Here is a 115,343-nt window from a genome sequence, read left to right as displayed (position 1 = left end):
CCATATAAGCTTCTTTAGGAACTTCTATTAGATTTTCTATTATATCCTCTTCTAGCTTCAAGTTCTTACTTAGTTCCTTAACTAATTTTTTTTTATAATCAATCATACTATTCTCCTGTATATTTATTAAAGGATATTATATGTGCTAAGCGAAAATATTTTAATTATTTTTAGATATATCAAATATTTATTAAATATTTTTTATTAATAATCCTTTATTTTTTCTACTATTTTATATATTATTATAATTAATAATTAAAATAATAGGAATGGTGAACTATGATTAGAGTAGGAATAATTCATATAGGATCAAGTAAAATTAGATTATTACTTGCCGAGATTGATAATTCGGGTTATTTTAAAATTATTGATGAATTAAAAACGCCTTTTAAAATATGCTATGAATTATCAAAGGAGTGTGTTTTATGTAATGAAAAATTTAACTATATTTTATCTACATTAAAAACGTACAAATCCCTTTGCGAAATATCTGGGGCAAAAGAAATTTTTACTATAACAACAAGCTTTTTTAATACCTTAAAAGATAGTGATAATTTAATTGCCATGATAAAAAATGATCTTAATTTAGATTTAAAAATTCTCTCTCCAGAAGAAGAAATTAAATATACAGCTTTAGGTGTTAATAAAAGCTTAAATGTTTCTAATTCACTTGTAGTTGAAATAACTGGTACATCTACTAATTTAATTGATATGAAAAATGGAGAAATAAAAAATTGGATTTGTCTACCATTTGGTGGTATAAATTTAGCATATACCTTTAACATAACAGATAGAATATTAAATTCAAACTTAGATACTAGCTCTAATTTTGTAATAGAAAAACTTAAAGATATAGAATGGCTTAATACAAATTTTGATTCAATAATTTTTGTAGGTGAACTTTCTAAAACATTAGTTAAAATTGACAAGTTTAGAACACACTATCCTTTAGAAATTTTTAATAATTATGAATTATCCCGCGTTGGAATACATGAACTTTATAATATATTCAAATGTAAAGATTTAAAATTACGTCGTAAAGTTGAAGGTATCGACTTAGATATGGTTGATAGTATTTTTAGTTCTTTACTAATCCTCAATGAAATATTAAAAATAACCTCTATTGATATTATAAAAGTTTCAAATAATACCCTTAGAGAAGGTATGATTTATGAATATCTTTATAATAATTACGATGTTAATGATGATATATTAGACTATAGTATTTATGGTATATTAAACTCGTTAAATTCTAATATTCAACATGCCGAACAAGTTTATTTTATATCTTCTTTACTATACAATGAATTAAAACCACTTCATAAGCTAGGTGACAATTATTTAAATATTTTAAAAACTGGTGCTATGCTTCATGATTGTGGAATTAGTATAAATTATCAACAACATCATAAGCATTCATTTTATATAATTTTGAATTCTTTTATTAATGGTCTTACTCATAAAGAGCAACTTATGAGCGCAGCTATTGCCGCTTCTCATAGATTTAATAATTATCATTTACCTTTGGTGCAATTCTCTTATTTAGTTAATAAACTAGATATAGATATAGTAACTAAAATAGGTGCATTAGTAAAAATAGCTGAAGGACTAGATAGAAGTCTTGTAAGTGTTGTAAAAAAATTAAAAGTATCTTTTGATGATGAAAAAGTAGTAATTACAGTTTCTTCACCAAGTAACTTAGATGTTGAAATACATCAAGCTTTAAGAGGAAAATATTTCTTCAAGGAAATTTATAAAAGAGATTTATATATAGAAAAGGAAAAGTGGCAAGACTAACTTGCCACTTTTTTATATCCCAAATATTAATTTTCCTATTGTTAAAAATAAATTATAAATAAAACTTACTGGTATTGAAAGAATTCTTCCACCAACTAAAATAATTGCTATAAGAATTAAAAATTGATATTGATATATCTTATCTGATACCTTATAAAATGTTTTTGGCCATAAATCTCTAAAAATATCAAATCCAGCTAATCCCGGAAGAGGTAATAATGTAAATACAAATAAACTTATATTTATTGAAGCTGTATATCCTATCATCCTACTTAAAATATAAAATGCAGTATCTGGTAGTATGTTAAGCAAAAATTTATAACAAAATACATATAATATCATTGCTATAAATCCAACTAATAAGTTTGCAATTGGTGCAGCTATAGATACTTTTATAGCATCTTTATACCCTCTTTTATATGCACTTGGATTAGTATTTATAGGTTTAGTCCATCCAAATCCAACAAGTAAAATCATTAAAAATCCTATAGGATCAATATGTGCTGCTGGATTTAAAGTTAACCTTCCTTGAAATCTTGGTGTCTTATCTCCTAGTTTATCTGCAACTAACGCTCTAGCATATCCTTGAGCTGTAAAAGCTATTAATGCTCCAGGAATAGTTAATATTATCGTTAATAAATCAAAATTAAATAATCGCATCTTTTCACCTTCTCATATTATTTCTTAAAACATTATATCACATAATATGTAAAATTTATTTTTATTTAATAATAATTTCATAAAATTTATTTATATAAAAAATTAAGGAACTATTATTAAAATAGTTCCTTAATTAAAATATAATTTATATTCACTTTTTTATCTTATTCTATACTTTCTCCACTTACTGGAGGTGCTACTTCTTCTGTAGGTGGTGTTACTCCTCCATCTGGTGTTTCCTCTATTCCACTTCCATCTGGATTTGTACCAGTTGATCCATCTGGATTTGTTTGATCTCCTCCAGTTGTTGGTGGCGTAGTAGTTCCACCTTGATTTTGATCTGATCCCCCTCCACCAGTTGTTGGTGGTGTTGTAGTTTCACCTTGATTAGAACCATCAGTATTTGGTGTTGATGGTGTTGATGGTGTCGATGGAGTTTCTGGAGTTTCAACAGTTCCACCATTTGGATTAGAAGGTGTTACACTACCATCTGTAGATGAATTATCATTTGAATTATCCTCTGAGTTATCTATAGATGTTTCTGGTTGTTTTTCTGGCAACTTATCTTCAGCATCAATATAATCTTCTGGGTTTATATTATTTATATTATTATAGTATCCTTCTTGTGCCGCATAATCAGCTAATACTTGATTTAAATGTTCATAATCATACTCATCTGGATTTGGTATTTTATCTTCATAAATAAAGTCTTTTAATACTTTAGCATTTTGCTCTTTATCAATTAAAAATACCCATCCTAAATCTTTATATAATCTACCTTCTGCTAATTCAGTTACTGGAATATATAGTTGCTCTGTTTCTAAAGTTGGAAATTTATAAATAGTATAAGCCATATTTAATGCTTGAAGTGGCTCAATATTAGTTTTTATATAATCTATCATTTTGTTCATAATACCTAAATATTTGCTTGGTTTAGTTTCCTTTAACTTTTCTGCAAGCTTAAATAAGACTTCTCTTTGTCTTTCAGTTCTACCATATTCATCTCCAACATTATATCTTATTCTTGCATAAGATAATGCTTGCTTACCATTTAATACTTGTAATCCTGGCTCTGTAACTGGGCAATCATTACCTCCTGTTGATTCTCCTATATATTTATTTAATTCTTCTATTACATAATCTTCAACATTTAATTCTAAGCCACCAATTTGATCTATTACTGCTTCAAATCCCCAGAAATTTATTACTACATATTTGTCTAAATTTATATCATATGTATCTCTAATAGTTTCCATTAACAATTCAGGACCACCTAATGCATAAGCTGCATTAAGCTTTGCTTCTCCGTATCCTGGAATATCCACTAATGTATCTCTAAATAATGATGTTAACTTAATTTTCTTATTGTTATTATCTAATGTTGCAACAATTATTGAATCTGCCCTACAATTTTCATCTAAATCCCTAGCATCTATTCCTACTAATAAAACATTTGTTATTCCTTCAACCTCTGTGTATTCTCCATTTGATATAGATGTTGATGGATTATAAATTTTACTTCTAATGTACAGATATCCCGAAACTAGTATACCTATAATAAAAATAAAAACACATAATGTAGAAACAATTGCCTTCTTTTTATTAGACCACTTTTTTTTATTTCTATTACTTCTCTTTCTTCTTTGCTCACTCATTTTTTAGCCATCCCTTCAACAGAATTAAATTTTAAACATAGTGTAATTTTGTTTTATTATCATAAAATAATGTAAATTATTTTACATTATTTCATTTATATTATAATATCATACTTTATTATATATTTTATGTTTTTTTATCAAATTTTAAAAGATATTTAATATGTTTTTTATTAAATATCTCAATATATTGCTTTTATCTACAGATTTATTAAAATAATTGAATATCATCCTTTCAATACGTAAATAAAATACTTCTTTTAGTGATTCTAAAAAAACATTAAGGGTATACTAATAATATATCTATAATTGTAACTCTGATTTTTAATATTTTTATTATTTTTTTATTTACTTATATAATTTAAAGTATTATTATAAAGATTGTGTAAAAATCAGTTTATTGATGGAGGTCTTTTTATGAATATAAGTATTATTGGAATGCCTCTTTTTTATGGTTGCGATAGGCCAGGAGTAGAAAAGGGACCGGATGAATTAAGAAATAACAATTTAATTGATATTTTCGAAGAAAATCATACTGTTTATGATCTTGGAAATATTGATGTTGAGTACATACACCCAGAAAATAAATATTTAACTAATTCTAAATTAAAATATTTAGATCAAGTTGTTAAAGCAAATAATGGACTAGCTTCCCAAGTTTTAAATGCCTTAGAAAATAATACTTTACCTTTTATTGTTGGTGGAGATCATTCTCTTGCCTTAGGTTCTTTAGCTGGAAGCAGTAAATTTTTTGGTGATGATTTAGGTGTAATTTGGATTGATGCCCACGGAGATATAAATACTCACGAGACCTCTCCATCCGGAAATATTCATGGCATGCCTTTAGCTGCCTCAATGGGTATTGGTTACGAAAAACTTACTTCAATATTTTTTAACAAATTTAAAATAAAGCCTGAAAATGTGTTTATTTTAGCTTGTAGAGATTTAGATAAAGGTGAATTAGAATTAATTGATGAATTAAACATTAAAATTTGGAGCAATAAAACTATTAAAGAAAAAGGAATATCTACAGTTACAAGTGAATTACTTGATTGCATAAAAGAAAAGAACTTAAAAAATATCCATCTTTCTTATGACATAGATTGCTTAGATCCTGAATATGTTCCTGGAACAGGTACACCAGTAGAAAATGGTTTAAACTTCGAAGAAAGTAAGACATTACTTGAAGGTATATTTAGTACAAGCTTAGTAAGATCTATGGACTTTGTAGAGTTTAATCCTGATTTAGATATAAACGGAAAAACTACAGAAACTTGCGTAGAATTATTAAAACTTATATCTAAAAATTTATAATAATTTTAAAATTGAATAAATTAAAAGTTGTATTAAAAATATATTAGTTAAAATTTCATTGTTAATAACTAATATTTAATACAACTTTTTTTAATTATAAATTTAACCACGAGAAATTCAATTAGCTAAATAAATATTTTGAATTTCACTTTTGAGTTTTCATTAACTTATGATATCATTAAGTAATGAAATACTATTATTGGGAGGCAAAAATGAAACTATTATTTTTCGATACAGAAACTACAAGCGTAAGACCTGGTCATATATGTCAGTTAAGTTATATAGTCGTGGACACTTCTACCAAGCCACAAACAACTATAGGTAAAAACTTCTTCTTTACTGTTGATGAAATGGATGAAGGTGCTGAACAAGTTCATGGTTTTTCTCTAGAAAAATTATACGAATTATCTAATGGTTTAGAATTCTTAGAACAAATACAAGATTTTATGGGTGACTTCTTCGATGCAGACTTTGTAATTGGTCATAATGTTCAATTTGATGTTAAATTTTTAAAGCACGAAGTCAATTCATTATATGAAGCTGGTATGATTGATAGCACTTGGGAGCCAAAGAAAACTTTCTGTACAATGGCATATTATAAAAACATTTGTAATATCCCTTCTGTGAATGGTAATGGTATAAAAAATCCAAAATTATCTGAAGTTATTAATTATCTTGGAATTTCTGATGATCAAATTGCTAAAAAGGCAGATGAACTTTTCCAGGGTAGTGGAAATTACCACGATGCAAGATTTGATACAGCAGCTGTATATCTTTTAGTAATTGAGGGAATGAAGAAAAAATTAATTAAACCTGGATTCTTCTCAAGTCAAATTTAAAAAATACTACATTTAAAATCAAAAATAGAGATATCCTCTCTCAAGAATATCTCTATTTTGCCTATTTATTAAAATCTAATAATTTATATAATTCTTTACATCTATCCTTATCCATTGCTGGAGTTCCATCTAATCTATACTTTAATCCCATAGTTTCATACTTATTAACGCCTAATAAATGATATGGAAGTAATTCTACCTTCTCAACATTATCTAAAGTCTTAATGAACTTACCTAATTCTGTAATATATTCTTCACTGTCTGTCATACCCGGAACAACCACTTGTCTTATCCATAGTTTAGTTCCACACTTCTTACATGCTTCTAAGAATTTTAAGCTTTCATCTATTTTCACAGCTGTCATATCTTTATATCCTTCTTCAGTTAAATGCTTAACATCAAAAAGAACTAAGTCAGTATACTTTAATATTTCTTCATAATCTCCAAAACCAACTCCAGAAGTATCTAGTGTTGTATGTATACCTTGCTTCTTACATAGCTTTAAAGCTTCCTTTAAAAATTCTGGCTGTCTTAATGGATCCCCACCTGAGAAAGTTACCCCACCACCTGATCTTTCAAAATAACTTCTAAATCTTGCAATTTTATTAACTAACTCTTCTGGAGTTAATTCTAATGATTCTTCACACTTATTAGCCCATGTATCTGGGTTATGGCAATATTGACATCTTAAAGCACACCCTTGCATAAACACTACTACTCTTATACCTGGACCATCTACTAAGCCCATAGTTTCAATTGAATGTATCGTTCCTTTTATCATAATCCATCCTCCGTTTTAACATAATAACATTATTATACACCCATATAAAAATTTTGTTAATACCTACCTTTTATTATTTTTTAATAATAATTATTATTTACATAAATATATAAAATTCTTTTATCTAATTTAATTATAAAAATAGTATAAATCATTAATCATTTACCAAATATAACTTTATAACTAATCTTATATTATCATTATTATGTACCAAATAATTTTTTACACAATTTGTAATTTCAAATATTTTTATACTCATTTTAACTTTCTTAGTACAAGTAAACTTTTAATGTATTATTGTTAAACTCACTTTAAGTTAAACTCCCTTTAAAGCTTTATTTTATAAGCATATTTATAAACTTTAAAATTTTACAAATTTTATTGATTTTTTACTCATAAATATATATAATATCATTTGTTGTTTAGTAATTTTAAACCTTTTGTTTAGTAATAGTTACTACTAAACTACTTGAAAGGCGAGGTGAAATTGTGGAAATTGGTGATAAAATAAAACGAATGAGAATTGAAAAGGGACTAACACAAGAAGATCTTGCTAATAGATGTGAATTATCAAAGGGATTTATTTCTCAACTTGAAAATGATCTAACTTCTCCATCTATTGCCACTCTAATAGATATTCTTGAAATATTAGGGACAAACCTTAAAGAATTCTTTAATGATGATAAAGATGAAAAAATTACTTATACATATGAAGATATGTTTGAAACAGAAAATACTGATTTAAAATATACTCTTATGTGGCTTGTTCCAAATGCACAAAAAAATGAAATGGAACCTATTATGATAACTCTTGAACCTGGTGGAAAATATATAGAAGAAGAACCCCATGAAGGTGAAGAGTTTGGCTATGTTTTATCTGGTAGTATAGTACTACATCTTGGTGATAAATCTTACAAAGTAAAGAAAAATGAAAGTTTTTATTTTAAGCCAAAATCTAATCATTACATTAGTAATAATGGTAAAACAACTGCTAAAGTGATTTGGATTTCTACTCCACCATCATTTTAATATAAAAGAAAGAGGTGTTTTTTTTGAATCAAAATATTATTGAAATTCAAGGTGTTTCTAAAACATATGGAGATAACACCGTTTTAAATAATTTAAATTTAAATATAAAAGAAAATGAATTTTTAACTTTACTTGGTCCAAGTGGATGCGGTAAAACAACAACTCTTAAAATTATAGCTGGTTTTGAGACTGCCGATAATGGAAAAGTTCTTTTTGATGGAAAAGATATATCTATCTTACCACCATACAAAAGACAGTTAAATACAGTTTTCCAAAAGTATGCATTATTCCCTCATATGAATATATATGAAAATATCGCTTTTGGCTTAAAGATAAAAAAACTACCTAAAAATGAAATTGATAAAAAAGTTCACGAAATGTTAAAAATGGTCGCATTAGAAGGTTTTGAAAATCGTTCTGTTGACTCTTTAAGTGGTGGACAACAACAAAGAGTAGCAATAGCAAGAGCTCTTGTAAATGAACCTAAAGTCTTATTACTTGATGAACCACTGGGTGCTCTAGACTTAAAACTTAGAAAAGAAATGCAATTAGAACTTAAAAAAATTCAAAAAAGACTTGGTATTACATTTATTTTTGTTACTCATGACCAAGAAGAAGCTTTAAGCATGTCAGATACTATCGTTGTAATGAATAAAGGAGTTATTCAACAAATGGGTAGTCCTGAGGATATATATAACGAACCTGCTAATGCTTTTGTCGCTGACTTCATAGGTGAAAGTAATATATTAGATGGTACTATGTTAGAAGACTATAAAGTAGAATTTTCTAATAGAGTTTTTGAATGTGTAGATAACGGATTTGATAAAAATGAAAAAATAGATGTTGTTATAAGACCTGAAGACATAGAAATTACAACAGTAGAAAAAGGAATATTAGTAGGAAAAGTTAATTCTGTTACATTTAAGGGTGTTCATTATGAAATAGAAGTTGAAACTGAAAATACTAAGTGGATAATACATAATACAAAAAATGCTACAGTTGGTAGTACAGTAGGTTTAATTATTGATCCTGAAGCAATTCATATAATGAGAAAGGTAAATGATTAAAAATGAAAAAGAAAAATAGTCAAGGTATTCTTCCAGCATCACCTTATATCGTCTGGAGTTCACTTTTTATTGTTATTCCACTTTTAATAGTAGTTTTCTTCAGTTTTACTGTAAAGTCAGGTGATAATTATAAATTTTCACTTGAGAACTTTCAAAGATTAATGGATCCAATATATTTAAAAGTTTTTTGGAGAAGCTTAGTTTTAGCATTTAAAGCAACAATAGGTTGTTTAATATTAGGTTATCCAGTTGCTTATTTAGTTTCTAAAATGCGTGAAGGTAAAAGAAATATATTAATAATGTTATTTATTGTTCCAATGTGGATGAATTTCTTACTTAGAACTTACGCTTGGTTACCTATATTAGGTAAAAATGGCCTTATTAATACGTTCTTTTCTAACTTTGGAATTGGACCATTTAATATTCTTTATAATGATTTTGCAGTACTTTTAGGTATGATTTATAACTTCTTACCATTTATGATATTACCTATTTATACAGTACTTATAAAAATGGATAATGATTTGATAAATGCTGCTTCAGACTTAGGCGCTGATAGAAAACATATATTTATGAAAATCATTCTTCCTTTAAGTATGCCTGGTGTAATTTCTGGTATTACAATGGTATTTATGCCTGCTGTATCTACATTCGTAATTTCTAGAATACTAGGTGGTGGACAATACATGCTACTTGGTAACTTAATTGAAACACAATATACAACAATGAATGATTGGAACTTTGGTTCTGCCATTGCAATATTTATGATGTTAATAATTTTATTATCAATGGCCTTTATGAATAAGTTTGAAGGTGCTGATGATAAAGAAGGAGGAAGCTCCCTATGATGAAAAAACTTGAATCCTTTATAAAGAGATTTTATTTATTTATAATCTTTATATTTCTTTATACACCAATAGTTACTTTAATGGTATTTTCTTTTAATGATTCAAAATCAATGGGAAAATGGAGTGGATTTACTTTAAAATGGTATAGCCAGCTTTTTGAAAACCAAAGAATAATGGAAGCATTAAAGTACACACTAATAATAGCTGTAATTGCCTCTGTAGTTGCTACTATAATTGGTACATTTGCAGCAATTGGCATTCATAAAATGAAAGGGCTACCTAAAAAAGCCTTATTAAATATAAATAATTTACCAGTATTAAATCCTGATATTGTTACAGGTGTATCTTTAATGAGTTTATTCATATTTGTTATGCCATTTTTAAATATACAATTTGGATTTATGACTATGCTTATAGCTCACATTACTTTTAATATCCCATATGTTATATTATCAGTATTACCAAAGCTAAAGCAATTGCCTACAAACATAACAGAAGCAGCCTTAGACCTAGGAGCAACTCCTGGTTATGCAATGAGAAAAATAATATTACCTCAAATAAAACCTGGTATTATTTCTGGTCTATTAATGGCATTTACGATGTCTATTGATGACTTTGTAATAAGTTTCTTTACTACAGGACCTGGAGTAACTAATCTTTCAATAGAAATCTACTCTATGGCTAGAAAGGGAATAAACCCTTCAATAAATGCATTATCTACTTTAATGTTTTTAACAGTACTTATTTTATTATTAATTGTAAATAGAAAAGAATTTACTTCAAGGGGTGAATAAAATGAAAAGATTTAAAAAATTAACTGCATTAATTGCAACAGCTTTATTAACAACTTCCATTTTTGCTGGATGCTCTAATAATAGTGCTGGCGAAAATGGTACTATCAATGTTTTTAACTGGGGAGAATATATTGATGAATCTTTAATTAAAGACTTTGAAAATGAAACAGGAATTAAAGTAAATTACTCAACTTATGATACAAATGAAATTATGTATCAAAAAATTAAAACTAATCCTGGAACTTACGATATAGTAATTCCATCAGATTACATGATTGAAAAAATGATTAAAGAAGATTTACTTGAAAAAATAGATTTTAATAATATTCCTAACTATAAATATATAGGCGAAAAATTTAAGAATCTTCCGTATGATCCAACAAATGAATATTCAGTTCCATATACTTGGGGTACAGTAGGTATTATTTATGATAGCACAGTTGTTACTGAACCTGTAACTAGTTGGGATATATTATGGAATGAAAAATACAAAGATAATGTTTATATGTATAATTCATTAAGAGATTCTTTAGCAATTACATTAGTGAAGAATGGATATTCACTTAACTCAACTAACGCTGATGAAATAAATGTAGCTAAAGAAGATTTATTAAAACAATTAACTTTAACTAATCCTATATACGTTATTGATGAAGTAAGAGATAATATGATATCTGGAGAAAAAGCATTAGCTGTAGTTTACTCTGGAGATGCTTCTTACATAATGAGTCAAAATCCTGATATGAAATATGTTGTTCCAAATGAAGGTTCAAATAAGTGGTTTGATGCAATTGCAATACCAAAAGACGCTCCAAACAAAGCAGGCGCTGAAGCTTTCATAAACTTCTTATGCGATCCTGAAAATGCAAAGACAAATATTGAGTATATTGAATATTCAACTCCAAATACAGGTGCATTTGAATTATTAGATGATGAAGTTAAAAATAATCCTGCTGCATATCCTTCTGATGCCGTATTAGAAAGATGTGAAGTTTTTACGGATTTAGATCCTCAGACATTAAAATTATATGAATCTGCTTTTACAGAAATCCTTTCTCAATAGAAAAAATAATGCAGAAACCTTTAAAAGTTTCTGCATTATTTTTTTATTTTATTCTTTCTATATATCATTCTCCTTTAAAATTAGGAAACCATATCTTTATTTCTCTTTTTGAACTCTCTAAAGAATCAGAAGCATGTACACAATTTTCAGTTATTCCCTTTGCGTATTTCTTTCTTATAGTACCTGGCTTTTGTTCTTCAGGTTTTGTTGCTCCATTTATTTCTCTCACCTTAGCAATACAATTTTCCCCCTCAAGTATCAATGCACATATAGGGCTTCTTGTAATGAAGTCTATTAATTCTTGATAAAATACTTTACCTTTATGCTCTTTATAATGAGTTTCTGCAGTTTCTCTACTTACTTTTTCCATCTTTAATGCAATAACCTTTAAATTTGCTTCTTCATATAAGCTTATTATATTTCCAATTATATTTTGCTCTACAGCATCAGGTTTAATTAAAACCAAAGTTTTTTCCATGTAACCCCTCTTTAAGCTAAATTATCTATATAAGTATATGATACTTTTTTTAATCTTAGAAATACTATTTATATGCTATAATTTTTATATAGTTATATTTTAAGGAGGAGCTTATGAATAGATATTACATAGTTGTAGAAGGCAGAGTTCAAGGCGTAGGCTTTAGATTTTTTTGTTCTATGACTGCTAAACCATTAGATTTAACTGGTTGGGTTAGAAATATGGATAATGGTATGGTAGAACTTGAAGTTCAAGGATCTGATGAATCAATTGAAAAATTTATAAGAACTATAAAAAAAGGCAATCGTTTCATTAGAGTTGATGAACTTTATCAAAAGAAAATCCCTATTATCCAAAATGAACGTACTTTTACAGAACGCTACTAAAATTATTTTAAACAATTGTGGTGCCAAAAAATTTATGATATCATTCTGAAAATAATTAAACAATTTGTTTGTCATAATCCATCAGGTGATATTTCTCAATAATTGCTATTAATTTATCGGCATATATTGGCACTCCACTTTCATCTTTTGCTGTACTATATCCTGCATCTTCTAAAGCTTGTGCTTGCTCTATATAAGTCTTCCCTTCAAATAATCCATTATCTCTATATCTATCACTATCAAATAAAAACCTTCCATGATCCTCTATTGATTCCTCAATAGAATCATATTTTCTAAAGTTTGATATATAACTATCATTATAGTTTTCTTTAGAATTTATAGCAGCTACTGCACCATCCCATCTTGAATCTGCTTTTATTCCAAATAAATTATTGTGACTTACTGCCAATTCTGATTTTCCCCATCCAGACTCTAATATAGCTTGCCCTATTGTTATTGATGGTAAAATTTTATACTCTTTATAATTTTCTATTGCTCCATCTAATATTAAATTTATAAAGCTATTTTCTTCCTCATTTAAATAAGAATTTACATATACTTGTTTTTCAGTATTATCCTCTATATTGCTTTCATTACTTTTATTACTTTCATTATTTTCACTTAATCGTAAGTCCTCATTATTGTATCCAGCATCTATATTATTTGTAAATACTAATCTTTTCAAAAGATTACCACTACTTATTATCAATACAATAACTAAACTTAATATAATTACTGTATTTATTATATTTCCCCTCTTATCTATTGCTTTATAATTATCTACTCCATTGTAAATTAAATTTCCTTTCAATAGTCCCCTCCCAATAAAAATTTATTTAAATAACTTTTCATAATTAAATATATATTTTTCAAGAATATAATATTCTCATCATTATAAAAAAATGGAGCCGACTCTAAATAGCTAGTACTTTGTGAAAAATAAATTATATTAACAAATATTATAAAAGCACACCATAAGAACATTTAATCTTACTGTGTGCTTTTTATTTGGAAAGCTTCAAGACTAATTGGTAAATTATAATTTTGAGGCATACTTATTTTTAATTTATTTGTAATTTACTACTTTTTTCATCTTTGCTTTCATTTTTAATTTTCTTAAAATACTCATTAGTTTCATTTATAACAACATGTCTCAATGCTATTAATCCAACTAAATTGGGTAATGCCATTAACCCATTAACAATATCAGCTATTATAAAAACTAAATCAAGTGATAAAAATGGCCCTATACCAACAAAAGCTATAAATACAATTTTATATAATTTTATTCCTTTTACTCCAGTTAAATATTCAATACATCTCTCTCCATAATAATTCCACCCTATTATAGTTGTGAATGCAAAAAATATTAATCCTATATTAACCACATACTTTCCTAATACAGCAAATGGCAATCCACTTTGGAATGCTAAGGTAGTTATTTCTGCACCTTCTAACCCACTATTAAAACTTCCTGTTAATATAATTGCAAGTCCTGTCATTGTACATATTATTATTGTATCTATAAATGTACCTGTCATAGAAATCAACCCTTGCTTAACTGGAGATTTTGTCTTAGCTGCTGCTGATGCAATAGGTGCACTTCCAAGCCCTGCTTCATTTGAAAAAACACCTCTGCCAACACCTCTTTGAATTGCTATTGCAACTGTTATTCCTGCTGTTCCTCCAAGAGCTGACTTAGGATTAAATGCACTAGTTATAATTAAATTAATAGCATTTGGAATAGCTTTATAGTTAAATATTAAAACCATTAGTGCTCCTAATATATATAATATTGCCATGCTAGGAACTATTTTTTCTGCAACTGATGAAATTCTTTTTATTCCTCCTAAAGTAACTAACGTAACTAACGCTGTAACAATTATTGCAGTAACTACTACTGGAATATTAAAACTTATCTTAGCTGCTGATGAAATAGATTTTACTTGTCCAAATGTTCCTATCCCAAGTAACGCAACAGCAACCCCAAATATAGCAAACATCTTTGCTAAAAATTTATTTCCTACACCCTTTTCTATATAATACATCGGTCCACCTGACATTTGACCATTTTCATCTACTTCTCTATATTTTATAGCTAGTACACCCTCAGCATACTTAGTTGCCATTCCAAAAAAAGCAGCTATCCACATCCAAAATAAGGCCCCTGGCCCACCTGTAGATATAGCAGTTGCAACCCCTACTATATTTCCTGTTCCTATAGTTGCTGATAATGCGGTGCAAAGTGCAGCAAAACTTGATACATCACCTTCTGCTGCTTCATCATCTGCTTCATCATCTTTAGAAAATAAATATTTTAATGCAAGTGGCAATTTAGTAATTTGAAGTAACCCAAGTTTAAAAGTAAAATAAATACCTGTTCCTACTAGTAATATTAGTAAAGGTGCTCCCCATACTATTCCATTAATACTGTTTAATACATTTTCAATTTCTTTAAAAAATTCCATAAAAAAATCCCCCTTAAAAATAAATTTCTAGGAGGAGATTAAAGTTAGTTATAAAAGTAAGGATTATAACTAGTATTTTTAATATAAAAGTTCTTATAGATCTTGTATATTGCTTTATTTAAATAAATAATTAATAACAACTACAAATGCTAATATTTATTATAAATACTTATCATCGTTATAGTTAATAATTATTTATTTAAATTACTAATTTATAATATTCACTTATTACTATACTTTATCCCCTGTCCTTTTACCTGAGAGTTTCAATTTAATTATAAAAATTAAACCTTGCTCCTTCGGTGCTCTCATCTGAGTCTCTCCAGAGGCTCGTCCAGTAACGGTCCTAATACCTGAAAGATTTACTTCTTCGGTGGATTCTAAATCGCTCTCCCATTACCTTCATCCGAACATATTAAATTATATTGGTATTATAATATAGCTTTTCAAAAAAAATCAAGCATTTTTATCTTTTTAATTTCTTAATTTATTTAATGCATTCATATATGCCATTAAACTTGCCTCTATTACATCTGTACTTATTCCCATACCTAATACTTTTTTACCATCTAAGGATAACTTAACTTTAACTTCACCAAGCGCATCTGAACCTGATGTTATAGCTTGTATAGAATAATCCTCTAATACTGGACTAATATCAATTGACCTTTCTATGGCCTTATAAAGGGCACTTACTGGTCCATCACCACAAGCTGCTTCTACTTTTTCAATGTCGTTGTAAAGTATTTTTACTGTAGCTGTTGCTGATATGTTTTTAGCTGTAGAAACATTAAATACTTCAACCTTATAATAATCTTCAATTGAAACTACTCCTTGGTTTATTATTGCTTCTATATCCTTATCAGAAATTTCCTTCTTTCTATCAGCTAAATCCTTAAACTTTTTAAAACCTTCATTTAATTGTTCCTTAGTTAAATTATATCCTAGCTCTATTATCCTATCTTCAAACGCATGTCTACCTGAGTGTTTTCCTAAGACCATATTATTAGTTTTAAATCCTACCGATTCCGGCGTCATTATCTCATAAGTTTCTCTATTTTTTAGCACTCCATCTTGGTGTATTCCTGATTCATGTGCAAAAGCATTTGCTCCTACTATTGCCTTATTAGGTTGTACTGATATCCCTGATAAATGTGCAACAATACTTGAAACTCTATAAATTCTTTCTGTAGATATCCCTGTATCACACTTATATATATCCTTTCTTGTTCTAAGAGCCATTACAATCTCCTCAAGAGCTGCATTGCCTGCTCTTTCTCCTAATCCATTAACTGCACACTCTACTTGTTCTGCCCCATTTTCAATAGCAGCTAATGAATTTGCAACTGCTAATCCTAAATCATTATGACAATGTACACTTATTTTTGCCTTACTTATATTAGGTACATTTTCTTTTATGTCTTTTATTAATTTTCCAAACTCATTTGGAGTTGAATACCCTACTGTATCAGGAATATTAACTACAGTTGCACCAGCATCAATAACATTTTCTAAAACTTTATATAGAAATTCTCTTCTTGTTCTTGACCCATCTTCTGGTGAAAACTCTACATCATCAACTAGTGTTTTAGCATATGATACCATTTCTGTTGCCCTTTTTAGCACTTCTTCTTCACTCATTTTTAATTTATATTTCATATGAACATCAGATGTAGCTAAAAATGTGTGTATTCTTTTTTTAGGAGCATATTTAATTGCTTCATATGCCCTATCTATATCTGATTTGTTAGCTCTAGCTAAAGCATTTACCGTTGAATTTTTAATATTTTTTGCAATTAACTTAACACCTTCAAAATCACCATTGGATGATATTGGGAAGCCAGCTTCTATTACATCTACCCCCATTGCTTCTAATTGTTTTGCTATTTCTAATTTTTCTTGTGGATTTAATGCTACTCCCGGAGTTTGTTCCCCATCTCTTAATGTTGTGTCGAAAATATAAATCTTTTTCATAATTAAAAGCCCCCTGTTATTAATTAGTAGTTTTTAGTTAGTAATTAAATTTAAACTCTACTGATAAATTTTTTATTAATAAAAAAATCGCGCAAACTCTCCAGTATTGGAGCGTGTTTGCGCGGTACCATCCAAAATTATACTTAATTAAAATAACGGTTTTTACCCGATAAAAGTTACTATAATTTTCACCTTTATTGCTCATGAGCGAGTTCAAAAATACTAATTTATAGACTTTCAGCAACCGTCTACTCTCTGAAAAATTAATTACTTTCTACTACTCTCAATCCTTGCCTTTTTATTCTTTTTAATAATATTACTATATAAGAATATTTTTGTCAACAGACGTGAGTTTTATTATTTTTCTATTTATCTACTCTATTTCTTACTTCTCCTCTATAAAATGCTTTTATATTTTCCACTACTTCCTTAAATAATCTATCCCTAGACTCAACACTAGCCCATGCTATATGAGGAGATAATATTAATCTATCCTTATTTTTGATATTTAACAGTTCATTATCCTCCTTAATTGGCTCTATTTCGAAAACATCTAAAGCTGCCCCTCTTATTTCTTCTTCATCAATAGCTTTAGCTAAATCTTTTTCTACCACTATAGGTCCTCTACCCATATTTATCAGTATTGCTGATTTTTTCATTTTGCATAATGCTTCATAATTGATTAATCCTAATGTATTATTATTCAATGGCGCATGTATTGAAATTACATCACTTTGTTTTAACAGCTCATCTAATGAAACTCGTTCAAATTCTTCACTGGAATTTTTTCCAGATGTAGAATAATATATAACCTTAGCTCCAAAGGCTTCTGCAATTTTGGCAACTCTTCTTCCTATATTTCCAAGTCCAATTATCCCCCATATCTTTCCTTCGATTTCATAGTATGGTTTATCAAGACAAGTAAATAATCCTGATGCTGAATACTGTCCTGATTTAACAAAATTATCATAAAATAATACTTCGTCAAATAAAGCTAATGCAGTAGCAAGAGTATGTTGTACCACTGCAGTAGTTGAATATCCTGCAACATTTGCAACAGCTATTCCTCTTTCTTTAGCATAGTCTATATCTATATTATTAAATCCTGTAGCTACTTCTGCAATAAACTCTAAATTTTTAGCCTCTATAAGATTTTCTCTATTTAAAACCACTTTATTAGTTAAAACTATATTTGCATCTTTTATTCTATCACTTACTTCATTTTCTAATGTTGTATCATAATAAAAAACTTCACCTATTTCTTTTAATTTTTCTAATTCAACATCGCCTAATGCTTTTCCATCAAGTATTACTATTTTTTTCATTATTCTATCCTCCCTTATTATATACCTATTATATTATAAATTAATAAAAAAAGAGAATTATCTCAAAAATATCATTGAAACAATTCTCATTTACTTAATTCTTGGTGCAGATAGTGGGACTTGAACCCACACGAAGATATTCCTCAATAGACCCTCAATCTATCCCGTCTGCCTATTCCAGCATATCTGCAAAAATTTTAATCTATATATTAATTGTAATTTATTAACATTTCAAATTCAAGTCTTACTTCTATTTCTTCAGTGACTTTAATATCTTTGCTATATTATCTATATCCTCACTACTCAAATCTTCAAAATTATCTAGCATTTCCTTTACTTCGTTTATAATCTTTTCTTTATATGTAGTTGTTTTTTTCTTTTTTTCACCAAGTAGATATAAAGTTAAAGTTGTTGTTATAACACCTATAACCCCTATTCCTATAACCATTAATAAAATACCAATACTTCTTCCTAAATTAGTTTTTAATAGAACATCTCCATACCCTACAGTTGTAAATGTAACAAAACTCCACCATAGTGCATCTCCAATCGAAATTCCTTCAACAAGTGATATAGCTACTGCTCCAATAACTATAAAAATTGTTGATACTACTAATAAAAAATTTAATCTACTTTTGTGTATTTCATCTTTAACTTTTATTTTAAATTTAATAATACAAATTATTAACATAATACATTTTAATATTTTTACTATTATTGGTCCTCTGATAATACTAGGTAACATAGTAATATTAACTACTCTTATATATAACCTTAATGAAAATATCGATAATAAATCTATAATGTTTTTCTTTAAGAATTTTAGTTTCTCTTTGCTAATGGCAAGTCTTACAAAATAATCTCCAATAAAAATAAGCCTTACTATATTATCAATATAATAAAAGGCCCATCTAACTTCCCCTGGAATATCAATAAATATTTCTATTATTAACATTAATGAAAGCATTAGTGCTAATAATCCAATAAAAAAATCATATACACTCTTTCTATTCATATATTTTTAACCCTCTTACACTTCTAATTACTATATTTATATTTATGTAACCAAAAAATAAATTATGTAAGTTAAAATTTATTTTAATAAAATTAAAGAATAGTAATCTTTAGTAATTACTATTCTTTAAAATTTCAAAGTGTTTATAGTTAATTTTTTATTGTGGTAAAAAACTTATTAACATCTTCCATACATTTTTGTATATTTGTATATTTTATTAGCTAATTCATCTGTATAGCTACCACCTCTAACTCTCCATGTCCAATTATGACCAAGTGTTGATGGCGTATTAATTCTACTTTCTCCCCCAAGATTTAAAAAATCTTGCATTAAAGCCATAGATAAATTAGCTACACTACTCCATGCACCTCTAATAAATCCCCAATTATACCCTTCTTCTTCAGAAAGTGCTAGATATTCTTTAGAGTATTCAACATCTTCTTTATTTCCTGTTAATTCAAACCATCCTCTAAAAGTATCATTATCATGAGTACCTGTATACACTATACAATTTCTTATATACGTATGAGGTAAATAATTGCTTTCTTCTCTTGCATCAAAAGCAAATTGTAATACTTTCATACCTGGAAATTTGGTTTGTCTTAAGAATTCTATAACTTCATTTGTCAAAAATCCTAAATCTTCAGCAATTATATTAACTTCTCCTAATTCCTTCTTTATAGCATCAAATAGTTTAATACCTGGACCTTTGATCCATTGTCCATTTACTGCAGTTTTGTCACCATAAGGTATTTCCCAGAAACTTTCAAGACCTCTAAAATGATCAATTCTAACTACATCATAAAGTTTTAAACTTTCTTCAACTCTTTTTACCCACCATTTGTATCTATTTTTCTCCATATAGTTCCAATCATAAATTGGATTTCCCCACAATTGCCCAGTATCAGAAAATGCATCTGGTGGACATCCAGCTACAACTATAGGTTTTAATGTTTCAGTATAAATTAAATATGCCTCAGGATTGCTCCAAACATCTGCACTATCCTCTGCTACATAAATTGGAATATCACCAATTATCTTTATTCCCTTTGAATTAGCATATTTTTTAAGTTCATTCCATTGCTTAAAAAATAAAAATTGTACAAATGACCAAAATTCAATCTCATCTACTAATTTATTTTTATATTTATTCATAGCAGAACTTTCTCTTTTCTTTATATCGTCATCCCATTCCTGCCAACTCTTAAGATTAAACTCTTCCTTAATAGCCATATAAAGAGCATAGTCATCTAACCAAAATTTATTATCCTCTTTAAAATTATTCATGCTTTCTTTTAAAGCAATATCATTCATATTTTTAAAATTATTATATGCCCTTCGTAAAACCTTATATTTCACTTTAAATAATAATCCATAATCAATATACTCTTCATTTTCCCCATACTCTTCATTTAAATATTCTTCTTCCTTTAACAAACCTTCTTTTTTAAGTATATCAAAATCAATAAAATATGGATTTCCAGCAAAAGCTGAAAATGATTGATAAGGTGAATCTCCATATCCAGTTTGTCCTAAAGGTAGAATCTGCCAGTATTTTAAACCCGCTTTAAACAAAAATTTTACATAATCATATGCTTCCCTTCCAAAAGTCCCAATACCAAATTTTCCTGGCAAAGATGCAATATGCATGATAACTCCTGCACTTCTATCCATATTTCCCCACTCCCTTTTATTTCAACCATAATTTACTTATATAAATCTGCACATGATTCTCGTTCTATTAATTCTGTATCTAATAAAATGTGCTTGTTTTCCCCTGTTCCTTTAAGTAAATCAAATAAAATTTCTACGCTCTTTATTGCCATTTCTTCCTTAGGCTGTTTTATAGTAGTTATACCAGGATTATAAAAACAACTTACATCCATACCATCAAAACCTATTATAGATATATCTCTTCCAACTACTAAACCACTATCTATTACTGCCTTTGCTACTCCAATTGCCATAAAGTCTGAAATTGCAAATATAGCCGTAATATCCTTACGTTCTTTCAAGAAATTTATTGTTACTTCATACGCTTTATTTGTATCATAATCTCCTACAAGTAAATTATTATCATTTAATTCAATTCCATTATCTTTTAATGCCTTTATATATCCCTTGTATCTCCACCAACTTACGCAAAAATCATTTTCTTCCCCTATCATGAATGCAATATTCTTATGACCCTTTTTTATTAAATATTCAGTAGCATCATATGACGATTGCAAATTATTTATCCCTACAGTTGAATACCTATTTCTACCTAGTGGTGAAATAGTATTAACAGATGTTAATACTACTGGCACATCAAGATTTTTGAAGCTTTCTTCATCTAAATCAGTGAAATTTCCACCTAAACATATAATTCCTTGTAATCTTTTTTCTTTAACAAAAGATATAATATTTTCAACTTCATGTTCTAATACATAATCATTTTGTTGTAATATCATTGTATACTTGGATTCATTAATTTTGCTTCCAATAACATTTATAAGCTCCGAGAAAAATGGATTAAAAACCCCTTTCACAAGTACTCCTATATTTTTAGTATTATTTTGTTTAAGAATTCTTGCACTATTATTAGGTACATAATTACTTTCTCTTATTATACTTAAAACTCTTTCTCTAGTACTTTCCTTAACATCTGGATGGTTATTTAGCACTCTAGATACAGTACTAACCCCTACTCCTGACATTTTTGCAATATCTCTTATATTCATAAAACATTTCCTCTCTTACTGCAGTTTTTAGGTATTGTCTCCTTTAATAAATGTAAATAAAATATTTTTAAGCATATTAAGATTGTTATACGGTATCGATTCCAATTATATTTTACTCTTATTTGGAATTTTTTTCAACATTATTTAATATCAATATATTTTTATACATTAAAGTATATTTAATTTAATTCTATATAAAAATTTACTACCAAAGCCTAAGTACTAAAAAGGCTTTGGTAGCTTCATGTTAGTTTTACATTAACTTTGTTATAAAACTTAAGTGTGTTGGTATCGTTTCCATTATTATTATACCTTATTCTGAAAACATTTTCAAGTAAAAATTATTCTTTTCTGTCCATATAAAGAAAAGAATTTTTACTAATATAGCATTATTAAAATCTCTTATATCATATGATATATATCGTTGTATTTTATCTAATCTATATATTAATGTATTTCTGTGAATATATAGTTCTTTTGCTGCATCACTTAAATTTAATCCACATTTAAAAAATACATCTATAGTTTTTATCATTTCATTATCTAATTTTGATATTCCCTCATTGAATGCGTTATATATATGATTCTTTTTATCCTCTGACACCGAATCAATAATACTTTCCAAAATTAATTTTTTTTCATCAAATATATTTTCATTAACTTTATACTTAATAGCTAACTTTAATTTATTTTCAGATGTTTCATATGCCCTTTTTAAAGATAAATAATTTTCTACATTACAGTAACTTATATAGCATTTTCCCGAAACACTATTAACAATAGTTTCTCTTATACTTATTGCATGATCCAATACATCTTCAAAATCACCAATAAGCAGTATATTTTTATTATATAATACAACTTCTATATTACTTTCAGCATAACTTTCTTCTATACAAAAAAGAATTTCTTCATTGTATTTTTCTATATATATATTAATTAAATTGAATTCTTTATTTATTTCTGGAAAAATTGCTGTAACTAATTCTTTTTCTACTTCTTGTCCTTTTAATATTAGTGAAATAATGCTGCTTTTTTTAATAAATACTTCATTTAATTTTTCTTTTATACAAAATTCTAATAAGTTTAATGTAATGCTAAAAGCTGCATTTACTCTTATGCAGCATTTAGTATCTTTATAGTTAAAATTTTTTTCCGAGAATTCTTGTATATTATTAAATTCCTTTGAAGTATATTCCCCTACTCCATCTATTATTAATTGGAAAGGTATATTAGAACTCATATATATTTCGTCTACTAATTGCTCAATGTATTTCACAATATCCCCTCCTAATAAAATTTTATTTAATTATACAATTCTCATTTCTGTTTCTTTATCAAATACATGTAATCTTTCAGCTCTTAAATAAAGATCAGCAACTTCTCCTATTTGTAAGCTAGTTGTACCTTCAACTCTTATATTCATTGAGCTTTGTCCACATTTAGTGTAAATATAGCTTTCTGCTCCCATAAGCTCAATAACTTCAACATTACCTTTTACTATACTATTTGGATTAGCTGCTATAAGTTCTTTATCATCACTTAAATGTTCTGGTCTAATACCTAATGTAACAGTTTTTCCAACGTATCCTGCACTTACTAGTTTTTCTGCATTTTCCTTTGGTAATACAATTCTATTATTTTCAAATATTGCTACAATATCATTTCCTTCTTTTTCGATTTTACCATTTAAGAAGTTCATTTGTGGACTTCCAATAAATCCTGCTACGAAAAGATTTGCTGGGTAATTATAGATATTTTGTGGTGTATCAACTTGTTGAATAATTCCATTTTTCATAACAACTATTCTTGTACCCATTGTCATAGCTTCTACTTGGTCATGTGTTACATATATAAATGTTGTTTGTAACTTTCTATATAATTTTATTATCTCAGTTCTCATTTGAACCCTTAACTTAGCATCTAAGTTTGATAAAGGCTCGTCCATTAAGAATACTTTTGGATGTCTAACAATAGCTCTTCCTAACGCAACTCTTTGTCTTTGACCTCCTGATAAAGCTTTTGGTTTTCTCTTTAATAAATGTTCTATATCTAGAATCTTAGCTGCTTCTGTAACCTTTTGTTCAATTTCAGCTTTTGGAACCTTTCTTAATTTTAAAGCAAACGCCATATTATCAAAAACAGTCATATGTGGATATAATGCATAGTTTTGGAATACCATCGCTATATCTCTTTCCTTTGGTTCTACATTGTTAACCAGCTTGTCCCCTATATATAATTCTCCTTTAGATATATCTTCAAGGCCTGCAATCATTCTTAATGTAGTTGATTTACCACATCCTGATGGTCCAACGAATACAATAAATTCCTTATCTTCAATTTCTAAATTAAAATCTTTAACTGCCGTTACATCTCCTGGATATATTTTATAAATATGTTGTAATGATAACTTTGCCATTTTTCTTCCCCCCATAAATTAACTTTTCTTCATATAATTATTGTACATGCTGAAACTGTTTTCAGCTATATGTAATAATCACAAATATGTAACTTAGTTTTTGTAATATTATCTAAATTATACATCATTATTTATTTATAATCTACTTTTTATTTATTTCATATAACTACTTATAATTACATCACCAATAAATGCCATTGTAAAATTGAATATTAAATATTTATCTATTTATATGAATTCAAATACCGTTTAAAATTATAAAAAGTATGATATAACCTTAAGAAATAATAGAATCATACTTAATTTCTCTAGTGTTATATCATACCTTTTTAAAATTAATTTTAGCTCATAATTTAGCTATTTAATGATCTTCATTTTCCATTTGTTTTTTTAATTCTTTAGCAAATTCTTTTTGCTCTTTTCTATCTTCTTTTTCTAAATCTCTTATTCCTTTATCTAAATTTTTTGCAAATTCTTTTGCTTCTTTTTCCTCTTCTTTATAATCCTTTTTTTCTTGTTTTAAGTGATGTTTTTCTTCTTTTCTCTCTGTCTTTACTTCTTCTTTCATTTGATGTTTTATTTCATGAGCAAATTTTTTTTCTTCGTGTCTTTCATGTCTTTCTTCTTTTTTTTCTTCATGATGGATTTTCATTTCATTGATTGTTTCTTTAATACTCATAATAAAATGTCTCCTTCTATAAAAAGTTTTATTTTACTGCATTTAAGGCACTTTCATAATCTGGTTCATTAATTACATCCTTACAATATTCAACATAAGTAATTTTATTATTTTCATCAACTACAAAAATTGCTCTTGCTAAAAAACCGAACTCCTCTATTAATGTTCCATATTTTTTACCAAAGCTTTTTTGCTTATAATCTGAAACAGTTATAACTTTATCTATTCCAGCATTACCACACCATCTAACTTGTGCAAATGGTAAATCCATTGATACTACATATACAGTTACATCACTTAGTTTAGAAGCTTCTTCATTAAATTTTCTTACTTCCATATCACAAACTGAAGTATCTATAGACGGTACTACAACAAAAATTCTTTTTCCTGAAGTATCTTTTAAAGTTACATTTTTTAAAGTGTTATCAACTACTAAAAAATCTGGTGCATCATCTCCAACCCTTAGTACAGGACCTACTAAAGTAATAGGATCACCATTAAAAGTTATTTTCATTTTAAAGCACCTCCTCTTATAATTACTTATTTCATTTATTATCTTCCCCTAAAGCTATAATTTTATATGCTGTAAATTTATCAATTAAAGTTGCTTATTATAAATTAAAGTCAATGATTTGTATATTTTACAATTATCATTGACCTAAATTATGATTATTCATTTAACTATGTTAAAATATTAATTTTAAATCTTATTAATCTCTACAAAGGTTTCATTATAAGTTACTTGTCCACCAATATCTGATATTCCGCTATAAGTAATATAGTTAGGATTACCATGCTCTTTCCACCATCCAACATACATCATAACTATATTATCCCCTATAGAATCATCAATAGTAATTTTAACTTTTATGCATCCATTATTTGATTTTATCTTCACAGTTTCATCGTTAACTACTTCTAATTTATCTGCTGTTTTACTATTAATAAATGCTTTTGATATTCCCTCTTCATCCATAAAATGCTGACTAGATAAACTATCTCTTCCATGATTAGTTAAAAGCCTAATTCTTCTACTATTTTCTTCATTACTACTAAGTTTTTCTTCCAAATTTAATAACTCAAACCTACCACTCTTTGTCAAAAATTTTTTCTCTTCCCAAGCTATATTTTTATGAAGCGTAATATAATTCTCCTTAATAAACTGTAAACTTATATTAGGATAATATTCTTTTAATGGCTCAATTACTTGAATTAAATATTCTTTTTTCGAAACCTGAGGGTAATTTTTAATTTCTAATTTTTTAGCTAATTCTCCAAAGAAATAATATTCATCCATAAGTTCTTCTTTAGGTTCTACTAATTTTTCATTATAAACTAAATAAGGATTCATCATAGAACTAAATAATAAATCTTCACTTTCTAATGTGCTAGTTGTAGGAATAAATAAATCACATTCTTTAGCTGTATCTGTCATAAACATATCAAAACATACTTTGAATTCAACTTTAGCTAACGCTGCCTTTAAAGAATTCAAATCTGCCAATTGATTTAAAAGGTTACTCTTAGTTATTACAGCCATTTTTATTGGTATATTTAACTCTTGTATATCTTCTTGATATTTATTTATAACTAATTTATCATTTATAAATATTTTATTTTTATATAATGTTTTTCCTTCAATTGCTTCATTTATAAATGAACTCATTTCATTTGTATAAAAATATCTATTATTTGCGTATTTAAAACTATTATATGGATCTGTATTTAAAACTTTAGGATATACCTTATTCGCATAATTTACTCCACCACCGCTAAAGCCTATTTGCCCTGTTATTGCACCTAATGCATCTATTGCTCTAACTGTACTTCCGCCGTTACTATATTTTTGCATTCCAAACCCTAATAAAATAGTTGAGTATTTATTGCTATATAGTTGTGCTAGCTCTTTAATTTCTTCAATACTTATTCCACATATATAACTTAACTCTTGTATATCTAAAGAAAGTATATTTTTTTTATAATTTTCAAAGCCATTAACATATAAATTTATATAATTTTCATCAATTAAATTTTCTTCTATTAATACTTTTCCCATTGCTAAAGCTAATGCTAAATCTCCATTAGCTTTTATTCTTACATATTTATCTGATAGTTTAGCTGTAGCAGTTTCTATTGGATCTATAACTATTATTTTACTTCCATTATTTTTTGCTTTTTTTATCATTTGCATTGTATGTATTGTTGTATTTGCTGGATTTTTACCCCACACAAAAATATTTTTGCTATTCATCATATCTTCTAAAGAATGACTTTTAGAATCTCCAAAATCTAATTTTTGTGCTTCAATCCCTGCACTCCAACAAGGACCACCTTTAGATAAGCTAACTCCACCAAAGAAATTGAAAAATATTTCCCCTATGCTTTTAAGCAAAGATCCATTTCCATATTGTTCATAATACATTATAGAATTAGATGTAAAATTCTCCTTATAAAATTTCATTTTTTCAGACATTATTTCTATAGCCTCTTCAAATGAAATTTCTTTCCACCCTTCATTTGACTTTAGTAAAGGTGTTAAAATTCTTTTTTTATGTTTTAGCCTATCTAAATGAGCTAAACCTTTTTTACATATAAACCCCTTCGTATATGGATGATCTTTATCACCCTCAATTTTTATTATATTATTATTCTCTACATATACATTAAATTTACAACAATCTGCACAATCTAAAGTACATCCATGACTTAATTTTTTCAAAATTAGTTCCCCCCTTATTACATTAACTGCTAATAAACTTTGTCTCTATAATATAAAATTATACTTATAAATATTTCTCTTTCTCTATTATTAATCCTAGTTGAATAAAGCATTCTTTAAAATAAATTTATATAGATATTTTCCTATATTTTCTTCTATTTATCTACTTTATTATATTTTATTTAAAATGTATACTATAAAAGTATACTACTTTTGGAGGTGATAAAAATGAAAAATTTCGACGTTATTACTCATGCTGAAGAACGTCATGTAAAATTAGTGCTAAAAGGTCTTTTAGTTGGAATAGTAACTGCATTTATAGTTGTTTTATACCGATTTGCTTTATCTTATGCTGAAGATCTTGCATTCTTTATATATGATTTCATTAAGGTAAAAAAATATCTTATACCAATATGGTTTTTAGTACTAATTTGTTTAGCTTTCATTGTTGGAAAACTTATTGATAAAGAACCTTTTATTGGCGGTAGTGGTATACCTCAAGTTAAAGGTGTCATGGGAGGCTACTTAAAAAATAGACCTATTTCTATAATTATTAATAAATTTATTGGCGGAACCATATCTATTATAAGTGGTTTATCACTAGGTAGAGAAGGTCCTTCAGTTCAACTTGGAGCTTGCACTGGTGATATAATAAGCAAAAAATTTAAAAGTACTAGATTGGAACGTCGTCTTCTTATGAGTAGTGGTGCCACTGCTGGTCTTGCTGCTGCTTTTAATGCTCCCCTATCTGGAGTATTATTTTCACTTGAAGAAGTTTATAAATATTTTTCTCCGCTAGTATTACTTGCAACAATTACTTCTGCTGTTGCTGCTGATTTTATATCAAAACAATTTTTTGGATTAGACCCAGTATTTAATTTTGCTAATACTAACCCTATGCCTTTAGGTAATTATTGGCTACTACTAATACTTGGTTTATTCTTAGGTGTTTTTGGTTCTTTTTATAATTGGTTTACTTTAAAAGTACAAAACTTTTATGCTAAGCTAAAATGTTCAACTTCTATTAAACTAATGATACCTTTTTTACTTGCAGGAATTTTAGGACTTCTTTTTCCTGTAGTTCTATGTGGTGGGCATGCAATTATTGAAGAACTTAATCTTAACTCTGCATTAAGTTTACTTTTATTAATGCTAGTAGCTAAATTTTTATTTTCTATGATAAGCTTTGGTTCTGGTGCCCCTGGTGGAATATTCTTTCCTCTTCTTATAATTGGCGGTACATTTGGAGCTGTATTTGGATACATAGCTATTAATTATATTGGAATAAGTCCTGAATTCTTTAATAATTTTATAATACTTTCTATGGCTGGATATTTTACTGCAATAGTTAGAGCTCCCATTACTGGAATAATTCTAATTACTGAAATGACAGGATCATTTTCTCATTTATTATCTTTAACTATTGTATCAATAATTGCTTATATAGTAGCTGATTTATTAAAAAGCACACCTATATATGATTCTTTACTTGATAATCTTTTAGCTAAAAATGATATCAATGAATATCACAGTACTAGCAAGAAAAAAATTATTATTACAAATGTAGTACACTTTGGATCTCAAATTGAAAAAATGACATTAAGTTCTATCGAGTTTCCTGAAAATACACTTGTTGTATCAATAAATCGTGGTGAACATTCAATTGTTCCAAAAGGTAATACTGTTATCAAGGCCGGTGATACAATTCTTACAATGACAGATTTAAAAGATGAATGGCGTGTTAGAGAACTTATGGATTCCTTAACAACCCTAGAATAGCAAAGTTATTACTTTAAAACTATTTTTGAAAAAAAGTATGATATAACCTAACGAAATTATAAAAATTTCTAAAGGGGTATATCATACTTTTTATTTAACTTTAAGTTATATTTATTTACTACAGTCATTAGATAGAGTGGATTTTAAATCCCTCCAAAGCTTTATTGAAAGAATTCCACTTATTAATAATGTAGCTATTATAAAGATAGTATTAAAAATAGATCCCTCAAAGCTTTCACCTAGATAACTATATAAAAATAGTGCTGGAATATTTGCTCCTATAAATATCATTACAAATCTTATAAAGCTCATTCCCATATAAGAAGATAAAAATACTATTACATCTGTTGGTGCTATAGGACATAATACCCCTATAGCTAATATCTTATAATTATATCTATCTATGAGTTTTACTAAATCTGGATATTTATTTGAAACTTTCTCTTTAAGTCTTTTAAATAAATTTCCCTTTGCAAGTAAAAATATTAATGTATCACTTAATACTATTCCTATTAATGATAATAAAAATGCTTTACTTGGATCAAATATTAGTCCTCCTAATAGCATTAATGTTACACCTGGAATAAAAGCTATTAATCTTATCCCCCAAAGCAGTATAAAGAATAGTTTTGAATACTCACTTCTATCAATCCACTTTCTTAAAGTGTCTATACTAAAATCTATCTTTATATTATCTCCTATTATATTTACTGCTAAAAATAATACTATTATTGTAATAACAGATAAAGTTATATATACAAGTTTGTTGTTTTTCATTATTTTTTGTTCACCTCATAATTTTTGTCTACTTTTTATTATAAATGAAAAATTATAATATTTTTTACTTATAATATTAACATTCTATTAATTATAAGTATTAATTAACCAGCTGCTTCTATCCATTTAATTACATTATTTTCTTTTTATTGTATAATTATTAGTAATAATATCTTTTCCGCTTTTAGAATACTACTTAAATTCTATTTTTAAATATATTACATTAATAAAGGAGTGAAAATTTTGAGTTATATTGTTTCTAATAATAATGCAAAAATATATTATAATACTTTTGGAAGTGGTCCTGCCCTTTTACTAGCTCATGGTATGGGAAATACTAAGGAAATCTGGAATGAAACTGGATGGATTGATATTTTAAAAAATCATTTTACAGTAATACCATTTGACATTAGAGGTAATGGTGAAAGTAGTAAATCTTACGAACCTAGCTTTTACTCATCAGATAATATTCTTAATGATATAAATAATTTAGTTACTCATTTAGGTTTTACTAAATTTAATTATTTTGGACATTCTTATGGTGCAACTATAGGCCTTCAACTTTGCAAATATAATAATAATTTAGAAAAATGCATCTGTGCTGGTACAAGCTTTGGAGATTTATTTTTTAAAACGTCTCTTCCTAACTGGATAAAACAATATGAAAAATATCAAGATATTAAAGATAATCATGTATTTGCTGGTGAAAATTTATCTTCGGAAGATATTAATTGGTTAATGCAAACTGACTTATTACTTAATATAGCACAAATGAAAGCATGGACTCATTGGACAGGCATTGAACCTAGTGATGTAAAATGTAAGCTTTCTATATATTCAGGTACTAAAGATAATCCCCTTACATTAAATTCTCTTTTAAAAAACAAAGCAAATTTTATTGACTATAATATTGAAATGAAAATATTTGATGAATTAAATCATAAAGATTTAATTAGCAATTCTAAAATAGTCTCTCCGTGGATTTTAAACTTTTTGAATAGTTGATACTTTATTAGTATAAAAGAAAAACACTAGGCTTAAACCTAGTGTTTTTCATGTTGTGAGATAGTCCGTAAGCGGAGTTCTGTATTAAGCAATCATCTATCTAGACTTACTGTTACCAGTAAGTTCAAGCGACACACCACACGGCGGGACGGGCAATCCCATAATGCCGTTACTCGGTCTTGCTCCAGGTGGGGTTTACATAGCCATGATGTCACCACCATGCTGGTGAGCTCTTACCTCGCCTTTCCACCCTTACCAGTCATAAAAATTAACTCAGTTAAATAACTTCTGGCGGTATATCTCTGTTGCACTATCCTTCAAGTCGCCTTGACTGGCCGTTAACCAGCACCCTGCCCTATGGAGCTCCGACTTTCCTCTCCTAACATCTAGTGTTAGCAGCGATTGCATGTACTACTCACAGCATTTATAATAACATAATTTAATTAACAATACAAATAGTTTTTTTAAACAAAAAATAAAATTATAAACAACATTATTAATACTATCCAACTGTAAATACCTATGCCTGAAAATAAAAGTGTTATTCCCATAAGTACTAATATACATATTCTAGCCCTTGGATTTGGACAAGTTGGTTGCTTAGGTTTTGCTGATGGACTTTTTATAGCACATATAATATCATTTACAGTTTCTCTAAAAACCTTTCCCCAATCAGTTTTTTTTGACATTATTTCAACTCCATACATTCTTTACATTAATAATATATGCGCTCAATATTTTTTCATTATTAATTTATTTTTAAAATTAATTATTTTAAAAATAAATTAATAAACGAATACTTTTTTGTATAATCTTATATTACTTACATATCATTGCTAAATATGCTTAAATTGAAATTTATTAAATAATAGATAAGGAAGTTTCTTTTAAAACTTCCTTATCTACCCTATTTATATATAAATTACTTATTAAACTATCAATTAAGCAAAACTATATGGATCTTCTTCTACATTAGAGGTAATAAATTCAACATCTTTGATCTTATCTTTAATATTTTTCATAACGCTAAAAAAAGTTATTTGTTCTGATGCAAAATGTCCAACATCAATTATATTAATACCCATTTCCTTATAGTCTGAAGCAAAATGGTAAGTTGTATCTCCGGTTATTATTAAATCAGCCCCTTGACTTACTGCTTTTCCTATAAAGTCTTGACCACTACCATTTATTATAGCTACTTTAGATACTTTTTCTTTACCTCTAACGACTCTTAAATTATTAATTCCTAATGCATTTTTTACCTTATTTATTATTTCATCTAAAAAAACTTCATTATCTAATTTTACTATTCTACCAAGCCCTGCCGAAGCATCTCTTTTATTAACTTCCAGAATTTCGCTATTTCCAAAACCTAAAATAGATACAATAGTAGAATTTAAACCATTCTCTGCTGAATCTAAATTAGTATGACTAGAATAAAGTGAAATATCATTTTTTATTAACTCAATAATTTTTTTACCTTGAAGAGTATCTGTTGTTATACTACTAGGTTTTCTAAAAATTAAAGGGTGATGAGTTATTATTAAATCTACATTTTCTCTTTTAGCCTCTTCTACAACCTTTAAAGTACAATCTAATGCAAGTAAAACCTTTTTTACTTCCTTATCTCTATCTCCAACCATTAAACCTACATTATCAAAATCTTCTTTTAAAAATATAGGTGCTAAAGCTTCTATTTCTCTAATAATATCTCTTACCTTTTTCATAAATATCCCCTTATAAATAATTTAACATAGATGTAATTATCTCTATTTTTTCTTTTATATCTTGTCTTCTCTTATTAGCACTTACAGTAGCTTCTGTAATAAAACCTAAAATTCTATTATATTCATCTAACTTAAATTGTATATAATCTTTCATTAATGGATGCTTAGTTCTTAATAACACTGGGCTTATTTCATAATATATACTATCTAATTCTGTTGCATGTCCTTCCGAACTTCTTACCTTAAATAATTCATAATATATTCCTTCATCATAGCAAAGATCTTCTTTTATAATCTCATAGTTGTTTTTGTACAAATACTCTCTTAAAACTTCTGGATTTTGTGCAGGAACTAAAATTAAGTAATCTACTTCTTTAACTTTTTCAGTATCAGCTTCTAATATATCTCTTATAAGATTTCCTCCCATGCCTGCAATTACAACTTCATTAGCTTCACCTAAATTTAAAGGAGCAAATCCCCCTCCTAATCTAAATTCTAATTCATCGCCTCTACCTTCTAACACAGCATTTAATCTTGCTTTATCTAAAGGATCTTTATTAATATCACATGCAATTGCTTTATTGCAAATATCTCTATCTAAAGCTATTAATGGTACATACCCATGATCAGTCCCTATATCTGCAAGTGTATTTACCTTTTCTAAATTTTCAATTATAAATTCTATTCTTTTACTAACTTCCATTTTAACTCCCTCTGATATTATCCTATTTAATCTTTTGCTTTAATTTTTAATTTTTATTACAAATATATTATTAAGTTATGTTATTTTATTTAAATTTATTTACTTAAATTTATCTATTTAATGCAAAAATTAGCACCAATGATTGGTGCTAATTTACTAATCTAAGTAATCTTTTAACTTCTTACTTCTAGATGGATGTCTAAGCTTTCTTAATGCCTTTGCTTCAATTTGTCTAATTCTTTCTCTTGTAACATTGAACTCTTTACCAACTTCTTCAAGTGTTCTAGCTCTTCCATCATCTAATCCAAATCTTAATCTTAATACCTTTTCTTCTCTTGGAGTTAGAGTATCTAAAACATTGATTAATTGTTCTTTAAGCATTGTAAAAGCAGCAGCCTCTGCTGGTGCTGGTGCATCATCATCTGGAATGAAGTCACCTAAGTGAGAATCTTCTTCTTCTCCTATTGGTGTTTCAAGTGAAACTGGTTCTTGAGCAATTTTTTGAATTTCTCTAACCTTTTCTACTGGAAGGTCCATAACTTTTGAAATTTCTTCTGGGAATGGATCTCTACCAAGCTCTTGTAATAATTGTCTTTGAACTCTTATTAGCTTATTAATTGTTTCTACCATATGAACTGGTATTCTAATTGTTCTTGCTTGGTCAGCTATAGCTCTTGTAATTGCCTGTCTTATCCACCATGTAGCATATGTTGAGAACTTATATCCTTTTCTATAATCAAACTTTTCTACAGCTTTAATTAATCCAAGGTTACCTTCTTGTATTAAATCTAAGAATAACATTCCTCTTCCAACATATCTTTTAGCTATACTAACAACTAGTCTAAGGTTAGCTTCTGCTAATTTCTTTTTAGCATATTGGCTACCTTCTTCAATTTTTTGAGCAAGGTTTATTTCCTCTTCTGATGATAAAAGTGGAACTTTACCAATTTCTTTTAAGTACATTCTAACTGGATCATCAATTGCTATACCTTCTGGAACTGATAAATCTAATTCCTCTTCAACGATATCCATATCATTAGCTTCACCTTGAACTTCGATTCCCATTGATTCTAATACTTCATAAATCTTCTCGATTTGTTCAGGGCTTAAATCTATGTTCTCTACCTCATCTAGTATTTCCTTATATGTTAGTACTCCATTTTTTTTACCTTTATCAAGTAAGTTTTTAACAATATTCATTCTATTGTTTCTATCTTGATTACCTGATGGCTTGCTTTTATTTACTTTTGTTTTTTCTTCCACTAGCTGATTACCTCCTTCCGTTATATGACCAACTACTCTCTCCTACCTTCTTTAAGTTGCTTGTTAATACTTGCAAGTTCTATGGCCAACTTAATAGATTCTTCTATTTTGCCTTGGTTTTCGAGATTTTTTTGTTCTTTTTTTAGTTGATCTATTCTTTGCTTTAATTTGTAATTATGAATTTCTTTAATAAAATCCTTAATTTGACTTTCAACATCTTCAGCAAAGAATACTTTTTGTTCCTTAACCTTTACCAACTCTCCTATAGCTTTTACATCACTTAGTTTTGATTCAATAAATGACTCTATACTATTTATATTTTCCCCTTTAGATGCTATAATAACAGTGAAAATTTGTTTATGTTCTGGTAAAATAAAGTCCTTTTCACATATTCTATCCTCAATATAACTTAAATAATCCTTATTTTCTAACATAAGCTTTAAAAGAATTCTTTCTGCTTTTAAAAAGGCAGGCTCTACATGTAACTTTTGACTTTGTTCTTTACCATTTCTAAATTCATTTGTACTATTATCACTTATCTTACTGCGTAGGATATCATATAAAGCTTGTTCTTTTATCCCTGTGTTTTCAGATGCCTTTTTTATATATACATCTTTTTCAACAGGATTTAAGTCTGCTATTATCTCCATTATTCTCTTAGAATATAATATTATAGATTCACTACTCTTAAAATTAATTCCCTCTTCAGCTTTTTTTATTCTATAATCTATTAATGGTTCTGCTGAATTAATTAACTTTAAAAAAGCTTCTTTTCCATTACTTCTAACGAATTCATCTGGATCTTTGCCTTGCGGAATACTAAGTACCCTAACATCAAAACCTGCAGTTCTTAAAATTTCAAGTCCCCTCATAGTTGCCATTTGTCCTGCCATATCTGCATCATAAGATATAACTACTTTATCAGCATATCTTTTAAGCAACCTAGCTTGATTAATAGTAAGCGCAGTTCCAAGTGAAGCAACTACATTAGTTATACCATATTGATGAAGTGATATTAAATCCATATATCCTTCAACAATAATAAAATACCTTTCTTTCATATTATGTTTTAAAGCAAAATTTAATCCATATAGATTAGTACCTTTTTGAAAAACTAAAGTTTCAGGTGAATTTAGATATTTGGGTTTAGAATCATCAAGTACTCTTCCTCCAAATCCAATTACTCTTCCTTGATAATCAAAAACAGGAAACATTACTCTATTTCTAAACCTATCATATTTAGTTCCCTTTTCTTTATTTACAGATATTAGTCCAGCCTCTTCTAAAATATTATCGTTTATGCCTTTTCTTCTTAAATAATACATTAAATTATTCCAACTATCATTAGCGAAACCTAATCCAAACCTTTTGATAGTTTCTTCTTTAATACCCCTATTTAAAAAGTATTCTTTTGCATCTTTATTATTCATGAGATTTGAAAAAAAGAATTTTGCTGCTTCAACATTTACTTTATATAGCAACTCTTTTTTTCTAGATACTGGATTTTTTTCGTTTTTTCCAAATTCTAAAGGTATGTTAGCTCTACCTGCTAAATATTTTACTGCCTCTATGAAAGGTAAATTTTTATCTTTCATAACAAAAGAAATTGCATTTCCAGCTTCTCCACAACCAAAACATTTATAAATTTGTTTTTCTTGTGATACTGAAAACGATGGGGTTTTTTCGTTATGAAAAGGGCATAAACCAGTGAAGTTTCTACCAGCCTTCTTAAGTCTAACCCTTTCTGATATTACATCGACAATATCATTTTGCGATTTAATTTTTTCTAGAATTTCTTCAGAAATCTGCAAGGAGATCCCTCCTTACTATAAAAAATTTTTATCCATTCTTTATAATTCGACACAATATTATAAATTCCTTCTTATTTTAAAAATTAATTTATTTTATTTTGTCTTTCCTTTTATATTTTTATTGAGCTTTTAACTCTATTATTATTTATTCTATTTTAAATCTTAAAATCCTTTTTATTCTACAAAATTTATTGTTCCCAATTTTTTTGTATTATACAACTTTTTTACTAATAAATTACAAACTTTGGCACATAAATTTTATTAAACATAGAAATACAATAATCATCAGTCATTCCAGCTATATAATCTGCTACACCTCTTTTTAATCCTTCCTCATTTATTATCTTTCTATACAATTCTGGAAGTTTTTCTGGATTTTTATAAAAATATTCAATTACATGATGTAAAATAAATTTTGCTTTATTTCTTTCTTCTTTTAATACATCTCCTAAATAAACATTTTTAAACATATATTTCCTCAGTTCTACCATTGCTTCTTTTACTTCTTTGCTTTGGCTTATATCATACGTTCCGCTTTCTAAAGTTTTTTTTGTTTCTGTTATCATATCACTTACTAGTGTTTCTATTCTTTCTGAATGACCCTTACCTAAAACTCTTATAGCTTCTTTGGGCAAATCGTCTTCACTTATTAGGCCTGCTCTTATGGAGTCATCAATATCGTGATTTAAATATGCAATTTTATCACTATATTTTACTATTCTACCTTCTAATGTACGTGCAATATTATCCTTTTGTCCTAATCCACTATGATTTAATATTCCATCAATAACTTCATGGGTTAAATTCAATCCTAATCCATTTTTCTCTAATCTATTTACTACTCTGACGCTTTGTTCATTATGCCTAAACCCTGATTCTAAAAATTCATTTAACACTTCTTCTCCATTATGTGCAAAAGCAACATGCCCTAAATCATGGCCTAATGCAATTGCCTCTATTAAAACTTCATTTAAACCTATTCCTACACCAATAGTTCTACCTATCTGAGAAACTTCCAATGTATGAGTAAGTCTAGTTCTATAGTGGTCTCCAAATGTTCGTATGTATACTTGTGTTTTATGCTTAAGCCTTCTAAAGGATTTACAATGAATAATTCTATCTCTATCAACCATAAAGCAAGTTCTAATTTTATCTTGTTCTTCATACTTTACTCTACCTATGCTATCCTTACTATGAATAGCCTGTGAAAGCAAAGTCAAGCCTTCATTGACCTCTATTTTTTCTCTTATATCCATTCTATTCACCTCTAATTTTTTCATTCTATATTTTTCTCAAAAATCCTTTATTTTATATATTATAAAATACAATTGCACACTCTCTTTATGTATATTTGTTAATTTTTCATAATAATATAGTAATAATAAAGTATACGAGGAGTTTTATAATGAGTGAGCAAGATAATATTATTAGTATAGAAAATATAAAAAAATATATTTTACCTGCATATTCTTTATATAATGCAGATATCACTATGGTTAAGTTTAAAGACACAGATAAACAACGTGCTGTATTTAAAGTTATATTAAATAATAAAAGCTATTGCTTAAAAAAAGTTTATTATGATGAAGAAAATTTACTTTTTGTATATTCTGCTATGGAATGGCTTTATAGAAATGGAGTTAATGTTCCTAAATTACTACCTACTAAAGATAATAATAGGTTTTTTTATTTTGAAAATATGCTTTTTATCCTTACACCTTGGGTTAGTGGAGAGAAATGTAATTTTGATTCCATTTACGATGTCAGGCTTTCATCTAAAACCCTTGCTAAACTACATAAAGTTACTAAAAACTTCACATCAATACCTGGTAGTAAAGAACGTTTTGGCCTTGAGGATTATCACTTATCAATAAGTAAACACTTTAATGACATACTTCAAAATGCTAATTTAGCTAATAACTACAATGATAAATTTTCTAAAATATTTTTAGAAAATTTAAATAGTAACTTAGAACTTGCTAAACTTTCACTTGAGATTTCTTCATCTATTAAAATGGACAATCTAAGCACATCTTTATGCCACGGTGATTATGTTAATAAAAATATAATTATCTCATCTAATGAAGATATTTGGATTATAGATTTTGATAAATGCAAATATGATTATTGTGCTCATGATATTGCATACTTTTTGAGGCGACTATTAAAAAGACCTAATACTAATTGGAATTCTGCTTTAACAATAGATGTTTTAAATCATTATATGTCAATTAACGATCTTAATTCATCTGATTTAAAATATATATTAGCATATTTAGCATTTCCTCAAAAATATTGGAAAATATCTAGAGATTACTATAAAAATATTAATAAGTGTAATAAGAACGCCTTTGTTGCAATTTTAGAAAAAGGATTAAATCGTTCTCAAGAACAGCTTGATTATATTAATAATATGATGGAAGTTCTAGAGCGTTACTACAACGTTAAATTTAAATAAAAAAATAAGGAGCAATAAATTGCTCCTTATTTTTTTATTTAAACTATCTAGGATTTTTCACTTGTGCTTGAGCTGCTGCAAGTCTTGCAACTGGAACTCTAAATGGTGAACAAGATACATAGTTTAATCCAACATTGTGGCAGAATTCAACTGATGATGGATCTCCACCATGTTCACCGCAAATACCAAGTTTAATATTTGGTCTTGTTGATTTACCCTTTTCTACAGCTATTTTAATTAATTCACCTACACCAGTTTGATCTAGCTTAGCAAATGGGTCTTGTTCGTAAATCTTTCTTTCATAGTAATCAGATAAGAATTTAGCAGCATCATCTCTTGAGAAACCAAATGTCATTTGAGTTAAGTCATTTGTTCCAAATGAGAAGAACTCAGCCTCTTTAGCAATTTGATCTGCTGTTATTGCTGCTCTTGGAATTTCAATCATTGTACCAACATGATACTCTAATTTAACTCCTTTTTCTTCCATTACAGCTTCTGCTGTTCTAACAACTATATCTTTAACAAATTTTAATTCCTTAACTTCTCCAACTAGTGGAATCATTATTTCTGGAATTATATTATATCCCTTTGAAGTTTTAACTTCTATTGCAGCTTCAATTACTGCTCTAGTTTGCATTTCTGCTATTTCTGGATAAGAAACAGCTAATCTACAACCTCTATGACCCATCATTGGGTTAAATTCATGTAAACCATCAACTGTTGCTTTAAGATCTTCAAAAGATAAATCCATAGTTTTTGCAAGTTCTGCTATTTCTTCGTCAGTATGAGGTAAGAATTCATGTAGTGGTGGATCTAAGAATCTTATAGTTGCTGGTCTTTCTTCTAATGCTTCATACATTTCTACGAAATCTTTTCTTTGCATTGGTAGTAGTTTTTCAAGTGCAGCTCTTCTTTGTTCCTCACTCTTAGCAACTATCATTTCTCTCATTGCCATGATTCTATCACCTTCAAAAAACATATGCTCTGTTCTACAAAGACCAATACCTTCAGCACCAAATTCAACCGCTTGCTTAGTATCTCTTGGGTTATCAGCATTAGTTCTAACCTTTAATGCTCTTATTTCATCAGCCCAACCCATGAATGTAGCAAAATGTCCTGAAATTTCTGGAGTAACAGTTTTAACAGCTTCTCCATATACATTTCCTGTTGATCCATCTATTGAAATATAATCTGTAGTAGTATAAGTCCTTCCATTTACTTCTACAGTCTTTTCTTCTTCATTTACTCTTAAATCACCACAACCAGCTACACAGCAAGTTCCCATACCTCTAGCAACAACAGCTGCATGAGAAGTCATTCCACCTCTTACTGTTAATATACCTTCAGCAGCAATCATACCTTCGATATCCTCTGGTGATGTTTCAAGTCTTACTAGAACAACCTTTTCTCCCTTTTCAGCTCTTTCTTTAGCTTCTTCTGCTGTAAATGCTATCTTACCACATGCAGCTCCTGGAGATGCTGGAAGCCCCTTAGCAATAACAGTTGCTTTCTTCATTTCATTTAAATCAAAAGTTGGATGTAATAAGGAATCTAATTGCTTTGGTTCAACCTTAAGAATTGCTTCTTCCTTAGTTAACATTCCTTCTTCAACTAAATCAACAGCAATTTTCAATGCAGCTTGAGCTGTTCTCTTTCCATTTCTAGTTTGTAAGAAGTATAACTTACCTTCCTCAATTGTAAATTCCATATCTTGCATATCTCTATAATGATTTTCAAGAGTATGAACAATATCCATAAATTGCTTGTAAATTGCAGGATTTTGTTCTTCTAATTTTGATATTGGAAGTGGTGTTCTAATTCCTGCAACAACATCTTCACCTTGTGCATTCATTAAATATTCACCATAAATTTCTTTTTCACCAGTTGCTGCATTTCTTGAGAATGCAACCCCTGTTCCTGAAGTTTCTCCTTTATTACCAAATACCATTTGTTGAACATTAACAGCGGTTCCCCATTCACCTGGAATATCATTTAATCTTCTATAAACAATAGCTCTTGGATTGTCCCATGATCTAAATACGGCAGTAATAGCTTCTGTTAATTGAACTGTTGGATCTTGTGGAAAATCTTCACCTTTTTCTTTTTTGTATAATTCCTTATACTTAACTACTAATTCTTTCAAATCCTCAGCAGTTAAATCTGTGTCGTATTTAACGCCCTTAGCTTCTTTAGCTTCATCTATTAAATTTTCAAATAATCTCTTTTCAACACCCATAACAACATCAGAGAACATTTGAATAAATCTTCTATATGAATCATAAGCAAATCTTGGATTATTAGTAGCCTTAGCTACAGCTTCAACAGCAACATCATTTAAACCAAGATTTAATATTGTATCCATCATCCCTGGCATTGAAACTCTTGCACCAGATCTTACTGAAACTAAAAGTGGATTTGTGTTACTTCCAAATTCTTTTCCTGTTATTTTTTCTAATTCTTTAATATTTGCATGGATTTCTTCTATGACTCCTGCACTAATTTGTTTTCCATCCTCATAATACTTATTACAAGCTTCTGTTGTAACAATAAATCCTTGAGGCACTGGAATACCTAGTATAGTCATTTCTGCTAAATTTGCCCCTTTACCTCCAAGAAGGTTTTTCATTGACCCATTACCTTCACTGAAAAGATAAACATACTTTTTCTTCTCCATCTCAATACTCCTCCGTTCATACGATAAATATATACTATCAAGACTTAAGTCTCGTAGCTTACCTTTTAAATTACCCCTTTTAAATTACCCTTTTCAATTTTTATCCTAATTATTTTCTCCAAGTTTAACAAACAATTTTGTTATGTTTGTCTTAGATATTTTTCCTACTATTTTTAAATTAACTTTCTCATCATCTGAATCATTAACCTTTTCTACTATAGGTATACTATCAATTTCATGCTCTATTATCTTTTTAGCTAATGTATATGCACTATCTTCTGGAAATCCATAAACTATGTTAGGCATTCTAGTCATAATAACTCCAATAGGAACTTTATGTATATCTGTTCCCCCTATAGCTATTTTAAGAAAATCCTTTCTAGATACTGCTCCAACTAAAATTCCATCATTCTCAACAAATAGCGTTCCTACATCATTTAAAAATAAATACACAATTGCATCATATACAGTTGTAGCATCGTTAACAGTTACAGGCTTTGACATAATCTCCCCAACTCTTATTTTGGATAAATTAGCCAATATGTCACTATCTAATTTCTTACCTAAGTATACATATCCAACCTTAGGTCTAGCATCTAGTGTTCCTGTCATTGTAAGTATTGCTAAATCCGCTCTAAGTGCCGCTCTAGTAACACCTAGCTTTTCTGCTAAAGCTTCACTTGTAACAGGCTGACCAGCTTTAACTATCTTAACTATCTCCTCTTGTCTTTTTGTAAACTTCAAAGCTACCCCTCTTTTCGACTTTTTAGGGAATATTCAGACAATTAAGAATATTTTTTATTTACAGTATAATTATATCATTTTCTTATCTTTTTACTATATCAAATTTTCTTAAAAATCACTCAAATTAGCTGAATATTCCTATTTTTTCCTTATTTACTAGACTTTACCCTAGTTTTTCTTTAATTTTCTATTCTTTATCATCTTCATCTGAAAAATTTACAGTATATGTGAACGTTGTTTCGCTCTCATCATCACTCTTTTTTGCTGTATGTGATGTTTTTATTCCTTCATTTACATCTTGAACTTTTTCTTTCATCTTATCTGCCATAGTACTTGCTTTATCTTTAACATCATTTACAGCTTGAGAAATATATTTATTTACTACCTCAACAGAACCATCTGCTTTAGTTATTTCTATTGTAACTTGTGTAACTACAGCTGCAACTACAACAAAAGCTAATATTGGTGGTATTACAATAGCTATAATCCCTGCAGCAATTCCTGCATTTACAGGAACATCTACTAATTTCTTCCCATCCTTACTAACCTTAATTCTAGTTACATTTCCTTTGTTTATTAAGTCCTTTAACCAAACTTTAAGCTCTTCTATTGTTTCTGTTTTATAGCTTTCTTCTTTAGCCTCTTCTTTGAAATCAATATTTTCTTTCTTTAGCTTTTGCTCTAAATAAATTATTGCATCTAATACATCTCCATTAGAAATCACTAATGCTTCTTTAGCCTCACTATAACTTGCACCTGTTCTTTCTTTAACTAAATCTACTTTTTCTAATGTAATATCCATATCTATTCTCTACTCCTTTATATAATTTAACATTTCTAAGCTTTTTGGCTTTTTTGAATAATTTGAATTTATTATGAAAGTAGTTACTCTTTCAATTTGTTTCTTTATTTCAGTTGTTATGTTTAATCTATATATTTTATCCATGGGTGTATTATTTAAAAACCTTAGTGCATTATATGCTGCTTTTGAGACATGTAAGCCATGTTCCTTCTTACATTCTATGCAAACACCACCATAATGAGATAGAGAAATATATTCAGCTGTTGCTATCTTTTTTTTACAAAGGCTACAATTATCAAATTGTAGCCCATACCCTGTTGCTTTAAGTAATCTAAGTTCAAATGCTCTAACTAATAACTCATAATCCATGGCATCTGTATTTAGCAAATACAGACATGTTATAAAATCTCTAAAAAGTAATTTATTAATTTCTCCTTCTTGTACACATATATCTATAAGCTCACATATATAAGATGAATATGTTAACTTATCTAAGTTATTAAGTAGTCCTTGAAAAGAATTTAATATCTTACCTTCTTGTAAATTATAAAGATTTTTACCTTTAAAGAACACATACTCTCCAAAACATAAAGGCAGAGTTATACTTAAATTTTTACTTTTACTCTTTTTAGCTCCTCTTGCTATAAATGTTATTTTTCCTACTTCTTCTGTATATGCCCAAATAAGTTTATCATTTTCTTTATAATCTATGGATTTAATAATTACACCCTTAGTTTTTACAAGTGACAGAACAATCAACTCCTACCTACTTCATTTTTTTATAGCCTAATTCCTTAAGTAGAAGGTTATTGTCTCTCCACTCTTTTCTAACTTTAACCCAAATCTTTAAGTTTACCTTAGCATTTAGGAATCTTTCTATTTCATATCTAGCTGTCTCACCAATCTTCTTTAGTGAAGCTCCATTTTTACCAATTATTATTCCTTTATGTGAATCTTTTTCGCATATTAAATCTACTTCTATATGATAAGTTCCTTTTTCATTTTGCTTCATTTGAATTATATCAACAGCAATTCCATGAGGAATCTCATCTCTTAAATTCTTTAATGTTTTTTCTCTTACTATTTCTGCAACAATAAATCTTTCATTTGCATCTGTTATCATATCTTCTGGATAATATTGAGGACCTTCTGGCATTTTTTCTACCATTAATCTTACAAGTGTATCTACATTTTTACCTTTTAATGCTGATATTGGTACTATTTCTGCAAAATCATATTCCTTTGAGTACATATCTAAAGTTTTAGCAACTTTTTCATGGCTGTTTTCATCAACTTTATTTACTACTAAGAATACTGGTGCCTTTTGCTTCTTTATAGCTTCTAAGATAAATTTATCTCCTCTCCCAATCTCATCACATGGGTTTATTAAGAATAATACTAAATCTACTTCTTTTATAGATTCAGTTGCTGAATTAACCATATAATCGCCTAATTTATTCTTTGGTTTATGTATACCTGGTGTGTCTACAAATACTATTTGATAATCTTCACCTGTTAATATTGTTTGTATATTATTTCTTGTAGTTTGTGGTTTATTTGAAACTATTGATAGTTTTTCACCCATTATTTGATTTGTTAATGTTGATTTCCCTACATTTGGTCTACCTACTATTGTTACGAATCCTGATTTATACATTATTAGCCTCCTAGCCCTTTAAGTCCTTTTTTGAAAAAACACCTGGTAGTATTTCTTCAAAAGTTTTTACTATATAGTCATTTTCATTTTTTATAATTATTATTGGTACATTTTTATCTACAACAAATTCTGCTATTACCTGTCTACATATACCGCATGGATATGTATATGCATTTGTATCTCCAACTACCGCTACTGCCTTTATCTCTCTGTTTCCTTCGTGAACTCCTTTAAAAATTGCTGTTCTTTCAGCACAATTAGTTCCACCAAAAGATGCATTTTCTATATTACTCCCAGTATATATTTTTCCATCCTCAAAAAGAACAGCTGCACCAACCTTAAAGTTAGAATATGGACAATACGCCTTTTCTCTTGCTTCTAAAGCATTTATAATTAATTCTTTATAATTCACTTCATTTTCCTCCATAGTTAAATAGTATAGCACATATATTATAATACCCTCTGTTTTTACTTAACACAAATGTTTTATAAAATTTCTTTATAATTTAAATATGGTAAATATTAAAAGTGTTAAAAGCACTCCTAAAATTCCTCCAACAACAACCTCAAATACTGAATGCACCTCAGAATCTACTCTACTTTGAGCTGTTATAAAAGCCATTAGATACGCCAATATTATGCATATTGATTTTTCTGTTATAAGTGCTATTGCCGTAGATATAGAAAATGCTAATGCACTATGACCACTTGGCATTCCACCTTTTAATGGAGTTCCCTCACCAAATACAGCTTTTACTATGACAACAGTAAGAACAACTATAACTAATGCAATAAAAATCATATATGGTTCAGAATGTTTTATCTTATGAATAACTCCATAAGAAAAATTTGAAAGTTTATCCCAAAATACGATATATCCTACTAACAATGCATTAATTGCAGTTACTAAAACTGCCCCTGCTGCTGTATTTTTTGCTACTTTTGCAAGTGGATGATAGTAATTAGTATTTAAATCTACCACTGCTTCTACTGCCGTATTTACTAACTCCGCAGTAATAACCATAGTTATAGTAATTGCTAGTGCTAAAAATTCAGCCTTAGATATATCAAAGAAAAAACACGCTATTAATACCGCCATCGCTGATATAATATGAATTTTCATATTTCGTTGAGTTCTTACAGCATCAATTACTCCATCAATTGCATGATTAAAACTCTCTAGCAATTTCCTCATTTCCATAATCTCACCCCTATTTTTTATCTATTTATATTTAATCCCCCTAATATTTCCTCTTCTCTTTTTCTCATAATCTTTTTTTCTTCTTCTTCCATATGATCATATCCAAGCAGATGTAAAATAGAATGTACTACTAAATAACAAGTCTCTCTTATATATGAATGGTTAAACTCGATACTTTGCTCTTTTGCCCTCTCTAATGATAAAACCATATCTCCTAATACTAATTCATCACCGTCTAAATATACTTCACTAAACTTATTATCTCCATACACATCTTTAAATACTTTATCTTTAGGATATTCTAACATAGGAAAAGATAAAACATCTGTTGCATTATCAATACCTCTAGTATCTCTATTTATTTCTCTTATCTCTTCGTTATCTACGAAAAGTAAAGAAATTTGATACGGAATTTTAACGCCTTCTTCACTAAGTGCAAAATCGCATACTTCATTTATTATGCTAATAAAATCTTCAGTAACTTCTATTTTCTCTTGTCTATTATCTGTATATAACATAACCTTCCTACCTTCTTTACATATTGAAATTATGTAATATTAAATACTATATACTTTATTATTAGTTTAACCACATACATACAAAAGTAATTAGTTGTAATATTCATAATTTCATTTATTTTCTTCATAACTTAGTTATAGGGAGTAATATTACTCCCTATTTTTCATCTTTATTTTTTTCTTTTGGATATTCTATTCTATGATGATATAAGCCTTTTAAAACCCTCAAGAAACTTTTTTTAATTAAATTTAAATCTTTAAAGGTTAACTCACAATTATCTAACTGATTTGAGTTAAGCTTATCTTTAATTATATTATTAATCATTTCTTCTATTTTAGTCATAGTTGGTTCATTTATAGACCTTACAGCAGCTTCAACACTATCAGCTAACATTACAATTGCACTTTCTTTGGATTCCGGTATCGGACCTGGATATCTAAAATCTTCTTCCCTTACCTCATCAGGATTTTCACTATTATTTTTTAATGTATAATAAAAATATTTCACCAAAGTAGTTCCATGATGCTGCCCAATTATATTTCTTATAACTAAAGGTATATCATATTCCTTAGCTAAATCTAAGCCATCCTTAACATGTGATATTATTATTGAGGCACTTAGTTCTGGTGAAATTTTATCATGAGGATTTCCTCCCCCTAATTGATTCTCTCCAAAGAAAAATGGTCTTTTAATTTTACCTATATCATGATAGTAAGCTCCTACTCTAGCAATTATAGGATTAGCTCCAACCTCTTCTGCTGCTACTTCAGCTAAATTAGCAACCATTACACTATGATGATAAGTTCCTGGTGCTTCCATTAATAATCTTTTAAGTAGCGGACTGTTTGGATTAGATATTTCTAACAGTTTTATATTGGTTATTAAATTAAAACTTGATTCTAAAAATGGTAATAACCCAATAGCTAATATTCCTGATATAAATGCTCCTATGGAAGCTATACCAGCGTCTAGAAGTATCTTTCTCATATTATTTGAAAGCAATACTCCACTTGATACTGTTATAATAGCTACTGAAATAGCTACATAAAAAGTTGTATATAATATATCATTTCTTTGACTTGATTTCTTTAATGATATAGATGATACAATAATGCTAATTATACCTATTAATATAATTTGAGGATCAAAACTTACAATAACAGAAATAAGCATTAAAGTTAAGCTATTTAATACTATAGATATCTTATAATCTAACAATACAGTCATAAGTATAGGTACAGATGCTAACGGTATTAAATATAATGATGCTAAAGAAACTATACGCGTAAGAAGTAATAAAAGTATATTTAGTAATAAAATCATAAATGTTAATTTAGTATTTGCTAAAACATCTTTTCTTTCCTTTTTTAAATATAAATATTGTGTTAACAATACAAATAATACATAAACCGATATTATAATATATGTAAGCATATAGTCCTTGCTTACACTATCTCCTATAAGTCCAAGCTCTGTTAATATAGATATTTGTCTCTGTGTTATAGGCTCTCCTTCTTTTACTATAATTTGATTTTTCTTTATCATAACTTTTGAAACAGTTTTTAATGCTTCCTTTACCATTTCATCAGTTTTTGCTTGATCAAAAAACCAATTTGGTTGTATTTGACTGTAACACATTTCTCTAAGTATATTTTCTAAATTTAAATCTAAATCTTGATCACTTAAATACTCATCTACAATACTCTTAGCATCCATTATAGCTACGATATCATCTTCTTTTATTTGATTTTCATATACTCTATCAATAATAACTAAGGCTATCCACTGCAATTCTGTAGCTTTCTCTACAGATAAATCTAATAGTATTTTATATTGGTCATCTGAAAGCTTAAAGCTCTCCATTTTTTTAAGCTCATTAATTTTATCTTTTTCTGAAATATTATTGCTTTTTAAATTTATTACTTTATCAAAAAACAACTTTGTATTTTCACTAGCTTGAATCTTTACTTCACTTTTCAATGTAAATTTTTTCTCTACTTTAGCAGCTACTTCTTGCTCTTTTTCACTAGTTGCTTCTTCATCAATAATATCTCTAGGCGCTTTTATATCTACGCTTGCAATATCGCCTTCAATAAAATCATACCTCTTAGGAGTTATTACCGTCATAATTATGAAATATGTTAAAATTACACCTACAGTAAAAAGAAATATTCTCTTCCATTTATCCTTATGTTTAATTTCATACTTCAATATTAATCACCTTCTCATCTCTCTATAGTTAATAATCAGTTAAAATATCATTAACTATATTTTGCTCTATTACAAAAATAACTTTAACTAAAGCATTCCCGTCCTCTTCCTTTTTTGTCTCTATAATTTTATCTACTAAAACAGCCTCTCTTGTTAATTCATTTAGTAAAGATTTTTCCACTTCATTTACAGCCTCATTTATTGCTTCATCTTCATCTAAATCAATTTCTTTTTCAACTCTTTCATAATATAGCACCTTGTTAAATATTTTACCACTGTTTTCTATTTTATCATAGTGTTCAAAACCTTTTATAGCCTTTTTTAAGTAAATTCTTTTTCCAAATACACTTATATATACATCACTATCCTTGTTGCCACTTCTCTCTAAAGTAGTTCCAGTTAATTTAACATTAATCATTTTCTCATATAATGTCTTTGCAACAACAACACCTCTAGCAGGTAGTATATATTTAAGTTCTTCATTTCCATCCATACCTTCTATAAGTACATCTCCGGCTTTTACATTTTGACCCTTAGTAACAACAGCTCTTCCACTAAAAGTATATATCTTAGTAATTTCTCCATCCATCTTTGCAACAAGATTGCCATATTCCGATTCCTCTATTTTAGGTGGATTAATTTTTTCTTCTAATACAACCTTTAGTGTAGACCCTTCTATTCTAACTCTTACCCATAATATTTCCGAATTTATATTTTCTAATTTTTTTTCTATTTCTTTTACATCTATAGATTTTTTAGCAATCCCAGGTTTAATTCCTATTTGCATTAACTCTTGCCTAATTACAAATGGAGGTATATTTTTTTGAGTGTCAATTTGAACTGCCCATATATATGTTGATAGATAATATAATATTCCTAAAAATAATACACATCCTATTCCAAGAGATAGCCTTTTTTTCAGACTTCCTAAAAAAAAGATAAAACCTTTACTCTTTACAAGTGTTATAGAACCTCCAAGCTTATTAACAATTTCTTCTACTTCTATATATTTTAAATAATCTATTTCCAGAATCATAGTTGCTACATTCTTCTTTTTAGCCTTATAAACTTTAATTCCTCTACTCCAAAGTATATTTAATAACTTTTCTAGGTTTAAAACTCTAACTTCAATTAGTATCCTACCTTGTTTCACTTTATCAAAAGCCATTACTATCACCTCTCATATTCAACTGAATTAAAAAAACCACTGATAGTAATAGTAGATGTAGCAATATATAGTATTTCAAATTTACTTCCATGAATATTTAATGGACCTTCTTTAGTATTAATTTTTATCAAATCATCCTTAAATGATATTATTCCTTTGTGATTTTCTATAGTTATTTCATTTCGTCCCACTATTATAATCTTTGGTAAATCTAGTACAACATCTTTAGGGAGTTCAAGCTTTTCAGCAATAAATTCTTTTCCTCTACTAATTTTATTATCCATAACCTTCTCCTTCTAAAAATACTCTCTCAATGTACTTTATGATTATATAGTAAATAAAATCACTAAAAACAAAAAAGAACTCAATATAATATTGAGTTCTTTTTATTATTTATTTCTTAAATAATCTTTAACAAGCGCACTTACAAGTTTTCTATCTGTCTTACTTACAACCTTTGGTCTAACTGCTGACATAAGCTTACCCATGTCTCAATGTTATTAGCTCCAACTTTGTAGCTGTTCATTTTACAAATTGTAAAATCTTTCACTTAATTGCTGAGGAAGGTAACCTAGCAAGATTTTAATTATAGATATATCTAAATTAAAACTCTTAGCTATTTCCCTTTTCAAATTCAAGCATTGATTTTATTCGTTGCTTGATTTCTTTTGCTAATATCTCTATAACCTTATCGTCCTCAAGCGTAACACCATCGGTTTGTTTTATAACAGTATTACAGATTCGCTATTAGTTAGCATATTAAAATAATTTCTTAAATAAATATACTATATAGCATACTTGCAGTTTTTCTTTATTCTGGGAATATCCCATTCTTTTAAAAATTAAAAACTACTTGAACTTTCTCTTTCTTGCAGCTTCTGATTTTTTCTTTCTCTTTACGCTTGGCTTTTCGTAATGTTCTCTCTTTCTAACTTCTGAAAGAACCCCAGCTCTTGCGCATTTTCTCTTAAATCTTCTTAACGCACTTTCTAGTGTTTCGTTTTCTCCAACTTTGATTTCTGACATCTATTATCCCTCCCTCCGCTAGCTCAAATTAGTATCTTTAACTCAGCTACGGGCTTAATAACACATATTGTATTATACAATATTATAATCTAAAATGTCAATATACTTTAAATTATTTCTTTTAACCCGGTGGCCATTTAAGTTCTCTTGCACCTAATACGTGAAAATGTATGTGGTTTACAGTTTGCCCGCCGTCAGTACCACAGTTATTTACTATTCTATAGCCATTTTCAGAGATATTAAGGTCCCTTACTATTTTATTTATTACTAGAAAAATATGTGAGACTATACTGCAATTTTCTTCAGTTATGTCATTAGCACTTACAATATGTTCCTTAGGTACCACTAAAAAATGTACTGGTGCTTCAGGACTTATATCATAAAAAGCTAAAACCTTATCATCTTCATATATTTTCTTTGAAGGAATTTCACCTGCAACTATTTTACAAAAAATACAATCTCCCATAAACTCACCTCCTTTAACCGAAAATCCAAATTTCAAATTTGCTTATTGGAAGTTATATCTTCTAACTTAAGAGAAGATATAACTTCCATATTTAATTTTCAATTTGTTTAGTTGTAATTACCCTTTAGACTCTTAGTCCAAAAGGATTCCATTTTAACAACTTAATTAAACCATACTTGCTATTGCATAATCTTCTACGGCTTCTTCAATCTTTACATCTACTATTTTACCAGTAATATCAGCCGACATACAATGTACTATTACTTTTATATAATTTCTTGTATATCCTTCATAGAAGTCCGGCTTATCTTTAACTTCTTTTTCTATTAATACATCCATTACCTTTCCAATAAACTTCTCAGTAAATGCATGTTCATTTTTATCATTTAACTCAATTAATAGTTTGCTTCTTTCATCTTTAATGTTTCCATCTATTTGATTAGGCATATCTGCTGCCTTAGTTCCTTTTCTTGGACTATATTTAAATACATGAGTTTTAGTTAAATGAATTTTCTTTAAATATTCATAAGTTTCATTAAATTCTTCCTTTGTTTCTCCTGGGAATCCTACTATTACATCTGTAGATATCGATACATCCGGAAGAGTTTCTCTTAAAAGATTTACTGATGCTTCATATTCCTCAGCTGTATATCTTCTATTCATTCTCTTTAATGTTGCATCACACCCACTTTGAAGTGACAAATGGAAGTGAGGACATAACTTTTTAAATCCTTTAATTTTTTCAATAACTTCTGGTGTAAAGAATGCAGGTTCAATTGATCCTATTCTTATTCTTTCTATTCCATCTATTTTTTCTATTTCTTCTATTAATCCAATTAAAGTTACATTTCCTTCCAAGTCTAAACCATAAGATGCTGTATGTATTCCTGATAAAATCACTTCTTTAAACCCATGTGATGCTAATTCCTTAACTTCACTTAAAACTTTGTCAGGATCCTTTGAACATACTGACCCTCTTGCATAAGGTATTGTGCAATATGTACAAAATCTATTACATCCATCTTGAATCTTTAAGAATGCTCTAGTCTTATCTTGATAATCTTCTATTTTTAAGTCTTCAAATTTCTTATTTTGAAGTACTGGCTGTACATGTACCTGTGGTTGACCTTCATCTTTGGCCTTATTAACATAGTATACCACATCACCCTTATTTCTAGTACCTAAAACTACATCAACTCCAGGTATCTCTGAAACTTCTTTAGGTGCCATTTGAGAATAACATCCTACTGCTGCAATTATAGCCTCTGGATTAGTTCTTCTTGCTCTGCTTATAATTTGTCTAGACTTTTTATCTCCCATATTCGTTACTGTACAAGTATTAATTACATATACATCAGAAAATTCATTGAAATCTACAACTTCATATCCTTCTCTTATGAATTTTTCAGCCATAGCTTCTGATTCATATACATTAACTCTACACCCTAATGTAGCAAATGCGACTTTCATTAATCATTTCCTCCTAAATCACTTAGCTCATACTGTATTAAAGATGTTGCAACAAATCCTGCTGTTTCCGTCCTTAATATTCTCTTTCCTAAAGTTATTATATGAGCACCTTTTTCCTTAAGTTCTTCTATTTCATATTCTTCTATGCCACCTTCGGGCCCTACAAATATTCCAACACTTTTTATTTCTTGTTCAGCACTTTCTTTTCTTAACTTATTAATTAAAGTTTTAATACCGAAATTATTTGCATTTTCATAAGGAACTATTACTAAATCTAAAGAATCTACTCTTCCTAACATATCTTCAAAATCTATTGGTTCACTAACCTTAGGAATTATACTTCTTTTACTTTGCTTTGCAGCTTCTAGTGCAATTCTATTTAATCTATCAAGTTTCTTAAATTCACCCTTTAGCTTAACATCTACTCTATGAGTAATAACTGGAATGAACTCATTTATACCTAGTTCTGTTCCTTTTTGAACTATTAAATCCATCTTTTGCGCTTTTGGTAATCCTTGAAATAAATAAATTTTAATTTCACTTTCATTATTTAAATCAAGCTTTTCAATTATATCAAGTAATACCTCTTGTTTATTTACAGAGGATACTGTAGCTAAATATTCCGTTCCTTCGCAGTTATTTAAAACTACTTTTTCACCTTCTGATATTCTAAGAACCTTATAGATGTGTTTTACATCATCACCTATTATTTTAGCTACATTTTCATTAATTAATTCCTTTGGAGTAAAAAATTTGTGCATTCTTTTCTTCTCTCCTAAAAACTATTTTAATTTGGCAACTATACAGTTCCATTCACCATCTCTATTTTTTTCAATTACTTCAAAACCAGTAGCTTCTAGTTTCTCACATACCATATCTACTCTATCATGAATAATTCCTGATGTTATAAATACTCCACCATCTTTTAATACTCTCTTAACATCATCTGTAAGTATACAAATTATTTCTGCTAAAATATTTGCTACAACTATGTCTGCTTTTCCATCTATAACTTCTACAAGATTTCCATAAAGTATCTCTATATTATCCAGATTATTGTAAGCAACATTTTCCTTTGAAGATTCAACTGCAACTGGATCTAAATCAACACCTACTGCAAGCTTTGCTCCTAACTTAGCTGCAGCTATTGCTAGTATTCCAGAACCACATCCAACGTCAAATACTGTACTATCTTCTTTAACATATCTTTCAAGAGCTTGAATACACATTCTTGTAGTTTCATGAGTACCTGTACCAAAAGCCATTCCTGGATCTAAATCAACAACTAATTCACCATCTTTAGCTTCGTATTCTTCCCATATAGGTTTAACTACTATTTTTTCTCCAACTTTTGATGGCTTATAATATTGCTTCCATGTATTTGCCCAATCTTCTTCATGCATAGTTTCTGATTCAACTTTTGCTTGCCCTAAATCAATTCCCATTTCTTTAAGCTCAGTTAATCTTTCATTAATATAAGCTATTACATCTTCTATATTATCTTCTTCAGCAAAATATCCCTTTACTACGGCAACTTCACCTTTATGCTCTAAAACATTTATATCAGCAAAATCCCATGTTAATGGTCCTTGTTCTCTACCTAATATATCATTCGGATCCTCTATTGCAACTCCTTTGCAATCTAAACTATAAAATATTCCTGATACTGGTTCAAGAGCCTCACTTGTTGTTATTACTCTTACCTCTATCCATGTTCCGTCCATTTAAATCATCCTTTCATTTGTTTTCTTTGAATAATACTATATTTTATACTTATAATTATGTAAAGTCTATATTTATTCTATTAAATAATTTCCAATTTAATTATTTTACATTTTAATTATTATTATGTTAACTTCCTAAAAACATAATTCTTAATATCTTTATTTTCCTTATAAAATATACAGAAAAAGGTAATGATATTGAACCAATAATTAAGTTGCTAACAAAAAATATATTATAATTACTTATATTTAATATTTTAGTACACAATATCATAGATATAATTTGAAAAAACCAAGAAAATATATATATATCCATAGAATATTTTCCAAATATCTCAACAGTTGAAATAATCCCCTTACATTTCTTAACCTTTTCTATGATTAATAACATCATTAAACTTCCTACTAAACCACATAAAAACATATATAAATTAAATATAATTCTATTAATAACTATTCCCTTTGAAATTATTAAAGAATATATACCTAAGAATATAACACTTCCTATTATTATAATATTTTTATTATTAATATTTTTTAACTTTTTATCCTCATAGCACTTTCTCACATACATACCTATCAAATAATACACAATAAAGAAACTTATTCTATTTATAGCTAAAAAATATAAATCTCTAGGACCAAATATATTTATTATAATTGTAATAATTATTGATGCTTCTAATGATATCTTAGTTATAATAGGTGTTAATATAGATATAATCAATAATGCATATAAAAACCATAATGCTCCCATTGCACCTAATTCTGGATAAAAAATTGTAGTTTTAATAGATTCTATAAAACCATTAATCGTTATATTTCCACTTGCTATATTTAATGCAATATTAGTAATTAATGCTATAACTACATATGGTACTCCTAATTTTATTATTCTCTTTTTTAACAATAAAAAGTAATCATTTCTAAAATTAATATTTATACTTTTTACAGCTAAAAAACCCGATACAATAAAAAATAAAGGCATATGAAACGAATAAATAAATTGTACTACAATTTCATAAGAAAGTGGTCTTTTTAAAAATGTAGGTGTTGCTGCATGTCCAATAAACATTAATAGAATAGCAAGACCCTTAAGATAATTTGCTTCTTTTATATAATTCCCCATATTTCCTCCTTCTAATAAAATCTTTTAAATTATATCACTTTTACATTATTATTGTAAAATAAAAAATAGAGAACTTATAACTTTAAATAAGTTCTCTATTTAACATTTAAATAGCTATTCTATCTTCCCCATTTTTAGAAACTTTTCTAATTTTACATTTAACATTTATATTTTTTTTGCTAATATGCTTTTTACTAATTTTATTACAACTCAAATTATAAGTAATTGCACCTGTTGCTATAAATAAAATTCCCAATTGAGGTGCGTATAATGGACAATCAACAAGACCTTGAATTATTACCATTGTATTCAAAGATACTATTAAAGGCACCATTATATTTCTTGATTTATACAATTTGATTATATCTCTAAATAAATTATATTTAATATATATATATATTCCTAAAGCAACTACTCCCCCAGAAACTAAAAATGTAAGCCATAAATTATGAGAGTGTATAGCATTTCCATTACGATAATTATAATCTATTCCATGTTCTAAAGTGCCCAAAAATCCCCAACCTACAATAGGCTTTTCAGTAAACATTTTTATAGAACCAAGCCAAACATCATATCTTGAACTAAAAGATACTTTAATCTCTCCTATAGGTGTTACAGAACTCATCTTACTTTGAACCCAAAGGAATACTACCGCTACTATTGCAATACATAAAGTACCCAATAGTGTACTTTTAAAGTTTTTATCTTTTCTTAATAAATAATATATAAACAAAGATCCTATTAATGCTATAAATGCTCCTGATGATTCTGTTAGTATTAATGCTATTGCTATTAAAATCATTGCCACATTATAAATATCAAAATATTTTTTATTTGTTTTAACACTTTTTAAATAAATTGCAACTAACAACATACTAGCAAACCATCCACCAGCCATATTAGGATTACCAAAAGTACTAAAAACTCTATGATTAGGAAACCCCATTAAAATAAAGGCTAATTTTTCTATAATTGCTGTAATTGCTGTTAACATAGTTAGATAAACCAAAAGCTTTAAAGCGTTATTAATCCTGACCATTTTAATAAAATAATTTTGAAATAAAATACTTATTGCAAAATATAAAAATAATCCTATCGAAGCTAACAATGATAAAATGCTCTTATTTATTACCGCACTAAACACAGAATAACAAAACAATAAAAATAACCCAATACTCCAATAATTCTTTTCTATTTTCAATTTTTTCGCAAACAATAATTTTCCTGCATATATAGCTGGTATTACAGCTGTAAAAGGCGAAAAAACAATCATAATAATAAAAAATACCATATTTTACCACCATCATATATTATTTACACTATCTCAGTATAACTGTCTTAGTATACACATAACCTAATTATTATTCAATATTTTTAATTATAATTTTATCAAATTTAACATTTAAATTTTAATATATAATTAGTATTCCCCTATATATATTAACTTTATCTAATTAGATTTTCGTTTTCATTTGAAAATTTTGTAAATAATTTTATTATAATCAACTTATATATTAAATAAAATCTATAATTTAAAAAATATTAATTTTCTATTAATATTCAAATAACTTTCAACTACTCTTTATTTATTATAATTTTTTTGTATTTTGAAATAAAATTTATAATAAATATTTTTAGAAAGTCTAGCTTATATCTCCTATTGTTTCTAAAAATACTTTTTAAAATTTAGAAGAAAGTAAAAAAAGTGATGCTATAACTGGAATAAACATATGATAGTCCCTAGAATTTAATCTTTAGTGAAATCATATCAATTCTTTGAATGTTATATCATCACTTCTTTGTTAACTTTAGTTCTAAATTTAATTATATTGTGCTATTAGGAATTTTGTTTTAATTCCTTGTGCTGTAAACATATCTTCATGTTCGGTTGTAACATTTCCTTCAAAACCACTATCATGTAAATCATATGTAATATATTTAATTTCAAAATTACATTCTTTAAAATATTCAAGAGATTCTTCAAATAACTCATCATCATCTGTTTTAAACCAAATCTCTCCACCTTTTTTTAAGAACTTTTTATATTTTTCTAATTGTCTTGTATGTGTTAATCTTCTCTTTTTATGTCTATCCTTTGGCCAAGGATTGCAGAAGTTTATGTATATTCTTTCTATAACATCATTTTCATCTAACATTTCGTCGATTAATAATATTTCCTGGGACATAAGTGCAACATTATCTATTTCATGTCCTACTTTTTCATAAGCAGCTTCAATATTTCTTTTAGCTAAAACTAAAACTTCATCTTTTATATCTACTGTAATATAATTTATATCTGGATTTTCAGAACCATGGACAGCCATAAACGTTCCTTTTCCACAACCTAATTCCATATACATAGGCTTATCATTTCCAAAGAACTCTTTCCATCTTCCTTTATACTCACTTGGCTTTTGTATAAAAAATTCACATGCTTCTAATTCAGGTCTAGCCCAAGGCTTTCTTCTCATTCTCATATATCGTTCACTCCAAATCATTTCTTTAAGTTCATAGATTAATTATACAGATTATTTTTTTTATTTCAACTACATAGAAATTTTAAAAATAATATAAAGCATGCTGATTTATTTTTAACAATTCAGCATGCCTTATATAAAAAACTATTTAAAAATTATTTACTAACAATTATATTTACTTACTAAAGCTTTAAAATCTTCTTTATTACTAATAATATAATCTTCGAATTTTATATTAGAATTATTTAATATATTAGCTAATTCACATATAAATTTAGGGATATCTCTTCTTAAAATATCACCATAAACTTCTCCTAGTCTAGCTTTACCTTCTACAAAGCTACCATTAGCATGAAGTTCATATGCCTCTTCTACTACATCGTTAACTCTCTTTTTCTTTCCTGTTAATCCTATTTCTCCAATTTGATGAACTCCACAAGAGTTACCACAACCTGAGAAATATAATCTTGGCAATAAATCTAATTTAGAAACATTTTCTTTTACATAGTTCAGTGTTTCTTTTAAAGCTTCTTGACTTTCAGCTATACCCATTTGACAAGTTGGAACACCTATACAAGATACACTATATTCAAATGATGTTCTTCCACACATAGAATTTGTTAACTCTAAAAGTTCTTCAGCTTCTTTCCCATTTAAGTTTCTAAAATAAACACCTTCAGTCATTGATAATCTTATTTCTGGATCATCAAATTTTTCTAACATTTCTCTAATAGATTTTAAATCACTTAGTTTAATTTGTCCTCCAACTGGATGTAAATAAACGCTATATAATCCATCCTGCTTTTGAGCAATTAATCTTTCATCTTCTACATTTGCTTTTATACCACTCTTATTATATTCTTTGGCGTTACAATTTAAATCTAATCCACCTTCACTCTTAACTTCATCTACAAACTTCTTATAAGCTGCAATAAAGCCTTCTTCTCCAAGCTTTTCAACAATATATCTTATACGAGCTTTAGCTTTATTTTCGTAATTTCCTTCAGCTTTAAATAATCTAACCATAGCTTCAACATAATATAATACTTCACTTGGCTTTATAAGTTCTGGATAAACTAAAGCAAGTCTTGGATTTCTTCCTAATCCTCCACCTACGTAAACTCTAAATAAATTTTCTCCATTTTCATTTACAGCTAAGAATCCTAAATCTTGTATTGTACAATGTGCAGTATCATTTTCTCCATTTGAGAATGAAACTTTAAGCTTTCTTGGTAACTTATAAGTTGTTATTCTCTCCATAAAGTATTCACCTGTTGCTAATGCATATGGTGTTGGATCAAAAGCTTCATCTTTATCAACTCCAGATAAAGGTGATAAAGCAACATTTCTTGGGAAGTTACCACCTGCACCTCTTGTATATATATCATTTTCTAAAGCTTCTTTCATTAAATTACATATATCATCTATTGATAAACCATGATATTGAATTGCTTGACGAGTAGTAAAATGTAAGCCACCTAGCTTATATTTTTCAGCCCATTCATTAATTAATCCTAATTGTGGCATTGTTATTATACCTGATGGTATTCTAAGTCTAATCATAAACTCTTTTCCACCACGATGTGCATATACACCCATTCCACCAGAAGCGTGTTTAAAATCCATAACAGACATTTCTCCATTAGCAAATTTATGCCCCACACTTCTAAACTCTTCTATTTCTGGCATTAGAACTTCTTTTAAATTCCCCATAATTTCACCTCAAAATTCATTACTATTTTTAATATTCCTAATCTATTATACAAATATGTAGATTTTTACTCAAAGTTTTTTTACCAATTTATTCATTTAAATATTTTATAAATACCATAAATAAACTTAATAATTAAGTTTACACACATTAAAAAAAGCTGGTATAACTGCAGTAAATATAAAAAGCTATGCAAATTTGCATAGCTTTTAAATATTATTTAAAAATATCCTTAAATCCTTTTTTCTTGTGAGTTATTTCACCATCAACACTTTCTCCACAAGCTTCCATGAATGCTTCTAAAGCTTCTTTTTGCTTACTAGTTAAAGTCTTAGGAATATCAACAATAACTTTTACATATTGATCTCCTCTAGCTGATGAATGAACCTTTGGAACTCCTTTACCTTTTAATCTAAACATAGTTCCTGATTGAGTACCTGCCGGTATTGTATATTTAACATCCCCATCTACTGTAGGAACTGTTATTTCTACACCTAAAGCAGCTTTTCCCATAGAAATATGAGTATCTATATAGATATCATTACCTCTTCTATCAAAGTGTTTAGATTTAGCAACATTAATTCTAACATATAAATCACCTGGAGGTCCATCGTTAGAACCATGTTCCCCTTGCCCTCTAAGTGGCATTACATTTCCTGTATCAACCCCTGCTGGCACATTAATTGTGATTTTTCTAGTCTTTCTAGTTTTTCCTCTTCCTGAACAACTTGAACATGGACTATCCACTACTGTACCTTTTCCACCACATGTGCTACAAGTAGAAGTGCTTACAAAACTTCCAAGTGGAGTTTGTCTTTGAACTCTAACTTGCCCGCTTCCATTACAAGTTGGACATGTCTTTGGAGAAGTTCCTGGTTTAGCTCCACTACCATGACATTCTTCACAATTTTCATTTCTATTTATAGTAATTTCTTTTTCAACACCAAAGATAGCTTCTTCAAAAGTTAAATTTAAAGTATATTCTATATCAGCACCTTTAACCGGCCCATTTCTTCTTCTTGAAGAACCACCGCCTCCGCCAAAGAAGCTTTCAAATATATCTCCAAATCCTCCCATATCACCAAAATCAAAGCCACCAAATCCACCTGAACCAAATCCACTTCCATCAAAGTCAACAGTACCATATTGGTCATATCTTGCTTTCTTCTCTGGATCAGAAAGCACTTGATATGCTTCATTTATATCTTTAAACTTTTCTTCTGCTTCCTTATTTCCTTGATTTTTATCAGGATGGTATTTAATAGCTAGCTTTCTAAAGGCTCTTTTTATCTCATCATCACTTGCTCCTTTTTCAAGGCCAAGAGTTGCATAATAGTCTTTATTTGCCATCTATGTGGTCACCACCTTATTTATAATTTACTCAATTTATCTTATCATTTATATATTTTTTAGTAAACACCTAAACTTTTAAAAAGGGAAGACGACTCTTGTCTTCCCTCTTAATTATTATTATTTATCTTCTTTAACTTCAAAGTCAGCATCTACTACATTATCATCATGATGAGTTGCTCCTTGATTTGCTCCACCCATGTTGTTTGGATCAAATCCTGCACCTTGAGCACCTTGAGCTCCTTGAGCATCAGCATACATCTTTGAAGATATAGCATAGAACTCTTGAGTTAACTCTTCTGTAGCTTTCTTAATTGCCTCTAAATCTTCTCCGTCTTTAACAGCTTTTAAAGCATCTAATTTAGCAGTTATTTTAGCTTTGTCATCTGCAGAAATCTTGTCACCAAGCTCTTCTAATTGCTTTTCAGTTTGGTAAACTAATTGATCTGCATTATTCTTAGTTTCTATTGATTCTTTTCTCTTCTTATCTTCTGCTGCAAATTTTTCAGCTTCTTTTACTGCTCTATCTACTTCTTCATCTGAAAGGTTAGTTGATGCAGTAATTGTGATATTTGCTTCCTTACCAGTTCCTTTATCCATAGCTGAAACTTTAACAATACCATTAGCATCTATATCAAAAGTAACTTCAATTTGTGGAATTCCTCTTGGAGCTGGAGCAATACCTGATAGAGTAAATCTACCTAAAGTCTTGTTATCAGCAGCCATTTGTCTTTCACCTTGAACAACGTGAATTTCAACTGATGTTTGACCATCTGCTGCAGTTGAGAATATTTGACTCTTCTTAGCTGGTATAGTTGTATTTCTTTCTATTAATGGAGTAGCAATACCACCCATTGTTTCAATTCCTAATGTTAATGGAGTAACATCTAGTAATAATACATCTTTAACTTCTCCAGTTAAAACACCTGCTTGAATTGCAGCACCCATAGCTACGCATTCATCTGGGTTAACTCCTTTTGAAGGTTCTTTTCCTGTAAAGTTCTTAACAGCTTCTTGTACTGCAGGTATTCTTGTTGAACCACCAACTAATATAACTTTATCAATTTGGCTAATTGAAAGTCCAGCATCGCTTAATGCTTTCTTCATTGGTTCTATTGATCTTTGAACTAAATCATGAGTTAATTCATTAAATTTAGCTCTAGTTAAGTTCATATCAATGTGTTTTGGACCAGTTGCATCTGCAGTGATGAATGGTAAGTTAATATTTGTTTGCATTGATGATGATAATTCTATTTTAGCTTTTTCTGCAGCTTCTTTTAATCTTTGAACTGCACTCTTATCATTTCTTAAATCTATTCCATATTGTGATTTAAAATCATTTGCTATATAATCTATAATCTTTTGGTCAAAGTCATCTCCACCTAAGTGAGTATCTCCATTAGTTGATAATACTTCGAATACTCCATCTCCTAATTCAAGAATAGATACGTCGAATGTACCTCCACCTAAGTCATAAACGAATATTTTTTCACTGTGGTCAGTCTTATCTAATCCATAAGCTAATGAAGCTGCAGTTGGTTCGTTTATTATTCTTAATACTTCTAATCCTGCTATTCTACCAGCATCTTTTGTTGCTTGTCTTTCGGCATCATTAAAGTAAGCTGGAACTGTAATAACTGCTTGGTTTACAGTTTCTCCTAAGTAAGCTTCTGCATCTGCTTTAATTTTTTGAAGTATCATTGCTGATATTTCTTGTGGTGAATAAACTTTATCATCTACATGAGTTTTATGGTCTGTTCCCATTTCTCTTTTTATTGAAATTATTGTATGTTCTGGATTTGTAATCGCTTGTCTTTTAGCAATTTGTCCAACCAATCTTTCTCCATTTGCTTGGAAAGAAACAACTGAAGGAGTAGTTCTAGCACCTTCTGAGTTAGTGATAACTACTGGTTCTCCACCTTCCATAACAGCTACACATGAATTTGTAGTACCTAAATCAATACCTATAATTTTTCCCATAATTTTTTCCTCCTCGAAATTACATATCTATTTAAAGATTTTCCTTAATTACTATTTTGCTACTGTAACCATTGAATATCTGATTACTTTTTCGCCTCTTTTATATCCTTTTTGATATACTTGAGCAACATCATTGCTATTTAAATTTTCATCTTCAACAACAGAAATTGCTTGATGTAAATTTGGATCAAATCCATTAGTTGTATCAATTTCTTCAACACCTAATTTATCTAAAGAGTTTAAGAAACCTTTTATAGTCATCTCAACACCCTTTTTAAGATCATCTACATTTCCATCTACAGCTAAAGCTCTTTCTAAATTATCAGCTACAGGAAGCATTTCCTTTAATACATCAGTACATGCATCAGTATATATTCCTTCTTTTTCTTTAGCTGTTCTTTTTCTATAATTGTCATACTCAGCTGTTAATCTAAGTAATCTATCTTTTAATGTTTCTAATTCATTAGAAAGCTTTTTATTTTCTTCTTTTAAATTTCTAATCATTGATAAATCATCTGATCCAGTGTTTTCTGAATTTTCTTCTTCTACTTCTTCATTTTCCGTAGACTCAGCAGTTTCTCCTACTGTTTCAGTTTCTTCTACTGTTTCAGCTTTTTCTAATATTTCTTCATCTTTTAATTCTTTGTTTTCTTCCATCCTTACACACCTCATCTCTTTTCATTCAATACTCTTGGTCCTGAAGACTTTTATTTAACTCCTTTATCACTTGTGCCATAATTGAGACTACTTTAGAATAATTAATTCTCTGTGGACCTATTAGTCCAATACTGCCAATTGGTCTTCCACCTAAAGAATACTCTGCTGTAATTACCGAGCAATCTTTTGCTTCAGGTATATAATTTTCATCACCAATTTTAATAGACATATCACCACTAGTTTCAAGTAACTCTATAACACAATCCTTATTGCTTATTAATTGAAGTACCTCTTTTGCCTTTTCAATATCGTTGTATTCTGGATAATTAAAAAGATTTGTTGTTCCTTCAACCACTAACTCTGATTTGGAGTTATTGTTTAAACTTTCATATAAAGCTGGAAGCATTGCATTAAATAAATCATCAAATCCTACTAATTCATTTTTTAGTCCATTAATAACCTCTAAGTTAATAGCTTCAATAGTTAAATTTTTAAGTTTACTATTTAATACTTCATTAATTCTACTTAGCTCATCATTACTTGGGGCATTTTTAACCTTGATTCTATGATTTTTTATAACTCCACTATCTGTTACAATTACTGAAATTAAATTTGTCTCATCAATTTTAATTAATTGAAGTGATTTTATATAACTTCTTTTCATTGATGGAGTTTGAACTATACATGTTAAATTTGTTAATTCCGATAATAAAACACAAGCTTCTTTTAAAATTGTATCAACTTCTTGCATAGCTGAGTTAATTAAATATTCTTTAATTCTAAGCTCTTCATCCTTACTTAACTTTTGTGTTTCCATTAGTTTATCAACATATAACCTATAGCCCTTACTAGATGGTATTCTTCCTGCTGATGTATGAGGCTGTTCTAAGTACCCCATTTCCTCTAAATCTGCCATTTCATTTCTTATAGTCGCAGATCCTACACCTAAATCATACTTTTTAGCTATTGTTCTAGATCCTACAGGTTCTCCCGTTACTATATAGTCATTAATAATGGCTTGAAGTATTTTTATTTTCCTTTCATCAATAGCCATCTCATCACCTCTATTTGTTAGCACTCATTTAAGTCGAGTGCTAATGACTACAATATCAATATATTCTTATTTGTTTTTTTTGTCAATTTCATATTTCTTTAAATTTTCAATTATTTTTTTGTATAATTTAGTTTTTTCTAAGTTTTCTCTTTCCATCTCTAAATTACTCCTTTTTTCTTAGCTTTTTAAATAGTCAACTATACAACCATTGAATTATCTATTTATCTAATATGAAATCAGACATAACAATATTAGATAATTCAATTCCTTTTGAAGTTAAATACATAAAATCATCTTTTACAACTAAAAGACCTTCTCTTATATTTTTCTCAATGACATGCTCATATATACTGTTTATATCTACACCAAATTTTTTATTAAATTTAGATAAACTTATCCCTGAAAGCATTCTTAATCCCATAAAAATAAATTCTTCTATTTCATCTTCTCTTGAATTTTTATGTTTTTCCATAACTACATTATCATTATTCTCTACTCTTTTTATATATTCATTCATATTATCTATATTAACCAATCTATATCCATCAATATAAGAACTACTTGCTAATCCTACACCAATATATTCACCTAAACTCCAATATACCTTATTGTGTTCACATTCTTTTTCAGGCAAAGCAAAATTAGAAATTTCATATTGGTGATATCCATACTTTTTTAATATATCTTTCGTCATTTTATCCATAATTCTTTCATCATCTTCTGACGGTATTTCTAATTTATTTTTTTCGTATAAAGAGTAAAATGCTGTACCTTCTTCAATAATTAAACTATATGCTGATATATGCTCTGGTTTTAACTCACATATTTTTTCCAATGTATATTTCCATATTTCTATTGTTAAATTTGGCAAACCATACATTAAATCTACATTTATGTTAGTAAACCCTATTTTTCTAGCTAATTTATAATTCTCTAAAAATTCATTAAAGGTATGTATACGACCAATTCTCTTAAGCAATTTATCATCACAAGATTGGAGTCCAAAACTTAATCTATTTACGCCATAATTTTTCATAAGCATTAATTTTTCTTCATTTACTGTTCCTGGATTGCATTCTATTGAATATTCTACGTTTTCCGATAAATTTAATTTTTCAACACAACTAAGTAACTTTTCTAATTCTTTTACTTCAAGATGCGAAGGCGTTCCTCCACCAATAAATATAGTTTTAATAATATAATTTGAACATTTACTTTCAATTTCTTTGACTAATGCATTTATGTAATCCTCTCTAAACTTTTCTCTCCCTGCAAAGGTAGGAAAATCACAATAAAAACATCTTTGTTTACAAAATGGTATATGTATATATAAGCTAATTTCTTTCATTATTTTCTCCTCCAAACTATATAATAATTTACTTAATAATATCTTCGATTATGAAAAAAGACATTGCTATTGCAATGTCTTTTCATTAACACATTTATTAGTCTACTTTAAGTACAGCCATGAATGCTTCTTGTGGTACTTCTACAGATCCCACTTGTCTCATTCTCTTCTTACCTTCTTTTTGTTTTTCAAGAAGTTTCTTCTTTCTTGAAATATCTCCACCATAACATTTAGCAAGTACGTCTTTTCTCATAGCCTTAACAGTTTCTCTTGCTATAACTTTAGAACCTATGGCAGCTTGAATTGGAACTTCAAACATTTGTCTTGGAATTATTTCTTTAAGCTTTTCAGCTATTCCCCTTCCTTTATGGTAAGCTCTTTCCTTTGGAACTATCATTGATAATGCATCGACTATATCTCCATTTAATAATATATCAAGCTTAACAAGTTCTGTCTTCATATATCCTTTAAATTCGTAGTCAAATGATGCATACCCTCTAGTTCTTGATTTTAATGTATCAAAGAAATCATAAACAATTTCATTTAACGGCATATCGTAATTTATAGATACTCTTGTTGTTTCAAGATATTCCATATCTATGAATGTTCCTCTTCTTTCTTGACATAAATCCATTATTGCACCAACATAATCTGTTGGAGAAATTATAGATGCTCTAACAACTGGTTCTTCCATATAATCTATTTCTGTTGGTTCTGGTAAGTTTGTTGGATTAGTTAAATCTAAAACTTCTCCATTAGTCTTAGCTACCTTATACACAACCGAAGGAGCTGTTGTTATAATATCTAAATTAAATTCTCTTTCTATTCTTTCTTGAATTATTTCCATGTGAAGTAATCCTAAGAATCCACATCTGAAACCAAATCCTAATGCTATAGAAGTTTCTGGCTCAAAATCTAGAGCTGCATCATTTATTTGTAACTTTTCTAAAGCTTCTTTTAATTCATCATATTTAGCACCATCTACTGGATAAATCCCTGAGTAAACCATAGGTACAGCTTTCTTATATCCTGGTAATGCATGTTCAGTTGGTCTATTTGCTTCCGTTATAGTATCACCAACTCTAGCATCAGCAACATTTTTAATAGATGCAGTTATATATCCAACGTCTCCAGCCATAAGTTCATTAACAGGTAAGAACTTAGGAGTAAATACCCCTACTTCTGTTACATCATATACTTTATTAGTTGCCATTAACTTTATTTTAGTTCCTGGCTTAACTTTTCCGTCCATAATTCTTACATAACATACAACACCTTTGTAGCTATCATAATATGAATCAAATATTAAAGCTTTAAGTGGAGCTTCTTCATCTCCATTTGGAGCTGGTACTTTTTCCACTATAGTTTCTAAAACATCCTCAACATTTAATCCTGTTTTAGCTGATATCATAGGTGCATCATGTGCTTCTATACCTATAACATCTTCGATTTCTTGCTTCACTTCATCTGGTCTTGCAGATGCTAAATCTACCTTATTAATTACTGGTGCAATTTCTAAATCATTATCTAATGCTAAATAACAATTTGCCAAAGTTTGAGCTTGAATACCTTGTGTTGCATCAACTACTAGTACAGCACCTTCACAAGCAGCTAAACTTCTTGAAACTTCATATGTAAAGTCTACGTGTCCTGGTGTATCTATTAAGTTTAAAATATACTCTTCACCATCAGCACGTCTATACACAAGTCTTGCAGCTTGAGATTTTATTGTAATACCTCTTTCTCTTTCTAGTTCCATGTTATCTAAAACTTGCTCTTCCATTTCTCTTTGAGTAAGAGTCCCTGTAATTTCTAATAATCTATCCGCTAGGGTTGACTTACCGTGGTCTATATGTGCTACTATTGAAAAGTTTCTAATCTTTGATTGTCTATTACTTTGCATATATCTTAACTGCTAATCTTTTAAGCAGCTTCTTCACCCCCATATTGTTAAATCAAACTAAATTATAACATAGAGTATAGAGTAGGTGTCAAGAATATTAATTTCCTTGATAATTCTCAATAAAATCATCTACAGTATTATCCAAATCATAACTATCTACGCTATTACTATTATCGTTATTATTTTTTCTTTTTTCATTAAATTTATCCTTTATATTAGATACCGTTTTTTCAATATAATTAAAAACTGGTTTTAATTTTTTTAAAAATATATTATCCATTGTTAAATTAATTTCTTTATTAAAAACTTTTACCATTGCCAAATTATCATTTTCTTCTCCAGTATAAATTTTAATTGCACTCTTATCCATTATAAATTCTTGAAAATCCTCACCAAATTCTTCACTTACTAAATTAAAATTATCATCACTATTACCTAAAGGTGATAATGATTTAGTATTAATTATATTAATCTTAATTGCTCCTATAGCAACTAAAATCAATAATACCATAGGTATAATATACTTCTTAAAAATGGTCATAAAAAGACACCCCCTAGTGTTTAACTATAAGGATGCTCATTTTTTATTTTTTTATTCAATTTTTTATCTATTTAAATACTCTGCTATTATTCTTGCTAAATATTTAGCACTTAGCTTAGATTCTTGAGCAGTATTTTTATCAGCTCCAAATTCTGTTAAGATACATGCAGGGCTTAAATTTTGATTAAAATCATTAGAACCACTTGGATATTCCATTAATTTTTCATCTCTTAAAAAAGTAGGAAATAATGTATCTGCAATTGTAATTAAAGAATTTACTGTTTCCATCATTTCATTGTAATATGGTGATGTTTGCGATGTAACAAACTCTACTCTTGCCAAACTTTGTCCATTAATTTCAGTTGTAGTCCTATCTTTATCTGGTCCTCCATCCCTATGCAAATCTATTATAAGTTTGAGATTAGGAAATTGCTCTAAATAACTTTCAACTGTTACTTGGGATCTAAAGTATGAATCTGCATATGGTGCTATATCATGTATTGTTTTATCATGTATAACTGATATTCCATATCCCTCTTGTAATTCCTGTGCTAATACATTACCAACTCCAACTACTGTAAAATCTTCTTCCGAACTATCAGCTCCTACATCTATATATCCTTCATGAGTATGAGTATGATATATTAATACCTCAACATTATTAGGATCTAATGTTTTCTTTAAACTTGGGTCATAAGCAGCACTAACACTATTTAATTCTGCGATGTCTTCATCAGTCATTCTAACTATACTCTCTTCTTTAACTTCATAAGGTGTGAATATATTAAATCTACTGTTTGTATTATTACTAACTGTAACAGTTTCTTTAAGGGGATTTTTGAAATATGCAATCTCATTACCTATTATTCCATACGTTGTTATATTATTTAATCCTAGGGCTTCTACTAACACTCTTTTCAAATCTACTGTATTTTCTCTATAAGCTGATTCATCATAGATTTGTGTTTCAACAATAGGCATTGAGTAATTAAGCAACTGTACATAGGCTAATCCTCCACGCTCTCTATAATTATTAATTATCCCTACAGCCCTTACTATAACTACAACTATAATTAATATTAATAAAATATATCCTACACTAAATTGTTTCTTCTTTTTAGTATTTTTATTATCACCATTAACCCACTGCATTATATATATCCCTCCTCACTCTTTATATATATGGGAGGTTTTACATAATTATTAATACTTTTTCTAAATTAAATTTCAAGCAAACATATTGCTAAAAATTCATCATATCCAATTAAGAAACCATTATACTTACATTAAGAATGTAGCTATAATTTATAATAAAATATTAATCAAAAAAGTTTTTATTCCCAATAATTAATCTTAAAATAAAAAAGCACTTAAATTTTATATAAGTGCTTTTTTATTTAACTAATTCATAAATTTATTTATCTCCTCCATATCCATATTGGGTTGTACTGCTATATTAATTCCATTTGCAATTATTTTTGATAGTGAATCTATAACTTGATCTACATCTTTTGGAGTTACCATCAGTTCTCCAAAGAAAGGATTTAATATTTCTCTTATAAGCATATTTTTTTCATTTCTATCCACACTCTTTAACATATTATAAAATTCTTTTCCACTTTCAGCTTTATTTGAAAGATCATCTAATAATAAGTCCATAGTATCATTAGCAATTGTTGCTGCATCAACAACTGTAGGAACACCAACGGCTATTACTTTAACACCTAAACTTTCTTCATTTATTTGCATTCTATGATTTCCAACACCAGCACCTGGTGAAATTCCTGTATCACCTATTTGAATAGTTCTATTAACTCTTTCTAGCTTTCTTGAACCTAAAGCATCAACGCAAATAACTAAGTCTGGTTTAATCCTATCAACTAAAGATTTTATTACTTCACCTGTCTCAATTCCTGTTATTCCAAGTACACCCGGTGCTATTGCACAAACAGGTCTTACAGATTCATCTATAACATCTGGCATAACTTCTTTTAAATGTCTTGTTATCATAATTTTTTCTGCTACCTTTGGTCCTAATGCATCTGGTGTTACATTCCAGTTACCAAGTCCTACTACTAACACCAATTTGTCTGCACTAATATCTACAAGTTTTTTTAATACTTTACCTACAGTTAATGATACATTATCCATAGTTTCACCATCATATGCTGTAAATTCCGGAAAATCTATAGTTATATAATGCCCCTTTGGTTTTCCAAGCTCTTTACCTGCTTCATCACTTTCTATTGTAACTGTAGTAATTTTTGCCTCTCCATCCATTTCTTCATCAACTTTAACCCCATCAAGTTCTCTTTTATTTTCTTCCGTATATGCCTGTTTTGCTTCAATTGCAAGGTCTGTTCTAACACTTATCATAACTTTCCTCCTAAAAATATTTACTAATCAAATTTATTTTCCCAAATAAGTTTTAATTTCATACTTGAACTTAAAAACTTTAGGTGTTATAATATGATTTGTTGAAAATGAACTCGTACGCAGATTTCCCCAAAAACTGCAGAGGCCCTATAAAATATCAAGGGGGTGAATTGAATGGCAAATATTAAATCAGCAAAGAAAAGAATTAAAGTTACTGAAAAGAAAACTTTACAAAACAGAATGGTTAAATCAGCATTAAAAACTGCTATAAAGAAGTTTGAAGCTGCTGTAGCTGCTAACAACGTTGAAGAAGCTAAAGCTTTATTCGTTAAAGCTTCTAAGTCTTTAGACATGGCTGCTCAAAAAGGAACTGTTCATAAGAACATGGCTGCTAGAAAGAAATCAAGATTAGCTGCAAAATTAAACGCTATGGCGTAATAAATAAGAAGCCGGTGAATTTTTCACCGGCTATTATTTTACCTTAATTTAATTATGTTTCTAAAAAATATAATTTTATTTACATACTATTTACATATTTATTATTTAACCATAAATGTTTTAAACAACATAAGCTCCATTTCCATTTGTTTTTCTCCTGAAGATGATTTAAGCTTAGTTTCTGTATCTACACAAATTTTTATAAGTTCACTTAATTGTTTGGGACTAAACTTCGATGCTTGATTCATTAATTTTTCACATACAAACTGAGGAAGTCTATATTTAGACATAAAGAAATCTAATCTTTTTCCCTTACTCATATAAACTTTAATTTCATATAATCTTTTAAAATGATTTCCGATAGATGATATTATAAGCATGTGTTGATCTGCCTTAAATAATAACTCATCTAAAAGATCTAAAGCCTTTTCAACTTTTCTAGTTGATATGTATTCTACTAAATCAAAAATATCATCTTCACTCTTATTTTGAATTAACTTATCTATATCTTCTTTAGTTATTTCTCTTCCCATTGCATAACAATCTATCTTATCAATTTCTCTTTTTATAATATCAAAATTATTTTGTATTTTATCAGCAAAATATTTTAATTGTATCTTTCCTATATTTCTTCCTCTTTCTTTAAATAAATCCTCTATTTTCTTATAATACTTATCTTTTTTTAACTTATCACAATGAACTACTTTTATATATTTATCTAATGTAGATAACTTTTTATTTTTTTTAGGCGTATCTCTTTTATCATTAAATACATAATACATTATAAGCACAGTGTGACTAGGTAAGTTCTTAATATACTTAGATATTTCACTATATGTTTTTGCTGCTTCTTTATCTGCCTTATCTTTTAAAAAATTAGCTCTATAAACTAAAACTACTTTTCTATCACCAAAGAAAGGTAAAGTTTCACATGCATTTTCTATTTCTTCAAAAGTCGTTGTTAATCCATCTAACTTTGTAAAATTTAAATCTATAAAGTCCTTTTCTACAACCTTATTTATAATTGAATCAACACTTATTTTAATAAGTTCCTCATCTAATCCACAAAAGACATACCCATTTGCCACATCATTCTTTTTTAGTTCATTTTCAAGTACATCTATATTTATCAATATTTATTACAACTCCTTATCTACCTTTTAAAAATTTATCATTAAGTATTATTATTTCCTCTATATCGCCTTTTCTGAAATCTATTATATCATATTCCCAATCTATTTTTTCATAATTTACTAATAGCAAATATTTATTATTTGTTGTGTATAAAATATAATTCTTCCCTTGACCATTAATTACAAATTCATTTGCTATATTAATCCTATTAACTTTTCTAACTATTTTATCTGCTAATGTTACTCTTTTTAACTTTTCAGTGTCTACATAGTCACTAGTTTCTATTAGCACTCTATTACCTTTATAACTTACGAGAAGTGCTCCATCTTTATAATATCTTATTTTTAGAAATGGTGAGTAAATTAGCACAAGTATATATATTGCTATGATAAGAGGATAATATAAAAATCTTTTAAAACCTCTTTTGTAATAATAGTAAGTTGTAAGTATTGCAATATAAAAATATGCCACGCTGTAATGTAAATACAATAATTCTAAACCAATATTATTAATTTTATACATTATAAAATCTATTATTTTAATTATATAATTGCATAAATAGAGGCAATAATTAAATATTGGTATAATCATTTGAATTACCAACAGCACATTTCCCAATATAACTAAAATAACTATAAAGGGAACTACTAACATATTACCTAAAATAAAACTAATTGATACCTCTCCAAAGTATAAAACTAATATTGGCAAAGTAAATACTTGTGCACATAAAGATATTGATACTGTATCTCTTATTTTATTAGGTAGTTTATATAATTTTTTGTTTAAATCTTTATTAAAAAGTATTATACCTAATGTGGCCAAAAATGATAATATAAACCCTAGCCCAAACACTTCATAAGGCCGTATAAGGAGTATTATTATGCCTGCTAATGATAAAGCTGCTAATGAGTTATATGTCTTTCTTAAAACCACTCCAAAGCTCATAATAAATATCATTATATATGCTCTTACAGATGATGGTGGTGCCCCTGTAAATAAAACATATATAAAAGAAATAATTAAACTCATCTTAATACCAAATATTTTTGATAAAACACTAAAAATTAATGATAAATGTAATCCTGATACAGATATAGCATGAGATATTCCTAATTCCCCCATAATATCTCTATCCTCTTCGCCTAATTCACTCTTATAACCAAATGCAACAGATGTAATAAGTGCAGCTTTTCTATTTCCTAATTTTTCTTCTATCTTTTTAAATATTTTCTCTCTTTCTTTATATAAAGTACTAATGAAATCATCTTGTTTTATTTTATAGAAATTTATTTTATATTCTCCTATATATCCTTTAATTATATTGTTATCTTTACTAAATTCACCCTTAGCAAGTATTTTTTGACCAACCTTTATTTCATTATTTATATTATATAAATTTACGTTTCTACCATTGATTTTGCCTTTACCATAATAATTTTTCACTTCAATAATCCTTATTTCTTCAATATTATCTGGAATATACTGATAAAACCATATATTATTGAATATAAAAATAGTAAAAAATAATATTAATATTATCGCTATATAATTTCCTTTAAACTTAAATATAAATATAAAAAAACTGCTAACAACAAAAATTGCCAACAGTTTATTTTTACTATACATTTCATAACATATAGATGCTAATATAGATACAACAAAAATATATATTAATGGATTATTAAAGCTTTTTTCAGTACATAGTTTCATTTGGCATCACCCCTATTGTAAGCCTTGCCAAAGTTTTATTATTATAATCAAATCTTAATATAAATATTTAATAAATTCATGCTATTTTTTTAACTAATAAGCTTATCCCACAAACCTTTAAATTTATCTATAAATTCTTCTGTTGCTTTATTAACCAAATCTACAAATGTTCTTATTTCCTTTAATGTGATATTATCTTTATGGATTCCACAACTTACAACCACACTTGAATTAAAACTCCTAGAAATCTTTTTAGCAACAGGCATTACTATCTCATCTTCCTTTTGCCCTGTAACAGTTAAAAGTGATACAGACACACTTGTTTTTTCATTCTCTGAGAAATGTTCTCTTGGAACAGCTAACGCTATAGCCCCTATATGAGGTTTATCTCCACCTAATATAGATATATTCATATCATTTCCCATCTTAACTACAATAAAAGTAACCTTTAAATCTTCTGTACTCTTTTCAATTTTTATCATACTTTCTCCTTATATATAAAAAAATATGGTACATAAATTCATTACATACCACGCTTTATTGATTTCCATATATCATTTATATTATTTACTTTTTAATTTATATATAAACATTAAAGTTACTATCTATTTTTAATATTATAGTTTTGGCCTTAAATTTTAAAAGGTACTATTAACTTTTTGTGCATAAAAAAAGACTTTACATTAAAGCAAAGCCTATTAAAAACTATAAAAATTTAATTGCTATTGGTAAGTATACAAAAAACGATATTGTAAATATAATATGAAGCTTTTTATATAACTTGTAATTTTTCTTCATAATAGCTCCAGTTACTCCAATAGCAGCCATAATAGCCGCAAAACCTATATATTTTATAAATCCTTCTTGTCCAATTCTTAAAATTAATTCAGCAATCATTGCAGCTACTGAAATTACACCTAAAAATATATGTGTTTTTACGTATACTTTTCTTTTTACCTTAAATAATTTTAATATATAATAAACTAATAATGATAAACAAAAAAACATTGATGATATTCTTTCCATTGTCACTACTCCCTACTCTTTCTTTGTAAATTTTTATTAAGCTATATACCTCTAGCAGCTTCCATAGCTCTTTTTTCTTCTGGACTAATAGTTTTAACCCTAAATGTAAAGTAATATAATTTAACTATTATTAATATGATAATTGTTATTCTCATAGGTAACACATCTACTAATATTAAAGGAAAAGCTAACATACAGTTTACAAAACTTAGTAAAACAACTTTTTGCTTTAGCGTCATAGCTCTTTCTTTAACAAAACTTTCTAAATGCTTTTTATAAAGCTTTGTATTTATAAACCAATTATGAAATCTTTCTGAACCCTTTGCAAAGCAATATGATGTTACTAATAAAAATGGTGTAGTTGGTACTACAGGTAATATCACTCCTATAAGCCCTAATCCAAGCGCTATAAACCCTAAAGTTATATAAAAATATTTTTTTACTTTATTCATGTTTACTCCCCTTTTAAATACTAATTTTTTGTATTTTCTATTAATCAAATTTCTATTAAAAAATCCTATTTATTTAACGCATGTCTTACTAATTCAACTGGATTGTATATTATAAGCCTTGGTCCTGAAAACTTCATTACTTCTTTAATTTTTACTTTCATGTCTTTCTTATAACAATGTATAGGGCATCTTGAACAAGTTGATTTATTTTCACCAAACTTACAAAAACTTAATCGCTTATTTGCATATTCTAATAGTTCTTTACACTCTTCACATAGTTCATCTTTTTTATTCCCATGTTTTTTTTGACAATATATATCTATCATCAATTTAATAGTCTTTTTCTCCCTATCAATTCTTCCCATTTTAATTTATCTCCTATAAATATTAACTTTCTCAAATATAAGCGATAATCATTATCACTTAATATTGATAAAAAAAGCTTATGTTTAATTTAAGAATTTGAAGTGTCGAGTTTATGGATCAAATATATATTTGATCTTCAGTAGAAAATTTCTACCATAAACTCTACACTCCTAATTGCTAACCCTTAATTTAATACAAGCTTACTATTTTCTAGCTTATAAGTCTTATTACAAACTGCTGTTGTTGATTTTCTATGAGATATAAGAACTATTGTCTTATCTTCACAGTTTTCCTTTATAGATTTTAATATTTCACCTTCATTTAATGTATCTAAATTACTTGTTGGTTCATCTAATATTAAAACATCTCCATCAGCTAAAAATGCTCTAGCTAGTCCTATTCTTTGTTTTTCACCTGAAGAAAGGTTTCCACCTAACTCTCCTACTTTAGCTTCATATCCATTAGGTAAAGTTTCTATAAAGTCATGTATAGATGCCATTTTAGCAGCCTTAATTACATCTTCCTTAGTTGCCTTTGGATTTCCTATCTTTATATTATCAAGTATTGTTTCATTAAATAGATATGTTTCTTGGCTAACTAATGTTTGACTATTTCTAAGTGATTTTGTAGTAACATTTTTAATATTTTTATTATCAATATTAATTTTTCCTTCATTTACATCCCAAAATCTCATCATAAGCTTAACAAATGTACTCTTACCTATTCCACTTTCACCTATAAGAGCAATTTTATCTCCTCTTTTTATGTGAACTGATGTATTATCAAAAATCTTTTCTTTTCTATTTGGATAAGAGAATGTTACATTATCATACGCTATTGATTCACCACTTACAGCATGTCCTTCTAAAATTTCCTCTACATGTGGCTCTTCATCCATTAAATCAAATAATCTCTCTGCACATGCAAATGTTTGAAGTAATGTATTTGAAAGATTACTTAATGCAACTACTGGTCCAAATGATGATGCTATTATTACTATTCCTACAAGCATCCATGTAAATGATATATTTCCCATTGAATATTGTGCAAATCCAACTCCAACAAAAGTTAATATTGCAATCATTATAGTTAAGTCTGTAATAGCTCTTATTATACCTTCATGTTCTTTAATCTTATCAAGGCTTTTATTTATTCTATGTGATTTTGAATTTATTTCTTTTAATCTTTCATCACCTGCTTTAAATAATAATACTTCCTTTAATCCTCTTAAAGAATCAAGTATATAGTTATTACATTCACCAAACATATTTCTATATTGAACCCCAGCTTCCTTACCTAAGCTAGAAGAAGCATATGGTATTACAAATCCAACAATTAAGAAGAATATAACTGATAATACTCCAAACCATGGATTAATAATAAATAGTATTACTGAAATTATAGTATTTGTAATTATTGCAATTGATATTGGGGCTATTGTATGTGCATAGAAAACTTCTAAAAGCTCTATATCAGAAGTAATTAATGAAATAAGATTTCCTTTTTCTTGTCCTTCTAATTTTGCAGGAGCTAATTTTCTAAGCTTTGTAAATATTTTGTCTCTTAATATATAAAGTATTTTAAAAGCAATATAATGTCCTGATAATTGTTCAGCATATCTTAAGAAACCTCTTAAAAGTGCGCTTACTGCCATAACTATCATTGCACCAGTAAAGCTAACAAATGTAATATCTCCTATAAACGCGCCTATTGCAATTGCTCCAAAGCTAGCTATTGCAATTGCAGCTAAAAATCCAACAACACCCATACTTATAGTTATTGCCATAATTGGGGCTAATGGTTTTAACTCAACTATTAATCTCTTCATTATTTGGAAGCCTGATCTTCTTTTCATATTAGCAAACCTCCCTTATCATTTCTAATTCATTTTGCTTATTAACCATATTATAATAATGAGATTCTTTACTCATTAATTCATCATGTGTTCCATTCTCAACTAAAATCCCTTTATTCATAACATATATGTTTTTCGCTTCTTTCACATTAGCTAATCTATGTGATATTACTAATACAGTTTTATCTTTAGAAAGTTCATAAATAGCTTCCCAAATGCTTTCTTCACTTTCTACATCTATATTAGACGTAGCTTCATCAAAGATAATCATTGGTCTATCTGCTAAAATTACTCTTGCTAATGCTAATCTTTGTTTTTGACCACCTGATAATGCACTACCTGCTTGCCCTACATCTGTTAGTAATCCATCTTTTAATCCATTTACAAAATCATATAATCTTGCTGTTTTTAACGCTTTTTCTAATTCTTCTTTAGTTGCATCTTTTTTAGCCATTAATAGGTTATCTAAAATGCTTCCATTAAATATATAACTATTAGTAGATACTAAAGCAATATTTCCATAAATATTATCCAATGATATATTTTCTATGTTAATATCATTTAATCTTATTTCTCCATTAGTTACTTTATGGTTATTTAATATAAGTGATGCAACAGTACTCTTACCAGAGCCACTTTCCCCTACTATTGCAACTAATCCACCTGGTGTAATTTCCATATTAATATTTTTTAATACTTGTCTTTCACCATCATAGCTAAAATCAACATTTTTTAATTCTACTTTTATTTCATTAAATTTAGTTTCTTCATTTGTATTAACATCTTTTTGTCTTTCTTCTGCATCTAAAATACCAAACATTCTATCACTTGCAGCCATTCCATTCATTGCTATATGGAAATATGAACCTAAAAGTCTAAGTGGTATAAAGAATTCAGATGAAAGTAATATTATTATAAGTAAGCTTCCTACTGGAATTTGTCCATTCTTAAATTGAATTAATGCAACTATTGTACCTGCTGCTGCTCCACCAAAAGCTACTAAATCCATTATTGTTATTGAATTAAGCTGCATACTTAAAACTTTCATAGTTATTTTTCTAAATTTTTCAGCTTCTTCATTCATCTTTACATGTCTTTCTTCATCAATATTAAATACTTTTAAAGTAGTTAACCCTTGAAGATTTTCTAAAAATGTTCCGCCTAAATCAGAATAAGATTTCCAATAATCTTTTAATATTCTTTTAGCAATTTTCATTATTGCTATTATTGATGCCGGTATAAGCGGTACACAAAGTATAAATACAAGTGCTGCTTTAAATGATATAAAGCTCATAAATATAAATAGCGTTACTGGCACTAGTAGTGCATAGAAAAATTGAGGTAAGTATTTACCAAAGTAAATTTCAAGCTGCTCTATTCCCTCAACTGATACTTGAACTACAGCTGATGTGCTTTCAACCTTCGTATATCCAGTTCCTAATTTTAATAATTTTTTGTAAATAAGTTCTCTTAATGTTACTCTTGCTGTTGCAGATGCTGCATTTGAAAATTTAGCATATAAAATATTACATGAATATCTAATAGCTAATAAAATTACTATTAATACACTGGCCGCTAACAATGATATATTTCCCCATATCTTAAAATCCATCATCGCTGCAAATATATTATTTCCATTAAGATTTAATCTTTCTCCAACATAAATCTTATTAATAAACTGTCCAATTAATATTATCGTAATTATATTACATAAAACAGAAATCCAATTTACTAATATAGTTAAACCTATATATTTTTTTGAATCTTCACAAAGGTTTATTAACCTTTTATTAATCATCATAAGTAATATCCCCCATTCCTTTTTTTGAACTAACATTCTAACTGATATTTGTTATCACTCTCATTAATATAACTTAATTGATAATTATTTTCAATACCTTCTTTGATAAAATTTTAATTTTTGTACTATAATTAATATAGAAGTTTATTTATGGAGAAATTAATATGAAAAAAAACAAAAATAATTTAATTCAAAAACAATTAATGGATATTTATAAAAAGGAAGCTAAATTACTAGAAGAAAAACCTCCTAGTTATATTAAAAATAAACTATCGCCAATTAAAGAGACATTAGAAGATAAAATTCCTGATAAATTACAATCAACATTAGAACTAGCTTTTGAAAAGGGATTTAAAGTAGTATTTGATAAAGGTGTAGGCCTAATAGAAAAAACCTACAATAGGGATAATATTAATATGGAATTTGATATAAACACTTATGCTATTGAAAAATATCCAACTAAGAGGAATTTTAAAAAAATAGATAAATCTGCAAATCGAAAAACTATGTTAAATAAATCAATAAGCGCTGTTGAAGGTACTGCTCTTGGTTTATTAGGAATAGGTCTACCTGATATTCCTATTTATATTGGTGTAATTTTAAAATCTATATATGAAATTAGTCTAAGCTACGGATTTAATTATAATTCACAAAACGAAAAAGCTTATATCTTAACTATAATCTGTGCTGCAGTAACATCTACAACTGAAAAAAAATACTACTTTGATAAATTAGATAAAATGGCTAATGAAATAGATGCTAATAAAAATCCTAATTATCAATTAGATGAATTATTAAAAGAAACCTCTAATAAAATCTCTACTTATATGTTAACTTCTAAATTTATACAAGGTCTTCCTTTAATCGGAGTTGTAGGAGGCGTAACTAATTTTAAAACTTTACAAGATATTAGTACTATAGCTAAACTTAAATATAAAAAGCGATATTTAAACAACCTTCAAATTTAATAAAAAAATTAACGGCTAAAATAAATTCTATTTATTTTAGCCGTTTATAATATTAACTACAAACATAATCACACTCTCAAATTTATATATTATTCTCTCTAATTATTTACTATATTTTTTAAAACTGTTTCTAATGAACTTACAGTACTATTATGGTTTCTTATAATTGTAATATTCTTTTTATCCGCTTCTTTTTTTGCTGTTCGTACTAATTTATGAGATACTACATCTGTTAATAATATAACTGCATCTGGACTACCTATCTTATCTCTTAATCCTGTTTCCATTTGTGTAAAAACCTTAGCTTTACAATTATATTTTTTACAGACTTTAATATAATCCTTACTCATTCTATCATGACCACCTACTATAACTATACTCATATTTAAACCTCCAATAACATTTTATATTTCCATTTGCTTTTACACTGATATTTTTTCATAATTCTTAATAAAATTTCGTATATTAAAAGCTATATTATGCGTTGAATCTCCACTTAATATATTATTAACTGCATGTTCTTTTACTTTATCATACTTATTAAAAATTTCTTTTGCATTGTTGAAGTTATTATATACCATCCAGTATCCACATACTAAACACTTCTTATTTGTACACCCCATGAAATCTTTTACATCTTCAAGCGGAAATCCTAAAAATACTCCTAATTCATGAGGACATTTAAATTTTTCATATCTTTCTTTTAGTTTATTTATATAACTTTCAAGATTATTTTCTTCTTCATAACCTAATTGAACTAAAAATTGTTTATTACTTTTATTAAAAATATAATTCTCTAACTCTTCTTTATCATATACCAATATTATTAATGCATCTTGTGATTCTCTTAACTCTACAAATTCAATATTTATAGATTTTAAAAATGATATTCCATATTTAATCCATTTATCATATAAATTATTATTTCCCTTTTTTAATGTTACGGTTGCTGATGGTTTTACTCCTGATATTACCAGAGAGGCATTGTAAATTAAAAATTTTTCAATGCACTCCCTATCTTCCATAATTGAAAGGCTTTTATAAAATTCAATTTGTTTCACTTTTGCTTTTTTAAGCCTTTGCTATACTCATTCCAAATTCAATACACTCAGAAGAATTATCCTCTGGTTCATATTGAATTATTAAACCATCATTTATTAAAGTGCAACCTAACGACTCTACTCTTTCCTGCCAATCTCTCATCCATTGACCATCTCCCCAGCCGTATGATCCAAATAAAGCAACCTTTTTCCCTTGAATCCTTGTTGATATTTCTTCCATAAAAGGTTCAAATTCACTTTCTTCTAAAACTTCATCTCCCATAGCAGGACAACCTAATATTACTACATCCTCATCATCAAAGATATTAACATTTGCATTAGAAACATTTATAACCTCTGCAGTCTTTCCTGTATTTATAATACCTTCCGCAATTAAATTTGCCATTTTTTCAGTGTTACCTGAATTTGAATAATAAATAATTTTCATTTCTCCCCCCTAATCAATATTGATATTCATTCTCAATTAATTATTATATTACATTACTCCTTTTTAATTGTCAATAGCCTATTAAAAATAATTTACAAATAAAGTTAGTTAAAATTTAATATATCTATTCTTTATTAATACTACAAAAAAATGAGATAATATTTAATATTATCTCATTCTTTTAAATTTGTTATTTTAATACAAATGATTGACAATCTGTACATTCAACAACTGTTGGATTTTGTTCATGAGTTCCAACTTGTATTGCATTTAATGTACAATAATTTTCTGAACATGCATGATGTTTGCATTGTTGTACACTACATTGTATACTAGGATTTTTTTCCATAATATTCACCTCCCTTAACAAATTACCCTATTAATTTTCCCTAATCTAAGCATATTATTCTATCTTCCGCACTTTTATATATTAAAACTTACTCATATAAAACTATATTTTTATTATCATTTCTTATCATATACTTCACCTATTGTTTTGTCTTTGGATTAAATATAAGAGCCATTAAATATCCAAAAAATATTGCAGCTGTTATTCCTCCTGCTGCCCCTTTAATTCCTCCTGTAAAAGCTCCTATTAATCCCTCTTCTTTAACAGCCTTTATAGCTGCATCAGCTAAAGAATTTCCAAAGCTAGGTAATGGTACTGTTGCTCCAGCACCACCTATTTCTATAAGTTTATCATATATTCCAAATCCACCTAGTATTGCACCTAAAGTAACAAAAATAACTAATATTCTAGCTGGTGTTAATTTAGTAGTATCCATTAATATTTGAGCAATAACACATATTAAACCACCAACGATAAACGCACTTACATAATCCATAAAACTCTATTCCCCCTTCTATTTAAACTCAATAGCTACGGCATGAGCTATTCCTGGAATACTTTCACCTTGAAGTGAACTAGTTGTACTCATCAATGCACCTGTAGAAACCAATAACAAGCTTTTTATTTCTTTTTTCATAAGTTTTTTATAAAAATATCCACAAGTTACAACTGCTGAACATCCACATCCACTTCCACCAGCATCAGTTTTTTGTTCCTCATCGTTAAAAATCATATCACCACAATCTACATAATTATCTTTAACATCATATCCATACTCCAATAATAATTTAGTAGTTATATCTTTTCCTACCTTTCCAAGATCTCCTGTTGCTATAACATCATAATCTTTTGGTGTTCTTCCTGTATCCTTAAAATGATTATAAATAGTATCAACAGCAGCTGGTGCCATAGCAGCCCCCATATTATTTGTATCTTTTTCACCATAATCCTTAACAAGACCAGTAGTAACATAAGTTACTTCCGGATAATTTCCAGTTTTGCCTAGGACCATCGCTCCTGAACCTGTTACTGTCCATTGACATGTTGGACACCTTTGAGAACCATATTCTAGTGGAAATCTAAATTGTCTTTCTGCAGAACTAAAGTGTGATGAAGTAGATGCTACAACATAATTTGCAAACCCTCCATCTAAAAATAGAGATGCCATACTTAATGATTCAGACATTGTTGAACAAGCTCCATATAGACCTATAAAAGGTATATTTAATTCCCTTGCTGCAAAACCTGAAGATATTATTTGATTAAGTAAATCTCCCGCAAATAAATAATCTATTTTTTCTTCTGTTAACCCTGCACTACTTATTGCACTTTTAATTGCAGTGTACATCATTTCTGATTCAGCCTTTTCAAAACTATCCTTTCCTAAGGTATCATCACTTATTATTTGATGAAAATAATCTTTTAAAGGACCTTGCCCTTCTTTTGGTCCAACAATAGAATAAGTAGAAATTATTTTAGGTGGATTTTCTAACTTAATAGTTTGTTTTCCAACCTTTTTAACTTTTGTACTCATAAAAATTTTCCCTCCAATTTACACAATACCCCAAAGTCCAAGTATGTAATAAATTATTCCTATTATTACTGATGTGCCTATACCATATACTAATACAGGACCAGCTATAGTAAACATCTTTGCTGCTACACCAAAAACAAATCCTTCTTTTTTAAATTCAATAGCTGGTGAAACTACTGCATTAGAGAATCCAGTTATAGGTACTACAGTTCCTGCTCCTCCAAAAGTGGCAATTTTATCATACACACCTACCCCTGTTAATAATGCTCCTAAAAATATCATTATTATTGGTAGCCATGCTTTTGCTAATTCTTTATCTACACCAAACTTAATCATCATATTTAATATAAATTGACCTATAGTACAAATACTTCCTCCAACTAAAAAGGCCAATACTATATTTTTAAAATACTTTGGCTTTGGTTTCATCTCCTTTGAAAGTTGTTCATACTTACTTATTATCTTCTCTTCTTCATTCTTACTAAACTTACTCAAAAAAACCAATCTCCTTTCTTAATTAAATATAGTATTCCTCTAAAATAAAAAATAAATCACTAAAATAAAAATCTGCATTAAATAATAAAATTATTACTTAATGCAGATCTTAAATCTTTTATATTCTTTTTTGTCCATAGTTTATATTCATCCTTCTTCGAGTTGTTTTCTCATCTCACCTAATACTTTTTTTTCTATTCTAGATACTTGAACTTGACTTATTCCAAGCATTTTTGCAACTTCTATTTGAGTTTTATCTTTAAAATATCTTAATACTATAATTTGCCTTGATTTATTATCTAAATTTTTTAGAGCTTCTTTTAATGCAATTCTATCAGTTAAATTTTTATCTTCTACCGCATTTTCACTTAGCTTATCTATAAGTAAAACTGGAGAACCATCATCATGATGGATAACATCATATAAATATTGTAAACTTGCTGATGATTCTAATGCAAAGAGTATTTCTTCTTTATCAATCCCTGAATATTCAGCTAATTCTTCTATTGTTGGATTTCTATCTAATTTTTTAGTTAAATATTCTTTATCAAAATGTAACTTTTTAGCTAAACTTTTTACATTTCTGCTTACTTTAATTATTCCATCATCACGCAAAAATCTCTTTATTTCTCCTAGTATCATAGGAACTGCATATGTTGAAAATTTTACATTATATTTATTATCAAAATTTTTTATTGCTTTAACAAGCCCTATTGATCCTATTTGAAAAATATCTTCATACTCATAACCTCTGTTCATAAACTTTTTACAAACAGAGGTTACTAAAGGCAAATTCATTTCTATTACCTTATTCATCGCTTCAGAATCACCTTGTCTTGCTAATAAAATTAAGCGTGCGTTGTCTTCATAATTATATTCCTCTCTTTTTAGATTGCTACTCTCCATAAAATTCCCCTAACTTATAGCATTAAATTTCTTCTTCATAATAACGGTTGTACCACTTCCTTTATGACTTATTACTTCTAATTCATCCATAAATGTTTCCATAACGGTGAATCCCATACCTGATCTTTCTAATTCAGGTCTAGATGTATAAAGTGGCTCTCTTGCCTTATCAATATCATCAATTCCTGTTCCATGGTCTATAATAGCAATTGTTACCTCATTATCATGTAAAGATGCTTCTATTCTGATTATACCCATTTTTTTACTTTCATAACCATGAATTATAGAATTTGTTACTGCTTCTGATACTGCTGTTTTTACATCTGATATTTCTTCTATAGTTGGATCTAACTGAGCTACAAAAGCTGCTATGGCAACTCTTGCAAAACTCTCATTTTGAGATCTACTTTCAAATTCTATATTTACTTTATTTTCTCTCATCACTAAATCCCTCCATTACATACTTTCAACAGCTTCACTTACGCTACTGTACGAATTTATAATTTTATAAAGCCCTGAAAGTTTAAATACCTTATCTACTCTTTTATTTACGTTAACTACACATACTTTTCCATCTCTATTTTGTAATTTTTTAAATCTTCCTATTACTACTCCTATTCCTGAACTATCCATAAATGTTACTTCTTCAAAATCCATTATAACCTTTTGAATATTATCTCTTTCAATTCTATCATCAATCTTTACTCTTACTTCTTCAGCACTATGATGGTCTAATTCTCCAATAAAAAAAACAACTAATTTATCATCAATCTTATTAAATTTTAAAAACATAAAAATTAACTCTAAAACCTATTATTTAGAGTCAGCACCTCCATTCCCTTCTTTTTCCATAATTTTAACATATTGTATATTTTCTAGTCAATTAATTTATTGCATTATTGCTAAAACATACTTAAAAATAACGAAATTTAGTAAACAAAATGGTAAATAGAAATTAAGGTATTAAATTTATTTAATACTATGAATAAAAAGTGTTATTTATCTTCTATTCACTACTTAATTATCTATTTACCATAATAACAAATTCTATATACTTTATAATTAATTTACTCATAAACCTTAAAGTTATATTTAAAATTTAAGTTGTTAATTCTTTTCTTTATTTTTGTATTTTTCTATTTCTCTTTGAACCTCCTCATAAAACTGTTCTACACTTTCTCCATCATTTAATAACAATACTTCTATTGCATCATTTAAATTATCCATTGTATATATGTGAAAATCTCCATTTGCTATAGAATCTTCTACTTCTGATTTTAATATAATTTCATCCTTATTAGCTGAAGGTATTAATACACCCTTATTTTCTATAGTATCTATCATTTCACATACCTTAAAGAATCCTTCTATTTTTTCATTTACACCACCAATAGCTTGAACCTCTCCAAATTGATTTATAGAACCTGTTACTGCAATATTTTGTTTAATTCCTCTTTTACTTAATGCTGATAGTATACATATAATTTGTGCAACAGATGCACTATCTCCTTCTACCAATCCATATGTTTGCTCAAAGCTTAGATGAAAATCAACAGGTATTTCTTCATATGGATTTAATAAATTAGTTAATAATCCTTTTAATATACTAATGGATTTTTCATGTATTTTTCCACTTAAATTACTTTCTTTTTGTATATCAAAAATTCTACCTGTACCTTTATAAGCAACACAAGTAATTCTCATAGGTTTACCGAAAGTGCAATAACCACTATCTAATACTGCTAATCCATTTATTACTCCGACCTTTACTCCTTTTATATCAATAAGAATCTTCTTTTCTTCATATCCACTCATTACTTCTTTTTCTATAAGTTCCTCTTCATATACAGCCTCAATTACCTCTTTTTCAGTAATAAGCATATTACCTTTTTCTTTTGCAAAATTATTTGATAAAATTAATACTTTATCTATAAAATCATTTTCAATAAATAACTTTTGCCTATTACTACTCTTTCTACATAAATATTTAATGATTTCATTTATTCCATTATCACTTATGTTAAAAAGATTATCTTTTCTTATTTTTTCATTTATTATATTTTTAACTTCACTTAAAGAGTTATTATTAATTTTTATTATAGATGTAAATTCAGCTCTTAATGGGAATAATGATCTAAAGTCCTCATCTGAATTATATAAAATATCATAAGATTCATAATCACCAACTATTATAACTTTAACCTTTACCGGTATAGGATTTGGTTTTAGTCCATTAATATTTATAAATTCTAGATAGCTTTTATTTGTATCAAAAGATAGAGTATTTGATAATAGTATCTTTTTTAAATAATAATAGCTCATAGGATTTGATATTAATGAGTTTAATCTTAATATTAAACATCCCTCATTTGCTTTAAGTATGGATCCTGCATTTATAAGTGATATATTAGTTGTATACATTCCATTATGATTTTCATATTCTATAAGCCCAATTAAATTATTCAAATTAGGGTCTTCTTCGTATATTACAGGTGGTGAAAATACATTTGTATTATCAACTATAACTTTTACATCATATTTATTTAGAATTTCATATATTTCATTTTCATCATCCTCTATATTCATTGTATAGCACTCTATTATATCTTCTTCTATACAATTAAATAGTCTTTCTAAGTATTCATAAGAATCATCATCTGTAATAAATTCTAATAATGCGTCATCCTTTGCTTCCTCCATTTGTGTTGAAAGATATTTAGAATAAATCTTCTTTAACCTTTTTATTGACTTAACTTCAATTTCTTTTAATTCTTCTAAAATGGACTCTGCCTTTTTTTTAAGTGTACTAGCCTTTGCTACTATTACATTTTTATTTTCTTCTTCAAGGTTATCATATTCTTTTTCTGTCATAGCTTCATCACCACTTAATGGTATAAACGCAAAGCCTTTATTTGTAGCTTTAACCTCAAAGCCTTCATCTTTAGCCATTTTCATTAATTCATTTAAATAATTATTTCTCTTTGTTTGAATCTCCTCAACCAAATAGTCCTTTTCATCATTAGTAGAATCACTATAAAAATCATCAATTGCTTCTAAATAACTATTTTTTATATTATCTACAGCTTCTTTTAATTTATTTCCTTGTCCATTAGATACAAATATTGCTTCTGGCTTATTTATATCTTCTAAAGTGACATAACATATATCTCTAGGTGCTTCTAAATCTTTATATTTTTCTTCTACAAATTTAATAAGTTCATTTAACTTATCTCTTGAAAAAGTATCTATTAAATATAAATTGTACCCCTCTTTATCTATACTTAGTGCTCTTTCAATTTTCCTATATGCATTATTAAACTCAGAAATGCCCTTTGTTCCTTCTTTATCTTCATTGTCTGTTACTGATATTTTAAATTTTATTTCTGATGGAGTTAATTCTCTTTTCATAACCCTCCCCATTATAGGTAAAATCATTCTATTTTTTTATTGATTCACCTTTGATACAGTAGTATATATTATATTAATATTCTTATTAAATTATTTTAGGTAATATTTTTTAAAAAAGCTCTTATTTTTTATAAAATTTATTTGAAAACAAAAAAAAGAGCTAAAATAGCTCTTTTTTATTATATTAATAGTTTGAATTTGATTTTGTTCCTTCACAAATTGCAATTGATGCTGAAGCACCTATTCTTGTAGCTCCATTTTCAATCATAAGCTCTGCATCTTCTCTACTTCTAACTCCACCAGAAGCTTTAACTCCCATATCAGGTCCTACTGTTTCTCTCATTAATTTGATATCTGAAGCTGTAGCTCCACCTGTTGAGAATCCAGTAGAAGTCTTAACAAAGTCAGCACCTGCTTCTTTAGATAATTCACAAGCTATAACCTTTTCTTCATCTGTTAAAAGGCAAGTTTCTATTATTACCTTTGTTAATGCTTTTCCCTTAGCTGCATCTACTACTGCTTTTATATCATTTTTTACATATTCTAAGTTTCTTTCTTTTAACTTACCTACATTGATAACCATATCAACTTCAGTAGCACCTTTTGCAATAGCATCTGCTGTTTCAAACGCTTTAACTTCTGTTGTATTTGCACCTAAAGGAAATCCTATAACTGTACATACATCAACATCAGTTCCTTCTAAAACATTTGCTGCAACGCTAACCATCGCAGGATTAACACATACAGATGCAAAATTATATTCTACAGCTTCTTTACAAAGCTTAATAACTTCCTTTTCAGTAGCTTCTGCTTTTAATATTGTGTGGTCGATCATTTTAGCTATTTGTGCCTTATCCATATCTAATACCTCCAAAGTAATTTTATAGTAGCCCCTTATTATTATAATTGATATTTGTAGTATTTAAAAGATTTTTAAGTTATTTTTGTTAATATTGTCTTTAAAACAGTGTTAATTGTTCGGTTTTTTCTTCTCTTATACTAGAAACCGAAACTCCAATTAGCCTTATTCCACCTAAAAAATCCTCAGCTTCAATTATCTCTTTTACAACATTAAATATCACATCATAATCGTTTGTGTAATATCCTATAGTCCTACTCCTTGTATGACTTTCAAAATTGCTTGTTTTATATTTAACTGTTATAGTTTTTATAAATACATTCCTTCTTTTTAATTCTTCTCTTAACTCTATACAAAATGCATTTGCATAAGAAATAATCTCTTCTTTCTCTTCTGTATTAAATTTTAAAGTTGTTTCTCTTCCATAAGATTTTCTATCTCTATTAACTTTTAATTCTCTATTATCAATACCTCTTATCCTATCATATATTTCTAACCCCTGCTTACCAAAATACTCAACAAAAAATTCTTTAGGCATGGGGTATAAATCTTCTATTTTAAACATTCCCATATTATTAAGCCTTTTTACAGATTTTTCACCTAAACCATATATTTTTGATATAGATAATGGCTTTAATATTTCTGGAATCATATCCTTATTTATAATCATTATTCCATTTGGTTTATTCCAATCAGATGCAAGCTTTGCTAAAAATTTATTATAGGATATTCCAATGGATAAAGTTAATCCCAATTCACTGTATACTCTTTTTTTTATATAATTAGCTGCTTCTATTCCGCTTTTAAAATTACTATATGTTATATCTAAAAATGCTTCATCAATAGATAAAGGCTCTATTATAGATGTTACTTCTTTAAAAATATTAAATATTTTGTTTGATACTTCCTTATACCTAGAATATCTTACCTTAAGGTATATTCCTTGTGGACATAACTTTTGTGCAATAAAAATAGGCATAGCAGATTTAACTCCAAACTTTCTAGCTTCATAAGAGCAAGTAGATACAACTCCTCGTTCACTTACTCCTCCCACTATTACTGGTTTTCCTTTAAGTTTTTTATTATCATTTTGTTCAACAGATGCAAAAAAAGCATCCATATCCACATGTAAAATAATTTTATCCAAATCTTCCACCTAGTATACTACTTCTTCAAATATGCCCTTATTTTTACTGTTTATAAATGAAAAAATACCTTGTGCTAATAATTCATCTAAATATCTTTTTTTATTTGACATTGTACAAAAAGATACTATAACTATAGCAATAATAGTTCTAAAGCCTTTATCCATATAATACTCATATTCGCCTTCTTCATCACATAAATACTCAATTACTCCTTCTACTATATCTACATTTCTTCTTGGATTATGATTTGATAACACTCCAACTAAAGGTAGAAATTGATTTGCAATTTTTATATTTCTTTTTTGCAACTCTAATATAAATTGCATACTTCTATACATTTCTCCTGATGAACCATTTAAAATTATTGCATTTGCAAGACTTTGAACACCATTTTTAGATCTTATATTAGAATCTGCAATATGTTCAAAAATATTCTCAATAAAATCGTCTACAGTATCAGCGCCAATATTATTTATTACCCATAAAGCACATAATAAATAATCATCCTCATTAGTTATATTAGAATACTTTTCTTTTAAAAGTGTGTATACTTCTTTTATTTCCTTTACAAGTTCTCTTTTTTCTTTAACTCTACTATACTTACTTATAGTAAATGCAGTTAAAGCTAAATATGACCCTGAAATAAATCCTTCTTCTTCTAAAATCTCCATAGTATCATACATATCTTCTATAAATTCTTCTTGATTATCTCTATCAATTACCGCAATCATTAATGAAATTATATTTAACGCATCTCCCCTAAAAGGTGATAGTCTTGGTGTAGTAGCTTTAATATACTTTCTTATTTCCTTAACTCTAGCTACAGGTATTTCTCTTTCATAATGTGAAAACACTAATGATGCATAATGATTTATAATATCCCCATCGTTTCTTAAAGCTTCCTTTGCTAATCTGTAATTATCAATTGTAGTCTGTATTCTGTCAATCAGAAACTTGTCCATTTATTTATCTCTCCCCATAACTCTATAAAGCATAACTTATTTTTATTTGCTAAAAATAAAAATTTATTCACCTTTATTATACTATGGATTTGTGTCAATATTATATCATTTTTTAATGTAATTTTATTGATATTAAAGAATTTTATGGTTGTAGCTTTTGTCAATTTTTGTTACTATATTAATAATGCATATATTCAATATTTATTAATTAAGGGGGCAAAAAAATGAATATTATTGTAACTAAATTTGGTGGAAGCTCTTTAGCTGATGCTACTCAATTTAAAAAAGTAAAAAATATCTTAGAAGAAAATCATAACAGAAAATATATTATTCCATCTGCACCAGGTAAAAGATTTTCTAAAGATTTTAAGATAACAGACTTACTTTACCTTTGTCATGCACATGTAAAATCCAGTATACCTTTAGATGATGTATTCAAATTAATTGCTGAAAGATACAAAGGTATTGCTGATGAGCTTAACTTATCTATAGATTTAGAATACCACTTAAATATTATAAAAGAAAACATAGAAAATGGGGCTTCTATGGATTATGCAGCAAGTAGAGGTGAGTATTTAAATGGTTTAATCCTTGCAAATTATTTAAACATAGATTTTATAGATGCTAAAGATGTAATTAAATTTGATAACCATGGATCTTTAAATTCTGAAAAAACTTATAGTTTATTAAAAGACAAGCTTTCTACTTGTAAAAGAGCTGTAATTCCTGGTTTTTATGGTTCTAACGAAAATGGAGATATCGTCACCTTCTCTAGAGGTGGATCAGATGTAACTGGTGCTTTAGTTGCTGCTAGTTTAAATGTAGATTTATATGAAAACTGGACTGATGTTTCAGGTTTTTTAATGGCTGATCCTAGAATAGTTGAAAGTCCAAAAAAAATAAAAACCATAACTTATGGTGAACTTAGAGAGTTATCATATATGGGTGCATCTGTTCTTCATGAAGATGCAGTTTTTCCTGTAAGAAATGCGGGTATTCCTATCAATATTAGAAATACTAATAACCCAGAAGATGAAGGAACTCTTATTGTAAATAAAAAAGATATTCATACTAATACTATAACTGGTATTGCAGGAAAACAAAATTTCACTGTAATTTCTATAGAAAAAGCAATGATGAATTCTGAACTTGGTTTTTGTAGAAAAGTACTTACAATATTAGAACAGCATGGTATATCATTTGAAAATATGCCTTCTGGAATTGATACAGTATGTGTTGTTATTTCTGATGCTAACTTAAAAAATAAAACTAATATAGTTGTAGATGAAATTAAAAGATCCTGTAATCCTGATTCTATAGTTGTATATCCAAATATGGCTTTAATTGCAACTGTAGGTAGCGGTATGGCATATACCAAAGGTGTTGCTTCAAAAATCTTTACTGCACTTTCTGATGCCGATATAAATATAAGAATGATAGACCAAGGTTCAAGCGAAATTAATATTCTTGTTGGTATAGAAAATGAAGATTTTGAAAAAGGAATTAATGCTATTTATAAAGTGTTTAATAATTAAATTATACAATATTAATAAAAGTAGAGTTTAAATTACAATAGGTATAAACTCTACTTTTAATTTCTTAATTATTTTATTCCCAAGTTTTCCAAGTTTCTATAGCATATCCTACTGTAGCATCTTTCCCATTTCTTACTATTGGTGTCACGTAAAGCGATGGATTCTTTAAAAGTATTTCTTCTCTCATTTCAGAACTTCTTATTTTATCCATGTTTAATTTAGTATAATCTTTAGCTGATTTATTAATTAAATTTTCAAGTCCTACTACTTTTTTTACACTTTGTAATTCACCTTTACTTAAAGCTTTTTCTTTTAAATCTATAAATTGAAATTTAATTCTTCTCTCTTTAAAAAATCTTTCAGCTTTTTTCGTATCATTACACTTCTTTGTTCCAAAAATTTGTATATTCATTATTATTACTCTCCTATTAAATAATAAATATTATAACATAAAAATAAACACACCCCATTTAATTTTTTTCTTAAATGAAGTGTGCTATATTTTATAATTAATTAATCTATATAGATTAATCTATACTTTACCACCTATTATTAAATGGCTTATTTAGCGTGCTCTTCTACAGCAACTGCAACAGCAACTGTCATACCAACCATTGGGTTATTACCAGCACCGATTAATCCCATCATTTCTACGTGAGCAGGAACTGATGAAGAACCAGCGAATTGAGCATCTGAGTGCATTCTTCCCATAGTATCTGTCATACCGTAAGAAGCTGGACCTGCAGCCATGTTATCTGGGTGAAGAGTTCTACCAGTACCACCACCTGATGCAACTGAGAAGTACTTCTTACCTAATTCCATACATTCTTTTTTGTATGTTCCAGCAACTGGGTGTTGGAATCTTGTTGGGTTAGTTGAGTTACCAGTGATTGATACGTCAACACCTTCGTGATGCATTATAGCAACACCTTCTCTAACGTCATTTGAACCGTAGCAGTTAACCTTAGCTCTTGGTCCGTTAGAGTAAGCTTTTGAATTAACGATTTCTAACTTACCAGTGAAGAAATCGAAGTTAGTTTCAACGTAAGTGAATCCATTGATTCTTGAAATTATCTTAGCAGCATCTTTTCCAAGACCGTTTAAGATAACTCTTAATGGTTCTTTTCTTACTTTGTTAGCTTTTTCAGCTATTTTGATAGCACCTTCAGCAGCAGCGAAAGATTCGTGTCCTGCTAAGAATGCGAAACATTTAGTTTCTTCTCTTAAAAGCATAGCTCCTAAGTTACCGTGTCCTAAACCAACTTTTCTGTCATCAGCAACAGAACCTGGGATACAGAAAGCTTGTAACCCCTCTCCGATAGCTTCAGCAGCATCAGCAGCTTTTGTGCAACCTTTCTTTATAGCGATTGCAGCACCTAAAACGTATGCCCAAGCAGCATTTTCGAATGCGATTGGTTGAGTTTCTTTAACGATTTTATATGGATCTATTCCATACTCATCACATACAGCTTTAGCATCTTCTAATGTTTTCATTCCATACTTTTCTAAAACTGGAGTGATTTGTCCTATTCTTCTTTCATAACTTTCAAATAATGCCATGTTAAAATTCCTCCTTACAAATTATTCGTGTCTTGGATCGATTAATTTAACAGCGTCAGCAACTCTTCCGTATTGACCTGCAGCTTTTTCTAATGCTTCGTTAGCATCCATTCCCTTACCGATCATTTCCATCATTTTTCCTAGGTGAACGAACTTGTATCCGATGATTTCATTATCTTCATCTAAAGCGATTTTAGTAATGTATCCTTCAGCCATTTCTAAATATCTTGGACCTTTTTCTAAAGTTCCGTAAGTTGTACCAACTTGAGATCTTAATCCCTTACCTAAGTCTTCTAATCCAGCTCCGATTGGTAATCCACCTTCAGAGAAAGCAGTTTGAGATCTTCCGTATACTATTTGTAAGAATAATTCTCTCATTGCTGTATTTATAGCATCACAAACTAAGTCTGTGTTTAAAGCTTCTAATATAGTTCTTCCTGGTAATATTTCTGAAGCCATAGCAGCTGAGTGAGTCATTCCTGAACATCCAACTGTTTCAACTAATGCTTCTTGGATAACTCCACCTTTAACGTTTAAAGTTAATTTACAAGCTCCTTGTTGAGGTGCACACCAACCTATTCCGTGAGTTAACCCTGAAATATCTGATATTTGTGTAGCTTGTACCCATTTTCCTTCAACTGGAATTGGAGCACATGCATGATTAGCGCCTTTAGCAACAACGCACATTTCTTCAACTTCTTTTGAATACATCATTATATTTATTCCTCCCTAATTAATATTAGTTATAGTTTGTCTCAAATATATGTAAATATCTAGACTATACCTAACTGGGTCAAGATTCATCCCGCTGGGAATAAATCCATCCTACCCTTATATAATAACAGATGAATCAATCTGTAACAATAAGAAAATGATATTTTTTTATCATATTGCTAAAATTTATTATTTATTTTTTTGAAAATTATGTTAAAAATCCTCCTTAAAAATGAAATTGATAATTATTATCAATTAAGTTGATATTTATTTATAAATTTTGGTATAATTAAACAAATTATTGATAATGATTCTCATTTTATTAATGTTTCATTTATCTATACTTATATTTTCTATTATTAGGAGGATTTTAAAATGAAAAATGTTGTAGAAATAATAAATATTATTGCAAGACAAATTCTTGACTCAAGATGTTTTCCAACTGTAGAAGTTGAAGTTATTCTTGAAGATGGAACTATAGGAAGAGCTGCTGTCCCATCTGGTGCTTCTACTGGTATATACGAAGCAGTTGAATTAAGAGATGGAAATAAAGATTACTTTATGGGTAAAGGTGTTCAAAATGCAGTAAAAAATGTAAATGAAGTAATTGCAAAAGAACTTATAGGATATAATGTATTTGATCAAACTGCTATAGATAAAAAATTATTAGAATTAGATGGTACTGATAATAAAAGTTCTTTAGGGGCTAATGCAATTTTAGGCGTTTCTTTAGCTGTAGCTCAAGCAGCTTCTAACTTCTTAGGACTTCCTTTATATCAATATGTTGGTGGTGTAAATGCAAAAGTTTTACCAGTACCAATGATGAATATAATCAATGGTGGTTCTCATGCTGATAATTCTGTTGACTTACAAGAGTTCATGGTTATGCCATTAGGATTCGATTCATTTGATAAAGCTATACAAGCTTGTGCTGAAGTTTATCATTCATTAAAGAAAACTTTAAATGATAAAGGTTACTCAACTGGTGTTGGTGATGAAGGTGGATTTGCTCCAAACTTAAAATCAAATGAAGAAGCTATCGAAATTATATTAGAAGCTATAACTAACGCTGGATATGAACCTGGAAAAGATATGTTTATAGCTATAGATGCTGCATCTTCAGAATACTATAAAGATGGTAAATACGTTTTAGAACATGAAGGTAAAACTTTAACTGCAGCTGAAATGGTTGACTTTTTAGAAGAATGGGTTAATAAATATCCTATTATATCTATCGAAGATGGTATGGCTGAAGAAGATTGGGAAGGTTGGAAACTGTTAACTGAAAGAATTGGAGATAAAGTCCAACTAGTTGGAGATGACTTATTCGTTACTAATACTACTAGATTAGAGGATGGTATTAAAAGAGGTGTAGCTAACTCAATTTTAATTAAGTTAAATCAAATTGGTACTTTAACTGAAACATTAAACGCTATAGAAATGGCTAATAGAGCTGGATATACTGCAGTTATTTCACATAGATCAGGAGAAACTGAAGATACTACTATAGCAGATTTAGTTGTAGCTGTAAATGCTGGACAAATTAAAACTGGTGCTCCTGCTAGATCAGAAAGGGTTGCTAAATATAATCAACTTATAAGAATTTCTGAAGAGTTAAGTGATGTTGCTGAATATAGAGGAAGAAAAGCTTTCTTTAATATAAAATAATTTCTACTTTAAATATCTTAAATACCTTTTATTATATGGTAAATTCAATTAACTTATTTTAAATTTCTATTTATGTAAAAGGATGATGCGGGAAAAGTATCATCCTTTTTAATATATAATAAATTTTATTCATTTAATATATATTTTTATCCTAATGCTACATCTAAAATCATCATTGTTATAAATCCAAGTATTAATCCTATTGTTGTTAAAGCCTTATTTTCAATAGATGCTTCTGGCAATAGTTCTGAACCTACAACTGAAATCATAGCTCCAGCTGAAAATGCTAAGAAAAATGGCAACATACTTCTAACACTCATTGCTGCTATTGCTCCTAGTACTCCTGCTATTGGTTCAACAATACCTGATGCTTGCCCATAAAAAAAGCTTTTTGTTCTAGATAATCCCTCTCTTCTCAAAGGCAAAGAAACCGCTGCTCCTTCAGGAAAGTTTTGCAATCCTATCCCTAATGCCAAACTCATTGCTGCTCCTATTGTTGCTGATGGTATTCCAGCTGCTACACCTCCAAATGCAACTCCAACAGCTAATCCTTCTGGTATGTTATGAAGAGTTACTGCAACAACTAATAATATACTCTTCTTATACTTTTGTACTATAGAATCCCTTGCAATTTCATCACTTTGTGTAATTACCCCATAAGAATACTTATCCATCATTTTATCTGCTAATATTATAAATACACCACCAGTAAAAAAGCCTATAGCTGGTAGTATAATTTGACTATATCCTAACTCCGAACATAACTCTATAGCTGGATTTAATAATGACCAAAAACTTGCTGCAACCATTACCCCAGCACCAAATCCAAGCATACAATTTAAAATTTTTCTATCAACTGTCTTAAAGAAAAATACCAAACATGCACCCAACGCTGTTATTGCCCATGTAAATATTGTTGCAACTAACCCCTGCATTATTGGAGTTAAATTCATAAACCACTCCATACCTTTGTTTTCCCCTCTTTACACATAGCTTATCATCATATTAACACTATATTGCAAATTACTACAATTTGTTACTATTTATGTTTTTTCTTGGCGTATAAAAAACATTGACATTCATTTTGCCACATGTTAACATTACTTATATAATATTTGCCGACATGGCGGAACTGGCAGACGCACATGACTCAAAATCATGCGGGAAACCGTGTGGGTTCGATTCCCACTGCCGGCACCACATTATATATCTAACAAGTCAAAAGCCTTGATATTACTAGTTTCTGTAATGTTAAAGCTTTTTATTTTTGTAAATTTCCCACTATTTTTCCCACTTCTAATAAAAAAAGAACTCTATTTCTAGAATTCTTTCTATATTGTGAGTTAATATTTATATTTAGAAAATAGCTTGTACCATTATAAATATTTATTAATTGTCGGTATTTTGTCGGTCTAAACACCCATTTTTATACTAGCTGAAAACTTAATTACAATAACAATCTTTAAATCTCAAATTTTAAATATAATTTTTAATATTTTCATCAAAAGTGGCAAAATTTTTGAAATGTAAGATAACTAACTGTAGCTCCTACAACGCTACATATTAATGCAATACTTATTGTTTCCACCTTTACACCTTCCTTTAATTCCCCAAACGTTTGGACATTTAAAATATAAAAAAGAAGCTAGATTTTACTCTAACTTCTTGCTTATTTTTTTATTTACTTTTACGAACAATTTAAATCAATTACGTATTAAAAAATACCGCATATTCTTTTTGAATAATACAGTCTTTTTATTAATTTTATATTTAACTCTAGCTTAGTAATACTTTAATATTATTCTCCATTAAGAACTCTCTTTAAAGCTGAATCTATAGTATCCGTATCATCTGGATATTTTATATGCAATGCTGTTGATTCTGCAATAGCAGCAGAGTATGAGGTTTGTACTGACTGCTTAATATGAGAATCATCAATAGAATCAATATAATCCTGTTGACGTTGTTTAGCTTCTTTTATTATCTTATAATATTCTTCTTCTGTTAAGCTTTGTTTTACATCTTCCTGCATATTTTCCTTTATAGAATATTGAAGACTGTCTAAACTAAACTTATTGCTGAAGTCTTTTCCGTTTATAGTTAAAATAATTTCAAATTCACCAGTAGTTGCGTCTGCTGTAGGTACTTGGGATAGATAATGAATTCTTTTTGTTTCCAAAGGATTTATTAAAGCATATTTTTCTAAATTAGTTCCATCAGTACTTTCTACAAGGGAAAGACAAGGATACTCAACATTTTTGATTTTTATTCTTGTATTTATCATATCTCCAGCTACTTCAGCTTTATTCATCAAGCTATATACTTCAAAGATTACATCTATATAGATATTCTCATCACTTTCTACAATATAGGTGGTAGAGTTCTTGTTGCTAATTGGAGGCTTAATTTTTCGACCCGCATTAATTTCAGCTAAAGAATATTCACAGATTCCAGAAACTTTATTACGTCCTCCTGCAACAACAAACAATTCAGGATTGTTAATATTCTTATTTTCAGTATTCTCTTCATCTATAACATTGTCACTACCTTGATTTATATTATTCTTTTCTTCTTCTCCAGGTAAACTATCTTGATTTCTATTACCTTCTTCTTTTTCTATAGATGTTTGAGTTTCTTTATTAGATTTAGAAATGTTATATTTTTGTTCGCATGAGATAAGAGAAAAAGATAATAATGTTAATAATAATAATTTTAAAATTAGCTTTTTATTCATTTCAAATCTCCTCACAATATAATACAATTATGAGTTAATTATAGCATATTTTGTAAATACCATACTATTTAATTTTCAAAAATTACTTTTCCAATTTTGCAAGTATTTCTATAACTTCTTCTCTATATCTAACTGGTACTTGCTCTATTGTTTTAAGTCCTCTTTGTACCAAATCACTCATAATTGAAGGATTTTTCACACATATTTTTATTAATAAACTTTCATTTTTTCATTAACTCATATATCTCATATTCACTTATAGTACGCATGAAAGAATATAAAATAAATTCACTTACAGTCATTCCTTTTTTTCTTGCTATAGTTTTTATTTTTAATTTTTCATCTTCTGAAACTCTTATCTGGATTAATTCTTTTTTACTCATTTATCTACATCTCCAACGCTAATTTGTAATACTTGTAATTACAATATCATAGCTCTATAAGAAAAATTAGTCGGACTTTAGGGCATATGCCCTACTTTCAAAACATAAATTTAGACAAAAAAATTAGGGCATATTCCCCTAAAAATAAAAAAGATTATATCTTTAATAGACATAATCTTTTTTAACTTCCTTGGTCAATTTAGTTATTGCACCTCACTTACTGGTGGAGATTTACCGCTCTTTTAGTTTCTCGCTTAATGGTGGAGATTCACCCATTTTTATTATATTATAATTAATCAATTAGGCCCATTAAAGCCCTTAAATAACATTATACCAAAATTAAATAGTAAATTATAGGATTTTATTACTATTTATTCCTTGATAAAATTTAACTATAATTATTTTGAAATTAAGGGAGAGGATAATATGGAAAACTTATTCAAAAAAATCGCTTTAACTCTAACATTAACTATGTTTAGTACAATGATTCCTTTTTCAGTTAAAGCTAGTGCTGAAGAAAATCAAAACCCAATCACAAGAGCATGGCCTGGAAGACCTGGAGGGAATGGTGATGGCTCAGAAGAATGGTTACAAGGAAACTATGGAGAACCTAATGGACCATTTAAAACTTTATATACTAGTCAAGGTCGTGTGTCAGATCTAAATACCCAACAATCAGTTGCAGATGGAATAGGCGTTGCAATAGTAGACTTATTATCAGGAAATGTATTCAAAGGAACAGCTGCTTTAATAACTAGCGGAGCAATTTCAGCTATGGGAATTGCAGCAACTATAAAAGGTTATTATGATGGGAATTACTATAAATCAGTAACATATATTTCTGGAAGATGTATGAAAACAGTAATAACAACTTATGAATACAACAACTATACTGGATATATAAAAACATATGAAAAGTGGACAAAATGGTAAAAAAATTTTCAAAAAAATTTTTATATTCTTCTCATACATTAGGATATATTTGTTCAATTCTAATTAGAAACAATAATAATTTATACTTATTCATAATGCCAATTCTATTTTCATTTATATCTCTTATTATTTATATAGTTTTATATAAAAATAAAATAAATGAAAAATATATACTAATCCATATTTTAATAGATTTTGCATTTCTAATATGGATGACTTATTTTTTATAAAAACTAAATTAATTACAAAAATAATAATAGAAATAGAGTAAAAATATTTACTCTATTTCTAGCTCATCCACTAACTTTTTATTAACCTTTTCCTTTTCTTCAGGCGTAAGCTCTCTTATATTACTATTTTCATACTCATTCTTCGCCCATAAATAGCACATCATAATTTCATAATACACTCTACCATCTATTAAATCCCCACTAATTCCTGGTGGGTCTTCATGTATTTTATATTCAGCTAATTTTACTGGTAAAACTGTTGCCATTGGGTGACCTATTAAAAAACCACAATCTGTTGGTACTCTATTTGATGTTACTTTTAAAACAGACATTCCATCATATTCAGCTATTATTCCTTTTATTTTCATATCATGACCTATGTCAGTTTCCATTGCTATATCTTTTGATTTTTTTATTACTCTATATGTTGCTGGAGTAACTAATAAAAATCTAACTTCTTGTGGTACTTCGCTTTCGTCTAATGCTTCTGTTCCTGAATCCACCACCATTAAACTAATACATAATCAAAGTCATATTACATATTTTAAGTAGATTATCTTCTTTTTTAATAGATTATAATTCATTACTAATCTCACTTATCACTCTTTTAAATCTAATATATATGTAATTTGTTCTGAAAATGACATTAATTCCTCTAATTCTGAATCAAATATATATCTTATTTCTGATTTATTATTCCCTCTTATTTCTGCTAAACAGCCACTATAAGCTGGTTCTACAGTTAAAATTGATACCTCAGTTAAATCAATATCTACTAGATATCTTCTTTTCAAGCCATTTTTTAGATTTTCCCACTTATCTTTTTTGGCAAAAAATCCAAATGACCAACCTTTTATATTATTTAATCTAGCCTCTTTTATAACTTCTTTATCATAAATTCTACATTTAACCCTTAATCCTATTGCATCTTCATACAATTCTAAATTACCTTTTTTAATTGATCCTAATTCTTTTTCTTCCTCATGATTAAATAATAATTTAACATCATCAGCTTTTCTTAATGCCCTACTCCAAACTCTTGGTAATACTTGTTCAATAAAATCGCCAGTAGCAGCATGTATTTTTTTACTATCCCTAGCAACTGCATTTACATATCCTTCTACTAGAATAGAATCTTTTTTCACCCTAATTTCCATAAAATTATTCCTTATTAACTATAGATTTTAATATTTCAAAAACACTGTTAGGATTTGTTGAACATACATCGAAAGCTGTCCTACTATATCCACAGTTAGTAATATTTGTACCTTTCAATATGTCACTTGATATTTTAACGCATTGTGTCTTTAAAAGATTCTTTCTACCTCTTGCAAAAGTTATATATTCCTTGAGTTTTTTTTCAGATTCTTTTATTTCAGCTAGTTTCTCAATAGCTGAATTTATTTCTTTATCATATTTAGACTCTATTTCTTCTAAATCATTAATCATTTTTAATATATCACATGCAAACAATCCAGTAATGCTAGCTCTTAAATATTCTATTTCTTCTCTTGTTTCTGAAATCTCATTATTTAACTTCTTTATATCTTTTCTAAGCTTAAATACATTAGATAATTTCTCTTTATCATTTTCTGGATCTTCCTCAGTTAATATTTTTCTTTCAACTTTCTTCAATTCTTCAAGTAATAATTTCTCTTTTTCTTCTCTATCTTTAATTTCTTTTTTAATAGTTTCTTGCTTTCCATTATATTTATTGAAAATATTATTAATTTCTTTATCATAATTCTTAAACATATTTTTACCACCTTCTGATTTTTTTACATTTTTCACATTAATATTTCTCATTTTCGGGGATTTTTTTTACCTGAAGTTTAATACGGGTATTTTTATCTTTCTTTTTTAACATTTTTATGGCCCCCGGGGTATCACTCCTAGCATATTAATCTTACTGGAGCATCGTATATTTTTTTAAATAAAATATACAAATTACTGTATTCTTTTTATAGGAGCAAAAGAAATTTTAATATAAGTAGTGTTGTTGTGTTTACTTATTATTAAAATATCTTTGCTTCTATAATATTAAAATTCCAATCCTTTACTTTCAAACTCCTTCTTTTTAAGTTCCAATAACTCTTTGTCATTAATCGCTTTACGTGGATTATCATTCCAATATTGTGCTTTCCTATTATTTAACCAATATTTCTGTGCTGATATATCAGGCTTGGCCCTCTTTTTAACCCTTATTGTCACCGGTGTTTCTTTTACTACCTTATTACCATTGTCATCAAAATAAACTATCCGTTCTTTCGATACTTCTTCTTCTTCATATTCATACCCTAAAGCACTATTTAATAAGGTTAATTCTACATTCATATTTGCTTTCATTTTTGACTTGTCCAAAGCGGACAAAATTTCCTTATTTTTCTGCTTATATCGTCTTAAAGTTCTATCTGATATACCTAATTTTTCAGCTATTTGTTTTTCTGAATATCCCTCTAAAGCCCATGTAGCAATACTTTCAAGGTAATCCATTATATTTACTTTCCCATATTCCCACCCCCTTTCTAGTTTGTCCAAAATGTCCGCAATCTGTCCAAAACTATATTGAATATTGGGAAATATCATCAATTTAATTATCATTAAATTTTCATTATTTTTTCACATAATAATATTTTTTATTAATTTGCTCTTAAACCATTGATTTTACTGACTTAGAGTAGACTTTATATTTTAAACTCAAAAATACATATCTTACATTGTGTATTCTTCACTATATACCACTCTAACCATTACTATATCTATCTTGTAACTCCTTTTAAAACTATCAATAATTCATGCTCAAATATATGTATCCTCTAACAAATTTTTATCTATTCCCATAAATTTCTTACATGCTTATTAATTACCTCTTGTTCTAAGCCTATATACCTCAATGTTATTGCAGAATTACTATGATTAAAATACTTCCTTAATTCTTCAATATCTCCATACTTTTTATAATATTTTCTTCCAAATGCTTTTCTTGTTGAATGACACCCTATTCTTTTTATTCCATTTTTTTCAGCAGCTTCTTTTATGATCTTATAACATCTATCTCTCTTTAGATGATTATTAAACCCATTTCTACTTTTTATTAAATACTCTTCTGCACATTTATCCTTACAATACTCTTTTAATTCTCTTTTTAACTTATTACTTATTTGAACCTCTTTCCATTTGCTTGTTTTTTGCTCCCTAATTTCAAAACTATTTTTATTAAATACATCTTTAACTCTTAACTTAATCACATCTGATATTCTTAACCCAGTATGCAACATTACTAAAAATAATATATAATCTCTATCTGACTTCTTTTTTAAGTAACATAGTATATTTTCTGTCTCTTCATCACTTAACGCTTTAACCTCTCTCACATTCTCTTACCATCTTTCTTTTAAAAAATTATTTACGCTATTCTCAATTGTATTGATATATCTATTTAATTCCTTAATACTATTACTTAAATTTTCTTTATTAGTTAAATCTAATCTAAGTATGTACTCTACTGGTATTCCCTTATTAAATAAGTCATCAATAAACTCTTTCTTTTCATCTGGACTATAATCTTTATTTTTACTCATCTCACTTCTACCTGAACCCATTATTAAAATGGTTCAATATCCCTTTTCTTCGTTATATTTTCTATAAAATCTTCATCTGTCATTTCTGTTATATAGTTATCTAATCCATGAATAACCATATGATAAAGATTAAATCCTTCTCTTTCCTTTTTTATAATTATTTCTTTTTCTTCATCACTATATCTATTACTTTCATTCAAATACTTATAAGAAAATTCTCTTAATCTATTTGCTGGCTCTACTTCATCTAAATGTTTTAAAAGTATATAAGTTATATACTCTTGTACATATTCAACCCCAAGCTTTTCAGAAATTTTTTCTAATTCCTTTAATATTTGTTTATCTATATAAATACCTTCAGTTTCTATATTTTCTCTATAAAAATATCCATCTGAACCAAATGCACAATCATAATATCTTTTAGCACTAATATTTTCTATTACACTTTCAACATCTATAGAGTTCATTAACTTAACTGCTTCTTCTTGTGCGCCTCTATAATACACCTTTTGTATAGGGTCTTTTTTAAATCCTAATCTTGCAACTGCTTTTCTAACTGCTTCTCCAGTACATGGATATCCATTTTCTTTTAAATCTACTGCTAACGCTTTATATGAAACTCCTATAGATAACTTCTCAATAACTCTAAACTTATAAAATATTAATTCCCATTCCTCTAAACTATAATTAATTCTTCTATTTTTCATTTTTTACTGCTCTCCTATTCCAGTACCTTTTATTCCATTCTTTTCTCTTATCTTTATTTTCTTGATAATATTGCTTAAAATATTCTCTTTTCTTTTCTTTATTTTTGTTATAATACTCCCTTTGATATTCCCTTCTTTTCTCTTTATTCTTAGAATAATATTCTCTTTCATATCTTCTCTTCTCTTCTTTTTCAGCATCACTTAAAGAAAAATCGTTCTCCATATCCTCATCCCCCTTTATTGTTATTATTTTTGTTTTAACTTGTATTTGTATTAAATTTTACATCATATTTTTATAAATACTTTCATTTGTCCGTTTCTTTTTTACGGACAAATTAGAATACAAAAAAAGACCATCTTATCGCTAAAAATAAGATGATCTTTGTTATTCATATTAAAAATGGATATAGTTTACCCCAACCCATTCAAAGTGGACATTTTGAATTTAATATATATAAGTTACTAATACAATTAATAACATATATTAATAAATACATTTTACATGAACATATAACATACTTCAACTAGTTTTTAATTAACGATTCCTCATAAATCTTTATGTATTTATATAAAGCTGTTCTGCTCTTTAACTCTAATAATTTAGTGAATTGAGTTGCATTTACTTTTTTTCGTTTAAATTGATTATATAACTTCTTAAAATCTTTAAATTTTAATACTTTTTAAAATTCAAAAAGTACACCGGTGTTACAATGTAACATTTAAAAGCACTTCATTAATTAAGCGTAAATTCCTTTACATTATCCAAATCGCTAAAATCTTTTCCACTTGCTTCTTTTATAAATCTTTCTAACTCATAAGATGTTACTTTAATACTTCCTAACTTTAGCCCAGTCAAGTGAACTGATTTTATTAGCTTGTATACTAAATTTACATTAACCTTTAATTTTACTGACACTTCTCTTACTGTTAATAATTCCATATTAACTCCTCCACTATTTCTAAATATTCCAATCATTTTTTTAATTCTTCATCTATATCAGCAACAGCCTTCTCTTCCTTACTCATTCTTAGTATGATTTCTCTAATTCCATCTTCTGAAAAAATCATTTCCTATACTCCTCTTTCGCTAATTTTTAAAGCTCTTTTTTTCCAGTAACCATTTTTATACTGTTTTCTTTTATCTCAATATAACCTCTAATAAACCAATAAATGAAACTTACTGATTCATCATTATTAACTTCATCTATATATTTTTTTATATATTCTCTTTTATCCATTATCTTGCCACCTCAACTCTTTTATATATAATTTCTTTCTTTATTTTTCTATTGACTTTCTCTCAATATTGTCTTTTGTTTAAATTCATTATTTACTAAATAACATGCTGTTTCTAAATGAATTGTTGCCATTGAATTATTATCAAACTTTCTTTCATAATTTGATTCTATATCATTTGGAGTAACTAGAAATCCTATTCCTAAATCCATTTCAACAGCTTTCTCTATACACATTCCATTATCTTTTTTTCTTCTTACAATACAACTCGCATAAGCTTTTTTTATAATTCCCGCTTCATAGTGATTAAATGATATATTTAATTTTTTATAATTATTAGAATCAGTGTTTAGCTTTTTATTTATTTTTCTTGTAATTCTTTCTAAATCACCAATATAATGAACTAAATACATATACACCATATCATAATTTTTACACTTTTCTATGTTTTTATATAAATTGCTTTCTTTGAATTTATTTGTATATGGATATGGTGAATCTAAACCACTCCAATGAAGGCAAGCTAAAAATATAGGGGAATAATCTCTATTACAACCTTCTATCTCTCTCCACTCATCAAACTCTTCATATACAAAAGCATGAATTAACTCATGTCTTATTGTTTCTCTTAAATGTTTAATTCCACTTTTCTTATCATTAAATCCATTGCAATACATTTCGTAATAACTTCTTGATAGCTTGGTTAAAAATATTTTATGTTCATATTTCCACTGTCTTTCATCTACTCTTGTATTTTTATAATATCCAAGAGTATTTTTACTCTTATACTTTAAATCTAAATCAATAGTAACTTTATTTCTTAAAAATGGCTTTCTCTTATACGGTCTGAATTTCTTTCTTAATTCCTCTAATTCCTTCTTCAGCAATTTATCTAATAGTATTGTGAACTCCTTCTTCCTAATCACAATATCACCTCTTACTCTTCATCTACATATACTCCATAATACCTACCAGTCTTACTAGGCTTACTTATCTTATTTATGTTAATCCCCTTAGATAAAACTTCTAGTATTTTAATCTTTTCTATTTCATTTCATATTTAATCTGTATCTTTGCCATACGTAATCCTCTTCACTTCTACCTATAAGATAACTTCTACATTATCTATTTCATTTAAAAACTTTAAATTGCTTAATCCTGCTCTTAAACCTTCTCTAAAATAGAATTTGCATAACTCTATCCATTCATTTGAAATAGAAGCTTCTAACTCTCTAATCAATCTTTGTTGATCTTCTGTAGTCTCTTTCTCTAAAGCTTTATTTAATTTTTCTGTTATTAAAGTATTTTGCTTATAATCTAAATTTGTATCTGTAAAATCTTTTTCTAAAGTTTCTTGTATATGTCTAAATTCATTTTCTACTATTCCATCTACTATATTTACTATATTTTCATAGTTCATTTTCTTATATCTCCTTTAATTTACAATTGATTTTTTAGGAGCTTATAGGATAAACTATAATTGCTAAATTACTTTGTTATCCTATGGATAGCTCATTGCTTATAGATATTGGTACTATCTATAAGCTTTTTTCTTTTTAAACTTTCTTCTTTCACCTAACATTATCTTTCCAACTTCTATTTTTGTAGGCTTGTCCGCATTTTTATACTTTTTGCCTATCTCTAAAACTCTATTTTCTAATTCCTCATTATTACTCTTCTCCATTTCATCACCTTACTATTGCCAATTGCTTATTCTATAGTTGTTAGCTCTCCATCTAAAATTTAATATATCCTTTTTACTTGCTCTACTCTTCTTAATCAATATATTTACACATTCAGGATTTTTATCAGCTAAAGGAGAATTATAATCTATATTTTTTTCATTCTCTTTTACTAAATACTCTCTTACTAGCTTATTATCTAATTCTACATTTCTATACATACCCAAAACTATGTCACTATCTCTATATATAGAAGCCCCACCAGCTATGTCATTAACTGCTATCTTATCCCATAAAGCTATATTTTTATTTTGCATTTTATAAGCTGATTCTTGCTTTCCTTGAGCTAATATAACTATTGGCTTTTTAATACTTTTTGCTAGTTTTTTAAATAATCTTGTACATTCAGTTATCTTTTGATGTTCCTCTTTGTTATTACCAGTAATGTTAACCAAATTTATATAGTCTATAAAAACAATATCAATATTATTTTTCAAAACCTCGTATTGTATTTTACTTGTTATATCCACTAACTCATCTTCTTCACTTACCAATAAGCCTTTATCTCTAGATAAGTAACCATTTGCCATTATGACTTTATTTATCTCTTCATCTTGTAATTTTCCATACTTTATATTTCTAAACGGTATATTGGTTAAATTTGATATTATTCTATCTCTTATCTGCTCTTTCGGCATTTCAAGACTAAAAAATAATACTTTCTTTTTTTGTCGTATAACATTTAATGCTATTTGTGTTGCTAATGTAGTTTTACCAACTCCACTAAAAGCAAATATTGTTACAAGATCACCACCACTAAAACCAGTTATGTTATTATCTAAATCCCTTAACCCTGTTCTTAATGGATTTATTTCTCCTTTCATTCTTTTATCTAGTACATTTAAATATTCTTCCTCTTGCCCCTCTACGGTTTCTGTTGCTGATTCTGTTGTCATATCAACTATTAATGTATTAACAACTTGTTGAATCTCTTCGGGGCTTTTATCTATATTCAATTGAATATTCTTAGATATATTAATCAAATGCCTTTTTTGACTATATTCTTTTAATGCTTCAACATAAGCTTTTATATTACTGGTTGTTATTACTCCACCCATCAAGTCACTAATTTTAGTAATACCACCAACCTTATCTAAAGTATTATTTTTCTTTAAATATTCTGCCAATATTACAAAATCTGTTGTTTGTTTTTCTCTAAATACTGTTTTTATTGCATTAAAAAGTAATTTATTCTTATCAAAATAGAAATCACTCTCTTTTACCTTTAATTCCATAATTTGAATAAAGCATTTAGTTTCACATATTGATATACCCAGTATTTGCTCTTCAACTTCAATACTATATAATTTATCTCTATCCATTATTCCTCCCTATTTGCCATTAACTGCTCCATTAAATCTCCTATACCTTTTTCTTTAGTTTCTTTGGGATTATTCTTTGATTTCCACGATAAATAATTCAAATACTTACTACCATCATTTAAAAACTTTGGAAGTTGTCTAGTTCTATCCTTATCTGTCTTAATTAAAAATTCATCTAATCCCCATTTATAACTACAATATTCATAATCACTATTTAACATATCACCATAATTGTTTATAGCTTCTATAATTTCATCTTTAGAATATTCCTTTAAAGTTTTATCTATAGATTTTTTTATACTAGCTGTAATACTTCTATGTTTTTTTATATTTTTGCTAATCCAAAAGTCAAAAATACTATTATATATATTTTCTTTTATTTTCTTTTTATTTTCTTTTTGTGGTTGGGTTTCCCTACTAGGTGTTGGTTGGGTTTCCCTACTAGGTGTTGGTTGGGTTTCCCTACTAGGTTGGGTTTCCCTACTAGGTTGGATTTCCCTACTAGGTATTAAAACGTAATATTTACACCCTTTACCCTTAAGTGTTTCGAAATTTAAAAATCTTTTTTCAACTAAAGATTGTCTAGTATTAAAAAATGTTTTTCTATCCTTTATTGGTGTCATTCTCATTAATTCTGATACACTTAAACTGCAATATCCATTTTCAGCATTTATATAACTAAATATAAGTAATAATAATGATTTTTCTGTAGTTGTAAGTTGACACGCTCTAGCTATATAATTAAATTGTTCCCATCTATTTTTAGCCATTAATAACACCATCTATTCTGATACAATGACATCAAGTGATAATTCTAAAATCTTAACTAATTTATTTACTGCAATTATTGAATCTGCAATATTATACTCACTCTCTCCCACACAACCACTGAATCTTTTATAAAATTTTTCTGCCTCCTTATCTGATATATGAACTTCAAATGTTTTTCCACCTAAAGTTATTGGGATTACAGTCATAATTTTTGTATCACCATATGTTTCAAACTCTTCTGTAAATTCTATTACATTGCTCATTGACTCCTCCTATTTAAACACCTTGTTAAATAACCTTAATCCTTCCCAAGAAGGTTCTTTGTCCATACTCTTACAATTTTCTATATATAAACTTAATATCTTAATACTCATGCCTTTACTACCTTTCTATAACAAATTTTCTCCTATATGCTCATCTAAAAAATCATCTAACTTTGATAGTACAAATCGAATATCTCTACCAAATCTTAATACTGGAGCTCCTTCTATCCTTGCTAATCTTAAAACCTTTGTATATGAAATTCCCCATGCTTCTGCAAGCTCTCTTGGTGTGCAAGTTTTTTCTAAAACTTTTCTTCTATACTCCTGTATTTTTTTATTTTGTTCTTTTAATTGATCCATGCTATCCCCTCCATAATTTAATAGTTACCTTTTCCAATATATCTACTTAGAACCACTGTAGTATGATTTTATAGTGGAGCTTGTCCTATTTTTTTATAAAGTATTGCACTTTACTTATGTCTTACTCTGTAGTGTCTTTTGATATGATTTATTTTCGCAACTAATAGCGAAATTTTTTAGATATGTTTATTGCCATAAGTGGCAACGATTATTTTTAGTTCTGTTTGATAGTGAATATATTCACTTTCTTACTCTTCTATAATTACTATTTCTTCAACATCAACATTTAATGCTTTTGCCAATAACCCTATAGTCTTAGGTGTTGGAGACATTTTACCATTAATAGTTTTTGATATAGTTGTTCTTCCAAGTCCAGTTTTTTTTACTAAATCATTAAGCGATAAACAAGATCTTGCTTGTGCTATTTTTATTTTTGATAAATTTATATTCACATTAACACCTTCTTTCCTACAAACGTATGATTTATTTTGCAGTTTTATTATATTCCCACATTTGTATAATTTCAAGTATTTTTTAATATTTTTTTTAAAAAAGTTTTACATTTGTGTGAATTTGTTTATAATATACTTATAGGAGGCATCTATATGGATATTGGAAAAGAAATAAAGGAACTACGAAAAAAAAATGGTTTATCCCAAACAGAATTAGCTCAAAAATGTAATTTATCTAAAAATGCAATTTGGAATTACGAGAATAATAAGAGAACCCCCTCTATACTAACAATAAAAAAAATCGGTGAGGTTCTTGGTGTTGATTTAGGATACTTACTTAATCCACCACCGCTTCTCAAACTTGATCAAGAAGATATAAAAAATATTAAAACAGCAGGTTTTGGAACTATCATAGATACACTAGATTTTGATAATAAAGATTTATCACTACCTAAGTTTGTTGAATTTTTAGCTGCATCATCATTCCCTTTTGATATTGATGATAGCGAAATTAAGTTTATCTATGATAGAACTATAAGTTTTTTAGAATATGAGTTTTTCAAACTTGGTTATATAAAATTTTCAACTGACGAAATAGATGATTAATTTTTTATAAAGTTAAAAATCAGTATTCAGCTTGAAATATTAATGCAATTACTTATCTAGTTATAGATTAGGACGCCAAAATATTTTGCCGTCCTATTTCTCCCCCTGTGGGGAAAACCACTAATCTCGTGGCTTAAGTTTACATTTTTAAATTACTGTTAAATAAATATATCACTACAATTAAACTATATATCAATGGAATTTCCCTTTTATCTTTAAAATTCGAGATTGCTTTTAGTGACCTCAAATCAAATTTTAACTTAATCTGAGCCGGTATTTTGCCGTATCATATTGTAATATAAATATTAGATTATATAAGCATTTTTAAATTTAAATGATAAATTATATTAATAAATAGAAAGAGGTATTCAGAATGGCAAGGAGGACAAATGGAGAAGGCTCTGCTAAGTGGGTAGTTAAAAACGGCGTAAAGTATTGGCGTATTACTATTACCACTAGCTATGATCCTTTAACCGGAAAACAATTAAGAAAAGATATTTACGGTAAAACTCAAAAAGAAGCTAAAGAAAAATTAAAAGCGTTCCAGGAAAGTAATACAATTCATAGTGATAATTCTACTTTAGGCAATTTCTTTTATGAATGGCTATGGAATATTAAAAAACAAGAGTTAAAGGCTTCAACATTTGATAGAATTGAAGGAATATATAGAAACTATATAAAACCTACTAAAAGCTTAAATAGTGCTAAATTAACTAATATAGATACTTTATATTTACAAAAAATAACTAATAAATTGTTAGAAAATCATACTATTAATCAAGTTAAGAACTTAAATAAAGCTTTAAGTAATTGTTTTAAATATGCTGTATCAATAAATAAAATTAAATCTAATCCTGTAACTGGTATAGTATATCCTAAAACTCATGAAGTTATTGACGAGAAAATAAACTATATAACCGAAAAGGAACAACAAGATCTTATAAAGGCTCTACAAGGAGATAAATGTGAAGGAGTAATATTACTAGGCTTAATGTGTGGTATGCGACTAGGAGAAGCTATGGCACTACAAGAAAAGGATATAGACTTCGATAATAGATTAATCAAGATAAATAAATCAGTAAAATTAGTATGGACTGGTGAATTAACTAAAGATAACAAAAGAATATATGAGAACAGAGTAACTATACCAAAGACTAAAACAAGTATAAGAGAAGTTCCTTTCCCTTCTATGCTTGTGCCAATTCTTAAAGGAATTATTAAAAAGAATAAAGAAAATAAATTGAAATATGGTGATGTATACTTTGATAACAAATTAATCTTTTGCAAGGAGCATGGTGAATACATAGACAATAAACAACCTAATAGAAGATTAAAAGCAGCATTAAAACGTGCTGATATAGAGGCAGATATAAATTATCATAGTTTAAGACATATATTTATAACTAACTGTATAAGCAATGATATTAATATTAAAACTGTAATGGACTGGGTTGGTCATGCTGATATAAATGTTACTATGAAAATATATGCTGAAATTAATAAAGAAAAAAATCTTAAAGAATATGAAAAAATCAATAGTATGTTTAAATAGACTATGGCTATATAGTCTATTTTATTTTCCCACTAAATCTAAAAAGTTTCCCACTATTTTTCCCACTATCTTTCCCACTTCTTCGGTAAAAAACATTAAAAGCCATATAGTAATCAACCCCCCTAAAGCATTGATAATATTAGCTTTTAAGTATTAATAAAAATTACTAAAAAAACACCTCTACGATTCCCACTGCCGGCACCAAAATTATATATCTAACACCAAAATGATATCCATATTCTTATGAATATGGATATCATTTTTCAGACTGCTGACAAAGTGTCAGTAGTCTTTAATTTTATACAAATATGTAATATAATTTAAAATATATTAATTTATTACATAGAG

The 115,343-nt window shown here is 28.0% G+C and carries 120 protein-coding genes, 2 tRNA genes, 1 other RNA gene, 2 riboswitches and 1 other annotated feature (1 of these 126 running past the window's edge); of the genes, 20 read left to right on the top strand and 103 right to left on the bottom strand.

All coding sequences use genetic code 11. The features are described 5' to 3' along the window. Positions 1-106, bottom strand: partial view of an arginine--tRNA ligase domain-containing protein gene (argS, locus tag LPC13_RS01750; protein ID WP_005213816.1) — the beginning only. The gene continues 1,265 nt to the left of window position 1, outside the view; 106 of the gene's 1,371 nt are visible here — the first part of the coding sequence; it begins with the start codon at positions 104-106; its stop codon lies beyond the left edge, outside the window. Between the two features lie 173 nt (positions 107-279). Between argS and LPC13_RS01745 the strand changes: the two genes are divergently transcribed. Next, positions 280-1,797, top strand: a complete 1,518-nt coding sequence (locus tag LPC13_RS01745) for a Ppx/GppA phosphatase family protein (RefSeq protein WP_005213817.1) — start codon at positions 280-282, stop codon at positions 1,795-1,797. A 12-nt stretch (positions 1,798-1,809) separates the two neighbouring features. On the opposite strand, the gene LPC13_RS01740 is transcribed toward LPC13_RS01745, so the two are convergent. After that, positions 1,810-2,457, bottom strand: a complete 648-nt coding sequence (locus LPC13_RS01740; RefSeq protein ID WP_005213818.1) for a site-2 protease family protein — start codon at positions 2,455-2,457, stop codon at positions 1,810-1,812. A gap of 164 nt (positions 2,458-2,621) precedes the next feature. Then, the gene (locus LPC13_RS01735) at positions 2,622-4,112 is read right to left on the bottom strand and encodes an LCP family protein (protein WP_005213819.1); all 1,491 of its coding nucleotides are present in this window, start codon (positions 4,110-4,112) and stop codon (positions 2,622-2,624) included. A 417-nt stretch (positions 4,113-4,529) separates the two neighbouring features. Here LPC13_RS01735 and rocF point away from each other — a divergent pair, with 417 nt between their 5' ends. Continuing rightward, on the top strand, positions 4,530-5,426 hold the full coding sequence (rocF, locus tag LPC13_RS01730) for an arginase (protein ID WP_040419590.1): 897 nt from the start codon (positions 4,530-4,532) through the stop codon (positions 5,424-5,426). Positions 5,427-5,638: 212 nt separating this feature from the next. Further along, entirely contained in the window at positions 5,639-6,265 is a 627-nt protein-coding gene (locus LPC13_RS01725) for a 3'-5' exonuclease (protein ID WP_040419592.1), read from the top strand. 61 nt (positions 6,266-6,326) lie between these two features. Here LPC13_RS01725 and pflA read toward each other — a convergent pair whose 3' ends face one another. Next, positions 6,327-7,046 (bottom strand): pyruvate formate-lyase-activating protein, encoded by a 720-nt coding sequence (gene pflA / locus LPC13_RS01720; protein ID WP_005213822.1) that lies wholly within the window; start codon positions 7,044-7,046, stop codon positions 6,327-6,329. 489 nt (positions 7,047-7,535) lie between these two features. On the opposite strand from pflA, the gene LPC13_RS01715 reads away from it, so the two are divergent. Genes LPC13_RS01715 through LPC13_RS01695 form a run of 5 tightly spaced genes read left to right on the top strand, consistent with a single transcriptional unit; the run spans position 7,536 to position 11,847 of the window. After that, complete coding sequence (locus LPC13_RS01715; RefSeq protein WP_005213823.1) at positions 7,536-8,075, top strand: helix-turn-helix domain-containing protein; 540 nt, start codon at positions 7,536-7,538, stop codon at positions 8,073-8,075. A gap of 23 nt (positions 8,076-8,098) precedes the next feature. Further along, a complete protein-coding gene (potA, locus tag LPC13_RS01710) occupies positions 8,099-9,142 on the top strand; it encodes a spermidine/putrescine ABC transporter ATP-binding protein (RefSeq protein WP_195244813.1) in 1,044 nt (347 codons plus the stop codon). 2 nt (positions 9,143-9,144) lie between these two features. Further along, the gene (locus tag LPC13_RS01705) at positions 9,145-9,990 is read left to right on the top strand and encodes an ABC transporter permease (RefSeq protein ID WP_005213825.1); all 846 of its coding nucleotides are present in this window, start codon (positions 9,145-9,147) and stop codon (positions 9,988-9,990) included. After that, positions 9,987-10,784 carry an ABC transporter permease gene (locus LPC13_RS01700; protein ID WP_195244812.1) on the top strand — a complete coding sequence of 266 codons (798 nt, stop codon included), beginning with the start codon at positions 9,987-9,989 and terminating at the stop codon, positions 10,782-10,784. Before LPC13_RS01705 ends, LPC13_RS01700 begins: the two co-directional genes overlap by 4 nt. Position 10,785: 1 nt before the next feature. Beyond that, positions 10,786-11,847 (top strand): ABC transporter substrate-binding protein, encoded by a 1,062-nt coding sequence (locus LPC13_RS01695; protein WP_040419595.1) that lies wholly within the window; start codon positions 10,786-10,788, stop codon positions 11,845-11,847. Positions 11,848-11,911: 64 nt separating this feature from the next. On the opposite strand, the gene ndk is transcribed toward LPC13_RS01695, so the two are convergent. Beyond that, complete coding sequence (ndk, locus tag LPC13_RS01690) at positions 11,912-12,325, bottom strand: nucleoside-diphosphate kinase (protein ID WP_005213828.1); 414 nt, start codon at positions 12,323-12,325, stop codon at positions 11,912-11,914. 113 nt (positions 12,326-12,438) lie between these two features. Here ndk and LPC13_RS01685 point away from each other — a divergent pair, with 113 nt between their 5' ends. Continuing rightward, positions 12,439-12,711 carry an acylphosphatase gene (locus LPC13_RS01685; protein WP_005213829.1) on the top strand — a complete coding sequence of 91 codons (273 nt, stop codon included), beginning with the start codon at positions 12,439-12,441 and terminating at the stop codon, positions 12,709-12,711. A 55-nt stretch (positions 12,712-12,766) separates the two neighbouring features. On the opposite strand, the gene LPC13_RS01680 is transcribed toward LPC13_RS01685, so the two are convergent. The 13 genes from LPC13_RS01680 to LPC13_RS01620 form a co-directional block, all read right to left on the bottom strand. Next, positions 12,767-13,522: a glycoside hydrolase family 73 protein gene (locus LPC13_RS01680; RefSeq protein ID WP_005213830.1), complete on the bottom strand. Its 756-nt coding sequence runs from the start codon at positions 13,520-13,522 to the stop codon at positions 12,767-12,769. Between the two features lie 250 nt (positions 13,523-13,772). Continuing rightward, a complete protein-coding gene (locus tag LPC13_RS01675; protein WP_005213831.1) occupies positions 13,773-15,179 on the bottom strand; it encodes an alanine/glycine:cation symporter family protein in 1,407 nt (468 codons plus the stop codon). 236 nt (positions 15,180-15,415) lie between these two features. Beyond that, a riboswitch (glycine riboswitch) is annotated at positions 15,416-15,510 on the bottom strand. Further along, positions 15,511-15,585, bottom strand: a riboswitch (glycine riboswitch). 68 nt (positions 15,586-15,653) lie between these two features. Then, positions 15,654-17,156: a 2-isopropylmalate synthase gene (locus LPC13_RS01670; RefSeq protein WP_040419596.1), complete on the bottom strand. Its 1,503-nt coding sequence runs from the start codon at positions 17,154-17,156 to the stop codon at positions 15,654-15,656. A gap of 101 nt (positions 17,157-17,257) precedes the next feature. Continuing rightward, positions 17,258-17,453: a binding site (T-box leader), on the bottom strand. 65 nt (positions 17,454-17,518) lie between these two features. After that, entirely contained in the window at positions 17,519-18,478 is a 960-nt protein-coding gene (locus tag LPC13_RS01665; RefSeq protein ID WP_005213833.1) for a D-2-hydroxyacid dehydrogenase, read from the bottom strand. Between the two features lie 102 nt (positions 18,479-18,580). Beyond that, positions 18,581-18,668 (bottom strand) — tRNA-Leu (locus LPC13_RS01660). 60 nt (positions 18,669-18,728) lie between these two features. Further along, the gene (locus LPC13_RS01655; protein WP_005213834.1) at positions 18,729-19,493 is read right to left on the bottom strand and encodes a potassium channel family protein; all 765 of its coding nucleotides are present in this window, start codon (positions 19,491-19,493) and stop codon (positions 18,729-18,731) included. Between the two features lie 177 nt (positions 19,494-19,670). After that, positions 19,671-21,167, bottom strand: coding sequence for a 4-alpha-glucanotransferase (malQ, locus tag LPC13_RS01650; RefSeq protein ID WP_005213835.1), 1,497 nt, complete (start codon positions 21,165-21,167; stop codon positions 19,671-19,673). Between the two features lie 32 nt (positions 21,168-21,199). Further along, positions 21,200-22,216 carry a LacI family DNA-binding transcriptional regulator gene (locus tag LPC13_RS01645; RefSeq protein WP_005213836.1) on the bottom strand — a complete coding sequence of 339 codons (1,017 nt, stop codon included), beginning with the start codon at positions 22,214-22,216 and terminating at the stop codon, positions 21,200-21,202. Positions 22,217-22,529: 313 nt separating this feature from the next. Next, complete coding sequence (locus LPC13_RS17060) at positions 22,530-23,495, bottom strand: PucR family transcriptional regulator (protein WP_005213837.1); 966 nt, start codon at positions 23,493-23,495, stop codon at positions 22,530-22,532. Positions 23,496-23,525: 30 nt separating this feature from the next. Next, positions 23,526-24,635 (bottom strand): ABC transporter ATP-binding protein, encoded by a 1,110-nt coding sequence (locus LPC13_RS01635; protein WP_040419598.1) that lies wholly within the window; start codon positions 24,633-24,635, stop codon positions 23,526-23,528. Between the two features lie 361 nt (positions 24,636-24,996). Next, on the bottom strand, positions 24,997-25,314 hold the full coding sequence (locus LPC13_RS01630) for a hypothetical protein (RefSeq protein ID WP_005213839.1): 318 nt from the start codon (positions 25,312-25,314) through the stop codon (positions 24,997-24,999). A 28-nt stretch (positions 25,315-25,342) separates the two neighbouring features. Then, the gene (gene tpx, locus LPC13_RS01625; RefSeq protein WP_005213840.1) at positions 25,343-25,828 is read right to left on the bottom strand and encodes a thiol peroxidase; all 486 of its coding nucleotides are present in this window, start codon (positions 25,826-25,828) and stop codon (positions 25,343-25,345) included. Between the two features lie 186 nt (positions 25,829-26,014). After that, the gene (locus LPC13_RS01620) at positions 26,015-28,033 is read right to left on the bottom strand and encodes a molybdopterin-dependent oxidoreductase (protein ID WP_234088491.1); all 2,019 of its coding nucleotides are present in this window, start codon (positions 28,031-28,033) and stop codon (positions 26,015-26,017) included. A 228-nt stretch (positions 28,034-28,261) separates the two neighbouring features. Between LPC13_RS01620 and LPC13_RS01615 the strand changes: the two genes are divergently transcribed. Continuing rightward, a complete protein-coding gene (locus LPC13_RS01615) occupies positions 28,262-29,812 on the top strand; it encodes a ClC family H(+)/Cl(-) exchange transporter (protein ID WP_195244804.1) in 1,551 nt (516 codons plus the stop codon). A 111-nt stretch (positions 29,813-29,923) separates the two neighbouring features. Here the strand turns inward: LPC13_RS01615 and LPC13_RS01610 are convergent, their stop codons facing one another. Then, complete coding sequence (locus LPC13_RS01610) at positions 29,924-30,589, bottom strand: TVP38/TMEM64 family protein (RefSeq protein ID WP_005213843.1); 666 nt, start codon at positions 30,587-30,589, stop codon at positions 29,924-29,926. A 243-nt stretch (positions 30,590-30,832) separates the two neighbouring features. On the opposite strand from LPC13_RS01610, the gene LPC13_RS01605 reads away from it, so the two are divergent. Then, complete coding sequence (locus LPC13_RS01605) at positions 30,833-31,594, top strand: alpha/beta fold hydrolase (RefSeq protein WP_051040691.1); 762 nt, start codon at positions 30,833-30,835, stop codon at positions 31,592-31,594. Positions 31,595-31,646: 52 nt separating this feature from the next. Here LPC13_RS01605 and rnpB read toward each other — a convergent pair. From rnpB to LPC13_RS01570, 7 genes are all read right to left on the bottom strand, one after another. After that, an RNA gene (rnpB, locus tag LPC13_RS01600) (RNase P RNA component class A) lies at positions 31,647-32,012 on the bottom strand. A gap of 46 nt (positions 32,013-32,058) precedes the next feature. Beyond that, positions 32,059-32,283, bottom strand: a complete 225-nt coding sequence (locus LPC13_RS01595) for a hypothetical protein (protein WP_040419599.1) — start codon at positions 32,281-32,283, stop codon at positions 32,059-32,061. A gap of 252 nt (positions 32,284-32,535) precedes the next feature. Further along, positions 32,536-33,321 (bottom strand): Nif3-like dinuclear metal center hexameric protein, encoded by a 786-nt coding sequence (locus LPC13_RS01590; RefSeq protein WP_005213846.1) that lies wholly within the window; start codon positions 33,319-33,321, stop codon positions 32,536-32,538. Between the two features lie 10 nt (positions 33,322-33,331). Next, a complete protein-coding gene (locus tag LPC13_RS01585; protein ID WP_005213847.1) occupies positions 33,332-34,024 on the bottom strand; it encodes a tRNA (adenine(22)-N(1))-methyltransferase in 693 nt (230 codons plus the stop codon). Between the two features lie 156 nt (positions 34,025-34,180). Then, positions 34,181-35,311: an RNA polymerase sigma factor RpoD gene (rpoD, locus tag LPC13_RS01580; RefSeq protein ID WP_195244833.1), complete on the bottom strand. Its 1,131-nt coding sequence runs from the start codon at positions 35,309-35,311 to the stop codon at positions 34,181-34,183. Between the two features lie 8 nt (positions 35,312-35,319). Continuing rightward, entirely contained in the window at positions 35,320-37,098 is a 1,779-nt protein-coding gene (gene dnaG / locus LPC13_RS01575) for a DNA primase (protein ID WP_234088490.1), read from the bottom strand. A gap of 227 nt (positions 37,099-37,325) precedes the next feature. Beyond that, entirely contained in the window at positions 37,326-38,354 is a 1,029-nt protein-coding gene (locus LPC13_RS01570) for a deoxyguanosinetriphosphate triphosphohydrolase (protein ID WP_040419602.1), read from the bottom strand. A 149-nt stretch (positions 38,355-38,503) separates the two neighbouring features. Between LPC13_RS01570 and LPC13_RS01565 the strand changes: the two genes are divergently transcribed. Next, entirely contained in the window at positions 38,504-39,556 is a 1,053-nt protein-coding gene (locus LPC13_RS01565; RefSeq protein ID WP_234088489.1) for a CotS family spore coat protein, read from the top strand. Between the two features lie 43 nt (positions 39,557-39,599). Here the strand turns inward: LPC13_RS01565 and ppdK are convergent, their stop codons facing one another. The 30 genes from ppdK to gpr form a co-directional block, all read right to left on the bottom strand. Next, positions 39,600-42,230: a pyruvate, phosphate dikinase gene (ppdK, locus tag LPC13_RS01560; RefSeq protein ID WP_195244701.1), complete on the bottom strand. Its 2,631-nt coding sequence runs from the start codon at positions 42,228-42,230 to the stop codon at positions 39,600-39,602. A 105-nt stretch (positions 42,231-42,335) separates the two neighbouring features. Further along, positions 42,336-42,974, bottom strand: a complete 639-nt coding sequence (locus LPC13_RS01555; protein WP_005215639.1) for a helix-turn-helix transcriptional regulator — start codon at positions 42,972-42,974, stop codon at positions 42,336-42,338. 187 nt (positions 42,975-43,161) lie between these two features. Continuing rightward, the gene (locus LPC13_RS01550) at positions 43,162-43,776 is read right to left on the bottom strand and encodes a DUF4342 domain-containing protein (RefSeq protein WP_005215641.1); all 615 of its coding nucleotides are present in this window, start codon (positions 43,774-43,776) and stop codon (positions 43,162-43,164) included. A 9-nt stretch (positions 43,777-43,785) separates the two neighbouring features. Next, positions 43,786-44,535: a DNA repair protein RecO gene (gene recO, locus LPC13_RS01545; RefSeq protein ID WP_005215643.1), complete on the bottom strand. Its 750-nt coding sequence runs from the start codon at positions 44,533-44,535 to the stop codon at positions 43,786-43,788. 7 nt (positions 44,536-44,542) lie between these two features. Beyond that, complete coding sequence (gene era, locus LPC13_RS01540) at positions 44,543-45,433, bottom strand: GTPase Era (RefSeq protein WP_195244703.1); 891 nt, start codon at positions 45,431-45,433, stop codon at positions 44,543-44,545. Positions 45,434-45,443: 10 nt separating this feature from the next. Further along, positions 45,444-45,860: a cytidine deaminase gene (locus tag LPC13_RS01535; RefSeq protein WP_005215646.1), complete on the bottom strand. Its 417-nt coding sequence runs from the start codon at positions 45,858-45,860 to the stop codon at positions 45,444-45,446. Positions 45,861-45,932: 72 nt separating this feature from the next. Beyond that, positions 45,933-46,634: a diacylglycerol kinase gene (locus LPC13_RS01530; RefSeq protein ID WP_005215648.1), complete on the bottom strand. Its 702-nt coding sequence runs from the start codon at positions 46,632-46,634 to the stop codon at positions 45,933-45,935. A 17-nt stretch (positions 46,635-46,651) separates the two neighbouring features. After that, complete coding sequence (gene ybeY / locus LPC13_RS01525; protein ID WP_005215649.1) at positions 46,652-47,152, bottom strand: rRNA maturation RNase YbeY; 501 nt, start codon at positions 47,150-47,152, stop codon at positions 46,652-46,654. A gap of 157 nt (positions 47,153-47,309) precedes the next feature. After that, a complete protein-coding gene (locus LPC13_RS01520) occupies positions 47,310-49,364 on the bottom strand; it encodes an HD family phosphohydrolase (protein WP_234088488.1) in 2,055 nt (684 codons plus the stop codon). Between the two features lie 28 nt (positions 49,365-49,392). Next, the gene (yqfD, locus tag LPC13_RS01515; protein ID WP_195244705.1) at positions 49,393-50,532 is read right to left on the bottom strand and encodes a sporulation protein YqfD; all 1,140 of its coding nucleotides are present in this window, start codon (positions 50,530-50,532) and stop codon (positions 49,393-49,395) included. A gap of 5 nt (positions 50,533-50,537) precedes the next feature. After that, complete coding sequence (gene yqfC, locus LPC13_RS01510) at positions 50,538-50,816, bottom strand: sporulation protein YqfC (RefSeq protein ID WP_005215656.1); 279 nt, start codon at positions 50,814-50,816, stop codon at positions 50,538-50,540. Between the two features lie 328 nt (positions 50,817-51,144). Then, complete coding sequence (locus tag LPC13_RS17145) at positions 51,145-51,258, bottom strand: GatB/YqeY domain-containing protein (protein WP_407080850.1); 114 nt, start codon at positions 51,256-51,258, stop codon at positions 51,145-51,147. Positions 51,259-51,381: 123 nt separating this feature from the next. Continuing rightward, positions 51,382-51,558, bottom strand: coding sequence for a 30S ribosomal protein S21 (rpsU, locus tag LPC13_RS01500; protein WP_003441547.1), 177 nt, complete (start codon positions 51,556-51,558; stop codon positions 51,382-51,384). A 121-nt stretch (positions 51,559-51,679) separates the two neighbouring features. Then, positions 51,680-52,024 carry a histidine triad nucleotide-binding protein gene (locus tag LPC13_RS01495; RefSeq protein ID WP_040420095.1) on the bottom strand — a complete coding sequence of 115 codons (345 nt, stop codon included), beginning with the start codon at positions 52,022-52,024 and terminating at the stop codon, positions 51,680-51,682. A gap of 165 nt (positions 52,025-52,189) precedes the next feature. After that, positions 52,190-53,494, bottom strand: coding sequence for a tRNA (N(6)-L-threonylcarbamoyladenosine(37)-C(2))-methylthiotransferase MtaB (gene mtaB, locus LPC13_RS01490; protein WP_005215678.1), 1,305 nt, complete (start codon positions 53,492-53,494; stop codon positions 52,190-52,192). Continuing rightward, complete coding sequence (locus LPC13_RS01485) at positions 53,494-54,255, bottom strand: RsmE family RNA methyltransferase (protein WP_195244707.1); 762 nt, start codon at positions 54,253-54,255, stop codon at positions 53,494-53,496. The genes mtaB and LPC13_RS01485 overlap by 1 nt, the downstream gene beginning before the upstream one ends. A gap of 21 nt (positions 54,256-54,276) precedes the next feature. Then, positions 54,277-55,218, bottom strand: coding sequence for a 50S ribosomal protein L11 methyltransferase (gene prmA / locus LPC13_RS01480; RefSeq protein WP_005215681.1), 942 nt, complete (start codon positions 55,216-55,218; stop codon positions 54,277-54,279). Between the two features lie 127 nt (positions 55,219-55,345). Beyond that, positions 55,346-56,347: an acyltransferase family protein gene (locus LPC13_RS01475; protein ID WP_005215683.1), complete on the bottom strand. Its 1,002-nt coding sequence runs from the start codon at positions 56,345-56,347 to the stop codon at positions 55,346-55,348. Between the two features lie 106 nt (positions 56,348-56,453). After that, a complete protein-coding gene (locus tag LPC13_RS01470; protein ID WP_005215694.1) occupies positions 56,454-57,638 on the bottom strand; it encodes an O-antigen ligase family protein in 1,185 nt (394 codons plus the stop codon). A 529-nt stretch (positions 57,639-58,167) separates the two neighbouring features. Next, positions 58,168-58,824, bottom strand: coding sequence for a tRNA (guanosine(46)-N7)-methyltransferase TrmB (gene trmB, locus LPC13_RS01465; protein WP_040420098.1), 657 nt, complete (start codon positions 58,822-58,824; stop codon positions 58,168-58,170). Positions 58,825-58,986: 162 nt separating this feature from the next. Next, positions 58,987-60,537, bottom strand: a complete 1,551-nt coding sequence (locus LPC13_RS01460) for a nitrite/sulfite reductase (protein ID WP_005215703.1) — start codon at positions 60,535-60,537, stop codon at positions 58,987-58,989. Between the two features lie 214 nt (positions 60,538-60,751). Further along, the gene (gene dnaJ, locus LPC13_RS01455) at positions 60,752-61,885 is read right to left on the bottom strand and encodes a molecular chaperone DnaJ (RefSeq protein ID WP_195244709.1); all 1,134 of its coding nucleotides are present in this window, start codon (positions 61,883-61,885) and stop codon (positions 60,752-60,754) included. A gap of 120 nt (positions 61,886-62,005) precedes the next feature. Beyond that, positions 62,006-63,865 carry a molecular chaperone DnaK gene (gene dnaK, locus LPC13_RS01450; protein ID WP_195244710.1) on the bottom strand — a complete coding sequence of 620 codons (1,860 nt, stop codon included), beginning with the start codon at positions 63,863-63,865 and terminating at the stop codon, positions 62,006-62,008. A gap of 51 nt (positions 63,866-63,916) precedes the next feature. After that, entirely contained in the window at positions 63,917-64,522 is a 606-nt protein-coding gene (gene grpE / locus LPC13_RS01445; RefSeq protein ID WP_005215712.1) for a nucleotide exchange factor GrpE, read from the bottom strand. A 25-nt stretch (positions 64,523-64,547) separates the two neighbouring features. Then, the gene (hrcA, locus tag LPC13_RS01440) at positions 64,548-65,576 is read right to left on the bottom strand and encodes a heat-inducible transcriptional repressor HrcA (RefSeq protein ID WP_040420100.1); all 1,029 of its coding nucleotides are present in this window, start codon (positions 65,574-65,576) and stop codon (positions 64,548-64,550) included. A gap of 217 nt (positions 65,577-65,793) precedes the next feature. Next, complete coding sequence (gene hemW / locus LPC13_RS01435) at positions 65,794-66,924, bottom strand: radical SAM family heme chaperone HemW (protein WP_234088487.1); 1,131 nt, start codon at positions 66,922-66,924, stop codon at positions 65,794-65,796. 97 nt (positions 66,925-67,021) lie between these two features. Beyond that, positions 67,022-68,827, bottom strand: coding sequence for a translation elongation factor 4 (lepA, locus tag LPC13_RS01430; protein ID WP_005215720.1), 1,806 nt, complete (start codon positions 68,825-68,827; stop codon positions 67,022-67,024). Between the two features lie 97 nt (positions 68,828-68,924). Continuing rightward, complete coding sequence (locus LPC13_RS01425; RefSeq protein WP_005215722.1) at positions 68,925-69,368, bottom strand: hypothetical protein; 444 nt, start codon at positions 69,366-69,368, stop codon at positions 68,925-68,927. A 63-nt stretch (positions 69,369-69,431) separates the two neighbouring features. Continuing rightward, positions 69,432-70,520: a stage II sporulation protein P gene (locus LPC13_RS01420; RefSeq protein WP_234088486.1), complete on the bottom strand. Its 1,089-nt coding sequence runs from the start codon at positions 70,518-70,520 to the stop codon at positions 69,432-69,434. 249 nt (positions 70,521-70,769) lie between these two features. Continuing rightward, positions 70,770-71,744, bottom strand: coding sequence for a GPR endopeptidase (gene gpr, locus LPC13_RS01415; protein WP_005215725.1), 975 nt, complete (start codon positions 71,742-71,744; stop codon positions 70,770-70,772). 174 nt (positions 71,745-71,918) lie between these two features. Here gpr and rpsT point away from each other — a divergent pair, with 174 nt between their 5' ends. Beyond that, entirely contained in the window at positions 71,919-72,182 is a 264-nt protein-coding gene (gene rpsT / locus LPC13_RS01410; protein ID WP_005215727.1) for a 30S ribosomal protein S20, read from the top strand. Between the two features lie 101 nt (positions 72,183-72,283). Here rpsT and holA read toward each other — a convergent pair whose 3' ends face one another. The 8 genes from holA to LPC13_RS01370 all read right to left on the bottom strand — a co-directional run bounded on the left by holA (position 72,284) and on the right by LPC13_RS01370 (position 80,529). Continuing rightward, positions 72,284-73,315: a DNA polymerase III subunit delta gene (holA, locus tag LPC13_RS01405; protein ID WP_005215729.1), complete on the bottom strand. Its 1,032-nt coding sequence runs from the start codon at positions 73,313-73,315 to the stop codon at positions 72,284-72,286. 16 nt (positions 73,316-73,331) lie between these two features. After that, positions 73,332-75,029, bottom strand: a complete 1,698-nt coding sequence (locus tag LPC13_RS01400) for a ComEC/Rec2 family competence protein (RefSeq protein WP_234088484.1) — start codon at positions 75,027-75,029, stop codon at positions 73,332-73,334. A gap of 89 nt (positions 75,030-75,118) precedes the next feature. Beyond that, a complete protein-coding gene (locus LPC13_RS01395) occupies positions 75,119-75,511 on the bottom strand; it encodes a proteasome assembly chaperone 4 family protein (protein ID WP_234088482.1) in 393 nt (130 codons plus the stop codon). 223 nt (positions 75,512-75,734) lie between these two features. Next, positions 75,735-76,055 carry a hypothetical protein gene (locus LPC13_RS01390; RefSeq protein ID WP_005215734.1) on the bottom strand — a complete coding sequence of 107 codons (321 nt, stop codon included), beginning with the start codon at positions 76,053-76,055 and terminating at the stop codon, positions 75,735-75,737. A gap of 41 nt (positions 76,056-76,096) precedes the next feature. Then, entirely contained in the window at positions 76,097-76,507 is a 411-nt protein-coding gene (locus LPC13_RS01385) for a YbaN family protein (protein WP_005215736.1), read from the bottom strand. Positions 76,508-76,572: 65 nt separating this feature from the next. Then, positions 76,573-76,872, bottom strand: coding sequence for a nitrous oxide-stimulated promoter family protein (locus tag LPC13_RS01380; protein ID WP_005215738.1), 300 nt, complete (start codon positions 76,870-76,872; stop codon positions 76,573-76,575). A 185-nt stretch (positions 76,873-77,057) separates the two neighbouring features. Further along, positions 77,058-78,728 (bottom strand): amino acid ABC transporter ATP-binding/permease protein, encoded by a 1,671-nt coding sequence (locus LPC13_RS01375; protein WP_005215739.1) that lies wholly within the window; start codon positions 78,726-78,728, stop codon positions 77,058-77,060. Position 78,729: 1 nt separating this feature from the next. Further along, positions 78,730-80,529 carry an ABC transporter ATP-binding protein/permease gene (locus tag LPC13_RS01370; RefSeq protein WP_040420105.1) on the bottom strand — a complete coding sequence of 600 codons (1,800 nt, stop codon included), beginning with the start codon at positions 80,527-80,529 and terminating at the stop codon, positions 78,730-78,732. Positions 80,530-80,693: 164 nt separating this feature from the next. Here LPC13_RS01370 and LPC13_RS01365 point away from each other — a divergent pair, with 164 nt between their 5' ends. After that, positions 80,694-81,497 carry an EcsC family protein gene (locus LPC13_RS01365; RefSeq protein WP_005215742.1) on the top strand — a complete coding sequence of 268 codons (804 nt, stop codon included), beginning with the start codon at positions 80,694-80,696 and terminating at the stop codon, positions 81,495-81,497. 98 nt (positions 81,498-81,595) lie between these two features. Here the strand turns inward: LPC13_RS01365 and LPC13_RS01360 are convergent, their stop codons facing one another. From LPC13_RS01360 to LPC13_RS01295, 14 genes are all read right to left on the bottom strand, one after another. Then, entirely contained in the window at positions 81,596-81,880 is a 285-nt protein-coding gene (locus LPC13_RS01360) for a DUF2325 domain-containing protein (RefSeq protein ID WP_005215743.1), read from the bottom strand. A gap of 39 nt (positions 81,881-81,919) precedes the next feature. Then, a complete protein-coding gene (locus LPC13_RS01355; protein WP_005215744.1) occupies positions 81,920-82,558 on the bottom strand; it encodes a DUF3793 family protein in 639 nt (212 codons plus the stop codon). Positions 82,559-82,568: 10 nt separating this feature from the next. Further along, positions 82,569-82,985 (bottom strand): flavodoxin, encoded by a 417-nt coding sequence (locus tag LPC13_RS01350; RefSeq protein WP_005215745.1) that lies wholly within the window; start codon positions 82,983-82,985, stop codon positions 82,569-82,571. Positions 82,986-83,175: 190 nt separating this feature from the next. Further along, positions 83,176-83,334 carry a DUF1540 domain-containing protein gene (locus LPC13_RS01345; RefSeq protein WP_005215746.1) on the bottom strand — a complete coding sequence of 53 codons (159 nt, stop codon included), beginning with the start codon at positions 83,332-83,334 and terminating at the stop codon, positions 83,176-83,178. 139 nt (positions 83,335-83,473) lie between these two features. After that, on the bottom strand, positions 83,474-83,830 hold the full coding sequence (gene spoVAE, locus LPC13_RS01340) for a stage V sporulation protein AE (RefSeq protein WP_195244722.1): 357 nt from the start codon (positions 83,828-83,830) through the stop codon (positions 83,474-83,476). 18 nt (positions 83,831-83,848) lie between these two features. After that, on the bottom strand, positions 83,849-84,868 hold the full coding sequence (gene spoVAD / locus LPC13_RS01335; RefSeq protein ID WP_005215748.1) for a stage V sporulation protein AD: 1,020 nt from the start codon (positions 84,866-84,868) through the stop codon (positions 83,849-83,851). 18 nt (positions 84,869-84,886) lie between these two features. Then, the gene (spoVAC, locus tag LPC13_RS01330; RefSeq protein ID WP_040420108.1) at positions 84,887-85,363 is read right to left on the bottom strand and encodes a stage V sporulation protein AC; all 477 of its coding nucleotides are present in this window, start codon (positions 85,361-85,363) and stop codon (positions 84,887-84,889) included. A gap of 147 nt (positions 85,364-85,510) precedes the next feature. After that, positions 85,511-86,269, bottom strand: coding sequence for an RNA polymerase sporulation sigma factor SigF (gene sigF, locus LPC13_RS01325; RefSeq protein ID WP_005215750.1), 759 nt, complete (start codon positions 86,267-86,269; stop codon positions 85,511-85,513). 9 nt (positions 86,270-86,278) lie between these two features. Further along, positions 86,279-86,710: an anti-sigma F factor gene (gene spoIIAB, locus LPC13_RS01320; RefSeq protein ID WP_005215751.1), complete on the bottom strand. Its 432-nt coding sequence runs from the start codon at positions 86,708-86,710 to the stop codon at positions 86,279-86,281. Positions 86,711-86,725: 15 nt separating this feature from the next. After that, positions 86,726-87,061, bottom strand: a complete 336-nt coding sequence (gene spoIIAA, locus LPC13_RS01315; protein WP_005215752.1) for an anti-sigma F factor antagonist — start codon at positions 87,059-87,061, stop codon at positions 86,726-86,728. A 315-nt stretch (positions 87,062-87,376) separates the two neighbouring features. Next, positions 87,377-89,677, bottom strand: coding sequence for an AAA family ATPase (locus LPC13_RS01310; RefSeq protein ID WP_040420110.1), 2,301 nt, complete (start codon positions 89,675-89,677; stop codon positions 87,377-87,379). A 184-nt stretch (positions 89,678-89,861) separates the two neighbouring features. Beyond that, positions 89,862-90,536, bottom strand: coding sequence for a deoxyribose-phosphate aldolase (deoC, locus tag LPC13_RS01305; RefSeq protein WP_005215755.1), 675 nt, complete (start codon positions 90,534-90,536; stop codon positions 89,862-89,864). Positions 90,537-90,636: 100 nt separating this feature from the next. Further along, entirely contained in the window at positions 90,637-91,683 is a 1,047-nt protein-coding gene (locus LPC13_RS01300; protein WP_040420112.1) for a DNA polymerase IV, read from the bottom strand. Positions 91,684-91,692: 9 nt separating this feature from the next. Beyond that, positions 91,693-92,646: a DUF4003 family protein gene (locus LPC13_RS01295; protein WP_005215757.1), complete on the bottom strand. Its 954-nt coding sequence runs from the start codon at positions 92,644-92,646 to the stop codon at positions 91,693-91,695. 224 nt (positions 92,647-92,870) lie between these two features. Between LPC13_RS01295 and LPC13_RS01290 the strand changes: the two genes are divergently transcribed. Continuing rightward, the gene (locus tag LPC13_RS01290; RefSeq protein ID WP_195244725.1) at positions 92,871-94,181 is read left to right on the top strand and encodes an aspartate kinase; all 1,311 of its coding nucleotides are present in this window, start codon (positions 92,871-92,873) and stop codon (positions 94,179-94,181) included. Positions 94,182-94,254: 73 nt separating this feature from the next. On the opposite strand, the gene LPC13_RS01285 is transcribed toward LPC13_RS01290, so the two are convergent. The 3 genes from LPC13_RS01285 to LPC13_RS01275 form a co-directional block, all read right to left on the bottom strand. After that, a complete protein-coding gene (locus tag LPC13_RS01285) occupies positions 94,255-94,593 on the bottom strand; it encodes an arsenate reductase family protein (RefSeq protein ID WP_005215760.1) in 339 nt (112 codons plus the stop codon). 149 nt (positions 94,594-94,742) lie between these two features. After that, positions 94,743-95,741, bottom strand: coding sequence for a GGGtGRT protein (locus LPC13_RS01280; protein WP_005215761.1), 999 nt, complete (start codon positions 95,739-95,741; stop codon positions 94,743-94,745). 21 nt (positions 95,742-95,762) lie between these two features. Beyond that, positions 95,763-96,455 (bottom strand): iron-sulfur cluster assembly scaffold protein, encoded by a 693-nt coding sequence (locus tag LPC13_RS01275; RefSeq protein WP_042396479.1) that lies wholly within the window; start codon positions 96,453-96,455, stop codon positions 95,763-95,765. A 375-nt stretch (positions 96,456-96,830) separates the two neighbouring features. Here LPC13_RS01275 and eno point away from each other — a divergent pair, with 375 nt between their 5' ends. Further along, positions 96,831-98,123: a phosphopyruvate hydratase gene (eno, locus tag LPC13_RS01270; RefSeq protein ID WP_005215765.1), complete on the top strand. Its 1,293-nt coding sequence runs from the start codon at positions 96,831-96,833 to the stop codon at positions 98,121-98,123. A 146-nt stretch (positions 98,124-98,269) separates the two neighbouring features. Here the strand turns inward: eno and LPC13_RS01265 are convergent, their stop codons facing one another. Continuing rightward, positions 98,270-99,088, bottom strand: coding sequence for a ZIP family metal transporter (locus LPC13_RS01265; RefSeq protein WP_005215767.1), 819 nt, complete (start codon positions 99,086-99,088; stop codon positions 98,270-98,272). A gap of 152 nt (positions 99,089-99,240) precedes the next feature. Between LPC13_RS01265 and LPC13_RS01260 the strand changes: the two genes are divergently transcribed. Beyond that, positions 99,241-99,323 (top strand) — tRNA-Leu (locus LPC13_RS01260). Positions 99,324-99,921: 598 nt separating this feature from the next. On the opposite strand, the gene LPC13_RS01255 is transcribed toward LPC13_RS01260, so the two are convergent. The 3 genes from LPC13_RS01255 to LPC13_RS01250 all read right to left on the bottom strand — a co-directional run bounded on the left by LPC13_RS01255 (position 99,922) and on the right by LPC13_RS01250 (position 101,240). Beyond that, entirely contained in the window at positions 99,922-100,857 is a 936-nt protein-coding gene (locus tag LPC13_RS01255; RefSeq protein ID WP_005215769.1) for a hypothetical protein, read from the bottom strand. Positions 100,858-100,939: 82 nt separating this feature from the next. Further along, complete coding sequence (locus LPC13_RS16905; protein ID WP_267955906.1) at positions 100,940-101,038, bottom strand: CD1375 family protein; 99 nt, start codon at positions 101,036-101,038, stop codon at positions 100,940-100,942. A gap of 40 nt (positions 101,039-101,078) precedes the next feature. Further along, the gene (locus tag LPC13_RS01250; protein ID WP_005215771.1) at positions 101,079-101,240 is read right to left on the bottom strand and encodes a plasmid mobilization protein; all 162 of its coding nucleotides are present in this window, start codon (positions 101,238-101,240) and stop codon (positions 101,079-101,081) included. 426 nt (positions 101,241-101,666) lie between these two features. On the opposite strand from LPC13_RS01250, the gene LPC13_RS01245 reads away from it, so the two are divergent. Further along, complete coding sequence (locus LPC13_RS01245; protein WP_040420114.1) at positions 101,667-102,173, top strand: hypothetical protein; 507 nt, start codon at positions 101,667-101,669, stop codon at positions 102,171-102,173. Positions 102,174-102,450: 277 nt separating this feature from the next. On the opposite strand, the gene LPC13_RS01240 is transcribed toward LPC13_RS01245, so the two are convergent. The 18 genes from LPC13_RS01240 to LPC13_RS01155 form a co-directional block, all read right to left on the bottom strand. Then, entirely contained in the window at positions 102,451-102,912 is a 462-nt protein-coding gene (locus LPC13_RS01240) for a hypothetical protein (protein WP_005215776.1), read from the bottom strand. Positions 102,913-103,002: 90 nt separating this feature from the next. Next, the gene (locus tag LPC13_RS01235) at positions 103,003-103,560 is read right to left on the bottom strand and encodes an HK97 family phage prohead protease (protein WP_005215778.1); all 558 of its coding nucleotides are present in this window, start codon (positions 103,558-103,560) and stop codon (positions 103,003-103,005) included. 4 nt (positions 103,561-103,564) lie between these two features. Then, positions 103,565-104,194, bottom strand: a complete 630-nt coding sequence (locus LPC13_RS01230; protein ID WP_040420118.1) for a hypothetical protein — start codon at positions 104,192-104,194, stop codon at positions 103,565-103,567. A gap of 249 nt (positions 104,195-104,443) precedes the next feature. Then, complete coding sequence (locus LPC13_RS01225; RefSeq protein ID WP_195244730.1) at positions 104,444-104,941, bottom strand: helix-turn-helix transcriptional regulator; 498 nt, start codon at positions 104,939-104,941, stop codon at positions 104,444-104,446. Between the two features lie 293 nt (positions 104,942-105,234). Next, positions 105,235-105,777, bottom strand: a complete 543-nt coding sequence (locus tag LPC13_RS01220; RefSeq protein ID WP_195244731.1) for a tyrosine-type recombinase/integrase — start codon at positions 105,775-105,777, stop codon at positions 105,235-105,237. 6 nt (positions 105,778-105,783) lie between these two features. Next, positions 105,784-105,984 (bottom strand): hypothetical protein, encoded by a 201-nt coding sequence (locus LPC13_RS01215; RefSeq protein ID WP_147576283.1) that lies wholly within the window; start codon positions 105,982-105,984, stop codon positions 105,784-105,786. A gap of 23 nt (positions 105,985-106,007) precedes the next feature. Next, positions 106,008-106,691: a hypothetical protein gene (locus tag LPC13_RS01210; RefSeq protein WP_005215786.1), complete on the bottom strand. Its 684-nt coding sequence runs from the start codon at positions 106,689-106,691 to the stop codon at positions 106,008-106,010. Then, entirely contained in the window at positions 106,681-106,914 is a 234-nt protein-coding gene (locus LPC13_RS01205) for a hypothetical protein (protein ID WP_195244732.1), read from the bottom strand. The genes LPC13_RS01210 and LPC13_RS01205 overlap by 11 nt, the downstream gene beginning before the upstream one ends. A gap of 510 nt (positions 106,915-107,424) precedes the next feature. Next, positions 107,425-107,631 (bottom strand): helix-turn-helix domain-containing protein, encoded by a 207-nt coding sequence (locus LPC13_RS01200; RefSeq protein ID WP_040420132.1) that lies wholly within the window; start codon positions 107,629-107,631, stop codon positions 107,425-107,427. 154 nt (positions 107,632-107,785) lie between these two features. After that, positions 107,786-107,929, bottom strand: coding sequence for a hypothetical protein (locus LPC13_RS01195; protein ID WP_005215792.1), 144 nt, complete (start codon positions 107,927-107,929; stop codon positions 107,786-107,788). A gap of 48 nt (positions 107,930-107,977) precedes the next feature. Further along, positions 107,978-108,853, bottom strand: coding sequence for a hypothetical protein (locus tag LPC13_RS01190; protein ID WP_234088480.1), 876 nt, complete (start codon positions 108,851-108,853; stop codon positions 107,978-107,980). 176 nt (positions 108,854-109,029) lie between these two features. Beyond that, on the bottom strand, positions 109,030-109,347 hold the full coding sequence (locus tag LPC13_RS01185) for a hypothetical protein (protein ID WP_005215796.1): 318 nt from the start codon (positions 109,345-109,347) through the stop codon (positions 109,030-109,032). A 114-nt stretch (positions 109,348-109,461) separates the two neighbouring features. Continuing rightward, positions 109,462-109,611, bottom strand: a complete 150-nt coding sequence (locus LPC13_RS01180; RefSeq protein WP_005215798.1) for a hypothetical protein — start codon at positions 109,609-109,611, stop codon at positions 109,462-109,464. Between the two features lie 12 nt (positions 109,612-109,623). Further along, positions 109,624-110,991: a replicative DNA helicase gene (locus tag LPC13_RS01175; RefSeq protein ID WP_234088478.1), complete on the bottom strand. Its 1,368-nt coding sequence runs from the start codon at positions 110,989-110,991 to the stop codon at positions 109,624-109,626. After that, complete coding sequence (locus LPC13_RS01170; RefSeq protein WP_195244736.1) at positions 110,991-111,761, bottom strand: hypothetical protein; 771 nt, start codon at positions 111,759-111,761, stop codon at positions 110,991-110,993. Before LPC13_RS01170 ends, LPC13_RS01175 begins: the two co-directional genes overlap by 1 nt. 12 nt (positions 111,762-111,773) lie before the next feature. After that, positions 111,774-112,025, bottom strand: a complete 252-nt coding sequence (locus tag LPC13_RS01165; RefSeq protein ID WP_005215805.1) for a hypothetical protein — start codon at positions 112,023-112,025, stop codon at positions 111,774-111,776. 126 nt (positions 112,026-112,151) lie between these two features. Further along, positions 112,152-112,385, bottom strand: a complete 234-nt coding sequence (locus tag LPC13_RS01160) for a MerR family transcriptional regulator (protein WP_005215806.1) — start codon at positions 112,383-112,385, stop codon at positions 112,152-112,154. Between the two features lie 248 nt (positions 112,386-112,633). Then, positions 112,634-112,837, bottom strand: a complete 204-nt coding sequence (locus LPC13_RS01155; RefSeq protein ID WP_040420121.1) for a helix-turn-helix transcriptional regulator — start codon at positions 112,835-112,837, stop codon at positions 112,634-112,636. Between the two features lie 153 nt (positions 112,838-112,990). On the opposite strand from LPC13_RS01155, the gene LPC13_RS01150 reads away from it, so the two are divergent. Together LPC13_RS01150 and LPC13_RS01145 are read left to right on the top strand one after the other, a co-directional pair. Further along, complete coding sequence (locus LPC13_RS01150; protein WP_005215814.1) at positions 112,991-113,443, top strand: helix-turn-helix domain-containing protein; 453 nt, start codon at positions 112,991-112,993, stop codon at positions 113,441-113,443. A gap of 373 nt (positions 113,444-113,816) precedes the next feature. Beyond that, the gene (locus LPC13_RS01145; RefSeq protein ID WP_005215815.1) at positions 113,817-114,995 is read left to right on the top strand and encodes a tyrosine-type recombinase/integrase; all 1,179 of its coding nucleotides are present in this window, start codon (positions 113,817-113,819) and stop codon (positions 114,993-114,995) included. Positions 114,996-115,343: the final 348 nt, after the last annotated feature.

The sequence above is a fragment of the Clostridium celatum genome (assembly GCF_021412605.1).
In the GTDB taxonomy this organism is placed as follows: Bacteria; Bacillota; Clostridia; order Clostridiales; family Clostridiaceae; genus Clostridium; species Clostridium celatum.
Note: the sequence above shows the minus strand (reverse complement) of the source record. Positions and strands in the feature narration are given on the sequence as shown.

Coding starts and splice junctions, on each gene's coding strand:
- LPC13_RS01570 (WP_040419602.1), bottom strand. CDS start 38,354: ATGGATATAAGAGAAAAAATAGAGGTCAATGAAGGCTTGACTTTGCTT.
- malQ (WP_005213835.1), bottom strand. CDS start 21,167: ATGGATAGAAGTGCAGGAGTTATCATGCATATTGCATCTTTGCCAGGA.
- era (WP_195244703.1), bottom strand. CDS start 45,433: ATGTATAAATCAGGATTCGTAACAATAGTAGGTAGACCAAATGTAGGG.
- LPC13_RS01350 (WP_005215745.1), bottom strand. CDS start 82,985: ATGAAAATTATTTATTATTCAAATTCAGGTAACACTGAAAAAATGGCA.
- LPC13_RS01485 (WP_195244707.1), bottom strand. CDS start 54,255: ATGCACAAATTTTTTACTCCAAAGGAATTAATTAATGAAAATGTAGCT.
- LPC13_RS01395 (WP_234088482.1), bottom strand. CDS start 75,511: ATGATAAAAATTGAAAAGAGTACAGAAGATTTAAAGGTTACTTTTATT.
- LPC13_RS01590 (WP_005213846.1), bottom strand. CDS start 33,321: ATGAAAAAGGTAAGAGATATTATTAGAGAAATAGAAGCTTTAGCACCT.
- LPC13_RS01290 (WP_195244725.1), top strand. CDS start 92,871: ATGAATATTATTGTAACTAAATTTGGTGGAAGCTCTTTAGCTGATGCT.
- LPC13_RS01375 (WP_005215739.1), bottom strand. CDS start 78,728: ATGAAAAGAAGATCAGGCTTCCAAATAATGAAGAGATTAATAGTTGAG.
- LPC13_RS01210 (WP_005215786.1), bottom strand. CDS start 106,691: ATGAAAAATAGAAGAATTAATTATAGTTTAGAGGAATGGGAATTAATA.
- LPC13_RS01285 (WP_005215760.1), bottom strand. CDS start 94,593: ATGAATATACAAATTTTTGGAACAAAGAAGTGTAATGATACGAAAAAA.
- LPC13_RS01195 (WP_005215792.1), bottom strand. CDS start 107,929: ATGGATAAAAGAGAATATATAAAAAAATATATAGATGAAGTTAATAAT.
- LPC13_RS16905 (WP_267955906.1), bottom strand. CDS start 101,038: ATGAGTGATTTGGTACAAAGAGGACTTAAAACAATAGAGCAAGTACCA.
- LPC13_RS01665 (WP_005213833.1), bottom strand. CDS start 18,478: ATGAAAAAAATAGTAATACTTGATGGAAAAGCATTAGGCGATGTTGAA.
- LPC13_RS01495 (WP_040420095.1), bottom strand. CDS start 52,024: ATGGGAGATTGTATTTTTTGTAAAATAGTTGCAGGTGAAATTCCTTCA.
- lepA (WP_005215720.1), bottom strand. CDS start 68,827: ATGCAAAGTAATAGACAATCAAAGATTAGAAACTTTTCAATAGTAGCA.
- LPC13_RS01610 (WP_005213843.1), bottom strand. CDS start 30,589: ATGAAAAACAACAAACTTGTATATATAACTTTATCTGTTATTACAATA.
- gpr (WP_005215725.1), bottom strand. CDS start 71,744: ATGATAAGTGTTAGAACAGACCTTGCAATTGAAGCAAAACAGGCATAT.
- LPC13_RS01735 (WP_005213819.1), bottom strand. CDS start 4,112: ATGAGTGAGCAAAGAAGAAAGAGAAGTAATAGAAATAAAAAAAAGTGG.
- LPC13_RS01175 (WP_234088478.1), bottom strand. CDS start 110,991: ATGGATAGAGATAAATTATATAGTATTGAAGTTGAAGAGCAAATACTG.
- LPC13_RS01235 (WP_005215778.1), bottom strand. CDS start 103,560: ATGGAAATTAGGGTGAAAAAAGATTCTATTCTAGTAGAAGGATATGTA.
- LPC13_RS01740 (WP_005213818.1), bottom strand. CDS start 2,457: ATGCGATTATTTAATTTTGATTTATTAACGATAATATTAACTATTCCT.
- LPC13_RS01145 (WP_005215815.1), top strand. CDS start 113,817: ATGGCAAGGAGGACAAATGGAGAAGGCTCTGCTAAGTGGGTAGTTAAA.
- LPC13_RS01530 (WP_005215648.1), bottom strand. CDS start 46,634: ATGGAAATGAGGAAATTGCTAGAGAGTTTTAATCATGCAATTGATGGA.
- yqfD (WP_195244705.1), bottom strand. CDS start 50,532: ATGGCTTTTGATAAAGTGAAACAAGGTAGGATACTAATTGAAGTTAGA.
- spoIIAA (WP_005215752.1), bottom strand. CDS start 87,061: ATGTTTTTAAAATTTAATAAGATTGATGATAAATTAGTTGTTTTTTTT.
- hemW (WP_234088487.1), bottom strand. CDS start 66,924: ATGAAAGAAATTAGCTTATATATACATATACCATTTTGTAAACAAAGA.
- LPC13_RS01165 (WP_005215805.1), bottom strand. CDS start 112,025: ATGAGCAATGTAATAGAATTTACAGAAGAGTTTGAAACATATGGTGAT.
- trmB (WP_040420098.1), bottom strand. CDS start 58,824: ATGAGAATGAGAAGAAAGCCTTGGGCTAGACCTGAATTAGAAGCATGT.
- LPC13_RS01160 (WP_005215806.1), bottom strand. CDS start 112,385: ATGGATCAATTAAAAGAACAAAATAAAAAAATACAGGAGTATAGAAGA.
- LPC13_RS01595 (WP_040419599.1), bottom strand. CDS start 32,283: ATGTCAAAAAAAACTGATTGGGGAAAGGTTTTTAGAGAAACTGTAAAT.
- LPC13_RS01265 (WP_005215767.1), bottom strand. CDS start 99,088: ATGGAGTGGTTTATGAATTTAACTCCAATAATGCAGGGGTTAGTTGCA.
- LPC13_RS01675 (WP_005213831.1), bottom strand. CDS start 15,179: ATGGAATTTTTTAAAGAAATTGAAAATGTATTAAACAGTATTAATGGA.
- tpx (WP_005213840.1), bottom strand. CDS start 25,828: ATGAAAATAACTTTTAATGGTGATCCTATTACTTTAGTAGGTCCTGTA.
- LPC13_RS01240 (WP_005215776.1), bottom strand. CDS start 102,912: ATGGTGGTGGATTCAGGAACAGAAGCATTAGACGAAAGCGAAGTACCA.
- LPC13_RS01615 (WP_195244804.1), top strand. CDS start 28,262: ATGAAAAATTTCGACGTTATTACTCATGCTGAAGAACGTCATGTAAAA.
- LPC13_RS01655 (WP_005213834.1), bottom strand. CDS start 19,493: ATGAATAGAAAGAGTGTATATGATTTTTTTATTGGATTATTAGCACTA.
- LPC13_RS01365 (WP_005215742.1), top strand. CDS start 80,694: ATGAAAAAAAACAAAAATAATTTAATTCAAAAACAATTAATGGATATT.
- LPC13_RS01420 (WP_234088486.1), bottom strand. CDS start 70,520: ATGCAGTGGGTTAATGGTGATAATAAAAATACTAAAAAGAAGAAACAA.
- yqfC (WP_005215656.1), bottom strand. CDS start 50,816: ATGGATAATAAAATTAGTAGAGGAAAAGAATTTATTGCTGAAAAGCTT.
- LPC13_RS01745 (WP_005213817.1), top strand. CDS start 280: ATGATTAGAGTAGGAATAATTCATATAGGATCAAGTAAAATTAGATTA.
- LPC13_RS01685 (WP_005213829.1), top strand. CDS start 12,439: ATGAATAGATATTACATAGTTGTAGAAGGCAGAGTTCAAGGCGTAGGC.
- LPC13_RS01360 (WP_005215743.1), bottom strand. CDS start 81,880: ATGAGTATAGTTATAGTAGGTGGTCATGATAGAATGAGTAAGGATTAT.
- LPC13_RS01695 (WP_040419595.1), top strand. CDS start 10,786: ATGAAAAGATTTAAAAAATTAACTGCATTAATTGCAACAGCTTTATTA.
- LPC13_RS01700 (WP_195244812.1), top strand. CDS start 9,987: ATGATGAAAAAACTTGAATCCTTTATAAAGAGATTTTATTTATTTATA.
- LPC13_RS01295 (WP_005215757.1), bottom strand. CDS start 92,646: ATGGACAAGTTTCTGATTGACAGAATACAGACTACAATTGATAATTAC.
- pflA (WP_005213822.1), bottom strand. CDS start 7,046: ATGATAAAAGGAACGATACATTCAATTGAAACTATGGGCTTAGTAGAT.
- LPC13_RS01345 (WP_005215746.1), bottom strand. CDS start 83,334: ATGGAAAAAAATCCTAGTATACAATGTAGTGTACAACAATGCAAACAT.
- LPC13_RS01705 (WP_005213825.1), top strand. CDS start 9,145: ATGAAAAAGAAAAATAGTCAAGGTATTCTTCCAGCATCACCTTATATC.
- LPC13_RS01380 (WP_005215738.1), bottom strand. CDS start 76,872: ATGGGAAGAATTGATAGGGAGAAAAAGACTATTAAATTGATGATAGAT.
- LPC13_RS01205 (WP_195244732.1), bottom strand. CDS start 106,914: ATGGAGAACGATTTTTCTTTAAGTGATGCTGAAAAAGAAGAGAAGAGA.
- LPC13_RS01400 (WP_234088484.1), bottom strand. CDS start 75,029: ATGAAACTATGTACTGAAAAAAGCTTTAATAATCCATTAATATATATT.
- LPC13_RS01550 (WP_005215641.1), bottom strand. CDS start 43,776: ATGGATATTACATTAGAAAAAGTAGATTTAGTTAAAGAAAGAACAGGT.
- deoC (WP_005215755.1), bottom strand. CDS start 90,536: ATGGATAAGGCACAAATAGCTAAAATGATCGACCACACAATATTAAAA.
- spoVAD (WP_005215748.1), bottom strand. CDS start 84,868: ATGAGTACAAAAGTTAAAAAGGTTGGAAAACAAACTATTAAGTTAGAA.
- eno (WP_005215765.1), top strand. CDS start 96,831: ATGAAAAATGTTGTAGAAATAATAAATATTATTGCAAGACAAATTCTT.
- dnaJ (WP_195244709.1), bottom strand. CDS start 61,885: ATGGCAAATAAAGACTATTATGCAACTCTTGGCCTTGAAAAAGGAGCA.
- LPC13_RS01585 (WP_005213847.1), bottom strand. CDS start 34,024: ATGGAAGTTAGTAAAAGAATAGAATTTATAATTGAAAATTTAGAAAAG.
- prmA (WP_005215681.1), bottom strand. CDS start 55,218: ATGGACGGAACATGGATAGAGGTAAGAGTAATAACAACAAGTGAGGCT.
- LPC13_RS01250 (WP_005215771.1), bottom strand. CDS start 101,240: ATGAGTAAAAAAGAATTAATCCAGATAAGAGTTTCAGAAGATGAAAAA.
- rpsT (WP_005215727.1), top strand. CDS start 71,919: ATGGCAAATATTAAATCAGCAAAGAAAAGAATTAAAGTTACTGAAAAG.
- LPC13_RS01180 (WP_005215798.1), bottom strand. CDS start 109,611: ATGGAGAAGAGTAATAATGAGGAATTAGAAAATAGAGTTTTAGAGATA.
- LPC13_RS01200 (WP_040420132.1), bottom strand. CDS start 107,631: ATGGAATTATTAACAGTAAGAGAAGTGTCAGTAAAATTAAAGGTTAAT.
- LPC13_RS01215 (WP_147576283.1), bottom strand. CDS start 105,984: ATGAGTAAAAATAAAGATTATAGTCCAGATGAAAAGAAAGAGTTTATT.
- LPC13_RS01725 (WP_040419592.1), top strand. CDS start 5,639: ATGAAACTATTATTTTTCGATACAGAAACTACAAGCGTAAGACCTGGT.
- ybeY (WP_005215649.1), bottom strand. CDS start 47,152: ATGTTATATACAGATAATAGACAAGAGAAAATAGAAGTTACTGAAGAT.
- LPC13_RS01170 (WP_195244736.1), bottom strand. CDS start 111,761: ATGGCTAAAAATAGATGGGAACAATTTAATTATATAGCTAGAGCGTGT.
- LPC13_RS01275 (WP_042396479.1), bottom strand. CDS start 96,455: ATGATGTATTCAAAAGAAGTTGAAGAAATGTGCGTTGTTGCTAAAGGC.
- LPC13_RS01475 (WP_005215683.1), bottom strand. CDS start 56,347: ATGGGGAATTATATAAAAGAAGCAAATTATCTTAAGGGTCTTGCTATT.
- spoVAE (WP_195244722.1), bottom strand. CDS start 83,830: ATGGATTATGTAAGTGCGTTTATCGTTGGTGGTTTAATATGTGTTATT.
- LPC13_RS01535 (WP_005215646.1), bottom strand. CDS start 45,860: ATGGAGGAAAATGAAGTGAATTATAAAGAATTAATTATAAATGCTTTA.
- LPC13_RS01255 (WP_005215769.1), bottom strand. CDS start 100,857: ATGAATAAAAAGCTAATTTTAAAATTATTATTATTAACATTATTATCT.
- LPC13_RS01245 (WP_040420114.1), top strand. CDS start 101,667: ATGGAAAACTTATTCAAAAAAATCGCTTTAACTCTAACATTAACTATG.
- LPC13_RS01630 (WP_005213839.1), bottom strand. CDS start 25,314: ATGAGTATTAAAGAAACAATCAATGAAATGAAAATCCATCATGAAGAA.
- LPC13_RS01460 (WP_005215703.1), bottom strand. CDS start 60,537: ATGGGGAATTTAAAAGAAGTTCTAATGCCAGAAATAGAAGAGTTTAGA.
- ndk (WP_005213828.1), bottom strand. CDS start 12,325: ATGGAAAAAACTTTGGTTTTAATTAAACCTGATGCTGTAGAGCAAAAT.
- LPC13_RS01385 (WP_005215736.1), bottom strand. CDS start 76,507: ATGAATAAAGTAAAAAAATATTTTTATATAACTTTAGGGTTTATAGCG.
- LPC13_RS01565 (WP_234088489.1), top strand. CDS start 38,504: ATGAGTGAGCAAGATAATATTATTAGTATAGAAAATATAAAAAAATAT.
- hrcA (WP_040420100.1), bottom strand. CDS start 65,576: ATGGCTATTGATGAAAGGAAAATAAAAATACTTCAAGCCATTATTAAT.
- spoIIAB (WP_005215751.1), bottom strand. CDS start 86,710: ATGAGAGAAAATAAAGTAAATATAGAATTTGAAAGTAGATCTCAAAAT.
- LPC13_RS01150 (WP_005215814.1), top strand. CDS start 112,991: ATGGATATTGGAAAAGAAATAAAGGAACTACGAAAAAAAAATGGTTTA.
- sigF (WP_005215750.1), bottom strand. CDS start 86,269: ATGGAGAGTAGCAATCTAAAAAGAGAGGAATATAATTATGAAGACAAC.
- LPC13_RS01425 (WP_005215722.1), bottom strand. CDS start 69,368: ATGACCATTTTTAAGAAGTATATTATACCTATGGTATTATTGATTTTA.
- LPC13_RS01370 (WP_040420105.1), bottom strand. CDS start 80,529: ATGATGATTAATAAAAGGTTAATAAACCTTTGTGAAGATTCAAAAAAA.
- LPC13_RS01390 (WP_005215734.1), bottom strand. CDS start 76,055: ATGGAAAGAATATCATCAATGTTTTTTTGTTTATCATTATTAGTTTAT.
- ppdK (WP_195244701.1), bottom strand. CDS start 42,230: ATGGAGAAGAAAAAGTATGTTTATCTTTTCAGTGAAGGTAATGGGTCA.
- rocF (WP_040419590.1), top strand. CDS start 4,530: ATGAATATAAGTATTATTGGAATGCCTCTTTTTTATGGTTGCGATAGG.
- LPC13_RS01470 (WP_005215694.1), bottom strand. CDS start 57,638: ATGGTATTTTTTATTATTATGATTGTTTTTTCGCCTTTTACAGCTGTA.
- rpsU (WP_003441547.1), bottom strand. CDS start 51,558: ATGTCAGAAATCAAAGTTGGAGAAAACGAAACACTAGAAAGTGCGTTA.
- dnaK (WP_195244710.1), bottom strand. CDS start 63,865: ATGGGAAAAATTATAGGTATTGATTTAGGTACTACAAATTCATGTGTA.
- mtaB (WP_005215678.1), bottom strand. CDS start 53,494: ATGAAAGTCGCATTTGCTACATTAGGGTGTAGAGTTAATGTATATGAA.
- LPC13_RS01185 (WP_005215796.1), bottom strand. CDS start 109,347: ATGAACTATGAAAATATAGTAAATATAGTAGATGGAATAGTAGAAAAT.
- LPC13_RS01645 (WP_005213836.1), bottom strand. CDS start 22,216: ATGAATATAAGAGATATTGCAAAAATGTCAGGAGTAGGGGTTAGTACT.
- grpE (WP_005215712.1), bottom strand. CDS start 64,522: ATGGAAGAAAACAAAGAATTAAAAGATGAAGAAATATTAGAAAAAGCT.
- LPC13_RS01635 (WP_040419598.1), bottom strand. CDS start 24,635: ATGGCAAAGTTATCATTACAACATATTTATAAAATATATCCAGGAGAT.
- LPC13_RS01280 (WP_005215761.1), bottom strand. CDS start 95,741: ATGGCATTATTTGAAAGTTATGAAAGAAGAATAGGACAAATCACTCCA.
- LPC13_RS01310 (WP_040420110.1), bottom strand. CDS start 89,677: ATGAAAAGAGAATTAACTCCATCAGAAATAAAATTTAAAATATCAGTA.